86 protein-coding genes, 3 pseudogenes and 1 riboswitch are annotated in these 96,895 nt (G+C 68.5%); of the genes and pseudogenes, 39 read left to right on the forward strand and 50 right to left on the reverse strand.

Annotated features, from left to right (window positions below; all coding sequences use genetic code 11):
- Window positions 1-198: 198 nt before the first annotated feature.
- Entirely contained in the window at window positions 199-1,599 is a 1,401-nt protein-coding gene (locus ABH936_RS12195) for a hypothetical protein (RefSeq protein WP_006947102.1), read from the forward strand.
- A 143-nt stretch (window positions 1,600-1,742) separates the two neighbouring features.
- The gene (locus tag ABH936_RS12200) at window positions 1,743-3,158 is read left to right on the forward strand and encodes a hypothetical protein (RefSeq protein WP_006947029.1); all 1,416 of its coding nucleotides are present in this window, start codon (window positions 1,743-1,745) and stop codon (window positions 3,156-3,158) included.
- 57 nt (window positions 3,159-3,215) lie between these two features.
- On the opposite strand, the gene pheA is transcribed toward ABH936_RS12200, so the two are convergent.
- The 3 genes from pheA to ABH936_RS12215 are packed head-to-tail and all read right to left on the reverse strand — an operon-like array spanning window position 3,216 to window position 5,435.
- Window positions 3,216-4,346, reverse strand: a complete 1,131-nt coding sequence (gene pheA, locus ABH936_RS12205) for a prephenate dehydratase (RefSeq protein WP_404603369.1) — start codon at window positions 4,344-4,346, stop codon at window positions 3,216-3,218.
- Window positions 4,343-4,777 (reverse strand): DUF4446 family protein, encoded by a 435-nt coding sequence (locus ABH936_RS12210; protein ID WP_006947023.1) that lies wholly within the window; start codon window positions 4,775-4,777, stop codon window positions 4,343-4,345. The genes pheA and ABH936_RS12210 overlap by 4 nt, the downstream gene beginning before the upstream one ends.
- Window positions 4,778-4,808: 31 nt before the next feature.
- The gene (locus tag ABH936_RS12215; RefSeq protein ID WP_006946987.1) at window positions 4,809-5,435 is read right to left on the reverse strand and encodes a TMEM165/GDT1 family protein; all 627 of its coding nucleotides are present in this window, start codon (window positions 5,433-5,435) and stop codon (window positions 4,809-4,811) included.
- A gap of 58 nt (window positions 5,436-5,493) precedes the next feature.
- Between ABH936_RS12215 and ABH936_RS12220 the strand changes: the two genes are divergently transcribed.
- Entirely contained in the window at window positions 5,494-7,719 is a 2,226-nt protein-coding gene (locus ABH936_RS12220) for a hypothetical protein (protein ID WP_404603370.1), read from the forward strand.
- Window positions 7,720-8,082: 363 nt separating this feature from the next.
- Here ABH936_RS12220 and ABH936_RS12225 read toward each other — a convergent pair whose 3' ends face one another.
- The 10 genes from ABH936_RS12225 to ABH936_RS12270 form a co-directional block, all read right to left on the reverse strand.
- Complete coding sequence (locus tag ABH936_RS12225) at window positions 8,083-8,976, reverse strand: DUF5926 family protein (protein WP_038566538.1); 894 nt, start codon at window positions 8,974-8,976, stop codon at window positions 8,083-8,085.
- 214 nt (window positions 8,977-9,190) lie between these two features.
- Window positions 9,191-9,607 carry an ATP-binding protein gene (locus ABH936_RS12230; RefSeq protein ID WP_038566536.1) on the reverse strand — a complete coding sequence of 139 codons (417 nt, stop codon included), beginning with the start codon at window positions 9,605-9,607 and terminating at the stop codon, window positions 9,191-9,193.
- Between the two features lie 229 nt (window positions 9,608-9,836).
- The gene (locus tag ABH936_RS12235) at window positions 9,837-10,232 is read right to left on the reverse strand and encodes a hypothetical protein (RefSeq protein ID WP_074039600.1); all 396 of its coding nucleotides are present in this window, start codon (window positions 10,230-10,232) and stop codon (window positions 9,837-9,839) included.
- Window positions 10,233-10,234: 2 nt separating this feature from the next.
- Complete coding sequence (locus ABH936_RS12240) at window positions 10,235-10,612, reverse strand: helix-turn-helix transcriptional regulator (RefSeq protein ID WP_074039599.1); 378 nt, start codon at window positions 10,610-10,612, stop codon at window positions 10,235-10,237.
- A gap of 47 nt (window positions 10,613-10,659) precedes the next feature.
- Window positions 10,660-11,073 (reverse strand): hypothetical protein, encoded by a 414-nt coding sequence (locus tag ABH936_RS12245; protein WP_131940348.1) that lies wholly within the window; start codon window positions 11,071-11,073, stop codon window positions 10,660-10,662.
- A gap of 111 nt (window positions 11,074-11,184) precedes the next feature.
- Entirely contained in the window at window positions 11,185-12,258 is a 1,074-nt protein-coding gene (locus tag ABH936_RS12250) for a Swt1 family HEPN domain-containing protein (RefSeq protein WP_143181183.1), read from the reverse strand.
- Window positions 12,255-15,449 (reverse strand): type I restriction endonuclease subunit R, encoded by a 3,195-nt coding sequence (locus ABH936_RS12255; RefSeq protein ID WP_404603371.1) that lies wholly within the window; start codon window positions 15,447-15,449, stop codon window positions 12,255-12,257. The genes ABH936_RS12250 and ABH936_RS12255 overlap by 4 nt, the downstream gene beginning before the upstream one ends.
- 9 nt (window positions 15,450-15,458) lie before the next feature.
- The gene (locus ABH936_RS12260) at window positions 15,459-16,556 is read right to left on the reverse strand and encodes a restriction endonuclease subunit S (protein ID WP_404603372.1); all 1,098 of its coding nucleotides are present in this window, start codon (window positions 16,554-16,556) and stop codon (window positions 15,459-15,461) included.
- Entirely contained in the window at window positions 16,553-18,133 is a 1,581-nt protein-coding gene (locus ABH936_RS12265) for a type I restriction-modification system subunit M (RefSeq protein WP_404603417.1), read from the reverse strand. The genes ABH936_RS12260 and ABH936_RS12265 overlap by 4 nt, the downstream gene beginning before the upstream one ends.
- 535 nt (window positions 18,134-18,668) lie before the next feature.
- Window positions 18,669-20,771 (reverse strand): hypothetical protein, encoded by a 2,103-nt coding sequence (locus ABH936_RS12270; RefSeq protein WP_404603373.1) that lies wholly within the window; start codon window positions 20,769-20,771, stop codon window positions 18,669-18,671.
- 230 nt (window positions 20,772-21,001) lie between these two features.
- Between ABH936_RS12270 and ABH936_RS12275 the strand changes: the two genes are divergently transcribed.
- Window positions 21,002-21,271 (forward strand): hypothetical protein, encoded by a 270-nt coding sequence (locus tag ABH936_RS12275; RefSeq protein ID WP_404603374.1) that lies wholly within the window; start codon window positions 21,002-21,004, stop codon window positions 21,269-21,271.
- A gap of 177 nt (window positions 21,272-21,448) precedes the next feature.
- Complete coding sequence (locus ABH936_RS12280) at window positions 21,449-21,775, forward strand: hypothetical protein (protein WP_404603375.1); 327 nt, start codon at window positions 21,449-21,451, stop codon at window positions 21,773-21,775.
- A 113-nt stretch (window positions 21,776-21,888) separates the two neighbouring features.
- Here the strand turns inward: ABH936_RS12280 and ABH936_RS12285 are convergent, their stop codons facing one another.
- Window positions 21,889-22,803: a glycerophosphodiester phosphodiesterase gene (locus tag ABH936_RS12285; protein WP_404603376.1), complete on the reverse strand. Its 915-nt coding sequence runs from the start codon at window positions 22,801-22,803 to the stop codon at window positions 21,889-21,891.
- Window positions 22,804-23,149: 346 nt separating this feature from the next.
- On the opposite strand from ABH936_RS12285, the gene ABH936_RS12290 reads away from it, so the two are divergent.
- On the forward strand, window positions 23,150-24,217 hold the full coding sequence (locus tag ABH936_RS12290; RefSeq protein ID WP_404603377.1) for an enoyl-CoA hydratase/isomerase family protein: 1,068 nt from the start codon (window positions 23,150-23,152) through the stop codon (window positions 24,215-24,217).
- Window positions 24,218-24,486: 269 nt separating this feature from the next.
- Here ABH936_RS12290 and ABH936_RS12295 read toward each other — a convergent pair whose 3' ends face one another.
- Entirely contained in the window at window positions 24,487-24,801 is a 315-nt protein-coding gene (locus ABH936_RS12295; protein ID WP_404603418.1) for a DMT family transporter, read from the reverse strand.
- A 14-nt stretch (window positions 24,802-24,815) separates the two neighbouring features.
- Window positions 24,816-24,879, reverse strand: a riboswitch (guanidine-III (ykkC-III) riboswitch).
- A 239-nt stretch (window positions 24,880-25,118) separates the two neighbouring features.
- Here ABH936_RS12295 and rpmG point away from each other — a divergent pair.
- From rpmG to ABH936_RS12310, 3 genes are all read left to right on the forward strand, one after another.
- Window positions 25,119-25,283: a 50S ribosomal protein L33 gene (rpmG, locus tag ABH936_RS12300; protein WP_038566531.1), complete on the forward strand. Its 165-nt coding sequence runs from the start codon at window positions 25,119-25,121 to the stop codon at window positions 25,281-25,283.
- A 220-nt stretch (window positions 25,284-25,503) separates the two neighbouring features.
- Window positions 25,504-26,205 (forward strand): phosphatase PAP2 family protein, encoded by a 702-nt coding sequence (locus tag ABH936_RS12305; protein WP_404603378.1) that lies wholly within the window; start codon window positions 25,504-25,506, stop codon window positions 26,203-26,205.
- Window positions 26,206-26,255: 50 nt separating this feature from the next.
- Window positions 26,256-27,719 carry a sensor histidine kinase gene (locus ABH936_RS12310; protein WP_404603379.1) on the forward strand — a complete coding sequence of 488 codons (1,464 nt, stop codon included), beginning with the start codon at window positions 26,256-26,258 and terminating at the stop codon, window positions 27,717-27,719.
- A gap of 88 nt (window positions 27,720-27,807) precedes the next feature.
- Here the strand turns inward: ABH936_RS12310 and ABH936_RS12315 are convergent, their stop codons facing one another.
- Both ABH936_RS12315 and ABH936_RS12320 read right to left on the reverse strand, forming a co-directional pair.
- A complete protein-coding gene (locus ABH936_RS12315; RefSeq protein ID WP_404603380.1) occupies window positions 27,808-28,485 on the reverse strand; it encodes a response regulator transcription factor in 678 nt (225 codons plus the stop codon).
- Between the two features lie 69 nt (window positions 28,486-28,554).
- Complete coding sequence (locus tag ABH936_RS12320; protein WP_006947131.1) at window positions 28,555-28,857, reverse strand: hypothetical protein; 303 nt, start codon at window positions 28,855-28,857, stop codon at window positions 28,555-28,557.
- A gap of 463 nt (window positions 28,858-29,320) precedes the next feature.
- On the opposite strand from ABH936_RS12320, the gene ABH936_RS12325 reads away from it, so the two are divergent.
- Together ABH936_RS12325 and ABH936_RS12330 are read left to right on the forward strand one after the other, a co-directional pair.
- Complete coding sequence (locus ABH936_RS12325; RefSeq protein WP_404603381.1) at window positions 29,321-30,820, forward strand: UDP-N-acetylmuramoyl-L-alanyl-D-glutamate--2,6-diaminopimelate ligase; 1,500 nt, start codon at window positions 29,321-29,323, stop codon at window positions 30,818-30,820.
- Between the two features lie 241 nt (window positions 30,821-31,061).
- Complete coding sequence (locus ABH936_RS12330) at window positions 31,062-31,241, forward strand: hypothetical protein (protein WP_404603382.1); 180 nt, start codon at window positions 31,062-31,064, stop codon at window positions 31,239-31,241.
- Window positions 31,242-31,653: 412 nt separating this feature from the next.
- Here ABH936_RS12330 and ABH936_RS12335 read toward each other — a convergent pair whose 3' ends face one another.
- Window positions 31,654-32,418, reverse strand: a complete 765-nt coding sequence (locus tag ABH936_RS12335; RefSeq protein WP_404603383.1) for an ABC transporter permease — start codon at window positions 32,416-32,418, stop codon at window positions 31,654-31,656.
- Here ABH936_RS12335 and ABH936_RS12340 point away from each other — a divergent pair.
- Window positions 32,395-33,348 carry a hypothetical protein gene (locus tag ABH936_RS12340; RefSeq protein WP_239304291.1) on the forward strand — a complete coding sequence of 318 codons (954 nt, stop codon included), beginning with the start codon at window positions 32,395-32,397 and terminating at the stop codon, window positions 33,346-33,348. The genes ABH936_RS12335 and ABH936_RS12340 overlap by 24 nt on opposite strands.
- 218 nt (window positions 33,349-33,566) lie before the next feature.
- Here ABH936_RS12340 and ABH936_RS12345 read toward each other — a convergent pair whose 3' ends face one another.
- The 7 genes and pseudogenes from ABH936_RS12345 to ABH936_RS12375 form a co-directional block, all read right to left on the reverse strand.
- Complete coding sequence (locus ABH936_RS12345) at window positions 33,567-35,225, reverse strand: purine-cytosine permease family protein (protein WP_404603384.1); 1,659 nt, start codon at window positions 35,223-35,225, stop codon at window positions 33,567-33,569.
- Between the two features lie 234 nt (window positions 35,226-35,459).
- On the reverse strand, window positions 35,460-36,242 hold the full coding sequence (locus tag ABH936_RS12350) for an urease accessory protein UreD (RefSeq protein WP_338812042.1): 783 nt from the start codon (window positions 36,240-36,242) through the stop codon (window positions 35,460-35,462).
- Between the two features lie 159 nt (window positions 36,243-36,401).
- The gene (gene ureG / locus ABH936_RS12355) at window positions 36,402-37,166 is read right to left on the reverse strand and encodes an urease accessory protein UreG (protein ID WP_404603419.1); all 765 of its coding nucleotides are present in this window, start codon (window positions 37,164-37,166) and stop codon (window positions 36,402-36,404) included.
- Window positions 37,167-37,248: 82 nt separating this feature from the next.
- Window positions 37,249-38,013: an urease accessory protein UreF gene (locus ABH936_RS12360; protein WP_404603385.1), complete on the reverse strand. Its 765-nt coding sequence runs from the start codon at window positions 38,011-38,013 to the stop codon at window positions 37,249-37,251.
- A gap of 95 nt (window positions 38,014-38,108) precedes the next feature.
- Window positions 38,109-39,803, reverse strand: a complete 1,695-nt coding sequence (locus ABH936_RS12365; RefSeq protein ID WP_239304359.1) for an urease subunit alpha — start codon at window positions 39,801-39,803, stop codon at window positions 38,109-38,111.
- Between the two features lie 222 nt (window positions 39,804-40,025).
- A pseudogene (gene ureB / locus ABH936_RS12370) lies at window positions 40,026-40,346 on the reverse strand (urease subunit beta); the annotation flags it as partial.
- A gap of 11 nt (window positions 40,347-40,357) precedes the next feature.
- Window positions 40,358-40,660: an urease subunit gamma gene (locus tag ABH936_RS12375; protein WP_074040951.1), complete on the reverse strand. Its 303-nt coding sequence runs from the start codon at window positions 40,658-40,660 to the stop codon at window positions 40,358-40,360.
- Window positions 40,661-40,876: 216 nt separating this feature from the next.
- Between ABH936_RS12375 and ABH936_RS12380 the strand changes: the two genes are divergently transcribed.
- Together ABH936_RS12380 and ABH936_RS12385 are read left to right on the forward strand one after the other, a co-directional pair.
- Window positions 40,877-41,317, forward strand: a complete 441-nt coding sequence (locus tag ABH936_RS12380; protein ID WP_404603386.1) for a DUF692 family multinuclear iron-containing protein — start codon at window positions 40,877-40,879, stop codon at window positions 41,315-41,317.
- Between the two features lie 173 nt (window positions 41,318-41,490).
- Entirely contained in the window at window positions 41,491-41,922 is a 432-nt protein-coding gene (locus ABH936_RS12385) for a hypothetical protein (protein WP_404603387.1), read from the forward strand.
- Window positions 41,923-41,984: 62 nt separating this feature from the next.
- Here ABH936_RS12385 and ABH936_RS12390 read toward each other — a convergent pair whose 3' ends face one another.
- The gene (locus ABH936_RS12390; protein ID WP_038566515.1) at window positions 41,985-42,437 is read right to left on the reverse strand and encodes a pyridoxamine 5'-phosphate oxidase family protein; all 453 of its coding nucleotides are present in this window, start codon (window positions 42,435-42,437) and stop codon (window positions 41,985-41,987) included.
- A 259-nt stretch (window positions 42,438-42,696) separates the two neighbouring features.
- Between ABH936_RS12390 and ABH936_RS12395 the strand changes: the two genes are divergently transcribed.
- Window positions 42,697-42,900, forward strand: coding sequence for a hypothetical protein (locus ABH936_RS12395; RefSeq protein WP_006947152.1), 204 nt, complete (start codon window positions 42,697-42,699; stop codon window positions 42,898-42,900).
- Window positions 42,901-42,964: 64 nt separating this feature from the next.
- On the opposite strand, the gene ABH936_RS12400 is transcribed toward ABH936_RS12395, so the two are convergent.
- Window positions 42,965-44,005, reverse strand: coding sequence for an FUSC family protein (locus ABH936_RS12400; RefSeq protein WP_404603388.1), 1,041 nt, complete (start codon window positions 44,003-44,005; stop codon window positions 42,965-42,967).
- A gap of 460 nt (window positions 44,006-44,465) precedes the next feature.
- Between ABH936_RS12400 and ABH936_RS12405 the strand changes: the two genes are divergently transcribed.
- Window positions 44,466-45,017, forward strand: a complete 552-nt coding sequence (locus ABH936_RS12405; RefSeq protein ID WP_062256229.1) for a hypothetical protein — start codon at window positions 44,466-44,468, stop codon at window positions 45,015-45,017.
- 310 nt (window positions 45,018-45,327) lie between these two features.
- Here the strand turns inward: ABH936_RS12405 and ABH936_RS12410 are convergent, their stop codons facing one another.
- On the reverse strand, window positions 45,328-46,716 hold the full coding sequence (locus ABH936_RS12410) for an NAD(P)/FAD-dependent oxidoreductase (RefSeq protein ID WP_144707997.1): 1,389 nt from the start codon (window positions 46,714-46,716) through the stop codon (window positions 45,328-45,330).
- A gap of 203 nt (window positions 46,717-46,919) precedes the next feature.
- Window positions 46,920-47,951 carry a PDR/VanB family oxidoreductase gene (locus ABH936_RS12415; protein WP_038566511.1) on the reverse strand — a complete coding sequence of 344 codons (1,032 nt, stop codon included), beginning with the start codon at window positions 47,949-47,951 and terminating at the stop codon, window positions 46,920-46,922.
- A 282-nt stretch (window positions 47,952-48,233) separates the two neighbouring features.
- Between ABH936_RS12415 and ABH936_RS12420 the strand changes: the two genes are divergently transcribed.
- Window positions 48,234-48,944, forward strand: coding sequence for a type 1 glutamine amidotransferase (locus tag ABH936_RS12420; protein WP_404603389.1), 711 nt, complete (start codon window positions 48,234-48,236; stop codon window positions 48,942-48,944).
- A 224-nt stretch (window positions 48,945-49,168) separates the two neighbouring features.
- Here the strand turns inward: ABH936_RS12420 and ABH936_RS12425 are convergent, their stop codons facing one another.
- Window positions 49,169-50,086: a LysR family transcriptional regulator gene (locus ABH936_RS12425; RefSeq protein WP_404603390.1), complete on the reverse strand. Its 918-nt coding sequence runs from the start codon at window positions 50,084-50,086 to the stop codon at window positions 49,169-49,171.
- Window positions 50,087-50,246: 160 nt separating this feature from the next.
- Here ABH936_RS12425 and ABH936_RS12430 point away from each other — a divergent pair, with 160 nt between their 5' ends.
- Entirely contained in the window at window positions 50,247-51,866 is a 1,620-nt protein-coding gene (locus ABH936_RS12430; RefSeq protein WP_404603391.1) for a pyridoxal phosphate-dependent decarboxylase family protein, read from the forward strand.
- Between the two features lie 192 nt (window positions 51,867-52,058).
- Here the strand turns inward: ABH936_RS12430 and ABH936_RS12435 are convergent, their stop codons facing one another.
- Window positions 52,059-53,498 (reverse strand): hypothetical protein, encoded by a 1,440-nt coding sequence (locus ABH936_RS12435; protein ID WP_404603392.1) that lies wholly within the window; start codon window positions 53,496-53,498, stop codon window positions 52,059-52,061.
- Between the two features lie 230 nt (window positions 53,499-53,728).
- Here ABH936_RS12435 and ABH936_RS12440 point away from each other — a divergent pair, with 230 nt between their 5' ends.
- Window positions 53,729-54,220, forward strand: coding sequence for a hypothetical protein (locus ABH936_RS12440; RefSeq protein WP_239304271.1), 492 nt, complete (start codon window positions 53,729-53,731; stop codon window positions 54,218-54,220).
- A 143-nt stretch (window positions 54,221-54,363) separates the two neighbouring features.
- Here the strand turns inward: ABH936_RS12440 and ABH936_RS12445 are convergent, their stop codons facing one another.
- A complete protein-coding gene (locus ABH936_RS12445) occupies window positions 54,364-55,665 on the reverse strand; it encodes a cytochrome P450 (RefSeq protein WP_404603393.1) in 1,302 nt (433 codons plus the stop codon).
- 65 nt (window positions 55,666-55,730) lie between these two features.
- The gene (locus tag ABH936_RS12450) at window positions 55,731-57,098 is read right to left on the reverse strand and encodes a glutamine synthetase family protein (protein ID WP_404603394.1); all 1,368 of its coding nucleotides are present in this window, start codon (window positions 57,096-57,098) and stop codon (window positions 55,731-55,733) included.
- A gap of 219 nt (window positions 57,099-57,317) precedes the next feature.
- Here ABH936_RS12450 and ABH936_RS12455 point away from each other — a divergent pair, with 219 nt between their 5' ends.
- The 7 genes from ABH936_RS12455 (at window position 57,318) to ABH936_RS12485 (ending at window position 63,848) form a co-directional block, all read left to right on the forward strand.
- On the forward strand, window positions 57,318-58,127 hold the full coding sequence (locus ABH936_RS12455) for an acetoacetate decarboxylase family protein (RefSeq protein ID WP_404603395.1): 810 nt from the start codon (window positions 57,318-57,320) through the stop codon (window positions 58,125-58,127).
- A 134-nt stretch (window positions 58,128-58,261) separates the two neighbouring features.
- Window positions 58,262-59,380 (forward strand): GAF domain-containing protein, encoded by a 1,119-nt coding sequence (locus ABH936_RS12460; protein WP_404603396.1) that lies wholly within the window; start codon window positions 58,262-58,264, stop codon window positions 59,378-59,380.
- 118 nt (window positions 59,381-59,498) lie between these two features.
- Window positions 59,499-61,022, forward strand: a complete 1,524-nt coding sequence (gene adh / locus ABH936_RS12465; protein ID WP_038566502.1) for an aldehyde dehydrogenase — start codon at window positions 59,499-59,501, stop codon at window positions 61,020-61,022.
- Between the two features lie 48 nt (window positions 61,023-61,070).
- On the forward strand, window positions 61,071-62,114 hold the full coding sequence (adhP, locus tag ABH936_RS12470) for an alcohol dehydrogenase AdhP (RefSeq protein WP_404603397.1): 1,044 nt from the start codon (window positions 61,071-61,073) through the stop codon (window positions 62,112-62,114).
- The gene (locus ABH936_RS12475; protein WP_404603398.1) at window positions 62,114-62,503 is read left to right on the forward strand and encodes a DUF779 domain-containing protein; all 390 of its coding nucleotides are present in this window, start codon (window positions 62,114-62,116) and stop codon (window positions 62,501-62,503) included. Before adhP ends, ABH936_RS12475 begins: the two co-directional genes overlap by 1 nt.
- Window positions 62,504-62,576: 73 nt before the next feature.
- The gene (locus ABH936_RS12480; protein ID WP_006946992.1) at window positions 62,577-63,092 is read left to right on the forward strand and encodes a MarR family winged helix-turn-helix transcriptional regulator; all 516 of its coding nucleotides are present in this window, start codon (window positions 62,577-62,579) and stop codon (window positions 63,090-63,092) included.
- Window positions 63,093-63,182: 90 nt separating this feature from the next.
- On the forward strand, window positions 63,183-63,848 hold the full coding sequence (locus ABH936_RS12485) for a GNAT family N-acetyltransferase (RefSeq protein WP_144707988.1): 666 nt from the start codon (window positions 63,183-63,185) through the stop codon (window positions 63,846-63,848).
- Window positions 63,849-64,145: 297 nt separating this feature from the next.
- Here the strand turns inward: ABH936_RS12485 and ABH936_RS12490 are convergent, their stop codons facing one another.
- From ABH936_RS12490 to ABH936_RS12505, 4 genes are all read right to left on the reverse strand, one after another.
- A complete protein-coding gene (locus tag ABH936_RS12490) occupies window positions 64,146-65,018 on the reverse strand; it encodes a gamma-glutamyl-gamma-aminobutyrate hydrolase family protein (RefSeq protein ID WP_404603399.1) in 873 nt (290 codons plus the stop codon).
- A gap of 279 nt (window positions 65,019-65,297) precedes the next feature.
- Window positions 65,298-66,158 carry a fumarylacetoacetate hydrolase family protein gene (locus tag ABH936_RS12495; RefSeq protein WP_404603400.1) on the reverse strand — a complete coding sequence of 287 codons (861 nt, stop codon included), beginning with the start codon at window positions 66,156-66,158 and terminating at the stop codon, window positions 65,298-65,300.
- A 220-nt stretch (window positions 66,159-66,378) separates the two neighbouring features.
- Window positions 66,379-67,365, reverse strand: coding sequence for a 3,4-dihydroxyphenylacetate 2,3-dioxygenase (locus ABH936_RS12500; RefSeq protein ID WP_404603401.1), 987 nt, complete (start codon window positions 67,363-67,365; stop codon window positions 66,379-66,381).
- 170 nt (window positions 67,366-67,535) lie between these two features.
- A complete protein-coding gene (locus ABH936_RS12505; protein ID WP_404603420.1) occupies window positions 67,536-69,059 on the reverse strand; it encodes an aldehyde dehydrogenase family protein in 1,524 nt (507 codons plus the stop codon).
- Between the two features lie 658 nt (window positions 69,060-69,717).
- Between ABH936_RS12505 and ABH936_RS12510 the strand changes: the two genes are divergently transcribed.
- Window positions 69,718-70,824, forward strand: coding sequence for an APC family permease (locus ABH936_RS12510; protein WP_404603402.1), 1,107 nt, complete (start codon window positions 69,718-69,720; stop codon window positions 70,822-70,824).
- 87 nt (window positions 70,825-70,911) lie between these two features.
- Here the strand turns inward: ABH936_RS12510 and ABH936_RS12515 are convergent, their stop codons facing one another.
- Window positions 70,912-71,388 carry a DUF1877 family protein gene (locus ABH936_RS12515; protein WP_404603404.1) on the reverse strand — a complete coding sequence of 159 codons (477 nt, stop codon included), beginning with the start codon at window positions 71,386-71,388 and terminating at the stop codon, window positions 70,912-70,914.
- 116 nt (window positions 71,389-71,504) lie between these two features.
- Here ABH936_RS12515 and ABH936_RS12520 point away from each other — a divergent pair, with 116 nt between their 5' ends.
- Window positions 71,505-72,134 carry a maleylpyruvate isomerase family mycothiol-dependent enzyme gene (locus ABH936_RS12520; RefSeq protein WP_404603406.1) on the forward strand — a complete coding sequence of 210 codons (630 nt, stop codon included), beginning with the start codon at window positions 71,505-71,507 and terminating at the stop codon, window positions 72,132-72,134.
- Window positions 72,135-72,277: 143 nt separating this feature from the next.
- Window positions 72,278-72,544 carry a hypothetical protein gene (locus ABH936_RS12525; RefSeq protein ID WP_038566485.1) on the forward strand — a complete coding sequence of 89 codons (267 nt, stop codon included), beginning with the start codon at window positions 72,278-72,280 and terminating at the stop codon, window positions 72,542-72,544.
- Here ABH936_RS12525 and ABH936_RS12530 read toward each other — a convergent pair.
- The 5 genes and pseudogenes from ABH936_RS12530 to ABH936_RS12550 all read right to left on the reverse strand — a co-directional run bounded on the left by ABH936_RS12530 (window position 72,538) and on the right by ABH936_RS12550 (window position 76,842).
- Window positions 72,538-72,963 (reverse strand): YccF domain-containing protein, encoded by a 426-nt coding sequence (locus ABH936_RS12530; protein WP_074040936.1) that lies wholly within the window; start codon window positions 72,961-72,963, stop codon window positions 72,538-72,540. The two genes, ABH936_RS12525 and ABH936_RS12530, sit on opposite strands and share 7 nt — an antisense overlap.
- 97 nt (window positions 72,964-73,060) lie before the next feature.
- A complete protein-coding gene (locus ABH936_RS12535) occupies window positions 73,061-73,888 on the reverse strand; it encodes a GNAT family N-acetyltransferase (protein ID WP_404603407.1) in 828 nt (275 codons plus the stop codon).
- Window positions 73,889-74,244: 356 nt separating this feature from the next.
- Window positions 74,245-74,598: pseudogene (locus ABH936_RS12540) on the reverse strand (RtcB family protein); the annotation flags it as partial.
- A gap of 216 nt (window positions 74,599-74,814) precedes the next feature.
- Window positions 74,815-75,759: pseudogene (locus ABH936_RS12545) on the reverse strand (RtcB family protein); the annotation flags it as partial.
- 51 nt (window positions 75,760-75,810) lie between these two features.
- Window positions 75,811-76,842, reverse strand: a complete 1,032-nt coding sequence (locus ABH936_RS12550) for a class I SAM-dependent methyltransferase (protein ID WP_404603408.1) — start codon at window positions 76,840-76,842, stop codon at window positions 75,811-75,813.
- 228 nt (window positions 76,843-77,070) lie between these two features.
- On the opposite strand from ABH936_RS12550, the gene ABH936_RS12555 reads away from it, so the two are divergent.
- The 3 genes from ABH936_RS12555 (at window position 77,071) to ABH936_RS12565 (ending at window position 79,539) form a co-directional block, all read left to right on the forward strand.
- On the forward strand, window positions 77,071-78,582 hold the full coding sequence (locus ABH936_RS12555) for a hypothetical protein (protein ID WP_404603409.1): 1,512 nt from the start codon (window positions 77,071-77,073) through the stop codon (window positions 78,580-78,582).
- 175 nt (window positions 78,583-78,757) lie between these two features.
- Window positions 78,758-79,147 carry a hypothetical protein gene (locus tag ABH936_RS12560; RefSeq protein ID WP_404603410.1) on the forward strand — a complete coding sequence of 130 codons (390 nt, stop codon included), beginning with the start codon at window positions 78,758-78,760 and terminating at the stop codon, window positions 79,145-79,147.
- A complete protein-coding gene (locus ABH936_RS12565; protein WP_038566480.1) occupies window positions 79,144-79,539 on the forward strand; it encodes a hypothetical protein in 396 nt (131 codons plus the stop codon). Before ABH936_RS12560 ends, ABH936_RS12565 begins: the two co-directional genes overlap by 4 nt.
- Window positions 79,540-79,781: 242 nt before the next feature.
- Here the strand turns inward: ABH936_RS12565 and ABH936_RS12570 are convergent, their stop codons facing one another.
- From ABH936_RS12570 to ABH936_RS12580, 3 genes are all read right to left on the reverse strand, one after another.
- Window positions 79,782-81,893: a M4 family metallopeptidase gene (locus ABH936_RS12570; protein ID WP_404603411.1), complete on the reverse strand. Its 2,112-nt coding sequence runs from the start codon at window positions 81,891-81,893 to the stop codon at window positions 79,782-79,784.
- 339 nt (window positions 81,894-82,232) lie between these two features.
- Window positions 82,233-82,967, reverse strand: coding sequence for a phosphatase PAP2 family protein (locus tag ABH936_RS12575; RefSeq protein WP_404603412.1), 735 nt, complete (start codon window positions 82,965-82,967; stop codon window positions 82,233-82,235).
- Entirely contained in the window at window positions 82,964-83,653 is a 690-nt protein-coding gene (locus ABH936_RS12580; protein ID WP_404603413.1) for a phosphatase PAP2 family protein, read from the reverse strand. Before ABH936_RS12580 ends, ABH936_RS12575 begins: the two co-directional genes overlap by 4 nt.
- Before the next feature lie 283 nt (window positions 83,654-83,936).
- On the opposite strand from ABH936_RS12580, the gene ABH936_RS12585 reads away from it, so the two are divergent.
- Complete coding sequence (locus ABH936_RS12585; RefSeq protein ID WP_404603414.1) at window positions 83,937-86,243, forward strand: ArnT family glycosyltransferase; 2,307 nt, start codon at window positions 83,937-83,939, stop codon at window positions 86,241-86,243.
- Between the two features lie 215 nt (window positions 86,244-86,458).
- The gene (gene brnQ / locus ABH936_RS12590) at window positions 86,459-87,826 is read left to right on the forward strand and encodes a branched-chain amino acid transport system II carrier protein (protein WP_150112699.1); all 1,368 of its coding nucleotides are present in this window, start codon (window positions 86,459-86,461) and stop codon (window positions 87,824-87,826) included.
- Between the two features lie 156 nt (window positions 87,827-87,982).
- Here the strand turns inward: brnQ and ABH936_RS12595 are convergent, their stop codons facing one another.
- Window positions 87,983-88,171 carry a hypothetical protein gene (locus ABH936_RS12595; protein ID WP_131940292.1) on the reverse strand — a complete coding sequence of 63 codons (189 nt, stop codon included), beginning with the start codon at window positions 88,169-88,171 and terminating at the stop codon, window positions 87,983-87,985.
- 51 nt (window positions 88,172-88,222) lie between these two features.
- Here ABH936_RS12595 and ABH936_RS12600 point away from each other — a divergent pair, with 51 nt between their 5' ends.
- Complete coding sequence (locus tag ABH936_RS12600) at window positions 88,223-88,867, forward strand: TIGR03085 family metal-binding protein (RefSeq protein WP_038566472.1); 645 nt, start codon at window positions 88,223-88,225, stop codon at window positions 88,865-88,867.
- A 39-nt stretch (window positions 88,868-88,906) separates the two neighbouring features.
- Here the strand turns inward: ABH936_RS12600 and ABH936_RS12605 are convergent, their stop codons facing one another.
- On the reverse strand, window positions 88,907-90,148 hold the full coding sequence (locus ABH936_RS12605) for an ATP-binding protein (protein ID WP_006943525.1): 1,242 nt from the start codon (window positions 90,146-90,148) through the stop codon (window positions 88,907-88,909).
- A gap of 385 nt (window positions 90,149-90,533) precedes the next feature.
- The gene (pdxY, locus tag ABH936_RS12610; protein WP_006943528.1) at window positions 90,534-91,382 is read right to left on the reverse strand and encodes a pyridoxal kinase PdxY; all 849 of its coding nucleotides are present in this window, start codon (window positions 91,380-91,382) and stop codon (window positions 90,534-90,536) included.
- 348 nt (window positions 91,383-91,730) lie between these two features.
- Between pdxY and ABH936_RS12615 the strand changes: the two genes are divergently transcribed.
- Complete coding sequence (locus ABH936_RS12615) at window positions 91,731-92,366, forward strand: aspartate/glutamate racemase family protein (RefSeq protein ID WP_404603415.1); 636 nt, start codon at window positions 91,731-91,733, stop codon at window positions 92,364-92,366.
- Window positions 92,367-92,553: 187 nt separating this feature from the next.
- Here the strand turns inward: ABH936_RS12615 and ABH936_RS12620 are convergent, their stop codons facing one another.
- A complete protein-coding gene (locus ABH936_RS12620) occupies window positions 92,554-92,817 on the reverse strand; it encodes a metal-sensitive transcriptional regulator (protein WP_006943555.1) in 264 nt (87 codons plus the stop codon).
- 131 nt (window positions 92,818-92,948) lie between these two features.
- Here ABH936_RS12620 and ABH936_RS12625 point away from each other — a divergent pair, with 131 nt between their 5' ends.
- From ABH936_RS12625 to ABH936_RS12635, 3 genes are all read left to right on the forward strand, one after another.
- Entirely contained in the window at window positions 92,949-94,316 is a 1,368-nt protein-coding gene (locus ABH936_RS12625; protein WP_281711363.1) for an MBL fold metallo-hydrolase, read from the forward strand.
- Between the two features lie 5 nt (window positions 94,317-94,321).
- The gene (locus ABH936_RS12630; RefSeq protein ID WP_404603416.1) at window positions 94,322-95,110 is read left to right on the forward strand and encodes a sulfite exporter TauE/SafE family protein; all 789 of its coding nucleotides are present in this window, start codon (window positions 94,322-94,324) and stop codon (window positions 95,108-95,110) included.
- Between the two features lie 74 nt (window positions 95,111-95,184).
- Window positions 95,185-95,748, forward strand: a complete 564-nt coding sequence (locus ABH936_RS12635) for a rhodanese-like domain-containing protein (protein ID WP_115296710.1) — start codon at window positions 95,185-95,187, stop codon at window positions 95,746-95,748.
- Window positions 95,749-96,895: the final 1,147 nt, after the last annotated feature.

The following is a 96,895-nucleotide window of genomic DNA, read 5'->3' on the forward strand; positions in this document are numbered from 1 at the left end:
CGGAGTAGTTCTTCCTGGCCATGGTTCTTCGATCATCTCGCTTCCCCAGCACCAGGTGCTGGATTCAGCGTGTCCAAGAACCGGGGTCAGGCCCCTAGTGGGTCTGACGTCCGACCGGGTGGTGGCGGACGACAGCCCGCGCGAACCGCCACGGCGCCGCGCACGGGGGAAGCGCAACCGAGAACGAGGAGCTGCTGCATGGCCAGCCATGACGCCGGGTGGGAGGCGTTCCGCGAGGAGTTCCGCCACTGGATGGAGCTTCGGGGGATGACGAGCAGGGCCCTCGCCGCTCGCCTCAACGAACTCTCCGTCGACCAGCCGTTCGACGAGCACGTCGTCAAGCGATGGCGCCACTCCACGTCACCGCCCCTCGAAGCCGTGCGTCACATCGCCTCCCTGCTCTCGATGAGCGACGATCCGAGCGGTCAGGCTCCCTACGATCCCGCGTTCATCCTGCGTCGCATGGGCCTGCTCGCGCCCGCCGCGCCGGCCCAGGAACTTCTCGACACGAGCCTGCGCCTGCAGGAGCTTCGCCTGCGCCTCAGTGAGGTGCGCGGCCAGCTGAGCCGCCACGCCGCGCGAACCGGCGCCGGCCAGCTCGTCCAGACGGCGCTTTCGTATGGGTACGCCGCGGCCGTCTTCCCCGTCTGGGAGGGGCCGGTCGGCTATCCGATGCACGTCGCCGACCGCATCGACTTCCGTACCCCGCGCGACGACATCCCTGCCGTCGAGGAGAACGACGAGATGCTCGCCGCGCTCGTCGCCAACGCCGCCGTACCGGGCACCCGCCATCCACGATTCAGCACCCAGCCTGATGATCTGGCTGAACAATCGCACTGGGCGATCCAGCTCATTGGCCGCCCCTCGATGCGCAACGGCAAGGCCATCCACCCCGCCGCGCCGGCGATCGCCGTCACCGCCTCGACGACGAGTGCGTGGGCGGACGACGTGGGCGGCATCATCGCGTGGCTGCTCGGCTACGGCTTCGTCTCCACCCGCGAGATCGCGCGTGAGCTGACGCGCAACCCGATCGCGACGGACGCGCTGCGCAGCGAGGTGCACGATCAGTTCGTCGCGCGCCCGCCGTCGCACCACGTGTGGTCACACCACAGCGTCATGGTGCCCGAGGACAACCCGAACTCGCCGTGGGCCGCAGCCGACGGAACCGGCTCGCCCGGCCTCGTGCACATCCGACTCGTCGAGGATCACCGGCTCATCGAGTGGACGTCCGAATGGCTCGGCGGGCAGCTCGGCATGAGCGCCGAGGAGGCTCTGACGCTGGCGGAGACCACCGCGTCCACCGTCGAGGCCCGCCTGCACAGCGGCGCGCTCGCCCACGTGCGACGACGCACCCTGCTCGTGCCGACACCGTTCGCCGAGACGTCGGCGCAGCGGTGGGAGAACGCCCTCGGCGCGGCGCTGGCCGCGACGCGCTTTCTCGCCGAGCTCGGCGTCGAGCGCACCGACGGCCTCGACGCCGTGCATGATCGGTTGCTGCGAGACGAACCGGACATCGCCCACTCCTTGCTGCGGTGGCTGGCCGACCACGAGTGCCCTCTGGTCAACCCGAAATTCTCGTCCTGGTCGACTAGGGTCTGACGAGGGTCGGCGACAATTTCTGCCCACAGGTCGGACAACCGACTTAGTGGGCGGCGAAGCGAGCCGCGCCTTCCTACACCGGCCGGAAGCCACGGCATGCGCCCGCGTCGGACACGGGCACGCTCACGAGGGGACCACCGACGATGGCAGCGCACGACTCCAGCTGGGAGATCTTCCGCAGCGAACTCAAGCACTGGATGGAACTGCGCCGCTTCACGAACAAGGCGCTCGCCGAGGCGATCAACGCAGACCTGTCCTCCAGCGGTCTGAGCGCACCCGTCGACGAGCAGATCATCAAGCGCTGGCGGCACTCGACGTCACCGCCCCTGATGACGCTCAAGGTCATCGGACGCATCCTCGGCATGAGCAGCGACCCCACCGGCCGCGCGATCTACGACCCGACGCACCTGCCGCGCGTCATGGGCATCCTCGACCCCGCCCCCGAGAACCCCGAGCTCATCGAAGCGGCCTACCGGCTGCAGACGGTGCGCGCCAAGATCGCCGAGGCCCAGAGCACCCTGACGGCGATCACTGCTGACGAGGGCGCCGTCAACGTCGTGCGCACGGCCACCGCGTCGGGGCTCGGCGCCGCCGTCCTGCCCGTCTTCGAGGGCCCGCGCGGCTACCCGATGCACGTCTCCGACCGCATCGACCTACGCGCACAGGGCGCCGAGGCCACCGCGCCGCAACCGAACCAGTACCCCCTCGTCCACGACGCGCTGCACGACGCGTTCGCCGTCCGCAGCCGACGCGCACCGCGCTTCGCCGACACGAGCCTGCAGCCCAACCCCGACGCCTACGCCGCCTGGGCCGTGCAGCACGTCGGCTGCCCGCGCACGAGCGAGGTGCATCGCCCCCACGCCGGCCTGCCCGCCATCGCCATCACGTCCGTCACGACGACGCCGTGGCCCGACGAAGTCGGCGACCTCATCGCGATGGTGCTCGGCTACGGCTTCACGACGACGCGTGAGCTCGCCCGCGAGCTCGTGTGCGACCCCTATGCGGCGGAACCGCTGCGCGCCGACATCCATGACAACTTGCTCTACGCCGCGACCCCGCTGCGTCGCGTGTGGACGCACCACGGCGCCGTCGTTCCGCCGGCGAACGACCATGCGCCGTTCGGCGACGCGCAGGGCCGCGCGACGAGCCAGCTGCTGCACTTCTACGTGCGCGAGGACGATGCGTCCCTGCGTCACGCCGCCGAGCACCCGGCGGGCCGCCTCGACCCCGTCTCTCCGGAGGAGCTCGACGCCGCCGTCGCCCGCACGAGCGCGACGCGCGCCGAACTCGACGCTCGGTTCGAGCGCATGCAGGACAACCCGCGCATCCGACGCATTGACTACGCCTTCACGCCCGAGGCCGAGGACCGCTGGGCGCTGGTGTTCGAGATGACGCTGACGATCCTGCACACGCTCGACGAGCTGGGCGTGCGCCTCAACCTCACCGAACTGCACGAGCGACTCGCGCGCACCGAACCGCAGGTCGCACCGCAGGTGCTGCGCTGGCTCGCCGACCACGACGCGCCGTTCGTCGAGTCGCGTCACCGCACGCGGCACTGACGGGCGACTGACGCGCGGCGCCCTGCGACGAGGAGACCCCGTTCAGGCGGCCGGCCCTCAGCGCAGCGCGTGCAGCCAGGCGCGGGCGCCCGCGAAGGCCTCGTCGCTCGTCTCGGGGGAGACGTCGACGGGACGCTTGTCGGCGCGCGCGTATGAGCCGAGATAACGCACGTCGGCGGCGACGCGCTTGAGCCCCATGAGCGCCTCCCCGACACGTTCGGACGCGATGTGCCCCTCGATGTCGAGCGAGAAGCAGTAGCTGCCCATCGCCTCGCCCGTCGGGCGCGATTCGAGGCGCGACATGCTGATGCCACGCGTCGCGAACTGCTCGAGCAGCTCGAGCAGCCCACCGGCGCGGTCGGCGTGCTGGTAGAGCACGAGCGTCGTCTTGTCGTGGCCCGTCGGCGCGGGGGTGCGGGGGCGGCCCGCGGCGTCGCGGGCCTTCGTCACGAGGACGAATCGGGTGACGGCGCCCGCGTTGTCGCCGATGTGCGTGGCAAGGGTCTCGAGGCCGAAGACGTCGGCGGCCATCGGCGCGCACACGGCCGCCTGGAAGTTCTCGGCGGCGTCATCGGCGAGGCTCTGCGCGGCGGCGGCCGTCGACAGCGTCGGCACGTAGGTCGCCTGTGGCAGGTTCGACGCCATCCAGCCGCGCACCTGCGGCCACGCGTGCGAGTGCGACCCGACGCCCGTGATCTGCTCGGCGCGCGTGCCCGGGCGGGCCGCGAGGACGAACGTGATCGGCACGAGCACCTCACCGACGAGCAGCAACTGCGAGTCCGTGGGGGCGCCGGCTCCCGCGTTGAGGGCGTCCAGCGTGGAGCTCACGCCACCTTCGACGCTGTTCTCGATCGGCACCATGACGCCGTCGACGCCACCCGAACGCACCGCGTCGAGCGCTGCCGGGACGGTCGCGAACGGGACCGAACGTTCCAGGGCAGCCGCGACGAGGCCGTCCGTCGTGGTCGGGGCGCCGGACGAGCTGGGAGTCTGGTGCGGGTGCGAACTCGCCTCACCTGGGGTCGAAGCACCCGCGGCAGGCGCGGTCGCGGCCGCCCCCTCGTCACTGGCGGGACGCACCGCTGCGGCGACGTCACGCGTCTGCTGCTCGAGCCACCCCCGCAGCGCAGCCTGCGTGAACGTGCCGGCGGGGCCGAGGTAGCCGTAGGTCGGTTCGTCGTGCGTCATCGGGCATTCCCCTCACCGGCGCGCGCCGCGGCGACCGCCTGCTTCTCCTCGGGCGTGAGCTCGCTCGAGCTCGCGCCTGCTTCGACACTCTTGGCGTACGTGCGTGACTCGGCGCGCCCGTGGATCGACGAGATGACGAGCCCGTCACCGGCGTCATCGACGAGGGCCGCCGAGAACGACAGCTGACCCGCCATGTCGCCGAACGCGTCGTAGCGGACGACGGCGACGTGCTTGAGCGCGCGTCGCGAATCGGCACGGGCTGCGGCGAGTTCGGTTCGGGCGGAGGCGATCTCGCGCGCCAGCTGCCGCGGGCCGCCGTCGTCGTCACCGATGATGGACGCGAGGCGGGCCTCGCTCGCGCGCGCCTGCACGAGCGCCCACCCGGCGAGCAGGAGAGCACACACTGCGACGGCGAGAGCGACGGCGATCACGACGTCAGCCTATGCAACCGGGCGTGGTCGATCAGACCGGCACCCAGGCCGGGAATTCGACGCCGGCGAGGGCGGCCACCATGAGCGCCGCGAACAGCAGGCACACGACGCCACCGGCGGTGCGGATGGCGGAGAGGCTGAGCCGCTTGAGCAGCGCCTTTCCGGCGACGGCGCCCAGCGCCGAGACCAGGGCGAGCGCGAGGAACGCCGACAGGCCGACGAGCCAGGGGTTGCCGCCACGCGCGACGAAACCGGCGGTCGCGAGCTGGCTCAGGTCGCCCCACTCGGCGAGGAACAGGATGAGGAAGCTCGCCCCGATCGCCTTGAGCCCCTCGGCCGGCTTGGCCTTGGCACCGAACTCCTCCTCGGCCTCCGCCTCACCCTCATCGGCCTCCTTCGCGCCCTTGATCAGCACGAAACCGGCGACGAGGAACAGCAGCGCGACGACGGCGTGCACCGGCTTCTCCGGCAGCAGGGTGAGGGCGCGGCCGAACAATACGGCGACGACCGTCTGCACCGCGAACGCGGACGCGACGCCGATCCACACGTACAGCGGCCGATACTTGGTGGCGAGCACGAGCGTCGCGATGAAGGTCTTGTCAGGGAGTTCGACGAGGAACAGCGTCGCGAAGACGGTCAGGGCGAGAGCGAGATCCACGGGCCACGAGCCTACCGGGTCGCAGCGAGGATCCAGGATCAGCGACTACGCTTGAGCGGTGTTCCGTCGGTGGCTCGTGACTGCTCTCGTCGCCGCCGTGACGTTCGCGGCGCTCGCCGTTGGCATCTCCGTCGCCAAGTCCGACACCTCCCCCACGCATCGCGCGCTGCCGGGCAACCTCGTCGTCGTCGGCATGCCGGGGCTGACATGGAGCGACATCAACCCCGACACGACACCGACGCTGTGGGACATGTCGCAGCACGCCGCCGTCGGCAACCAGCTCGTCCGCGTCATCAGCGACCACTCGTGCAGCGACGCGGCATGGGTGACGCTGGGCTCCGGTACACGCACCCCGCTCGGCTACAGCCCGCCGATGGCGGCAGCGTCCGGCACGAACGACTTCTGCCCGCCCCCGGTGAAAGGCGAGTACGACGCGACGCACCACACCTACCGCTACCCGCAGTGGAGCACGTGGGCCAAGGACGCGCTGAAACGCAACATCCCCTCACGCATGGGGCTCGTCACCTCGACACTGGAGAAGGACGGCCAGTGCGTCAGCGCCGTCGGAGAACGGGCGACGCTCGGTGCGGCGAACCGTCAGGGCGTCGTCTCGCACTACTGGCCGAGAATCTCCGGCGCTGACCTCGCGGCGTGCCCCGTCACGTACGTCTCGCTCGAGGGGCGCAGCGACGCGCAACTGCGTCAGGTGCTCGACGCGGCACCCATCGACACGACCGTCCTCGTCACCGGCCTCACCGATGACGAACGTCCCGAGTCGCCCCGCGCGATCATGCTCGACGGGCCGACGGTCGGCTCGGGCATGCTGCGCTCACGCCAGACGCGTCAGCGCGGGATCGTCACGACGACGGATATCTCCGCGTTCGTCCTCGAACGCACCCCCCGCCCGCCGGTGCTCGGCGAGGGGCGCCCCCTGTCGATCGAACCCGTCTCGACGCCCGCCGCACTGCGCTCGGTGCGCAACACCCAGACCCTGCTGCGCACCGAGCGCAACCTCGTCGGGCCGTTCTTCGTTTGGGTCGCGGCCCTCGGCGCGCTCGCCGTCACCATCGGGGCGTGGCTGTCGGTCCGCGCGCGCTGGTGGCCCTGGAGCGGACGTGCCGTGGCCGACGGCAACGACGCGGGCGTCGGTGCGGGCCCACGTCCTGGTGTGGCGTGGTGGCCATGGCGAGGACGCGACGCGGCTGACGGCGACGCCGCGGCCCGCGCCGTCATGACGCGCCGGCTGCGGGTGGCGCGCGGTTGGTGGGCTACGACGGGTGCGCTGCTCGGTGCGGTGCCGGCGGCAACCTTCCTGGCGAACCTCTACGCCTGGTACCTCCACGACCATGCGTTGGCGTGGCTCGGCGGGTGCGTCGTCGTCATCATCGTCGTCATCGCGACGCTCGCACTGCTCGGGCCGTGGCATCGCTGGACGCCCGGCCCTGCCGTCTTCGTCGCCTCCTGCACCGCGCTGGTGCTCGCGATGGACGCGGTGCAGGGTTCGCCGCTGCAACTCGTCAGCGTGCTCGGGCTGCAGCCGGTGTACGGCGGCCGATTCTTCGGGATGGGCAACGTCGGATACGCGCTGTTCATGACGTCATGCCTGTTCGTCGCGGCGATGCTCGCGGGGCGTTATCGCGCGATGAAACGGCCGCGGCTCGCATTGCTGACGGTGCTCGCGATCGGCGTGCCCGCCATCCTCGTCAACGGGGTGCCGCAGTGGGGCAACGAGGGTGGCGGCTCGGCAGCGTTCGTGCCCGCCATCATCTACCTGGCGATGCGTGCTCGCGGGTGGCGGATCACGCTGACGCGACTGCTGCTCGCCGCGTTGGGCGGTGCTGCGTTCGTCTTCGTCATCGGCTGGCTCGACTACCTGCGCGGCGAGAGTGCGCGCACACACCTGGGCGACATCTTCGCCGGCCTCGTCGGCGACGGGCAGGTCAACCCGATCAGGCGGGTGCTGTACGCAAACTGGCACATGCTCAACACCCATTGGTTCTACTGGTTCGTGCCGATCTGGCTCGTCGCGTGCATCGTCGTGCTCGCGTTTCCCGACGGGCCCGGGCGCTTCCTCAAGCCACTGCTCGTGCGCGTGCCCATGATGCGGCACGGCCTCATCGCCATCACGATCATGCTCGCCGCCGGATTCCTCGCCAACGACTCGGGAACCTCGATCCCGCCCGCCGGGGCGCTCGTCATCATGCCGCTGCTCGTCATCGTCGCGGCGCGCCTCGGATCGCCACGCACGAGCGAAGCCCCTCGCGTGCCTGCCGTGAAGGGTTGACGGCCGTACCCATCTGCGATTTACGTCCACATCCAACGGACGTTGCGGGCAGGCGAAGGTGGACGAAAATCGCAGAAGTGCACAGGCTGCCGCGGGCTTCGAGCCCTTTCCACTGCTCTCTTCACACCGTCGCCGACGTGGAACCGACGTCGGACGCGCGCTGCGCTCGGCCCCTTCCGTCAGACGACGCCCCGGCAGCGACACGCGTGAGGCCCCCGCACCTGACGATGTGGGGGCCTCACGGAGAGTTCCGGCAAGGTGAGCGCCTGGCGACGGAGTCGACGCGGCAGACGCCCTACGCTGAGCCCTGACTCACCAGATCTGACGGTGAGAGCCGAGCTCAGTGCGACCTGACGGCGGGCGTCAGCGCAGCGTGATCTGCCGCGAGACGATGCCGTTGCGGGCGCGACGTTCGTCGGCGGTGAGCGGCTCGGTCTCGAGCGAGGCGAACGCGTCGTCGAAGGCCTTGGCGAGTTCGGCCATCGGTGCGGCCTGCTGCTCGGGCAGGCGGTCGGTCGCGACCTCCCAGACGGGCGTCAGCACGCCGCACGCACGGAACGCGCCGAGGAGGCGGCCTTCGTCGTCGTTCTCCGGCATGCGCGCCTTGCCGGATGCGGACAGGCGGGCGAGCGCGTCGGTGGCCTTGTTCTCGTCGTGCGGCAGCACCCAGCGGATGAAGGCGCGATCGCCGATGAGGCACCAGTAGGCGGAGTCGACGCCGTCGATCGGCGCAGTCGGAGCGATCGACTCGTTGGCGTCCTCCATCGAGACGGAGGCCTCTTCGCCGATCTCGTGCTCTTCGGGGATCCAGAAGTCGAACGTCTCGTGGACGGTCGGTTCGAACGTCGTGCTCGTGATGATGTCTTGCAGGCGCGGCGTCGCAGCGCTGACGCGCGGCGGTGCGGGCAGCGGCTGGCCATTCTCGAGCTGCGTGACGGCGATGAGCTGCGCGGCGAGGTCGCGGCTCGCATCGCCGGATCCACCGCCCGTCTGCAGCGCCACCATCATGTCGCCGTCCTCGCGACGCAGTCCGGGCCACGCCATCGGCAGGATCGTCGCGATGACCGCCTCGTGCTCCTGCCCGTCGACCTCGAAGGTGACCTTCGCCGTCGCCGACGGGACGATCTCGCGCATCGCCACCCAGTCCGTCTCACCTGTGAGGCCCTCGAATGGACGCGCGACGAACGGCGCCGGCATGTGCGACGGATCGAGCGGACGCTTGTTCTCTTTGCCCTTGCGGCGTGAAGCCTTACCCATGGTCGATGAGTCTAGTGATGTCGCGTGCCCACGGCGGCGCGATGCGTCATCTCGCTGCGGTAGTGGAATGTCGTCTGGCGCGCGGCGTCGGCTGGGGCCACACGCGTGTCGCAGCGAGTGCATCTGCCGAGCGTGCGAGGCCGATGCGCCGCAAGACGCGCAGAGGAATGTTTGGGCGGGCCGCCGCGGAGGCGGCCTGCCCGAGCGTGCGAGGTCAGGCGCGCCGACGCGATGGCCCGCCCAAACTGGCCCACACCGTGCGGCCGTTGCGTTCGTCGCTGACGCCCCATTCGTGGGCGAGGGAGCGGACGATGCGCAGGCCGCGGCCAGAGTTGACCCATTCGCTCTTGGGTTTGGGCATGGGGATGTCTTCGCCGCCGCCGTCGGTCACTTCGATCTCGACGCGCGGGGCGCGCACCTTCCAGTGCACGCGGATGCTGCCGTCGGGCAGGGGCTTGGCGTGGCGGATGGCGTTGGTGACGAGTTCGCTGACGACGATCTCGCATTCGCCGATGACTTCGTCGCTGATCTCGCCGTCGGAGAGGTCGTCGACGATGGTGCGGCGGATGCTGGGGACCGATTCGAGCGTCCAGTCCAGGCGGACGGTGCGGACGCGGGCGTCGCTCGACATGTCGTGGCTACCTCGTGCGGTCGGACCTCGCGGGGCGGGGTGGTGTTCAGCGTTCGTTCAACCTTGCCACACATCGCAACGGGCGTGGGGTTGGGTGCGCGGGCCCACAGGTGCGCCGCGACGGATCCGAGCGAAATGGGTGACTTCGAGCGGCAGAGCGCTCGGATTCACCCATTTCGCTCGACGTGACACACCGGCCGGGGATGGAGCTGGCATCCCGGCCTCGGTGTCAGTGGCTGTGCGGTTCGGGAGGCAGTCGCCGAAGAGGCAGGCGCTGGTCGATGCTGAATGCTGCCGCCTGCAGGGCTCCGCGGGCGTGGGGCCACACGGCATCCAGGGCTCCGTGAGCGTCGGATTCGGGCCAATCCCGAGCGAAACTCTCATCATTCGGCACTGCGAACTCACACAGAAGCTCAGCGCGAACGGCGCACATGCCGTCGTCCCCGGTGGCGGTGATGTCGATACGAACCCGGGCCGCCTTCTCGAAGTGGGCCGCGTCGAAACTCGCACTCATCTTGCCCGCGAGAGGAGCCCACTCGGGTAGCTCGTCGTCAGCTTTCACAGCCGCGCTGGTGCTCAACACCGTCACCGCTCGCAGCTCCACGTCGACCCCGGCGATCAGCACGGTCAGCCACCCACGGCGAAGATCATGGTGCGGGCATCGCGTCGCGCGCGAGGCACTCCCACCACCGGAGCGACATCTTCGGGCTCGATGTCGACGGTCAACGTCGGGCGGGCAGGGTTGACGACGTGTCGCACCTCTGCGCCCACGGCGATGGCATAGCGACGCAGCGATGACAGGTGGAGATCGCGGTTTCCTGCTTCGATGCGCGCGACACCGCTCTGCGAGATCCCCATGCGTTCGCCCACGTCACCTTGGGAGAGATTCTTCCCCTTGCGCAGCTCGACGAGGCGGCTCAGCCACTCCTCCTCGTGCACGAGGTTGCGCTCGGCGAGACGATCCTCGTCTGTCTCGGGCCCGAAGATGTCATCGAGAAAATCCATCACACACCCCCACGTATGCACTCAGAGTCATATACCCCCAGTATGACTCATGAACTGAAATGCGCGAGGCGCACCGCCTCAGCCTCGTCCATGTGCCCGTTCTGGGCTGCGCGCCACCCTGCTGTGTCGGGGTACTTGGCCCGGAACGTCAAAAAGGTGAGCTCATCGAGGTGCTCGGGCTCGGTGAAATACAGCCGGGCTGCCAGGTGAGCACCGTCCTCGTCGATGACGTTCTTCCACCGCATCTCGAGCACGAGTGGCCGCCGCACGGATTGTTTGACGTCGTGCGCGCATCCCCTCTGCGACGGGCCGCAGGGACAGAACTGCAATGTGCCTTCCAGCGCCCGGTCGCGCTTGCGCTTGATCTGAGCGCGCAGGTCGGCGCGAACCGCCGGCGGCAGGGACGCCAGCATCTCGCGCAGGCCAGGGTCTGCTCGAGCAACATCCGGCGTCACCCACATCGCGGCGCCGTCACGCGTCGACCGGACTCCGGGCGGCCACGCCAGCCTCATCCGGCACCTTCACTCATCATGATCCCGAGAGTGCCACTCGCCACCGACAACGCTCAACGCTCACTCGAGTAGGGCCTCAGCGCGGTTCAGCACCTCACGAACCGAAGCGGTACGCCGCTGGCGGCCGAACGTGGCGAGCGTGGCGGCCTGGACTTCGGGGGCTGACGCCGGAGCGCCGAGCTGGTCGGTCCAGTAGCGCAATGCGTTCGCTACTTCGCGTGGACACAGATCCTCCGGTTTTGTCCGGGGCCCGGGCCGGAATTGCGTCCACTCCGCGAGCTTGATATCCACCGGCCAGATGAAGCCATCACTGTCGATGTCGCCCGGGAGCTGCTTGATCTGGCGCATCAGGCTCCGCCGCAGGGCAGGTGAGATGCGACGCTCGAAGGCTGCGGCAGTAAGCCGCGCCAGCCGTTCCGTCGACACCGGCCCTTCTGTCTCTACGATGATCTTCAGCGTGCCTTGCACACGTTGACGGCAAGCGTCCCGTTTCAAGTTCTCGATGTCCGAACGCTCCCCGAGGATGACGGGGTGCCACGGTTCGTATGCCAGCCGTTCGTCGCCGAGTGGGGCACCGTCCAGCACTGCGGGGATGGCGGGGATGGGGACCTCCGGCGTGACGGCCCCGTCGATGTCCTCCGCGGGCATAAGCTCGCGCCGCGCTGGCATGGGCTGCCCACCCCCGTACAGTGCGCGTCCAACGTCGTCACGAATCGCAGCGAGACGGCGCGCCCCTTCAACGTCTCCCAGCGCATCGAGGAGTTGCGCAGCATGGTCACCGGCGCGCCATGCGTCGTGGGGTTCGAGAACGTCGTTGTGTCTTTCCGTGTTCCGGAGCTGTCGCAGCTGGGTGCCGAGGGACGAGACGCGTCGGGGATGTCGCGGGTCGTAGTCAAATGGGTAGCCGAGTTCACCCAGTCTCTCGGTGAGCATGCGCAACTGCGCGGCTAGGTCGTTTCGCGAGTACTGGCCGCGTGCACGCCCCCGGGATTCGTCGAGGGCTCGGAGAATCTCCGTCCATTCCAGACCGTGGAGGAACTCACGAAGACGCGCGTCGATCAGCGGCTCGAGTCTTTCTTCGAGAGCGTCGAGAGCCCGGCGGACCTCGTGCCTCGTCTGCACTGGGTCACTCATCGCGTGTCCTCCGCATACTTCGGCGCGAGGGTTTCCATCTGCTGCATGACCCTCACGATCGCTTCGGGCTGCTCGTCCGGCGGGTAGCCGTACTTGCGCAGCAGCCGTCGGATGGTGGTGCGTAGCTTGGCGCGAACGTCTTCGCGCACCGTCCAGTCGATGCGCGTGTCGCGTCGCATGGCAGCCACGAGATCACGCGCGATCTGGGCGAGCACGTCGTCGCCCATGACATTGACGGCAGCTTCGTTCTCGGCCACCACGTCGTAGAACGCCAGTTCGTCGTGCTCGAGCGGCGGGGAGAACCGCTCACCACGACGCCCCTCGGCCGCCGCTTCCTTCGCCAGTTCGACCAACTCGGCGATGACTTCGGCCGACGTCAGCTGCTGGTTCGTGTACTTGAACATCAGCTCGTTGACGCGCTCGGAGAACAGCTTCGAACGCACCTCGTTACCCGACGTCGCCTTGCGCGCGTCCGTCAACAGCTGCGCCTTCAACGCCTCGATCGCCGCCTGCGCCCGGTCGGGCTGGGAGGCCCCCTCGATCCACGTGGGCGACAGGTCCATCAGCGTCGGTAGGTCCAGACCGGCCGCGCGATAGATGTCGACGACGCCCGTCGCCTCCGTCGACTCGACGACGAGCGCCCCGAGCTGGAGGCGGATGTCCTCGGGAATCGGCTCACCCCGCGCCACGCGCTCGGCAGCGTCACGTTTCGCCATCCAGCCGCGCACCTCCTCGAAGAAGCGCACCTGCGGCTGCACCTCCTCCACCCCCGGGTTGCCGGCAGCCAGCGCCCACGCGCGAGCGAGCTTGGCGCTCAGCACGCGGAACTTCTCGCCGATCGGGCGCGCCTCGGGGTCGTCGGGCTCGGTGTTGCCCGGTGTCAGCGGCGAACGCAGCGCGTTCGTGACGGCGAGCGTCGCATCACGCCACGCACCCGGCCCGGGGGCCTTTGTCATCGCCCGCCAGTCGACGCCGGTGGAGGCGATGACCTCCTCGACCGATCCGACGAGGTCGAAGACGATCGTCGCCGCTTCCTCGGCCGTCTGCCCGACGACCTTCTCACCGTTCGCGTTGGCATCCCGCGTGTACTCCCCGAGAGCCTTCGACAGGTTGTCGACGAGCGGCGCGTACGCGACGAGCAGGCCGTCGGTCTTGCCGCGGTACGTCCGGTTGACGCGCGCAAGCGTCTGCATGAGCAGGGCACCCTTGAGCGACCGGTCGATGTAGATCGTGTGCAGCGCGGGCGCGTCGAACCCGGTGAGCATCATGTCCTTGACGATGACGATCTCGAGCGGGTCGTCCGCCTGCTTCATCCGCTTCTTCACGGCGGCCGTCGCACTCGGCCGTCGCAGGTGCGCGGTGACTTCCGCGGCGTCGCTCGGGGCCGCGTTGTAGACGACCTTGATGACGCCCTTGTCGTCGGCGTCGTCGTGCCACTCGGGCCGCAGCTCGATGATCTTCGCGTACAGCCGCGCCGCGGTGCGTCGTGTGGCGCAGACGATCATCGCCTTGCCGTGCCCACCGATGAAGGGCGTCATCAGCTCGCGGCGCGTCTCCCAGTGCGCGACGAAATCCTGCGCCAACGTCGTCAGGCGCTCGTCGGATCCGTAGATCGTGTCGAGCTTCGCGATGCTCTGCTGCAGGCGGGCCTTGTCGGCGTCGTCGAGACCGGCGGACGCCTCCTCGGCGCGCTCGTCGATGTCTTCATCGCCGAAGCCGTCGACGCGTTGCACCTGGATGAGGCGCTGCTCGAACGCGACCGGCACGGTCGCGCCGTCCTTGACGGCTCGCAGCAGGTCGTAGACGTCGATGTCGTCGCCGAACACGCGCCGCGTGTCGCGCTCACCTTCGGCGATGGGGGTACCGGTGAACGCGATGAGCGTCGCGTTCGGCAACGCCATCTTGAGGTGACGTGCGTACCCGTCGAGGGTGTCGTAGTGGCTCCGGTGCGCCTCGTCGGCCATGACGATGATGTTGCGCCGATCCGACAGCAGCGGATGGTCGGCGCCCGCTTCGCGTTCGCTCTGGGTGAGGCCGAACTTCTGCAACGTCGTGAAGTAGATGCCGCCCGTCAGCTGTTCGCTGAGCAGGCGCCGTAGCTCGTCGCGCGAGGCCACCTGCCTCGGTTCCTCCGGCAGCAGGGCGCTCACCCGGAACCCGTCGAAGAGCTGGGTGTCGAGTTCTTGACGGTCGGTGATGACGACGACCGTCGGGTTCGCGAGGCGCTGATGGCGCATCACCTTGGCTGTGTAGAGCTCCATCTCCATCGACTTACCGGAGCCCTGCGTGTGCCAGACGACGCCGGCGCGGCCGTCACTGTCGACGGCGTTGATGGTGGACGCGACGGCTTTCGTCACGGCGAAGTACTGGTGGGGTTTGGCGATGCGCTTTCCGAAGCCCTCTTCGGATTGATCGAACGCGATGAAGTCGCGCATGATCTGCCCGAACCGGTCGATGTTGAACAGGCCCGTCAGTGTGAGGTCGAGTTCGGTCGTCGCCTCCCCGTCGAGGTCGGTCTCGCCGAACTCCATGAGGTGGCCCTCTTCGTCGACGTTCCACGGCGCGAAGTGGTTGTACGGCGTCCACGGCGTGCCGTACTTCGCGCTGATGCCGTCGCTCGCGACGACGAACGCGCAGAACCGGAACGCCATCGGAAACTCGCGCAGGTACGTCTGCAACTGGTTGTAGGCGCCCTCGACCGTCGCGTTCTTCGCGGCGGCCTGCTTGAGTTCGACGATGACGAGCGGCAGGCCGTTGACGTAGAGGACGACGTCGAAGCGACGCTCGCGCTCACGGCTGCGGATCGTGACCTGCTGCACCGCGAAGTAGGCGTTCTTCGCGACGTCGCCGTGCGCCATGAAGTGGATCGTCGGGCTCTGCTCGCGACCCTCGTCGTCGACGTACGTGATGCCCGTGTAGCCGCGGATGAGGATGTCGTGCAGGCGCTTGTTCTCCGCCAGCGCGTCCTGCGACTGCGGCGCGAGCACCTCCGCCTTCGCCTGCTGCAGGTACTCCTCGGGCACCCCGGGGTTGAGGTCGCGCAGCTTCTGGCTCAGTGTGCCGTGCAAGATGACGTCGGCCCACGACTCGCGCTGCTTCGAGCCGGGCGCCAGCTCCTTGCCGTGCTTCGGCTGCCACTCCAGATCGGCCAGCTCGTCGAGCACGAGCTGCTCCCAATCGGCCTCACTCATGACCGGCACTCACACCACCCCTTCCACACGCTTCTCCGCATCCTTCACGGTGATCCTGCCCGACATGAGCAGCGGCAACAGCTCATCGCGAGTTTTCGCGAGGGTCTCGTTTGCGGCAACAGCTGCAAAACAACGCTTCCCCAATGACTCGGCCAGCCCCTCGAACGCCATCGCTTCACGGGATCCAGGATCAGGTACAACCAGATCTGCAATGTCCTCCCACTTTGCCCTCGGCATACGCGTTCCATTGGAGTTCTGCACCGCACGGGCGATTGCCTCGGTGCTGCTCGACGCAGCCGCAACCAGCCACCGATTCATCCTCTCCAGGGCGCGGATGACGAGGACGTCAGTGGAGCACACCCCGTTCGTAGGAGCGACCCCGACCTTGTGAAAGTACGGACGAAGCTTGCCGAAAAGCGCATCTCCGGCCTCGAAGATGTTCTTGGCAGACGTGACATCGCCACCTACACCGAAACGTTGTAGCCACAGCCGCTCCCGGTCGAAGTGCTCAAGGCCCACGTAAACCGCGTTCGCCGCAATATCGGTAACACCTACTTGCTGCCGTACCGAGCGGGCAATGTCGCCAAGAACGACATTTCCACTGGACGACAGTTGCGTGTAGCTGGCGCGGATAAGATCATCAGCGGCGTTCATCATGTGTCCGTTGGCGGCGATCTTGTCGTCCAGCGCCCCCAGCACCTCGGCGATGCGCTGCTGCTCCGGCAGAGTGGGCACCGACACTGGCACTTGGGCAATGTAGTTTCGATTGAGCATCGGCTGGACACTGCCAGAGTCGAACCCGGTGAGGTCGAGAACCTGAAAGAGCCGATAAAGCCACCTAGGGTCATTACCTCTGTGGTCTGCCGCATAAAGCGTTGTGTTCAGTGGCCAAAAGTCGGTATCGCTCCATTGGGGAACACCCAGGTTCGTTGCCCGCCCAACTGCAAACCCCGGTCCACGCACCTTCGCCTCGTGGTGAGTGCCGACCTGGGCGCCAGCAGAAATGATCGGGTAGGGCCCATCCACACGCGAGGAGTTCGGAAGATCGAATCCACGGCGGAGGCCGACCACATCACCAAGCGATTTAGTGGGCCATGCGCTGCTCATGCCAGCCTCCCCAACTGCTCACGCACGACGGCGTCGAGGCGTGCCGATTCGTCGAGCGCCGCCGTCAGCTCCTTCGTCAGACGCGCGATCTTCTCGTCGATGGGTTCGGAATCTTCTTCCGCCGCAGCGGCACCCACGTACCGCCCGGGCGTCAACGCGTAGTCGGCGGCGCGGATCTCGTCGAGTGTCGCGCTCTTGCAGAAACCGGGCACGTCCTCGTACTCGCCGTCTGCCGATGCGCGGCCGCGCCAGGTGCGGAACGTGTTGGCGATGCGCGCGATGTCGTCGTCGGAGAACGTGCGCTCCACCCGGTCGACCATGTGGCCGACTTCGCGGGCATCGATGAACAGCACCTGCTTGCGACGATCGTTCGCGCCGGCAGTACCGGCCTTCTTGTCCTTCGCGAAGAACCACACGCACACCGGAATCGCCGTGCCGCGGAAGAGGTTGCCGGGCATCGCGATCATGCACGAGACGACGTCGTCCTCGAGCATCGCCTTGCGGATGTCGCCCTCGCCGCCGCTGTTCGACGCCATCGTGCCGTTCGCCATGACGACGGCCGCCTCACCGTGCGGCGCGAGCTTGCTCAGGATGTGCTGCATCCATCCGTAGTTCGCGTTCCGCGCGGGCGGCACCCCGTACTTCCAGCGGGCGTCTTCGGTGTTGCGCGCCCATTCCTTCTGGTTGAACGGCGGGTTCGCCATCGCGTAGTCGGCGACGACACCGGGGTGGATGTCGCGCGCGAACGTGTCACCCCAACGCGGGCCGAGGCCCTGGGAGTCGATGCCGTGGATGGCGAGGTTCATCTTCGCCAGGCGCCACGTCTCCTCGATGCTCTCCTGGCCGTAGACGACGATCGCGTCGCGATCCTCCTTGTGCCGCTCGAGGAACTTCTCGGCCTGCACGAACATGCCGCCCGAGCCGCACGCCGGGTCGTACACGCGCCCCGAGTGCGGTTCGAGGATCTCGACGAGCGTGCGCACGAGCACCGGCGGGGTGAAGAACTCGCCGCCGCGCTTGCCCTCCGCCTTCGCGAACTTCTCGAGGAAGTACTCGTACACCTCACCGAGCAGATCGCGCGCCTTCGTTGCGCCCTCGCCGGTGAAGCGCACCGAGTTGAACAGGTCGATCAGTTCACCGAGGCGACGCTGGTCGATGTTGTCGCGCCCGAAGATCGTCGGCAGCGTGCCCTGCAGCGACTCGTTCTGCTTCATCAGCGTCGCCATGGCCTCGTCGATGATCTTGCCGACGCTTTTGCTCTCCTGCCCGCCCGCAGCCTCCATGCCCTTGGCGTGACGTGCGATGAAGCTCCAGCGCGCGTTCGTCGGCACCCAGAACACGCCGTTGCCGACGTATTCGTCGGGGTCTTCGAGCGTGTCGCTGACGAAGTTCTCCGCCTCACCCGCCAGCTCCTCACGGATCTGCTCGCGGCGCTCCTCGAACGCATCCGAGACGTACTTGAGGAAGACGATGCCGAGCACGACATCCTTGTACTGGTTCGCGCTCATCGAGCCGCGCAGCTTGTCCGCGGCCTTCCACAGCGTGTCGTGCAGTTCCTTCTTCGACGACGGCGCCATCGCGGCAGCCTTGGCCTTGGGTGGGGTCACGGGGTCTCTCCTTGCAGGTACGAGCTTCGAGTCTTCGGTGCCGCGTCGAGACGTGTGAGCGTCGTTTCACGGCAGATGGATGTGGCGGGATCGGGGACGCACCGACGAGGTTCGAGTCCTTGTTGCTGATGTGGCCATCCCCTGCGGCGACAGGAGGACACGCGCTGCTCGGCAGAGTGGGGGCATGCCTGGGGCCTACCATCGATGTCAAGGCTTCGAGTCCCTTTACATCGGTGTTGTGGCCTCGCTGGGACGAGCCACTGCAGTGGCGGTCGCGCGGATCGGACGATCAGTCTTCCAAACTGATCACACGACATTGCTCCCGGTTGCAGAAAACGCGCCGCTCGAGTCGCGGGTTCAAGTCCCGTTACTCGCGGCGTTTCTGCCTGCGGCCATCGACGGACTGTTGCTCCGTAGGTCGAAACGCCGACCTCATAGGTGTTCCACAACCACCTGTTTACAAGGCAGGTGGACAGTTGCCCCTGCCACTGCCAATCACGGACGGTCATGCGGCGCCGCCCCTCGATGCCGCTTCTTCGTGCATGTCATGCATAGGACGCGTGGACGAGATCTCGGCGCGCAAGACGCCCTCGGCGATGCCGGTAAGAACCGTCGATTCGTACGCGTCGAGCGCTGTGACCTGGTCGAGCAAGGCCCGCCGACGCGCGGCCACCGTCGTCGCGACACGCTGCGCTGCGTCAGCCTGCTCGGCCGGCGTGAGATGCAGGTGCCAACCGGCGGTGTCGACGCCGCGCTGAGCATTGATGTCGAGCGCAGCCTGCGCCGAGATCAGGCGCAAACCGTCGGGCGCGCCACTTCGAGGTCGCAGGATGCGTGCCGGCGTCTGCACGACACTTCCGCCCCGCTCGTCGACGATCGCGGCCGGCCGCTCGACGGCGACGAATACGACGTCCCCCGGTTCGGTGTAGCGCACCTGCGGCACGACACGCTCGACCTCGAGACGATCCACGCGCCGCGCACCGACCGCGCCCAGGCCCCGCACCTCGTCAGCTCCGATGACGTCGACGAGCGCGCCTCGCGTCGCCGCGGTGATCTCGTCCGGCACGCGGTGGCCGCGACGCACGCTCGCCCACGTGCTGACGATGTCAGCCCAGGCCTTGGGCGCCTGGGCGGCAACCAACCCCGCGGAGACGAGGTCGACGCCCGGCGCCAACGGCGCGCCGGCGCGGCTTTCGTGACCCCATGCCTGGGCGAGCACCTCACCGCCGTCACGCGGCTCGCGCACGCCGGGCGGAATGACGAGCGACGGCTCGTCGAGCAGGTTGTACGTCGCGCGATGACGCGCCCGCAAGAACGCGTGCGTCGCGCGATCACCCGAACAGGCGGCGGCGACATCAGCAGCAAGAGCATCGCACTCACCAGGGCCGAACGCGTGGTTCGCGTGGTCGCCGTACGTCGTGAAAGCCGGGCGCGTGTCGTCGATGTTCGGGGCCAGTGCCCACAGTGCGAGGCGGCGGCGACCCGTCGCGCGCAGCATCCCCTTCGGCAGCGTGGCGACGTAGCGTAGCGGCAGCGTGTAATCCGGCGCGAGGCCGGCTCGTTGCTCCTGACGATGACGTGACACCGCCCTCTGGGCCTGGCTGATGTTGAAGCACCCGCGGCGGGCTTCGTCGAGGTTCGATCCCTCGCCGAGGGTGCCGACGAGAAGCTCGGCGGGGGCGAGGACGAAGGCCACGTCGCGATCTGCAAGGTCATGGGAGACGGCGCGAACCTTCTCGAACAGCGTGATGGCAGCATGCGCGTCGGAGCGGTTCTCGACGATGACGTGGAGGTTGTCGCCTGCGTCGGTGCCCGTCGTCTCGATTCCGCGCGCGGCGAAGGCGCGTAGAGCCAGGCGTGACGCAGCCGAGGCCCGGGCCGGTGGCACCTCGGCGCCTTTCTCGCGCACACTCAGCCCGGCGTTGAGCGGCATGGTGCCCTGGCCGAGGGATGACGTTCCGTCGGCGGGGATGTCCGCCGCGACCTGCGTCAGCAGCGCCAGCGCGCCCTGTCCGTGAAGGACGACGTGATGGTCAGCCGTCGCCACCGCACGCAGCAGCGACGTGAACATCGCGGCGGCGTCGACCGTGAGCGAGTGCTCCGCGAAGGCTCCGCCCCGTGCGTGCTCCGCCGCGACGAGCCGCCACAACACGCGTTCACCGCCGTAGCCGGCTTCGGCGAGCGTGTCGACGTCGGCGACGAGGGCTGCGTCATCGAGAGCCGCGAGCATCTCGCGCGGCGGGAGCAACGCCGGCAGCTGCGCATCCAGAATGGCGTCGAGCGCCGTCTCCGCGTCGAGGTCGGCGAGGAGTTCGCTGGTGAGGGCCTGCAGGAGCAGCAGGCTCGACGCGGCGTCGAGATGCTCACGGATCGTCGCGAAACGGGACGAATGGAGCGCCGCATCGACAGCCGCGTCCGGGTTGTTGCCACGGCCCGTGCGAGTGAGCCATTCTCCGACCGCGTCGGCGCTGAACGTGAGCGACCGTGCGTCGACAGGGGCGGGAAACCCGCCCTCGGTCGTGGGGTAGCGCGATCGCCACATCGACACGACGGCTCGTCGGACGCCCGCGAGGTCGGCCACCTGTTGCATCGTCAGGGTGTCAGGCATCGATGGCTCCTCTCGTGGGTCTCGGGCGGTTCTCCGGGGGGCTGGTGGCGACAGCTGACCGGTGCGGCGGCTGCGGTCGCCCCTCGGCACTGACTCTACGGGGCTGAGCTAGCTTGCATATGAGGTGCGCGATAAGAGGTCTTATCGCGTTGCTGGTTCCACTGTTCCGCGTCGGGGACTGATGGTGGAGACACGACCCACCACCCGCACCGAACGAAGGAGAGCTGACGATGAGCCGCCGCACCCCGTCCCACATCCGCACCACCCGCCGTGCCCCACGGCACTTCGCGAAGAAGCATCCCGACCGCAGCTGCGACAGCGGCAAGATCCGCTACCGCGATCACGCCGCCGCCGTCAGCGCCCTGCACAGCGCCGCGACAGCCCGCCACTTCGCCGAACTGGCCGGTCACGACACCCATCGTCGCGAGAGCCGCATCTACGGCTGCGCGATGTGCCAGGGGTTCCACCTGACATCGATGCGCGAACTCGCCGCTGCCTGACGATGCGCGCGCCATCCGTGCATCACGATTGTCGCCGCGCCCCTCGCAGCCATTTCGAACCACAGATCCCGGGCAACACACAGACCGCTTGCCTCTTACTGCTGCCCACGTTGTCGGTGGCGGCAGACAGACTCACTCACACCCAGCACTCCACCCCTCGAGACAAGGAACAGTGCCGTGAACGGTGCACCCTTCAACCAGCCCGCCACCCTCGCCACTCTGACCAGCCTCCTCGTCACCGCAGCCCGCGATGACAACGACTTGCTGATCGCGAGGGTCAACGAGCAAACCGTCATCCCGCTCTTCATGAGCCATGCCGCACTGTCCGCCAGCCCGCTCGTTGCCGGGTGGACAAAAGTCGAAGGCGACTCCGCCATACGTTTCTTCATTCGAGCGGCACAGCGTGACATGGGTGTGACCATCGACGACGGGTACGTCAGCGTCCCGTTCAGCGTCGAAGAAGTCCGGCTCATCGCGGACGCGTACTTGGCCCTGCGCGATTGACTCCCCCGACGCCCCAGACTCCGAATCTGCGCCGAAGCTGCCGTCTGCGCAAGGAGAGCCCCGGGCGCCGCGGCGATCGTCAGACGGCCGTGGTCGTCGCAGAGGCGTCAGCCTCAGAACGCCTCTCGAGCTTTGAGCACCTTCTTGGGCTTGTTGGTGATGATGGCGTCGACACCGTTGCGCAGGCAGCGTTGGATGTCGTCGGGGTCGTCGACCGTCCACACGTGCACCTCGTGTCCGCGTGCGTGCTGTTCGGCGACGAGGCCGGGGTTGCGGCGCAGCATGCCGACGCTCATCGCCGCGATCGAGATACCGGGCGGCAGCTGCCCACCGCGGATGCGCTGTGGCACGACACCCTCCATGAGCCAGGCGAGCGGCACCGGCGGCGTCAGCGTCGTCATGCGGGAGACGGCCGGCAGCGAGAACGACATGACGCGGACGTTGCAGCGCGACGAGTCCGGCGTGTCGAGGCCGAATTCGGCGAGCACCCGCGCCAGTTCCTTCTCGACGCGCCCCGTGTGCTTCGACGGGTGCTTCGTCTCGACGGCGAGGTCGACGCGGCGCCCGGCGTCGAGCGTCGTGCGCAGCAACTCCTTGAACGTGAGCAGGTGCGAGCCGCTGCGGTCGGCGATCTCCCGGTCGTCGTCGGTGTCGTCAGATTCGAGACGCGCCTTCCACGACCCCCAGTCGAGGCCCTCGAGCTTTGCAAGCTCCAGGTTCGAGATCGCGCCGCGCCCGTTCGACGTCCGCTTCGCCGTGCGATCGTGCACGCAGACGAGATGACCGTCAGCGGTCAGGCGGACGTCACACTCGAGCGCGTCGGCACCGACGCGGATGGCGCGTTCGTACGCCTCGAGTGTGTGCTCAGGTTCTTGGTGCGACGCGCCGCGGTGCGCCACCACCTGCGGGCGCTCGCCGGACAGCGTCGGCAGATCGAGCGGCTCCACCGCCGGGCGCGCGGCGCGGTAGCCAGCAGCGAGCGCCTTGGTCGGGCGCGGGACGGCAAGACGAGACTTCGACGAACTCACCGCCACATCTCTACCCCCCGCTCATGAATAGCGGGTTAATGGCACGGCACGCGTCCACTACGGACGCAACGGCCTCGGCGCGTGGCTCTCATTCGTGAACGCACCTCGCGGGCGGGCCACCGCTCCTCGCGGTTCATCGCAGGCGCCCAGTCCGCGGCGCGCGCCTCTCGCGTCGGCCGGCAACGGTCAGCGATCTGGCGATTCCGACGGGTGGGGGTGCGTCTCGTACGGGCCAACACGCTCGGCGCTCCCTCCCTTTCCGCGAAATGGCGGGGTTGTCGGGCGTGGAGGTTATGGTGACCGGGATCACCAGCCGCACTGGCCGCACCCGCCCGAGGAGGCGCGCATGCCCGACACGACGACCGACGATTTCACCGAGACCGCGACGCCGGACGTCCTCGTCGCCCGTCGCGGTTCACTTGCACGCATCCTGCTCAACAGGCCGAAGGCCATCAACGCGCTCACGACCGACATGGTCAATGCCGTGAGCGCCGCGCTGGAGCAGTGGCGCGACGACGACTCCGTCACCGCCGTCACGATCGAGGGCGCCGGCGAGCGCGGCCTGTGCGCGGGCGGTGACGTGCGCAGCGTCCGTGAAGCGTTCGTCGACGGCGACGGCGAGCGCGCGTTCGAGTTCTTCCGCGACGAGTACCGCATGAACGCGCTCATCGCCGACTACCCGAAGCTCATCGTCAGCCATCAAGACGGCATCGTCATGGGTGGCGGCGTCGGCATCTCGGCGTTCGCCGGGCTGCGCGTCGCGACGGAGCGCACGAAGGTCGCGATGCCCGAGACGATCATCGGATTCTTCCCCGACGTGGGCGCGCTCTACCTTCTCTCGCGCGCGCCGGGCGGCACGGGCGCCTACCTCGCACTGACAGGCACGACGGTTGGTGGCGCCGACGCCTGCTACGTCGGGCTGAGTGACGTCGTCATCGAATCCGACTCGTGGGCAACGGTTATCGAGCGTCTCGCCGAGGGTGCTGACGCTGACGCAGCCGTCGCCCGGCTCGCGTCGTTCGATGCCGCTGGCAATGCACCTCTCGGTGCGCAGCGGGCTTGGATCGACGAGGCCTTCGGCTCCGGCGAGCACCTGCGCGCGCCGTCCGAGGTGCTCGAGACGCTGCGCGCGTCCGACGTCGAGGCCGCACGTGAGGCGGCCGACCTGCTGACTCAGCGTTCACCGTTGTCTGTCGCCGCGACGGCCGAGGCGATGCGGCGCGCAGCGGGCATGGACTCGGTGCACGAGGTGCTCGCCCAGGACATGGTGCTCGCGCGCGGCCTCATCGAACACGGCGACTTCGTCGAAGGTGTGCGCGCGCAACTCGTCGACAAGGATCGCCAGCCGATGTGGTCGCAGGCCTCGTTCGACGCGGTCAGCGACGCCGACGTCGCGCGCCTGTTCGAGGGCTGACCCTTTGGCGGAACGCCGGTGGGGCACTCATCGCGTCGCCGGGGCCTCGCCTGGGGACTGGCGTGTACTCATCTGCGATTCTTGTCCACATTCAACGGCCATTGCGCCGACGCCCCGGGTGAAGACAGTCCTCATGGTCACGAGCGCGTCGCATCCCGGTGCTCGCGCAGGATGGCGGGCAACTCACACGTAGGCGCGCAACTTCCCGCCTACTCGTGAGTTACCCGCCATCTTGACGACGTCCGCCAGCGCTCGGACGCACGCCCGTGTCAGTGGACGAGCTTGAGTCCGATCACGCACCCAATGATGCCGAGCAGGAGGCAGATCTTGACGATCGAGACGGACTCGGCGCCCGTCATCATCGCGTAGGCGACGGTGAGCACGGCTCCGATGCCGACCCACACGGCGTAGGCTGTTCCGACAGGGAGGGTCTTCATCGCGTAGCCCAGACCACCCATGCTCAGGGCGCACCCGAGGGCGAAGACAACACTCGGGCCGAGGCGACTCAACCCGTCCGACTTGTCGAGCGCCGTCGCCCAGACGGCCTCCATCGCACCGGACACCACGAGCACGAACCACGCCATCACTGACCACTCCTGATGGCCGTCTTGTAGCACTGCCGGGTACGGCTCCCTCGTCCGGGCCCGCATCGACGGGCTCGTGCAAGCTTGTCACACGAGCGGTGCTCCGTCGCTTCGCTCTGTCCAGGGGGTCCCGGCAACCCGCAGCGAACTTCCACAGGATGGCGGGTAACTCACACGTAGGAACGTAGTTGCCCGCCTACTCATGAGTTACCCGCCATCTCGTGCGATTGCCACGTACCCCAACGCCACGCCCGCCTATATGGGAATGATTCTCACTAGAGGGATGTTGAACCCACCGTCGAACGAAGGAGAAGATCATGACCCGCACGACGAACCGCCCGAAGATCACCCTGCGCTCCACCGCGGGCACGGGCTACAGCTACACGACGCGCAAGAACCGCCGCACGACGTCCGACCGTCTCGTGCTGCGCAAGTACGACCCGATCGCGCGCCGCATCGTCGAGTTCGCCGAAGCCCGCTGACCTCGCAGGAGCACGCGTCAGGCAGCCGAGGAGCGAAACCTCGCTCCTCGGCTGATGCGTGCGCCCCCGCTCCTCGAACGGCGGACCCGGTCCTGCACATGGCCGAGGCCCGCCCTAACACCCTCTCTTAGGTCTTTCTCAGCCACCCGGTGATGAGGTCTAACCATTCACCACCCAGGCGAGCACCCGGTGGATGCTCGCTCGCCGAGAGAGGCCATCCATGTCGTCCGTCGTCGCCACCCGCCCCCGTCGCTCGTCGACCACCGACGCCCGCCGCGCCCCCGCTGCACACCACCTCACCGCCAAGGCCGGCGCAGCCGGCGCGACGCTCGTCGCCGGCGGGCTCGGCCTCGGCGCCGTCGTCACCCGCGAAGGTGCTGCCGCGACGGGCGAGCTCGGCCTCGACACGGCTCTCTCGCACGACCGCCTCAGCCCGCTCGTCAGCCTCGCGCACGACATCGACGTCGTCATCGGCCCCATCGTCGGCCCGCTGCTCGTCGCCGCCGTCGCGGCGCTGCTCTTCGTGCGCCACCGTCGAGCAGCCGTCATCTTCGCGCTGAGCACGGCCGGCCTGTGGCTCGCGACGTCGTCGCTCAAGCTCGTCTTCACCCGCGCGCGCCCGCCGGCCGATCAGGTGCACGCCCTCGTGCACGAGACGGCGCGCGACAGCTTCCCGTCCGGCCACACCGCGCTCGCCGCAGCCATCATCGCTGGGGCGTTCTTCGCGGCTCGCTCGCTCGGTCGACCCACGCGCCTCGTCCTCGCCATCGGCATCCCGTTCGCGCTCGTCGTCGCGGCGTCGCGTCTCTACCTCGGCGCTCACTTCCTCGGCGACGTCGCCGCCTCCCTCGTCTTCGTCACCGGATTCGCGTTCGTCGGCGCAGCACTCGCGCCGCTCGTTGCGCGCCGGTTCGGCCACTGACGAACTCGCCCACGATCCGGCCGAGCCCGCCGCACGTCGAGGACGAATCGATGACCACCCCACCCACAGGCCCCGCATACGGTGAGGGGGTGCATTATCACCTCCCTCGCCGCGCGCGGGGCTTGCGCGTGCGGGTCGTCGCGACGTTCGTCGTCGCGGCCCTCGTCGCACTCGCCATCGCGCTCGCGGCGTTCACGTTCGGGCTGAGGCAGATCCTCACCTCGAGCGCCGGCGACAGCGCGACGACGGAGGCGCAGCAGGTCGCGAAAGAACTCAGCACGACGGATGACGCCTCTGCAGCGTTGCGTGCCGCGGGCGTCCACACCCAGGTCGTGCAGGTGCTCGACGCTTCGGGCGCGCTGCTCGCGACCAATGATTCCCACGCCTCGACGCCCCTCGCCCGCCCCGACGAGAGCACGCGTCGCACGGAGATCACCCTCGATGGCGACCGCGACCACTACGTCGTCGCGACGCTCGGCGCGCACACGCGATCCGGCGCCGAGCGCTGGGTCGTGGCGGCCGCGCCGATCGACCACGAGGACACGATCGTCGACACGACGATCGTCCTGCTCGCCCTGACGGCGGGATGCCTGCTCGTCGTCACCGGCTGGGGCATCCACCGTGTCGTCGGGCGCGCGCTCGCCCCCGTCGAACGCATCCGTCTCGGCGTCGAACGCATCCGCTCCTCCCACCGTCCCGAACGCGTGACGGTGCCCGCGACGGGCGACGAGATCGAGCGGCTCGCCATCACGATGAACGCGATGCTCGACCGTCTTGACGCCGCCGACGCGAGCCAGCGCGCGTTCATCTCCGACGCCTCTCACGAACTGCGCAGCCCCCTCGCGACGATCCGCACGCTCACCGAGACCGACCCCGAACCGTCCGAATCGACGCGCGTCATCCACTCCGAGACGCTGCGGCTGCAAGGCATCGTCGAATCGCTGCTCGCCCTCGCGCGCGCCGACGATGACGCCCTCGCGCTCACCCTTCGAGACGTCGATCTCGACGACGTCGCCCACACCGAGGTGCTGCGCGCCCGCAGCGCTTCCCCGACCCGTGACGGCGAGCCGGTCGTAGTAAGCGCGGACCTCGCGCCCGTGCGCGTCGTCGCTGACGGCGAGCGTCTCGCGCAGGTCGTGCGCAACCTCGTCGACAACGCACTGCGTCACGCGACGAGTGCCGTGCGCGTCACGACGCGGGTGGAGGATGCGGGAAGCCGCGAGCCGGCCACGGACAGGGACGCGGCGGGCCGAGTGAACGAGCGCCCTGACGACGCACGCGGAACGGCCGTTCTCACCGTCGACAATGACGGGAGCGTCCTCGACGCCGGCGATCGTGAGGCGATCTTCGGCCGCTTCGTCCGCCTCGACGACGCCCGCAGCCGCGACGCCGGCGGCAGCGGCCTCGGGCTCGCCATCGCGCGGGCCATCGCTCAGGCCCACGGCGGGACGCTCGTCGCCGAAGAATCACCCGACGGATGGTGCCGCTTCACACTCCGGTTGCCGCTGGGCTGAGCCTCATGCGCCCTCCGACCTGACGCGGCCCGCCGCGTCCACCCCTGGCCCCAGCGTCACCCCTGCGGCGCCCACCGCTCGGCGAGCGTCACTCCGCCGCCTCAACCAACCTGTAGCCGTGACCCCGCACCGTCTCGAGGCTGGCGGTGCCGAACGGCGCGTCGATCTTGCGACGCAGATACCCGACGTACACCTCGACGACGTTGTCGTTGCCCTCGAAGTCGGCGCCCCACACGTTGTCGAGGACCTCAGGTTTCGACGCGGGTTCTCCGCCACGTCGCGCGAGGTAGAGCAGCAGCGCGAATTCCTTTGCCGTCAAGGAGATCTCGACATCACCACGCATGACGACATGGCGCGCCGGGTCGATCGTCAGCCCGCCGACGTCGAGCACCGTCGGCCGCTCCGGCGCCCCGCGTCGCGCGAGCGCCCGAAGCCGCGCCACGAGCACGGGAAAGCTGAACGGCTTCGTCAGGTAATCGTCGGCGCCGAGGTCGAACGCGTCGACCTGATCGAGGTCGCCGTCCTTCGCCGTCAGCATGAGCACGGGCGCCCACACCCCGTCGCGGCGCAGCCCGGCGAGCACGTCGTAACCGTTGCGGCCGGGCAGCATGATGTCGAGGACGATGACGTCGTACGGGTTCTGCGTGCCGAGCCACTGGCCGGTGATGCCGTCACCGGCGACGTCGACGACGAATCCCTCATGCCCCAGACCGCTCGCGACAGCGTCGGCGAGGTGCTTCTCGTCCTCGACCAGCAGAACCCTCATGCCGCCTCCTCACGCGCGTCGATCGTCATGCCCCAGGTCTACACGACACCGGTGAGCCGACGCGATGCGTCAGGACGTGACGATGCAGCACCCGGCGAGCATGAGGGGCAGCGCGACGAGCCCGATGCCGAGCACCTCGAGCGGTTCGACGGCTGCGCGACGGCGCGTCAGCCACCAGCATCCGGCGAGGCCGATGGCGAGTGCGACGGGCGCGAGGAGCAGCGTCGACGAGGCGAGCGACCCCCAGGCCGACGCGGGCCATACGTCGCCGATCAGCTGCCCGACGACGGTGCCCAGCGCCAGCATCGCGGCGACGGCGGCGACCCAGGCGACAGCGAGGTCGGTGAAGCGTGAGCGCGGGGCGAGGTTCATGCCTCGACGATGCGCGTCACACCCAGGCGACACCTCGTGCGCGCCTGTGGCGCGGCTGTGGGGCGAACGGTGCGTCCTCATCCCCCTTGCGTGCAAATGCACTCGGGTGCATTTGCACGCAAAGGGGTACGGGCGTCGAACGCACGCACCGTCGGGTTCGGCGCAGGTCAGCACGGCACTCGTCGTCATGACCGGGCTGCGAGCATCAAGAAGGGGCCGACGATCGCCGCGGCGGCGCTGACGACGCCGATTCCGGCCCGAAGCGCCCTTCTCGGCCGTGGGTTGCCGCGCCCTCCTGAGGCCTTGTGCCAGTCATCTCGCCCATTGCACTCTGCCTCTCCTCGCGTCGCCGCTCGAGCCACCGCTCGAGCATGTCCACACTGCGACGCACCAGACGGCATCACCGTTCCCCGCGCGGCGCCACGGGCGTTCGGCCACGCGTTGTTAGGCTCGCGGGGTGTATGTGAGCCGCGCAGAACTCGAGAAGATGCTGGGCGCGAGCGTGCCCGAGAGCGTCGACGGCATCGACGCCGTCACCCATGATTCTCGGGCCGCGAAGCCGGGTGGCGCGTTCGTCGCGATCCCCGGATTCACCGTCGACGGTGTGACGTTCGTGCCGCAGGCTCTCGCGAACGGGGCGAGTCTCGTCGTCGCCGAACGTGACGTCGAGGGCGCGCCGACCGTCGTCGTGCCAGACGCGCGCGTCGCGCTCGCCGCCCTCGCCACCGCGACGGCCGGGCATCCGAGCCACGACGTCACCGTCTACGGCATCACCGGCACGAACGGCAAGACGACGAGCAGCTACGTCCTGCACGGCATCCTCAGCGCCGCGTACGGCGATGAGAAGACGGGCCTGCTGACGACCGCCGAGATCGTCGTCGGGCGTGAACGTGAGCCGGCCGTCCGCACGACGGGTGAGGCTCCGCAGGTGCAGGGCAACCTCGCGCGGATGCGTGACGCGGGCGTCGAGCACGTCGTCCTCGAGACGAGCTCGCACGGCATCCATCTCCATCGCGTCGCCGGAACCCGTTACGCCGCAGCGTTGTTCACGAACCTCACCCGCGACCACCTCGACCTGCACGGCACGATGGAGGACTACTTCCTGACGAAGCGGCGCCTCTTCGAGTGGACCGACGGGCCGAAGCTGACGAACGTCGATGACGCCTACGGAGCGCGCATCGTCGTTGAGGTGCCCGGCACGCTCGGGTTTGGCGTGAGCGAGAACGCCGACTACCGCATCACGAATGTTCACCCCAGCGCTGGCGGCACGGCGTTCACGCTGACGACGCCCGATCGCTTCCTCGACGGACGCGACGCCCCCGGTGTCATCGACCTGCAGATGCCGCTGCTCGGTGACTACAACGTGCACAACGTCGCGGGCGCGTCCGCGATCGCGCTCGAGATGGGCATGCCGCTCGACACCCTCGTCGACGCCGTCGCCCACATGGCACAGGTGCCGGGCCGCTTCGAGCGCGTGCCAGCGGCCACCGCGAAGGGCTTCGAGGTCGTCGTCGACTACGCCCACACCGAGGTCGGCCTCGAACTCGTCCTCGACGTCGCGCGCGCCGTCGTGGGGCGCGACCACGCCGACGGCGGCCTCCGCAGCGAAGGCAGGCGCGTCATCTGCGTCTACGGCGCAGCGGGGCGGCGCGACCCGGCGAAACGCCCGAAGATGGGAGAGGTGGCGAGTCGTCTCGCGGACGTCAACATCATCACGAACGACGACACGTACGACGAGGATCCGCAGGCCATCGCCGACGAGGTGATGGCGGGCGCCGATCCGTCGAACACGACGATCGTCCTCGACCGCCGCGACGCCATCCGTCAGGCGCTGACGCAGGCGCGCCCGGGCGACATCGTCGTCGTCGCGGGCAAGGGCCACGAGCGCGTGCAGCACCTGCCCGGAGGCGACGTCGACTTCCACGACACCACCGTCGTCACCGAGCTGCTCGCCGAGCTCTGAGGCCCCCCGTCCTCATCTGCGGTTCCTGTCCACCTCTGCGAACGGCGTGCACGGGTGACCGAAAAGCGCAGAAGGGGACGCAGGTCGCCTATGTGGACGCGAATCGCAGAAGGGGACGGCGGGCGCGGGCGCGGGCACCCATTGTGTCGGAGGTGACACCACCCCCGCTTGCCACACTCTTACTACAGGCGTAGTGTTCACATCAGACACCAGCACTACAGATGTAGAAGGAGCGTTTCCCATGGACAACCTCAACACCGTCTTCTGGATCCTCATGACGATCAGCACCGTCGGCGTCGTCGCCTTCTTCGGCTTCCTCGCCACGTGGGGCGCCCAGATCGTCAAGGCCAACCGTCCCGTGCGCCTCGAACGCCACGAGAGCATCCCCAGCTACTACGGCCGCATGGTCGCCGCGCACTGACGCAGACCGCTCGTCGCCAGGTACGTCGCTCCGCGCCTCCCGTCACCAGCCCGTCGCACACGGCTCGTCGTCACGCAGTGACGCAGCCGCCGCGGATGCACCGGCCACCCGCGCAGCCTCAGTCAGACGAGCGAGTCGACTTACCCCGACTCAGGACGGCGTCGATCGACTTGCTATAAAAGATCTTGGCCTACCTGGCCGTCAGCTTCGAAGGCCAAAGCCTTCGAGCGCCACTGTTCGCAGTGGTCGACGACGAAGCCCGCATCACCTCACCACAGGTGACGCGGGCTTCGTCACGTCCGGGGCGGCACCGACGGCAGGTGCGAGGCCGACGAACGTCAGACGTCAGACGTCACGCGTCACCTACCAGCCGTCGAGGCGGAAGCCGCCAGCCGGACGATGGGGCATCCCGTCAGTCGATGAGCGTCTCGCGCAGCTCGGACGTCAGCAACCGCCGGGCGCAGATCATGCGCTGTTCGACGGCCGACGTGACGGCCTGCGCAGCCAGGATCGACGTCGAGACGACGACCTGCGCCGTCGCCGCCTGCACGGCCGATCCGCCGCCGAGCATGACGCCGATGAACGCGCCGGGCAGCGTCACCATGCCGGCTGTGCGTGTCTGGTCGAGCACGGGGATGAGCGACTCGGGGAGGCGTCGCGCAATGACTTCGCTGATCGCGTCGCGGGGCAGCATGCCGATCGACAGCCCCGCTTCATACATGTTCTTCTCCTCGCGCAGCCCGTCGAACGCGCGCCGCGAGACGAGGGTGTGCACGCTCATGACGTTGCCGATGACGATGCCCGCCGTCGGGATGATCGACACACCCTTCATCGGCACGACACCGCTGACGGTGAGGATGACGAGGACAGGCACGAGCCCTGCCGCCATCGCGAGCGTCGCAGCGAGCCGAGCCCGCACGTCTGTCGCGCCCGACCGCTTCGTCGTCGTCAGCACAGCCACGATGAACATGACGGCAACCGCGAGCACCGACGCCCACAGGTAGCGCACGACGCTCGTGATGAGCAGGGCGGCGAGCGTCAGCTGCACACAGGCACGGGCAACGGCGACGAGCGACGCCCGCGTCAGCTTGACGCCGGAAGCCCGGTAGCCGACCTGGATCATGACCAGCAGACATGCAATGGCGACGACGACGTGCCAGCCGAACCCTGTTGTCATACGGCCATTCTCACCGACGCCGGCGCCGCTGCGCACACCGCACGACGCCAGGGGCCTCGCCCGTCGCGCACCGCCCGGCTGCAGGCGGCGACGGCGGATCTGCTCGAACGGGGATATCTGCGTCAGACGGCGTACGGGCGCCTCGAGGCGTGGACGATCCCACCCGCCGACGTCACGCCCCTGCAGCGCGCGGTCGTCGACGCCGTCCGTTGCCGCGCGCCACGCCTCGAGAACGTCCCCGCCGTGCGTGCGGCACTCGACGAACTGCAGCGTGACGCCGTGCGCCGCGGCCTGCTCAATCCGCCGCGCAGAGGCGGCAAGGGCGAGGCCCTGAAGATGACGTTCATGACCCTGTTCGGGGTCGCCATGGCGATCATCGCCGCCACCGGAAAGTCTGTGGGTGGCGTGCTGGTCGGCTTGGGCTTCACGTGTTTTCGGGGCGTACAACCTCGTGCGTGCTATGCGCACCACACGGCAGGGGCGCCGCACGCAGGCCGGGCTGCGGCCCTGGAGCAGATACGGTTGCGCGTGCCGAGCCCTGCGGCGGGGCTCACGCAGCCACCGATGCGCGGCGGGCTCGGCTACTCCGTCGGCCTGTACGGGACGCGGCCGCTGCTCATCGCGTTCCCGGCCACCGCGGCCCTGGGATGGGGGCTGAGCGACCACGTCGTCGACGAGGAGATGCAGCGTCACGCGAGGGCGAGTTCGGGCGCAGAGCCGTCGAGTACGAACGGGTATACGTGCTCGCCGGGTACGTCGAGCTCCGACTGGTCGTACGACACCCACTCCGGCCATTCCGGCGGTTCCGGTGACGCCTGGTGCAGCGGCGGAAACTGCTGCGGCAGTGCAGGATCGTGCAATTCGGGTTCGTGCGGCGGCGGCTCGTCGTGCGGTTCGAGTTGCGGTGGCGGCAGCAGCTGCTCGAGCTGACACGACGCCCGGCCACCGCGTCGTCAAGGCCCGCACCATCGGCTGCCGCGTCAGCTGCATGAGAAATGCGCACCTGCCCGAGGAATATGCTGCGTATTCCTCGGGCAGATGCGCATTTCTCATGCAACGGCAGCGGGTGCGCGACAGCCTTCGCAGCTCCTCACGTCGACGCTGACTCACGCAGGGAGCTTCCCGTCAGCCATCCGACGGAAGTCACGTCACCGTGCCGGCAGTACGTGCTTACCGTCGCGGTCGGTCGCGACGCACAGCGAGCAGACAGCACCGTCACCCGTCGCGGAAGCCAGCATGTCGGGGCGTTCGAACACGTCGCCGCAGGCCTCGCAGTCGATCTCGGCCGCCGACGGGTTGCCGTGCTCGTCGAACATCTCGTGCGCCAGCCCGTCGGTGTTGCGGCGCAGGTAGTAGCGACCCTTCGTCGCGACGGCGATGACGGGCGGCAGAACGACGGAGAGCACGACGGCGATGATCGGCGAGTACGGCTGCAACCCACTGCCGAGGCCGCCGAAGAAGGCCACGATCGACAGGCCCCCCGCGACGATGACGGAGACGAACCCGACCGGGTTGATCGCGTACAGCATGCCCCGGCGGAATTCGGGTGTCTTCGGCGAGAGCTTCAACAGATAGGTGTTGACGATGATGTCGCTCGCGACGGTCACGATCCACGCGATGGCAAGGTTTGCGTAGAAGCCCAGGATGTCGTTGAGGAAGTCGAACATGTTCGCCTCCATCATGACGAGGGCGATCGTCACGTTGAACAACACGAACACCATGCGGCCGGGGTAGTGCTTCGTCACGCGGGTGAACGAGTTCGTCCACGCGAGCGAGCCGGAGTACGCGTTCGTCACGTTGATCTTGATCTGGCTGATGACGACGAGCACGACGGCGAGCGTCATCGCGAGCCAGTGGGGCATCATCTGCTCGTACGCCGAAAGGAACTGGTGCACGGGCTCGTTGGCGATCGACGCACCGCCCGCGACGTTGGCGATGAGGTAGACGGCGAGGAACAGCCCGATCATCTGCTTGAGTGCACCGAAGAAGACCCAGCCGGGGCCGGCGACGATGACGGCCGTCCACCAGCGTCGCGAGTTCTCCGGGGTCTTCGCGGGCATGAAGCGCAGGTAGTCGATCTGCTCGGCTATCTGCGCGATGAGCGAGAGGCAGACACCTGCGGCGAGCATGACGGCGCTGAAGCTGACGCCACCACCATGGGCGCCCTTGTAGTCGAGGAAGGTGCCGACCGAGCCGGGGTGCGCCTGAACGAGATAGACGAGCGGAACACCCATGAGCAGCAACCACAGCGGCGTCGTCCACACCTGCAACTTGCTCAGCGCCTTCATTCCATACACGACGAGCGGTATGACCATGAGACTGCTGACGAGGTAACCCGCCCACAGCGGCACCCCGAGCCCCAGCTTGAGCCCCTGCGCCATGATCGAGCCCTCGAGCGCGAAGAAGATGAAGGTGAAGCTCGCGAAGATGACGTTCGTCAGCACCGAGCCGTAGTAGCCGAAGCCCTTGCCGCGCGTGATGAGGTCGAGATCGAGGTTGTAGCGCGCCGCGTAGTAGGCGAGGGGCACACCCGTCACGAAGATGATGGCGGCCGCGACGAGGATGCCGAGAATCGCGTTCGTCGTGCCGTGCTGGATGCCGATGTTGGCGCCGATCGAGAAGTCGGCGAGGTAGGCGATCCCACCGAGCGCCGACGTCGCGACGATGCCCGGGGCCCAGCGCCGATAACTGCGCGGCGCGAACCGCAGCGTGTAGTCCTCCAGCGTCTCGCTCTTCGCCTTCGCGGTCCCGACGGCGGACGCGGTGGCCCGCTCGTCGACCTGTGGTTCCAGTTGCGACGTCGCCATGCTGTGCGCCCCTCTGCCCTCGTCCTGCGCTTCGACAACCGAGGTGGCGGTATCACCATTCGGTACGCAGGAATCTAGGCAGCCGATGTTTCGACGGATGCGTGACGATGTTTCACGAGAGTTAAGCCCCCTACCCCGATGTTGCCCGCGTTTTCGGTCACCCGCGCCGCGAAAAGCGGGCAACATCGCGACTGGACGAGGCGTCGGCGGGCCGGACGCGTCGGCGACCCGCCGTCAGCTCCGTAAGGGGCTGAGGTGGACGTCGTCACCCAGCCAGCGTTCGATGCGTCCAGGCGCGAAGAGGTCGAGGCGTGTGACGCCTACCGGGAGGTCATGACCCACCGGCGCCGAGCCCAGCATCGTCGCGCCCGGGCGCGTTGACTCCGGCGCGGCGGCTGCCGGCTTCGCGGAGTCTGCCAGCGTCACCGCCCCCGGCGCCCGCTGCAGGATGGCGGCCGCGCCGAGCGTCGTCACCTGATCGACGACGCGGCGCCCGCCGCGGATGCCGGGCGCGTCGTCGTCGGCTGCGAGACGAAGCTCCTCGACGAGCGCCGGGCGCCCCGCATGAGAGATGTCCGTGCGAGCGACGAGTTCGCCGCCCGCCTCGCCGTGGCGGCCGAGGACGAGGGTGTCGCGCAGCATGAGCGACCCACCGTCGGCGATGTCCGCACGAGTCGTCCGGGCGGCGCGGGCGTCGGTGGCGACGACGAACGGCTCCCCGGGCCAGCGAAGCGACGCCCCCTCCGCCACGCTCAGATTCGCCGACCAGGAACACGCTCCCCCACGCCCGGCGTAGGCGACCGTCGCCGCGACCTCGACGATCTCGAGTGCGACACCGTCACCGACGACGATGTCGAGTTCGGCCTCGTCACCCGCGAGCAGCAGAGCCGTCGTCGCGACGAGGGCGACGCGCGCGGACGTCGGCGTCACCCGCAGGATGCGCGGCGCAAGCAGGCTCGAGCGGGTACGGACCCGAACGGCTGAACCCGCGGCGCCTCGTTCGACGTGGAGCTTCATCGCTCACCACCGGCCGGCCGGGGAGCCCACGCCCGCGCCTCCTGCTCCGCGAGGACTGAAACCCGGCCAGGCGGGGTTTCAGTCCTCACCATCTGACGTGAGGCCGGAAACTCCGCCATGTGGTGTTTCGGCCCCCAGGCCGCACACGGCTCGCGTCGCTCAGTGCGTGTGCGTGACGCCGTCATGCGTGTGCTCACCCTCGCTGTCGGCGTGGAAGTGCGGCGCCATCGGACCCGGATCCTGCGCGACGTGCCCGCCGCCTTGGTAGGCCGCGAGTACCTCGCGCACCCAGGCCGTCAATCGCTCGACGGAGGCCGCATCGGTGCGCGACAGCGCGATGACGGGGCGTCCGTCACGAGCCTCACGGCCCTGCTGCTCCATGAGCGCGGCGTCGACCCCGACATGCGGCGCAAGGTCTGTCTTGTTGACGACGAGCAGGTCGGCGCGTGCGATGCCCGGCCCGCCCTTGCGGACGACGTCACCGCCGCCGGCGACGTCGAGGACGAAGATCTGCGCGTCGGCGAGGGCCGGCGAGAACGTCGCCGTCAGGTTGTCGCCGCCCGATTCGACGAGGACGAGCTCGACGTCAGGATGGTCGGCTGCGAGATCCTCGACGGCGACGAGGTTGGCGCTGACGTCATCACGGATCGCGGTGTGCGGGCATGCCCCGGTCTCGACGGCGCGAATGCGATCGACGTCGAGAACGCCTGCGGCCCTGAGCATCTGGGCGTCTTCGTCGGTGTAGATGTCGTTCGTGATGACACCGAGCGAGATCTCCTCGCCGAGTTCGCGGCACAGCATGCCGATGAGCGAACTCTTGCCCGTACCGACCGGACCGGCCACCCCGAGCCGCATGGGGCGCGATGGATTCGATGCCGCGTCACGGCGCGAATCGACGCCGACCGTGATCTTCTGGGACGTCATCGCGCCCTGTCCGGCGGCGGCGGGCGTATCGATGCCGGACGTGGCGGTGGCTTCACTGCCGGGGCGCGAGGTCATGGCGATCTCAGACACGGAACAACTTCCTCTCGGTGGCGGCGTGAGCGGCATGCCACGCCTCGAGCTGGGGTGCGGAATGGGCTGGGATGTCGTACGGCGCGACCAGGTCGGCGCAGGCCGCGACGAGGTCGTCGAGATGGGACGCCGAATCGAGCGTCCAGGCCACGGCATCCACAGGGTCGAGCGGTTCGAGCTTCAACGCGGCGGCGGTGACACTCTGGACGTCGTCATATCCGACGACGCGGGCGACGGACGCACCGTCGAGGCCCAGCTCGCCGGCGAAAGCGCCGAGGACGACGGCGCGGACGGTGAGCGGGCGGGGCAACCCCTCGAGCCACTGTGCTGCGGGGCCGTCAGGACGCAGCCGGTGCACGAGGCGCAACATCGCCCGCCCCTGGGCGATCGATGAATCGCGCACCGCCGCGACGGGGTTGCGGGCTGCCCAGGCCCACGCGACGTCCTCGGACGCGGGCTCGGACATGGACACGGGCTCGGGCGTGGTGGCATCCCCGCCTTGCGTGCAAGTGCACCCGGGTGCACTTGCACGCAGATGACGGACGGCGGCGGACGCGACGACGGCCGTTCCCGCCTCGACGCGTGCCACCGTCGCGAGGCGCATCGCGATGAAGGCGGGTACCTCTTGCACCGGCAATCCCCCGAGCAACGCCGGTTCGAGACCACCTGAGGCGGTGTAGCCGCCAACAGGCAGCCTCGAATCAGCGAGCAGCAGGCTCGCCATCCCCGCACCGTCCGTCGTCGTGCTGTGCCTCATGACGCCACCGCCCCGCCCCTGCGTGCAGCTGCACCCGGGTGCACTTGCACGCAGAAAGTCGGACGTGGGAGCTGAGCCGCAGCAGGACATGGCGATCAGAAGAGCGAATACCGCTGCGCGAGCGGCAGTTCTGTCGCCGGCTGCGGGGTGACGAGCTCACCGTCGACGGCGATGGCGAACGTCTCGGGGTCGATGTCGATGCGCGGTGTCGCGGAGTTGTTGATCATGTCGGCCTTCGTCACCTCGCGTGTCGGCCGCACGGCTTCCACCTTCCGCCGCAACCCGAGCGACTCCCGCAGACCATTCTCTGCAGCCGCCGGCGACACGAATGACACCGCGAGCGACGCAGCGTCGTCCGCCACGAGCGCCGGGCGCATCAGCACGGGCTGTGGCGTCGGGATCGACGCGTTCGGGTCACCGAGGGCAGCCCACACGATGGCGCCCGACTTGAGGACGACGGACGGCCGCACGCCGAAGAACTTGGGCTCCCACAGCACGAGGTCGGCCAGCTTGCCGGGCTCGATCGACCCGACGAGATGGTCGATGCCGTGCGCGACCGCCGGGTTGATCGTGTACTTCGCGACGTACCGACGGGCACGTTCGTTGTCGGCCGGCAGCGTCTCGCCGAGCGAGCCATAGCGTGACTTCATGACGTGCGCGACCTGCCAGGTGCGCGTGATGACCTCACCGATGCGACCCATCGCCTGAGCATCGGAGCTCGTCATCGACAACGCGCCGATGTCGTGGAGCAGATCCTCGGCGGCGATCGTCGTCGCCCGGATGCGCGATTCGGCGAACGCGAGATCTTCCGCCACCGCCGGGTTGAGGTGATGACACACGATGAGCATGTCGAGGTGCTCGGCGACCGTGTTGACGGTGTGCGGCAGCGTCGGGTTCGTCGAACCGGGCAGGACATTGGGGTGCGATGCGATCGACATGATGTCGGGCGCGTGCCCGCCCCCAGCGCCCTCGGTGTGGAAGGCGTGGATGCTGCGCCCGCCGATGGCGCGCAGCGTCGAGTCGACGTAACCGGCTTCGTTGAGCGAGTCACTGTGCAGCGCCACCTGCAGCCCGTGCTCGTCGGCCGCGCGCAGGGCAGCGTCGATGGCGGCGGGCGTCGCGCCCCAGTCCTCGTGCACCTTGTACGCTGCCGCGCCCGCGAGCGCCTGCTCGGCGAGGCCCCCGGCGCTCACGGTGTTGCCCTTGCCCATGAGCAGCAGGTTGACGGGCAGGTAATCCAAGCCGCGCAGGACGCGCCCGAGGTGCCAGGAACCGGGTGTTACCGTCGTCGCCTTCGACCCCTCGGACGGGCCGGTACCACCGCCACCGAGCGTCGTCAGACCGGTCGCGAGCGCTTCGTGCACCTGCGACGTCGACAGGAAGTGCACATGCATGTCGATGCCACCGGCGGTGAGGATCTTGCCCTCCCCTGCGATGACGTCGGTGCCCGGGCCGATGTGGAGATCCGGGTGCACGCCGTCCGCGACATCGGGGTTGCCGGAGCGGCCCAGCGCGACGATGCGCCCGTCACGGATGCCGACGTCGGCGCGCACCACACCCCAGTGGTCGAGGACGACGACGTTCGTGATGACGGTGTCGAGCGCCCCGCCCGCTCGGGTCGTGAGGCCCTGCGCCATCGACTCGCGGATCGACTTGCCCCCACCGAAGACGGCTTCCTCGCCGCCGACGGTGTGGTCGTGCTCGACCTCGATCCACAGGTCGGTGTCACCGAGACGAATCTGGTCACCCGTCGTCGGACCGTAGAGCGCGACGTACGCGTCACGTGTGATGGTCGTCGGTTCGGACGGCCGTGGGCGGACGGCCGGCACCTCGGGGTGGGACGTCGTTCCGTGCGGGGCCGTAACACCGGGCCCGATGTCGTCGTGTGACTCGCCGGCCCCACCTGCGTCAGCCTGCGAAGTGTCTCCGAAAGACGCGGCCGTGTCGCGGATCTGCAGCCCCGGCACACGCCGCTCGCCCCGCAACGCGACGAGCGTCACCTCGCGGCTGACGCCCGGTTCGAAGCGCACCGACGTGCCGCTCGGGATGTCGAGGCGGTAGCCCTGCGTCAGCTCGCGGTCGAACGCGAGCGCCGCGTTGGCGTCGGGCAGGTGCAGGTGCGAGCCGATCTGGATCGGCCGGTCGCCCGTGTTCTCGACGACGATGCGTAGTCGTTCGTTCACTGAACGATCGGCATTGAGCGAGATGTGCCCCGGGACGACGCGAATAGCACCCGGAGCGCTCGGAGCCTCGGGGGCTGCGTCGTGCTCGATACCGTCGGCTGCGCCATCGGTTGCGTCGTCGTGAGCGTGACGGCCTGAGTTCGCTGACATGGCTCGTTCCTTCAGGCGATCGGGTGATGGAGGGTGACGAGCTTGCGACCATCGGGAAAGGTGGCCTCGACCTGGATGTCGGGGATCATCTCGGCGACGCCCGGCATCACCTGCTCACGCGTCAACACCTCACGCCCGGCGCTCATCAACTCTTCGACACTGCGACCCTCGCGGGCACGTTCGATGACCCACGTCGACAGCAGCGCGACGGACTCGGGGTGATTGAGCAGCACGCCGCGCTCGAGTCGATCACGCGCCACCATTCCCGCGACGGACAAGAGCAGCTTCTCGGTGTCGGCGGGCGTCAGATGCATGGCAGGAGGTTAGCGAGGCGATGTTTCGCGGGTGTTTCGCCGGTCCTGGCGGAGGAGAGGTGACCACGAATCGTCGCGAGTACGGCGGGCCGGAGCCGCAGCTGCGCGAGAAATACTCATCTGCCCGAGGAATGTGCGTCATATACCTCGAGCAGATGCACAAGAGTCGAGCAGATGACGTCACGCCACACCTGTCGGTGCGGCATCATGCGAGACATGAGCATCACGATGTCGGCCGCAGCACAGCCCGCACCGGCCACGTCGATGCCTGCGGGCGTCGGCATCGGATGGCGCCCCGAGATCGCGGACGTCCTCGCCGCCCACGCGCTGCTGCTGCTCGACATCGCGAACGTCTACGCCAACGCCCGCAATCACGGGGGCAATCCGCTCGAGACGCCCCTCGCGATGCCCCTCGAACGGCTCGCGTACATGCACGTCGCGGGTGGGGTCGAGAACGACGGGATCTACCACGACACGCATGCGGCCGCGGTGAACCCCGAAGTGCTGCACCTCATCTCGGAGCTCTCGAGACGCACGACATTCCCGGCCGCGATGCTCGAACGCGACGGCGACTACCCGCCTGCCGAGGAGTTGCTCACGGAGCTCGACGCCATCGCCGACGCCGCCGGCATGCCGCGCGTCACGGCCCCGCAATGACGATCCGCCGCGCATCGTCGAGGGGCGGGCACAGCGACAGTTCGACGTCCGCGCCCGTATCCGCCGACGAGGGGGGCCGCCCCCACGAGTTCGACGGCGGGACGGAGGCCGCGTCCCCCATGGATTCTGCGTCGGATGAACACGCTGATCTCGCCGCACGCCAGGCGCAGATCGTGGCAGCGTTGACGGGGTTGGCGTCCGTCCCGGCCGGCTTCGACGCTCGTCATCTCGACGTCGCGCGGCGAGCGCTCCTGCGCAAGCGAGCGGACGAGCTGCAGTTCGTGTGGCCGATCCTCATCGCGTCACTCGGCCCGCGATTGCACCCGTTGTTCGCCGAGTTCGCTCGCGAGCGTCCGACGCGTGGCTCGCGCGCTGACGGTCACGCGTTCGCGCAATGGTTGCGCCGACGCGGCGACCTCCCCCTCGCCGCCAACCTCGAACTCGCCGAGGCACGCCTGTTCTGGACGTTTCCGACCGACACGTCCGGCATGCCGACAGCGCCGGTGCGGCGCACGTCCCGCGTCGCCGTCGAACGGTTTCCCGGCGGCATGCTCGTGCGCCGCGGCCGTCGCGTGACGACGCTCGGACGCCCGTCTGAACGGTAGACACCGACACAGAACCGTTCGCGGTCGGCGCCCGCTGGACGTGGACGGAAATCGCAGTGGGGTCAGGGTTGCATGTGGCGCCAGGGCTTGGAGAGCTGGAAACGTCGGCCGGTGATCTCGGTCATGGTGATGCGGACGATCGTGTGTTTTTCCGTCGGCACCCAGGGGCGCAGCGGCAACTGTTCCGCACGAGCCTTTTCGGCGCCCTCGAGCACCTCAGCGTGTCCTCGGACGATGACGCTCGACGCCTCGCCGTCGCCGAACCGTCCACTGCCGTTGAGGTCGTCGACCTCGAACGCGACGTCGGAGTTCATCGTCACCCCGAGCAGTTTGCTGCCCTCGGCCGTGCGGAAGAAGATCGCTCCCGCGTCGCTGACGTAGTTGATCGGGACGATCTGCGCCTCACCGACGAGCGTGTATGCCAGTCGCCCGAACGCGTGCTGCGCCAGGAACGCCCAGCACTCGTCCTCGGCGAGGGCGTTGATGACGTCGTGGTCGGCCTGGAAGTCGGGCATGGTGGTCTCCTTCGGGCGGGCGTGTCCTCGTGCCGTTCTCGACATCACCAGCTTGCCGTGTCGAAGCCGCCGATGGGGCAAGACGCGTCCGGGCCCTTCGTCCCTGCCCGCTCGCCCCGTTCCCGCACTTCGACGAGCCACGTCCGCTCCTCACTGTCTTCAGCAACGACCGCTTCTCGACGGGAGGGGCGCATGCCTCGCCGCGTCAGGGCCGGCGCGACTACCCTGTGAGGAGCGACGGGACGAGGGAGGAAAGCACATGCTGGCCGCAGTGTTGCTCATGATCGTCTCGGGTGTGCTCATGGTCGCGATCGTCGCGTTCCTGCTCATCATCAACACCCGCATCGAACGGCAGCAGCGCGAACGCTACTTCGGCGACATCAGCCACGTCCGCATCCCCGACAACGCCCGAGAACTGTCGAAGCCGGCGAAACGCCCCAAACCGCCCTATCGCCCCTTCTGACGGCGATGCACCTCACCCATCTGCGATCTTCGTCCACATTCGGCTCCGCCCGCCCCAGGCACCGTCAGTGCGCGGGGTCGCGCACGACCAGCAGGACGACGAGGGCGACGCCGCAGCCGATGAGCGTCTCGACCGCGCGGTCGACGAGTAGCGGCCCGACGGGCACCTCGTGCACGATCTGCCCCATCATCAGCGCGAGCGGCGTGATGCACAGCAGCGCGAGCGCGTAGTTGCGGCCCACGAGCAGTTCGGCGCCCACCTGCAGCGCCGCGATGACGAGCACCGCCGCGAAACCCTGGGGGTGCCACGGCAGGATGGCGGCCGCCGCGAGCACGCCGAACAGCGTGCCGACGAACCGTTGACCACCGCGGATCATGCGCGCCCGGTGCGTCGCGCCGGACAATCCCGCGACGGCGGCAACCATCGCCCAATAGGGATGCGAGCCGCCGTACTGCGTCCCGATCAGCTTGCCGACGACGCCCGCCGCGCCCACCGCGATGACGAACCGGGCGAGGTGCACGCGCGTCCCCTCAGCCTGCCACGCCTCACGGATCCTGGCCCGCGGCAACGGAATCCAACGACGTTCCCCCGTCTCGCGCAACAGGCCGACACGTCCGATGAGCACCGAGAACGCAGCCGACGCCGCGGAGACGAAAAAGCCGACGGCGACGTTCGACGCCGCCGCGGGCAGCGTCGCGCAGACGGTGAACGCGAACACGACGAACAACGGCCCCGGCGGGTGCCAGCGGAAGGCGTCCGACAACAACGACGCCGCCGCGGCGACGAGCGCACCGGCGGCGATGAGCCACCACTGGTGATGCGGCAGTAGCCCGACGGCGCATCCGAGCGTCACCGCCATGACGAGGACGCCGGCGATCGTCATCTGCAACGCCGTGCGTTCCGCATGCGGCGCGGCGCGTCCGTAGAGGGACGTGAATGCCCCGAAGGCCGCGAACGCCGACCAGTCGAGGTGCCCGGTCACCGTCAGCAGAGTGAGCGGGACGAAGACCGAAACGCCGGCCCGCGCCGCCACCCGGTGAGCACCCGCGTGCGGGCCGAAGCGGAAGAACTCCTGGAGAAAACTGGGATGGGCAGGCGTCGTCACCACGCCATCCTAGAAGCCGTGCCCGCAGCAGCCGGATGCGCCGCGTTTGGACGCCACAGCCACAACTCGTCACCACCCAGGCAGAGCTCCTGCCACCCCATCACTCCTCATGACGACGACACGGCTCGTCGGGGCGACGAGCGACCGCCTCCAGCCCCCTTCCACCGCGCGACGCTGGGGTCACGACCCCGACACCGCGGTTGGTCATCACCCCTCGAGCCCACGCCGCTCTCAGACTCGACCATCGTGTGAGATGGTTCACGCAGCGCCCGAGCAACCTCATGACACTCTCCAGCCATGACGGGGCGTTCGAGGTCTATTCTTACGCCCCCTCACCCCGCGGGGGCTGTACCCGTCTGCGTCAACCGCCTACTGTGAGCAGCAAGCTGGGCGGCGCCGTCGCCCCCACCATCCGGAGCGACGCTCGCCCGGATCGGCCAGATCTGCACAAGGAGTTGCCATGTTCGCTCTCGCCGTCCTGCTGCTCATCGCCGCAGCAGCCCTCGTCCTGTGGGTCCTCTTCGGGCTCAACGGAGAGAACAACAACGACGTCCACTTCCACGGTTTCGGCATCGACGCCAACCTCACGCCGCTCACCGTGTTCCTCCTCGGCGCCCTGACGCTACTGCTCGTGTGGGCCGCGACGCGCCTGATCGCCGCCGGCACGAAGCGCAAGTACCGCCAGCACAAGGAGACGAAGGAGCTCAAGAAGGAGCACCAGCTCAGCGAGAAGCAGCGCCTCGAGGCCGAGCGCGAGCGTGAGCGCCTCGCCGCCGAGCGCGACAAGGAGCACGATCTGCGCGAGACCGCCGAGGCCCGCCAGCGCGTCGCGCAGCGCGACGTCGAGCGCTACCCCGAGGACCACCGCACCACCGAGCACATCAGCACGGAGCGTGTCGGCACCGACCGCGCAGCCGAGGGTCGTCGCGCGGGCGAGGGCGACGTCATCGGCAACCGTGTCGACGGTGTCGTCGACGAGCGCGCCACCGACGGGCGCCACTACCGCAACTGATCTCACCGCGACGACGGTCTGCGTCACCGACCGGATCGCGCCGCCCATGACGAAGGCGCCGCACCCCAGCGAGGGTGCGGCGCCTTCGTCGTTCTCGACGCCCGTGACGCCGGAACCCATCGCCCCGGCGCCCTGCACGTCAGGCCACTCAGACCGCCACGTCAGGCCACTCAGACACGGCCGTCGCGGCCGGGCCCGCCCGTCAGCCTCACCCAGCTGGCGGGGCGCCACCCATCACACACGACAGCGCGCGTGCTCCGCGGGCAGAACCGCAGAACCACGCGCGCTGACGGCGACGTCGGGCGTCAGCTCACTTGGCGGCCTCGACGTGCTTCGGCTCCTTCTTCGGCGCCGGCTTCGAGTTGGCGGCGTCGACGAACGCGTGGCGCGGCGTCTCGAGGTCCATGAGGGCGCTGGCGTCGCGGCCGAACATCATGCCGACGGCCCAGTTGCCGAGGATGCGTGCCTTGCGCTCGAGTGTCGGCATCGCGTACGCGTGGTAGCCGCGGTGCATCATCCACGCCGGCAGGCCGCGCAGGCCGTACTTGCCGACCTGGGCGACGCCCTTGCCGACGCCGAGCCCGGCGACGGAGCCGATCGTCTTGTGCTTGTACTGCTTCATCTCGCCGCCGCCGCGAATCGTCGTCAGGATGTTCGCGGCGAGGACGGGCGCGTGACGCAGCGCGTGCTGGGCGTTCGGCACGCAGAACCCGCCGGGGCCCATGCCCGTGACGTCGGGGACGGCGGCGTTGTCGCCGGCACCCCAGGCGCCCTCGACGACGTTGCCCTCGTCATCACGCACACGCAGGTCGGTGCCGACCATGAGACGGCCGCGGTCATCGATCGGCAGGTCGGAGTCGACGAGGACGGGATTGGCCTTGACGCCCGCGTTCCACACGATCGTATCGGCGTCGAACTCCTCGCCAGTCGACAACACGATGTGCTTGTTCTCGCAGCTCTTGAGCTGCGTGTCGAGGTAGACGTCGACGCCGCGCTCGCGCAGGGAGGCGACGACCCACTTCGCCTGCTCCTCGCTGACCTCCGGCATGACGCGGCTCATGGCCTCGACGAGCACGAAGCGCGGGTCTTCGGGCGACAGGCGCGTGTAGTGCTTGATGGCGTCCTTCACCATGTCCTGGATCTCGGCGATCGCCTCGATGCCGGCGAACCCGCCGCCGACGAAGACGAACGTCAGCGCACGCTTGCGCTCCTCGGGATCGGTGAGGACGGCAGCCTCGTCGAGGCGCGCGAGGACGTGGTCACGCAGCGTGACGGCTTCCTCGATCGTCTTGAAACCGATGCCCTCCTCGGCGAGGCCGGGGATCGGCAGCGCGCGCGGCACGGAGCCGGCGGCCATGACGATGTGGTCGTACTCGAGCGTGAAGTCGTCACCGAGCTCGGGGTCGACGTTGACCGTGCGGTTCGCGTGGTCGATCGACGTCACCTTGCCGGTGATGATCTCCGCACCCTTGAGGTGACGGCGCAGCGGCACGAGCGCGTGACGCGCCTCGATCGAACCGGCGGCGACCTCCGGCAGGAAGGGCTGGTACGTCATGTAGGGGTTCGGGTCGACGACCGTCACCGAACCTTCGCCGTCCTTGAGGGAGGCGAGCAGCTTCTTGGTGGTGATGAAACCCAGGTACCCGCCGCCTACGACGAGGATGCGCGGACGCACGTTGGTGTTCTGCGTGAAAGCCATGCAACAACTCTAGAACCGCCGAGTACGTTCGGCGAAACGCTGACCAAACGACTGATGTTACCGGACAGTAAGGCGCAGCGGGGGTCTGTGAGCCGCGCGACTTTCCAGAGCCCCTCCTCCTTCTGCGTACAAGTGCACCCAGGTGCACTTGTACGCAGAAAGAGGGGCCCGCGCGTCAGGTCCTGAGCATCGACAATCGAGCGTCAGAGCTCGAGCGTCAGTTCCTTGCCCTTGCAGCGGCTCACGCAGATCATCATGATGTCGCCCTCCTCACGCTCGTCGTCCTCGAGCACGGAGTCGCGGTGGTCGATCTCGCCGGCGATGACGCCCGTCTCGCACGTGCCGCAGATGCCTTCGAGGCAGGAGCCGAGGACGCTGACACCGGCCTCGCGCACGACCTCGAAGATCGACCTGTCGGCGGGCACGGTGAGGCGCATGTCGGATTCTTCGAGGATGACGTCGAACTCGGTGTTGCCCGAGTCGTCGATCTCCTTGGGGCTGAAGCGTTCGACGTGCGCGACGAGGTTGGCGCGGCTCTTGCACCCGTCCTCGATCGCCGCGAGCAGACGCTCCGGCCCGCACGAGTAGACGAGCGCGGGGCCCGCGGCGTCGGCGTCGTCGAGGGTGGCGGCGAGGTCGAAGGCACCCTTGTCGGCCTTGGGCCAAAACGTCACCCTGTCGCCGAAGGAGGCGAGTTCGTCGCGGAAGGCCATCGTCGCCCCGCTGCGCCCGAGGTAGTACAGGTGCCAGTTCTTGCCCTGCGCCTGCGCGGCGCGCACCATCGTCAGGATCGGGGTGATGCCGATGCCGCCCGCGACGAAGACGTACGTCGGCGCCTTGCGCAGTTCGAAGTGGTTGCGTGGGCCGTAGCTGACGAGTTCGTCGCCGACCTTCAGCGTTTCGTGGATGTAGGAGGAACCGCCTCGCGATTCGCTCTCGCGCAGGACGGCGACCTGGAAGCGGCTGCGGTCGGCCGGGTCGCCGCACAGCGAGTACTGACGGATGAGTTCGTCGAACGGGTCGTGCTCGGGCAGGTCACCCTGCTCGGCGTCCTTCAACTCGGCGTCGCTCACGCCGCCGAGGACGAGGTCGAGGTGCGCTCCGGGGGCCCACTCGGGCAGGTCTGCGCCGTCGGCGGCGCGCAGCGTCAGGAGGCGGACGCCGTCGGCGGCGTCGTCGATCCCGTCGACGACGAGAAGCGTCTTCGCCTCGGGCTGAGTCGATTCCGAAACCATGCCTGTCTCCTTCACTGGGCACAGCGCGCCGTCTCGCCCCCCTTGCGTGCACGTGCACCCGGGTGCATCTGCACGCAGGGGAGCGAGGCAGGACGCGATGTTGTTCGGGTGCGAACGAGTTGTCAGTCTACGCATGTTCGTGACGGGTGCGTGACCCAGGCAACATTCCATCGCCGCAAAGTCTTTCGGGAGCGAACGATCTGGCCTAGCGTGGGAGTACGCCGCCCCATCGCCCCCGCCTGACGCCTCGATCGTCGCGCGGGCCGTCGCCAGGAGTTCATCATGACCAAGCGTGTCCTCATCGTCCAGCACGACCACTGTTCGCCCCCCGGCGCCGTCGCGGATCGCTTTCGCGAGTGCGGTTACGAGGAGACGCTCTTCCAGGTCGTGCCGGAGAAGGATTTCGAGAACCCGGGCGTCGACGTCGAGTTTCCCGACGTGCGCGAGTTCGACGCGCTCGTCGTCATGGGCTCGTACTGGTCGGCGTGGGACGACGAGATGATCGGCTCATGGTTGGCGCCCGAGATGCAGCTGCTGCGCGACGCGGACACCGCGGGCGTCCCCGTCCTCGGCATCTGCTTCGGCGGGCAGCTTCTGGCGCGCACGCACGGCGGCTCGGTCGGGCGCGCGCCCGAACCGGAGATCGGGTTCGTCGAGGTGAGCAGCGAACGCGAGGACATGGTGCCCGGTGGCAAGTGGTTCGCCTGGCACTACGACCGCTGGCAGGTGCCGCCGGACGCCGTCGAGTTCGCGCGCAACGACATGGCGTCGCAGGGTTTCGTGCTGCGCAAGAACCTCGCCGTACAGTTCCACCCCGAGCTCTCAAGCCAGATGCTGACGGGGTGGTGCGACAACGGCGGGCGCGAGATGCTCGCCTCCCTCGGGCGCGACGCCGACGCCGAGATCGCTGCCGCGAAGGAATGGGATGACGAAGGCCGCCGCCGCGCCGGCGTCCTCGTCGACGGGTTCCTGGAGCAGGTCGCCGCGAGCTGATGAGCGCTGACCTATTCGAACGCGAGGTTCGGCGCCACATGGCGCCGGCTGACGCCCGAGTTCTCGAAGAGACCGACGTAAGAGACGACCTCGACCCCCTTGTCGGCTGGAGCGCGGAGCATTTCGACAGCCTCGACTGACGCGGGCGTCAACGTTGCCCGGATCCGCATCACGGTCGACGCGTTCTCGGGCGATGTTCACGCCCGATCAGGCGGACGCGCCTTTCAGGACGTGAGGTCGTCGCGGTAGAGCCGCGCACAGAAGTCACGCAGCTCGGCGGCGAGGGCGGCGATCTCGTCGACGGCGTGATGCGTCGGCGTCCACGCGGCGTGCAGCGGCATCGTCAGCACCGAGCCGTCGGCGTCACGCACGCGGCGCGGGATGAGCCCGAACCGGGTGTCGTTCGTCAGCACTGCGACGCCCCGCCCCGAGGCCGCGAGCGCCTGGGCGGCTTCCGGCGAGTCGACCTCCTGCACGTGCTGTGGCGCGAGGCCCGCCTCGGCGAACGCGCGCGTCAACACCTGGCTGACGGGGTGTCGGCCCGGCAGCATGACGAGCGGGTCGACGCGTGCGAGCGCCTCGAGATTCACCGAGCGGTCACGCTCGGCGCCCTCACCATCGAGCACGCCCCGGGCGCCGACGTACGCGCGCACCGGCAACTCGGCGATCAGCATCGACGCCACCTCCGGCGGCGGAACGGCTGGTGCGACGACGATGTCCGCGCCCTCCCCGAGCGCCGCGAAGACCTCACTCGTCGAACGGCTGACGACGTTGACCTCCGGCGCCAACGCACCCCGCGCCGGGCCCGCCGCGAGGAACGGTGCGATGACGTCGCTGAGCGTCGTGCTCGGCGCGGCGATCGTCAACGACGTGAGCCTCCCGGACGCGAGAAACGCCGCGGTGCGCTTGAGCGTCGCCTCCCGTTCGAGCAGGCCGCGGGCCAGCACGAGCAGTTCGGCCCCGGCCGCTGTCAGCCGCACCCCACCCTCGGTACGGACGAGCAACTCGACCCCCAGCTCGCGCTCGAGCGCCCGCAACTGCCGCGAAACCGCAGGCTGGCTGACGTGCGACGCCGCCGACCCCGCCGTCACCGATCCGGCGTCGGCGACCGCGACGAAGTAGCGCAGGACTCGCAGCTCCACAACGGGCGACCTTCCGATGAGGCCATGCCCAGAAGGCATGGCAGAGAGTGATAACAGGTATCGAGGAGCCTAGCCCCATCTCGTCTATTTCACGTGGCCCACGTCACAGAATGTGCAGGGCACCACTGCCTGACATCACGCGCGAGCATCGGAGACGACCATGACGATCACCCCGCCTGACGGCGCCACAGCTGCTGCGGGCGTGCCCGGGCTGTCGGCCGACGCGATGCCGCAGCTGACCGAATACCTCGGCGAGGCAACGCGATTCATCACGGAGTGGATGAACGAGTACGGCCCTTCCACCCCGCATCCGGCGCAGAGCGTCGAGCACGCGCAGTTCAAGGCGGCATTCGACGAACTGACGTCGCGTCTGAGCGTCAACTACCCGTTCTTCCACCCTCGCTACGTCGGCCAGATGTTGAAGCCGCCGCACCCGGCGGCCGTCGTCGGGTATCTCACGACGATGCTCATCAACCCCAACAACCACGACCTCGACGCCGGCGCCGCGACGACGCGCATGGAGGTCGAGGCGGTCGATGAGATTGCGCGCATGTTCGGGTGCACCGCTCGTCGAACTGCGAGTGAGGACACGAGCGACGCGAGGCCCGGAGCGAGCAGCCGAGACGAGCCAGAGGAATGTGGTGACGGGAACCGACTCTGCCACCTCGGCCACCTGACGACCTCGGGCACCGTCGCGAACCTGGAGGCGCTGTTCGTGGCGCGGGAGACGCATCCGCGCAAGGCGATCGCGCACAGCGCTGACGCGCACTACACGCATGGGCGCATGAGCCACCTGCTCAACGTGCCGTCGGTGTCGATCCCGACCGACAGCCGCGGACGCATGGATCTTGACGCGCTCGAGTGGTTCCTCAAGGGCGGCGGCATCGGCACCGTCGTCATGACGGCCGGGACGACGGGCTTGGGGGCCGTCGATCCGATCGACAAGGCGATTCCGCTGTGCCGCAAGTATGGCGTCCGCGTCCACGTCGACGCCGCGTACGGCGGGTTCTTCCGCCTCCTCGCCGACGACGACTCGCTGCTCGCGCCCGAGGTGGCGGCGGCGTTCCGCGCGATCGACGAGGCCGACTCCGTCGTCATCGACCCGCACAAGCACGGCCTTCAGCCGTACGGCTGCGGCGCGGTGATCTTCAGGGATCCGAACGTCGCGAACTTCTACGACCACACCTCGCCGTACACGTACTTCACGACGGGCGAGGACATCCACATGGGCGAGATCTCGCTCGAGTGCTCGCGCTCCGGTACGTCGGCGGCCGCGTTGTGGATGACGCTGCAGCTGCTGCCGTTGACGCGTGAGCGCATGGGTGAGGTCGTCGCGCCGGGGCGTCGCGCTGCGCTTGCGTGGGCCGAGAAGTTGCGCGCGTCCGACGTGTTCGAGCTGTACCAGGAGCCGGACCTCGACATCGTCAGCTACTTCCCGATCGGCGACTCGCTCACCGACATCGACCGTCGCTCCGGCGCGATCCTCACCGCCGGCATGAATGCCCCGCGCGACGAGTCGCTGTTCGTCGCGACGTATCAGGTGGACGCCGACGACATGGCCGCGCGCGGGCACGTCATCGATGAGCGAAGCGCCGGGTCGGCGCAGGAGGGCGAACCCCTCGTCGGCGCGCGCATTCTGCGCAGCGTGACGATGAAGCCCGAGACCGAACCCGTAATCGACCAGATCCACGCCGCTGCCGAGGCCCTCGCCCGACAGGCCGCCACGGCCGAACGCGACGCTCCCCTGCCCGACGAAGAGGTCGCCGAGCCGGGCATCTGACGCATCGCCGGGCCCGTCACACGCGCGTACGGCCAGGTGAGTCACGAAGTGCACGGTGAGTCATGTGGAAGCGACTCACCCTGCACTTCGTGACTCACCTGCGTCCTGGATAGCCGCCGCGAACACCCGGGCCGACGCCTCGAGACCGTGCGCTCCGAGGTACGCGCCGCCGGGACGAACAGTGCCTTTCTGTCAGCGCACCTGCGGTTGAGCGACGAGGTCGCCATATCCGGTGCCCCACAGGCGGTCAGCCAGTTCATAGGCCGCGAGCGCCCAGGGTGCCAGTCGTTCACCCGGCTCGATGGCGAGGGGAGTGAAACGCACGAGCGCACCCATCGACGCCGGCCCGATCTCGAGCTGCCCCGTCGCCCCGGCCTCGTCGTCGACGACCTGGAGCGCGCCACGCACGTCATCGGTGACGAGCGCGTCGGGCCCCGGGTGACCGCAGACATGAACGGTGGTCGTCTTTGCGGCCTGCACGGCCTCCGTCGCCAGGTAGGCAGAGCCGATTCGCGCCGCGTCGCACGCCTCGACAACGAGGTCTTCGAACTGCGTCATCGCCAGAGGCAGCGTGCCGTGGATGAGCAAGTGCTGGTGCGTGTCGAGCAACGAGAACCGCTCGAGGCCCTTGCCGAGCGTTGAGATGCCGCCGCTGTGACGCGGATTGAGCTCATGGGGGATGAAACCCTCAGCGGTGAGGATGCCGTCGATGCCGAAGGAGCCGCGGTAGTGATGGCGCCGCGCGAGCACTTCGCCGACAGCGCGGGCGGTGGCGCGCATCTGATCGCGATCAGCCGGCGCCGGATCCCACCACGAAGAGATGCCCGCCTGACGAAAGCGATCGCTGCCGTGGGGCTGCAGCATCACGAGTTCCACCGGCCGGAGGACGGCGACGCCGTCGTCAGCGACCTGACCGTGGATGGAGCAGGGCACACCTTCGAGGTAGGGCATGAGACGCAGCCGCTCGGCATGGGGCGCGAGCGCTTCGTATGCGGCCGCGCCGTCGTCCGTGACGTGCCGCACCAGCACCGCGCCACCGTTGAGACCCTCGCTCGCGTCAGCCGACCAGACCGTTCCGACACCGCGATCGAGACGCGCGGCGGCCCCTCGCACCTCGTCGAGGCGTGCTGGGACGACCTCTTCGGGCGCATGCGGGACGCCTGCCGCCTCCCACAGCTCGCGGCTGAGCGTCTTGTCTTCCAACCGCTCCTGCGTCTCGCTGCGCGCGCCGTAGGTGCGTCGCTCGTAGAACGAATCAGCGCCGAGAGCGAGCGCGACGATGACGACAGCCCTCGCCTCGGGGTCGAACGCGTCGAGCACCGCGCCCACCCCGTCGTCCGACTCCCGCAGAAGGTGCTGCCAGGCGCGTACCTCATCGACCACGTCATGCACCGGGCTCATCGCCGAGCGGTGAACCGTGATCGAATCTGGCTCGGGCAGCGGGCCGGTGCCGTCGCCCCACGTGATCACGAGGATGCGCGCGGCACCGTTCTCGCGGGCCTGCTCGACGTGACGGGTCGCGCTTGCCAGGACGGGGGCGAGGATGATGGCCGGGCGCCCCTCGATGTCGTCACGCCGGCGCGCTGCGAGGTGCTTGCTCAGGCGCTGCAGAGGGTCCGGGCTGGCGTCCATACCCGATCGTAGGGCGGTTCGTGGCCACCGTTCGACCGATTTCCTCACGCGGCGCCATGGCCTGAGGCCGCGCAGCGCACCCCGCGATGGCACCCCGGCGCAGGACACCCGCGCTGCGTGCCGGCACCACGGCAAGACGCCGTATGCGAGCGGGTCGAAGATTCGGGCGGAGGGTGAATCACCCCGCGCCGGGTCATGTCGTTCTATCGCACGCCCCGTAGGCTGGGGGCATGGCTATGAACACGGCGTTCGCCGTCCTTCCCGGCATGACGATCGACGAGCTTCCCAGCGGCATCCTCGACGCGACGACCGACTACGTCACGGGTGAGGAAGCCATCTCGAACGCCCTGCCGGCCGGTTACGTCGGCGCCTTCACGGCGCGTACGAACGACGAGCGTGACGCCGTCGTCCTCGTCGGCTACGAGCTGATGCTGCAGCCCGACCTCATCCCGGACATCGCCGACGAAGCCGTCACCGCCGTCTTCGCAGGCGGGTCGAAGACGTGGCTGCTCATCATCGACGCCGGCGAGTCGAGCCGCATGCTGTCGCTCGACGACACGCAGATCACCGCTGAGGACGGCGAGCCCGTCGAGGGAGAGCCGACGTCCGTCATTGACGGTGACCCCGAGAAGACGCTCAAGAAGGCGGTCGGCGACCTCACAGGCGTCAGCCTCGACGCCGTCATCGCCGACAAGGGCCTGCTCGTCATCGTCGAGGACTGACGCTTCGGGTGGCCGCGCGAACCGACCGACCACGTCGACATCGCGTTCGCCGCTGCCCACGCAGCAAGGCGGGTAACTCACGGGTAGGCGCGAAGTTCCGCGCCAACCCGTGAGTTACCCGCCACCGTGCGTCATTCGCCGCGTCAGTTGGCCCACTGAACACGAACCGGGAGCTTCTTCACCCCGTTGACGAAGTTCGAGCGCACGCGCTTGACGTCACCGGCGAGCTCGATCGAGTCGATGCGCGGCAGCAGCTCCTCGAGCAGCAGACGAATCTCGAGGCGCGCGAGGTTGTTGCCGAGGCACAGGTGCGGTGAGCCCTTGCCGAACGTCATGTGATCGACGTTCTTGCGCGTCACGTCGATCTTGTACGGCTCGGGGAAGACGTCCTCGTCGCGGTTGCCGGAAGCGAACCACATGACGACCTTGTCGCCGGCCTTGATCTGCTTGCCTCCGAGCTCGACGTCCTTCGTCGCCGTCCGACGGAAGTGGTAGACGGGCGACGCCCAGCGCAGCAGCTCCTCGAGGCCCGACTCGATGAGCGACGGGTCGTCCTTCATCGCCTCGAACTGATCGGGCTGCGCGATGAGGCCGAGCATGATCTGGCTGATCGCGTGACGCGTCGTCTCGTTGCCGGCGATGACGAGCAGTGAGAAGTAGTTGTTGAAGTCCTGGTCGGTGAGCGGAACCCCGTCCTCGGGCATCTTGTTCGCGAGGATCGAGACGAGGTCCTTGCCGTCGCCACCGACGCGCTTGTCGCGCAGGTCGCGGCCGTAGTCCCACACGTCCTGAACCGTCGGCGAACGGAACGGCAGGTGACGGTACTTCTCCGACTCGGGCGAGTCGAGCAGGTGCTCGGTGTAGTCGGGGTCGGTGTTCGCGACCATCTCGTTGCCCCACTGGATGAGCTGGCCCGTGTGCTCGCGCGGCACGTCGAGCAGACGCGCGAGCACCTGGATCGGGAAGTCCGCGGAGATCTTCTCGACGAAGTCGAACTCACCGTTCGGCGACGCCTTCTTCGTCTCGTCGACGGTGTTCTTCGTCAGCTCGCGCAGGAACGCCTCGTAGTTCTTCAGCAGGTTGCGCGGCGAGAACTCGCGCTGGATGAGCTTGCGCAACGCGGCGTGACGGGCGCCGTCCGTCTCGAGGATGGAGCGGCGAAAATCCATGAGGTCGTCGTCGACGTCCTCGAGGTTGACGAACTGCTCCGACGTGAACGTCTCGGAATCCTTGTCGACGGCCCAGATGTCGTCGTACTTCGTGACGGCCCAGAAGCCCTTGCCGTCGCTCTCCTGGGTCCAGTGCACCGGGTCGGCGTGACGCAGCGCGTCGAACTGCGCCCATCCCTCGTTGTCGCGGAAGCGGTCGATGTTGGACAAGTCGACGTCGGCGACGTCGAACGCGGCGTCGGCCTCGGGAGCTGCGCCCTGGTCGATGATGGTCATGTCGTCTCTCCTCGTTCAGCAGGAAAATCGGGAAGGGTGCGCGAAGCGCCTGGTCGCGGGCGCGATCACAGGTGGTAGGTGTACTCGCGGAACTCCCAGTCGGTGATGAAGCTGTTGAAGCGCTCGATCTCGTTGCGCTTGTAGGCGAGGAACGTCGCGACGAACTGCTCGCCGAGCACCTCACGCATCTCGGTGTCCGCCTCGAGCGCGTCGAGTGCGGCGCACAGCGACGACGGCAGCATCGGCGAACGTTCCGGGTCGTAGCCGTAGCCGACGAGCGGCTCGCCGGGGTCGACCTCGTCACGGATGCCGAGGTAGGCAGCGGCCAGCGTCGCCGCCGTCAGCAGGTACGGGTTGGCCGACGCGTCGCCGAGGCGCAGCTCGAGACGCGACGCGGAGCCGCGCTCAGGCGGGATGCGCACCATCGCGCTGCGGTTGTCGAGACCCCAGTCGATGAGCCACGGCGCGAGCGTGTCGGGCCCGAACCGCTTGTACGAGTTGATCGTCGGGTTCGCGAGCGCCGTCAGCGCCGGTGCATGCTTGAGGATGCCGCCGATCGCGTGATGCGCGACCTTCGACAGGCCGTGCTCGCCGTTCGGGTCGTCGAACAGGTGGTTGCCGTCGGCGTCCTGCGTCGAGAAGTGCAGGTGGAAACCGGAACCACCCTCGTCGTTGAACGGCTTCGCCATGAACGTCGCGAGCTTGCCGCGCGCCCGCGCCATCTCCTTGACGGCGGCCTTGAAGCGGAACGCGCGGTCGGAGGCGTCCATCGCGTCCGAGTGCCACAGGTTGATCTCGAACTGGCCGCTCGAGAACTCGTGGTTCGCGGCGACGACCTCGATGTCGTACTCGCCGAGCTGACGCAGCGTCTGCAGCAACACGTTCTCCGGGTCACCACGCAGGCCGCTGACGTAGACGTTGCCGCTCATCTCGCCGTAGCGCGACCAGCCGGAATCGGAGTTCTCGTCCTCCTGCAGCACGTAGAACTCGAGCTCGGGCCCGCAGATCGGCGTCCCGGCGATCGAGGAGAACTTCTCGATGACGTTCTTGAGCACGTAGCGCGGGCTCTCGGCTGACGGCGAGCCGTCCGGGTTGAACACGTCGGCGATGACGTGCGCGACGCCCGGCTCCCACGGCACGCGCGTCAGCGTCTCGATGTCGGGGCGCGCGACGATGTCCGGCAGGCCGGCGGCGAGCCCACCCTCGATGTCGACGACGTCGCCCATCGGCGTCGTGCCGTAGACGCTGCGGCAGAACGCGACCCCGTGACCCGTCGTCCGCTCGAAGCGGTTGACGAGCAGGTCCTTGCTGCGGTCGGTGCCGATGATGTCGGAGTAGCCGAGGCGGATGACGTCGATGCCCTCCGCCCGACACTTCGCCATGGCCTCGGCCACGGCCCCCGGCTCGCTCGACTTGCTCCCTGAGTTCGTCATGCCTCGTCGCCTCTCCCGCAGTTGTGAGCGAACCTCGACGGTTGCCGGGTCGGGGTGCGCACGTTTCGTTCGGGTCCGAACATACCGTGTGACTCACGCCACACAAACCCTAATGATCGGGTAGCCTAGCGCGTGTCGTACGGATACGAACGATTTACGGCGAAGGAACTTCGACGCCCTCGCCGTGCGCACACGCGCCGACACCGAAAGGGCTCTGCCATGAGCGAATCCCCCGAACTCAAGGGTTTTTTCTACCCGCGCACCGTCGGCGGCACGTCGGGCATCATCCCGTCACCGCCGTGGTACTACTCGGGCGACCTGCTCACCGTCGAGTACCGCACGAACCCCGAGCGCGTGCGCGAACTGCTGCCCGAACCGCTGGAGCTCGCGGATGAGGACCCGGGCGCCGTCGCGCTCATCTGGGCCGACTGGCAGTCGTGCAGCTCGTCGCGCGAGGAGCTGCTCGACCCGGTGCGCGCGCAGTACAAGGAGGCGTTCGTCGTCGTGCGCTGCTCCTACGAGGGCCGCACGTTCAGCCGCTGCGTCTACATCTGGGTCGACAAGGACTTCGCCATCGGCCGCGGCCTGCACCAGGGCTACCCGAAGAAGCTCGGCTCGATGTGGCAGACGCGTCCGCACCCCTTCAGCCAGGGCGCGCCGCAGATCGCGGAGGGCGGAATGTTCGGCGCGACGCTCGCGGCGGGCGACCGCCGTCTTGCTGAGGCCGTGCTGACGCTGCGTGAGCCGAGCGAGACGAACGGCTTCGTCAACGGCCACCCGATGGCCCACCACCGCATCTACCCCGACATCGCGCGCGGCGCTACGGGTGACGCCTACAGCGAGCTGATCTCCTCTGACGCGTCGGAGTTCGAGGGTGGCCAGGCGTGGAAGGGTGACGTCGACCTGCGCCTGTTCGAGTCGCCGACGGAGGAACTCGCGAAGCTCGAGGTCGACGAGATCATCGGCGGCTACTACCGCCAGATCGGGGTTGTGTGGAACGGCGGAGAGACGCTCGAACGTCTCGTGTGAGCCAGGCGGCCGCGAAGGGCGGCAGCCTGCGTCGCAGATGAGTTCGTGGACACACGGCACGCAGCGTCACGCCGCCGACCCACCCCACCCCGGACGGGTGTAGTGTGATTTGGATCACGACGAGAGGGGCAGGGATGCGGCATGAGTCCCGATCGCAGGGTTGCGCCTGCGGGTGCGGCCCCGGCTGCGTCCACGCTCGGCTCGCCGACGCGATCCCCGTCGTCAGTTCGCTGTTGAGCTCGACGGCACGCGACGAGGGTCTCGTCATAGCCATCGCGGACCGCGAGGCACGCCTGCACTACGTCGACGGAGACTCCCGCGCCCGCAGCCGCGCCGAGAGCATCGGCTTCACCGCGGGGGCGAACTGGTCGGAGGCGCAGGTCGGCACGAACGCGCCGGGCCGAGCTGTGGCCCGCGGCGAGGCGGTCTCGATCCATCGCGAGGAGCACACGCGCCCGGACGTCCACCCGTTCAGCTGCTCCGCGGCGCCGCTCGTCGACCCCGTCACCGGCGAGGTGCTCGGCGCTCTCGACGTGACGGGAGGTGACGCTGCGGCGGACCGGCGCACCCTCGCACTCGTGCAGGCCACCGCGGCCGCGGCCGCTCGTGAACTTCGCCTCGCCGGGGTGCCGGTCGGCCCTCCACCGCACACGAGCGCGCGGCTGCGTCTCGTCCACCACGGCCGCCCCTGCATCGAAACGGGTACGGCCACCCACGCACTCACCGACCGCCACGCCGAACTCCTCGCGACACTCGCGCTCGAACCCCAAGGCCTCAGCGCCGACGAGATCGGGGCCCTCGTCTACCCGGACGGCACGCCGCCCGCCACCATCCGCGGCGAGTTGCTGCGGCTTCGTCGACGGCTCGACACGATTCCCGGCGCGCCGAACCTCGAGAACCGCCCCTACCGCCTCACGGGGCCACTGCTCATCGATGCCGTCCAGGTCACGGAGCATCTGCGTCGCGGCGAGCACGACGAAGCCCTCGAGCTGTATCGCGGAGCCTCGCTGACGCGCAGCGAGGCGGAGCCCGTAGTCGACCTGCTGCGTTCGACGTCCGGGTCGCTGCGCGAAGCGATGCTCAGTGACGCCACTCCCGAGACCCTTCTGCGCTACCTCGACCTGCCCGAGGCCGCCGATGACGTCGAGTCGTGGCACATGGCACTCACCGTCCTGCCACCGCGCGCGCCACAGCGGGCCATCGTTCTCACGCATCTCGAACAGCTCGACACTCGTCTGCGCCAGGCGAACTGACGCCCGCACAGCGCGTTGCACGGGCAGTGCAACGTTGATGCAACGCAGCCCCTCGTAACGTGACGCACATCACGCAACCCCGCGTCACATCCCGCGGGCTCAGGGAAAGGAAGCTGCGATGACGGTCTACGCTAACCCGGGAACCGAGGGCTCCAAGGTCGAGTTCAAGAAGCGCTACGAGCACTTCATCGGCGGCGAATGGGTCGCGCCGAAGAAGGGGCAGTACTTCGAGAACCCCACCCCGGTCACCGGCAAGACGTTCTGCGAGGTGGGCCGCGGCACCGCCGAGGACATCGAGGCCGCACTCGACGCGGCCTGGGCTGCGGCACCGACATGGAACAAGACCTCGCCCGCGGAGCGGGCACTCATCCTCAACCGGATCGCCGACCGGATGGAGGAGAACCTCGAGAAGATCGCCGTCGCGGAGACGTGGGACAACGGCAAGCCGGTGCGCGAGACGCTCAACGCCGACATCCCCCTCGCGATCGACCACTTCCGCTACTTCGCCGGCGCCATCCGCGCGCAGGAAGGCAGCCTCTCGCAGATCGACGAGGACACCGTCGCTTACCACTTCCACGAGCCGCTCGGCGTCGTCGGGCAGATCATCCCGTGGAACTTCCCCATCCTCATGGCCGTGTGGAAGCTCGCGCCGGCGCTGGCGGCCGGCAACTGCGTCGTCCTCAAGCCCGCCGAGCAGACGCCCGCGTCGATCATGGTGCTCATCGAACTGATCGAGGACCTCCTACCCGCAGGAGTCGTCAACGTCGTCAACGGGTTCGGCGTCGAGGCCGGAGCGCCGCTCGCGTCGAACAAGCGCATCCGCAAGATCGCGTTCACGGGTGAGACGACGACCGGCCGCCTCATCATGCAGTACGCCTCGGAGAACCTCATCCCGGTGACTCTCGAACTCGGCGGCAAGAGCCCCAACATCTTCTTCGAGGACATCGCGCAGGCGGACGACGCGTTCTACGACAAGGCGCAGGAGGGCTTCACCCTCTTCGCTCTCAACCAGGGCGAGGTGTGCACCTGCCCGTCGCGCGCGCTCGTCCAGGAGTCGATCTACGAGCAGTTCATGGCCGACGTCGTCGAACGCACGAAGAAGATCAAGGCCGGCAACCCGCTCGACGACTCGACGATGATCGGCGCGCAGGCCTCGAACGACCAGTTGCAGAAGATCCTTTCCTACCTCGACATCGGCCAGAAGGAGGGCGCGAAGGTGCTCACCGGTGGTCGGCAGGCCGAGTTGGACGGCGATCTGGGTGGCGGTTTCTACGTCGAGCCGACCATCTTCGAGGGCACGAACAACATGCGGATCTTCCAGGAGGAGATCTTCGGGCCGGTCGTGTCCGTGGCGAAGTTCGGTACGTACGACGAGGCGCTGAAGATCGCGAACGACACCCTCTACGGCCTCGGCGCCGGTGTGTGGTCCCGCAACGGCAACACCGCCTACCGCGCGGGCCGCGACATCCAGGCGGGCCGCGTGTGGGTGAACAACTACCACAACTACCCGGCACACGCCGCGTTCGGCGGCTACAAGAGCTCCGGCATCGGGCGGGAGAACCACCTCATGATGCTCGACCACTACCAGCAGACGAAGAACCTCCTCGTCTCCTACTCGGAGAACAAGCTCGGCTTCTTCTGAGCCGACCCGCATCACGGATCAGATCGCAACCACACGAAGGGAAGAGTCATGAGCACCATGCAAGCTGCAGTCGTGGACGTCTTCGGCGAAGACCTGAACGTCAAGGACGTGGAACTGCCGGAACCCGGGCCGGGTCAAGCGCTCGTCAAGCTGATCGCATCGGGTGTGTGCCACACCGACCTGCACGCCAAGGACGGTGACTGGCCGGTCAAGCCCGAACCGCCGTTCATCCCCGGCCACGAGGGAGTCGGCGTCGTCGAGAAACTCGGCGAGGGCGTCACCGAACTCGCCGTCGGCGACATGGTGGGCAACGCCTGGCTCGCCTCCGCGTGCGGCACGTGTGAACACTGCCGCACCGGCTGGGAGACGCTGTGCGAGGAGCAGACCAACGGCGGGTACAGCGTCGACGGCTCGTTCGGGCAGTACATGCTCGTCGACGCCACGTTCGCCGCTCGCATCCCCGAGGGCGCGGACCCCCACGAGATCGCTCCCGTGCTGTGCGCCGGCGTCACCGTGTACAAGGGTCTGAAGGTGACGGAGGTGCGCCCCGGGCAGTGGGTCGTCATCTCCGGCATCGGCGGGCTGGGGCACATCGCCGTCCAGTACGCCAAGGCCATGGGCATGCGGATCGTCGCCGTGGACGTCGCCGACGACAAGCTGGAGCTCGCGAAGAAGCACGGCGCGGAGGTCACGGTGAACGCCGCGGTCGAGGACCCGACGCAGGCCGTCCTCGACGCCACAGGCGGTGGCGCCCACGGCGTCCTCGTCACGGCGGTGCACCCCAAGGCGTTCGGCCAGGCCATCGGCATGGCGCGTCGCGGGGGAACCATCGTGTTCAACGGTCTTCCTCCGGGTGATTTCCCGGCGCCGATCTTCGACGTCGTCCTCAAGGGCCTGACGATCCGCGGATCGATCGTCGGCACCCGGCAGGACATGGTCGAGGCTCTCGACTTCTACGCCCGAGGCCTCATCCACCCGACGTTCAGCAAGCGGAACCTCGACGACATCAACGCGGTGTTCGACGAGATGCACCACGGCAAGATCGACGGGCGCGTCGTCATCGACTACACGACGGAGCGTGAGGACAAGTGATGAACCTCGAGTCACGAGCCGGTGTGGCCGGAGAGACCGTCAGCCGGGTCGCCCTGACGTCGGACGCCGTCGCTCTGCTGCACCAGCTCGTGGCCGAGCACGGTCGTCTCATGTTCCACCAGTCCGGCGGGTGCTGTGACGGGTCGACCCCGATGTGTTACCCGGCAGGACAGTTCCGCACGGGTCAGGCCGACGTCCTGCTCGGCACGTTCACGCTCCCGGACGTGGCAGGCGACGATGCCGAGTTGGAGTTCTGGATGAGCCGGGAACAGTTCGAGACGTGGAAGCACACTCACCTCACCGTCGACGCCATCGACGGACGGGGCGGCGGCTTCTCCCTCGAGGCGCCCGAGGGCAAACGCTTCCTCATTCGCTCCGATCTGATGTGAGAGAACCTCGCGCGGCCGGGGGCACGGTGGACGTCATCCACGTCTGTTCGGATCCGAAAGATAATGTGGGCTGATGCCGAGTCATCACACGCTGCTCGAGACCGAGACCCTGGCCTCGAGCAAGCTGGCCGACGCGAAGATCGATGTCGCCGCCATGCACGCCGTCAGCAGCATCCACCGCGCGGCGAACGCATCGCGCAACCACATGACGAACACCGTCCTGCGTCCGCACGAGCTGTCGTGGACGGGTTTCGTCGTGCTGTGGAGCGTGTGGATCTACGGCGAACCCGAGACGCGCGAGGTCGCCGAGAGCGCCGGCATCAGCAAGGCGACGCTGTCGGGCGTCGTCAAGACCCTCTCAGCCCGGGGATGGCTCAAGCGCACCCAGTCGTCGAGTGACAAGCGGTTCGCGCACCTGTCACTGACGCCCGCCGGGATGACGCTCATGGAGGAGCTGTTTCCCCAGTTCAACTCCGGCGAACAGCAACTCGTCGCCGACCTGACGCCCGACGAACTCACCGTCCTGACGAAGGCACTCCGCAAGGTCGTGACGACGGCCGAAGGCCTCGGCGCCCACACGTCCGTCTGACGTCCACCCGAGGCCCGCCCGGCGCCCGCCCGGCGCAGCGTGGCCGATGATGTGACGCCTACCAGTCAACCCGCCCGATCGAGGAGAACCATGCCGTTGCGCCCCGTCACCACGTGGACGCTCGAGATGCCCGAGCGCCCGCACACCACGCCGCGTGGCCACTGCGTCAGCACCCCGACGGCCGACGCCCCCGACGTCGCACCCGGCCCGCATGACGACATGGCGAGCCGTCCTGAGGACGTTCGGATCGACCTGGTGCCGAACCCGAGCCCCGAGTTCGCCCGCTACCTCTACGCCGTCGTCGGCGGGCCGTGGACGTGGACCGACCGCCTCGGATGGACGCGCGAGCAGTGGCTCGCCGACCTCGGCGTCACCGGCACCGAGACCTACGTCGCGTACGTCGGCGGCGAACCGGCGGGCTACGTGCAGATCCAGCCGACACCGGTCGGCGCGGCGGAGGCGCGTGGTCGAGCGAGCGTCGAGATCCGCTACTTCGGACTCGTCGAGACCGCCATCGGACGGGGCCTCGGCCGCACGCTGCTGGCCCATGGCATCGACGCAGCCTGGACGCTCGCCGAACGTCATGAGGTGCCGGCGACGCAACGCGTCTGGGTTCACACGTGCAGCCTCGACGGCCCGGCGGCGCTGCGAAACTACGAGCGACGCGGCTTCGTCGTCATCGACGAGACGACGGAACTCATGGACTACCCCGCACAGCCCCTCGGCGCCTGGCGTTCCGCCGGCGGGCCCGCGTGAGCAGGGCCCGGCCGGCACGCCGCCTCTGAGGTACGCCCGGGGCGAGTGAGTGGCTCCGCACTCAGACGCTGCGCAAATGCACCCGGGTGCACTTGTGCCGAGGTGAACTGCCCCCCGGGCCGAGGTGAACGCGAGACGACGACGGCCCCGTCGGCGCCTGGCTCTTGGCTCGCGTCCTCGGAAACACAGCGTGAAGAACCGGGGTCAGTGTGCGTGGGCTCAGGCGTGACGAGCGCCCTCGACGACATCGCTGAGCAGCCGCAGTTGTTGCACGTAGGCGTCGAAGGTGCGTCGCGCTCAGGCGGGACGGGCGCGTTCGACGAGGTCGCTGAACAATCGCAGCTGCTGTCCGTCGGTGTCGAAGGTGTCCTCCGGGTGCCATTGCACCGCGACGATGCCGGCCCCCGCGCCCACAAGGCCTGACTCGCGCTCGCTCGCCGAGGTGCCTGCCGCCACAGCGTCGGTCGTCGGGTCGAGTTCGACGGCTTCCGTCGTCCCGTCATCGGCACGCGCGACGACCCGCCAGCCGGGCGCGACGTCCCGTAGGCACTGGTGGTGGTAGCAACTGGCCTTGACGCTCGACCCGCCGAGCACCTGCGCGAGGCGAGACGACGGGTCCAGCTCGACGTCCTCGACGCGATGACGGTGCGCCGACACGCCGAGCTCGTCGTCCATGTCGAAGTGCAACGTGCCCCCCAAGGCCACGTTGAGCAACTGCATGCCACGACAGATCGCGAGCGCCGGCACGGCCCGTCCGACGATGACGCGGGCGAGTGCGAAGTCGAACGCGTCCTGTTCGACGTCGACGTCGTAATGGGTGTCGTGCATCGCTTCGCCTGTCCAGACGGGCGAGATGTCGCCACCACCGGGCAGGAGGATGCCATCGGCGAAGGCCACGCGTTCGGCGACCCGGTCGACGAACGCGTCTGGAATACCGGCGAACCCACGCGTTGGGTCGACGAGTGCGTCGGGAGCCCCGCGCTCGGTGCCGTCATCACCCCCAGCGGTCATCGGCTCGGCGATCGGGGCAATGGGGTGGATGACGACCGGCTCGCCCCCCGCCGCCCAGACGGCGTCCATGAGCGCGCGCGCCATGACATCTGCGCCGTAGCGCAGAGCTGACGCGGACGCGGAGAACCGCGCCGGCATCGCGATGATGGGTCGACTCACGCCGTCACCCGCCTTGTCTTCGTCGTCATCGTCATCACCTCACAGTTCTCCCACGTGGTGCGTTTCGACACCACGTGGGGAGATTTCGCCACGAACAACTCCCACATCGTGCGTATCAACACCGAGTGGGGAGAACTCGCCACGAACAGCTCCTACTCGGGGCGTGATTGCACCGAGTGGGACATCATTCCGCGCCGCCCCGCCGGTCGTGTCGCACCGAGCGGTGCGGCTGAGCCTGCGAAGCCACACCGCCGGAAGACGCGCCAGAAGGTGCGGGCATCACGGCTGCGGAGGCATCGGCTTTCGGATACCGCGGAACTCCCAGTCGCCACCTTGGGCGGTGGAGAGGACTTCCTCCGACTCGGTCACCTGCGCGCCGACGTCGGTGCGGATGGGCGTCGGGCCCGTCACGATGTGGTTGCGCAGCGTGCCGAGGCCTTCGACCTCGACCTCGACGACGTCGCCGGGGTACACCGTCCGCGAGATGGCGGGCGTGCCGGACAGCAGCAGGTCGCCGGGCTGCAGCGTGATGGTGCGGGCGATGTCGGCGACGAGGTAGTGCATGTTCCACTCCATCTCGTCGGTCGTGCCGTCCTGCTTCACCTCACCGTTGACGAGGGTGCGGATGCGCTTGCCGCGAAAATCCCAGCCCTCGACGACGCCGGGGCCGACGGGGCAGAGCGTGTCGGCACCCTTGACGCGCAGCATCGAACCGGAGTCGGTGTCGCGGAAATCGTGCAGGCCGTAGTCGTTGGCGACGGTGTAGCCGCGGATGTGGTCGCCGGCCTCCTCGGGCGAGATGTTGCGGCACGTCTTGCCGATGACGATGGCGATCTCGCCCTCGTAGTTGAGCCACTTGCAACCCTCGGGGCGCACGACGGCACCCTCGTGCGTGTTGAGCGCGGAGACGGGCTTGTGGAAGTACGTCGGCGCCTTCGGCAGCGTCGTCATCATCTCGTCGACGCGGCTGCGGTAGTTGAGGTGCACGCAGACAATCTTGCTCGGCGCCACGGGCGGCAGGTGCGTCGCGTCGGCGATGGCGACGCGACGACCGTCGCCGGCGACGAGGTCGTCACCGTCGACGACGACGTCGACGGGGTTGCCGTCCAGCAGGATGCGGCGGGTTTCGCGCAGGGTCATCGGGTTCTCCTCGTGGGGTGGATCAGGATCAAGGTCAAGGTCGGCGGGGCGTCCCGGGCGCCCCTTCCCCTCTGCGTGCACGTGCACCCCGGTGCATCTGCACGCAGAGGGGAAGGTGTCGGGGGCTACTCACGGTGAGCGGAGGACGTCGGGCGAAAGAGGTCGCAGGAAGGGTGGCGCAGGAAAAAAGCGAGCGACGGACGTCGGACAGCCAACGCCCTCAGTCGGCGGCCGGGACGTCGGGGATGTGTTGCGGGCCCGCCTCAGCAGCCGCCGAGGCAGCCTTCTGACGCAAGACGTCGTCGTCGATGACGGTACGGTGCGGCGCGGGGAAGCCACCGTCGGGCTGGTCGAACCACAGGTGAACCTGGCCAGTACCGACGGAGTTCTCGTACTCGCCGTACTGACGCGACGGGGCGGTGCAGTCGCCTTCGCCGAGGGCACCGATCATCATGAGGTAGTGCCCGAATCGTGCTTCGGGCTTGTACCGGTAGAACTCGTCCATCGTGTCGAGGACGCGCGCGTGATCGCCGTTCGCGAACCATTCCATGCGCTGCAGGTCGGCCTGGCACGCCTCCTGCGAGAAGATGTGCTCGCTGCCGGCGGCCTCGTGGTCGCGCAGCTTGCGCAGCGGCCAGAACGTGTGGCTGAGCGCGCCGGAGGCGATGAGCAGCACCTTGCGGTCGCTCTCGCGGATGGCGTCACCGAGCGCGCGGCCGAGGCGCAGGTTGTCCTCCGTGTCGGCTGTTTGGCACACGCCGATGGAGATCCACTTCTTGTCGTCGAGGCCCTTGCCGAGGTACTCCCACATGTTCGTCGTCGCGTAGAAGATCGGCAGCGAGTGGTCGTCGATCGCGGTGATCCACGTGCCGTGCTCGTCGGCCTTGCTCGCGATGAGGTGCGCGAGCTCCGGGTCGCCGGGGAAGTCGTAGTGACGGCGCGTCATGCCGCGCGGCAACTCCTCCGACGTGAACAGCCCCGAGCGGCGATCCTGCGCCGTGACGACGAACTCGACGGTCGTCGCCCAGTGGCTGTCGAGTACGACGACGGTGTCGTAGTCGAGCACGTCGAACACCTCGCGCCGCAACTGCTGGAGCCCGGCGACGAGCGTCGTGTCCTCGCCGTTGTTGAGGCTGCGCCGCACGTCCTCGGGCAGCATGATCGTCGGCACGTGCGCCAGCAGACCGGCGCCTACCACTTCACCCATGTCCGTCTCCTTCGTTCATCGTCGTTTCTCGTCACTGACCTGCCCCAAGGCCCGCCATCCTCTGCGTGCACGTGCACCCAGGTGCACCGCACGCAAAAGATGTGCGGCGGGCACCTGCGAGCAGTGCCGCACAATTTCTCGGCCATTCAGTTGTTCAGCGACTCGATCGTTCAGTTGCTCGGCGCGAAGACGGAGTTCTTCACGTCGCAGTAGAAGTCGAAGCTCCAGATGCCGCCCTCGCGGCCGATACCGGACCGGCCGCTGCCACCGAACGGCGCGCCGAGGTCGCGGACGAAGAAGCAGTTGACCCAGACGGTGCCCGCGCGCAGTTGCGCCGAAACGCGTTCTGCCCGCTCGGGGTCCGACGTCACGAGCGTCGCGGCGAGGCCGAAGCGCGTGTCGTTCGCCATCGCGACGCCGGCCTCGTCACCGTCGAACGTCTCGATCGTGAGGACGGGGCCGAAGACCTCCTCGGTGAGGATCTCCGAGCCCTCGGGGCAGTCGGCGAGGATCGTCGGCGAGTAGAACAGGCCGCCCAGCTCGTCGTTCGGCCCCCCACCCATGAGGACGCGCGCGCCGTCGGCCTTGGCGCGCTGCACGAAACCGTCGACGGTGTCGAAGTGCTTGCGCGTGATGAGTGCGGAGACGTCGCTCGTCAGGTCGCGCGGGTCGCCCTGCTTGAGCGTGCGAGCCTTGTCGAGCACACGCTGCGTGAACTCCTCGGCGATCTTGGCGTCGACGAGCAGACGCGCGCCCTTGAGACAGACCTGCCCGGCGTTGTCGAACTGCTCGACGGCGATGTCGACGGCCAGATCCATGTCGGCGTCGTCGAGCACGAGCAGCGGCGACTTGCCGCCCAGCTCGAACGACAACGGGACGATGTTCGGCGCGGCCGCAGCAGCGATGACGCCGGCCGTCGGGACGGAGCCGGTGAAGCACAGCCGGTTGATGCCGGGGTGACGCGTCAGTGGGGCGCCCGCGTCGACGCCCGTGCCCTGTACGACGTTGAACACACCGTCGGGCAGGCCCGCGTCACGCATGATGTCGGCGAGCAGCGACGCCGTCAGCGGCGCCCACTCCGGCGGCTTGACGACGACGGTGTTGCCCGCCGCGAGCGCCGGGCCGATGCGCCAGGTCGCGAGCATGAGCGGCGCGTTCCACGGCGTGATGATGGCGACGACGCCGGCCGGGTCGTACGTGATGCGTTCGCGATGGCCGCGCCCGGGCACCGTCATGTCCGGGTGGGCGAGGTCGTTCTCGAGGTAATCGGCGAAGAAGCGGAAGTTCATCGCGACGCGCGGCATGACGCCGCGCAGGTGGCTACGCAGCAGCGCGCCGTTGTCGCGCGTCTCGACGTGCGCGAGCTCCTCGACACGCGCCTCGACGCCGTCGGCGACGTTGCGCAGCAGCGCCGCGCGCTCCGCGACCGGCATGCCGGCCCATGCCGGAAAGGCCTTGCGCGCAGCAGCGACGGCAGCGTCGACCTCGGCCTCGGCGCCTGCGCTGATCTCGCCGATGACGCTCTCGTCGATCGGGGAGACGTCGGTGAACGTCGCACCGTCAGCGCTGGTGACGCGCTCGCCACCGATCCAGTGACGCGTATCGACCTCGACCCCCTCGACGGTGATCTTCTCGGGCTGCGGCGCGGTGACCATGACGCTCCTCGCAAGGTTGGCTGGTGCGGTGATGCGCATCACACTACCAATCGTTCGGGCCCAAACGGACATCGTGCCGCGAGATCAAATCGTCATCTGATCCTCATGTGTCTCAGATCACATCATGGGTTACCGTGACCCTCGAGGCGAGATCGTTCGCCCCCGAACGAAAGGCCCGGCATGGCAACTCCCACGTCGTCTCCCGACATGAGTCCGCGCGCAGATTCCGACATCCCACACACCGAGCACCGCCTGCGTTCCGGGCGCCTCGGGGTCATCGCGATCGCGTTCATCGTCGTCTCCGCCGCCGCGCCCCTGACGGCGATGGCCGGCGGCGCGCCCGTCGCGATGCTCGTCGGCAACGGGCGAGGCATTCCGTTCGCGTACCTCATCGTCAGCGCCATGCTGCTGCTGTTCGCCGTCGGCTACACCGCGATGGCACGTCACCACACGAGCACGGGCGCGTTCTACGCGTACGTCGCGCGCGGCCTCGGCCAGCATGCCGGCGGCGCTGCGGCGTGGATCGCGCTGCTCGGTTACAACGCCATGCAGATCGGCCTCTACGGCCTCTTCGGCTCGGCCACCGCCAGCTTCTGCGCGGACAACCTCGGCTTCGACCCGCCGTGGTGGGCGTGCGCGTTCGTCGCGTGGGCCGTCATCGCGCTGCTCGGCTACCGCCAGGGATCTGTCCGTCAAGGTGCTCGGCGTCCTCGTCGCCGCGGAATTCCTCATCGTCCTCCTGCTCGACGGCGCCATCATCGGCAAGGGTGGGGAGGGCGGCCACGGCGGTGTCGCATCGCACCTGGCCTGGGATTCGTTCAGCTTCGACGCCCTGACGAGCGGTTCGCTCGCCATCGCACTGCTGTTCAACTCGGCGAGCTACATCGGGTTCGAGTCGACGACGATCTACTCGGAGGAGGCGAAGGATCCGCGTCGCACCGTGCCGCGCGCGACGTACCTCGCCGTCGCCGTCATCGGTGTCTTCTACTCGATCACGACGTTCCTCATGGTGAGCGCGCAGGGCGGTTCGACGCTCGTCGAGCACCTCGGCGGCCTCAAGCCGGACCCGACGGTCTTCCTCTTCGAGCTGGGCGACACCTACCTCGGTTCGAGCGCGACGAAGGCGATGTCGCTGCTGTTCGCGACATCCGTCTTCGCGGCGCTGCTCGCGTTCCACAACGCCGTCGCGCGCTACCTGTTCGCCCTCGGACGCGAGGGGCTCGTGCCCGCCCGCCTCGGCCACACGCACACGGTGCACCTGTCGCCGCACATGGGCTCGATCAGCCAGACGGTGCTCGCCGCCGTCGTCCTGACGATCTTCGTCGTCACCGACAAGGATCCCGTGCTCGCCCTGTTCACCTGGCTGACGCAGCTCGGCACGCTCGCCATCCTGTTCCTCATGGCGTTCGCGTCGCTCGCCGTGGTCGTGTTCTTCGCGAAGTACCGGGGCGCACGAGGCAAGGCCGCAGCCGACGACGCGGTGACGGGTGACGTCGCCACCGCCGGCACCGGCCTCGGCGGGCTCTGGCGCACCCTCGTCGCGCCCGCGCTCTCGGCCGTGTTCATGGGCGGCGTCGCTGCGTATGCCGCATCGCAGTTCGGCAACCTCATCGGAGACCCGAACAGCGCCCTCGCGTGGCAGCTGCCCGCGCTCATCGGCGTCGCCGTCGTCATCGGTGTCATCTCGTCGTTCGTCCTCAAGGCCCGCGCGCCGCAGCAGTGGGCGCTCATGGGCATGGACCGCGTCAAGACGACCGACGGCGCAACAGAGATCGACGGGACGTCGGCGGCACCGACGCCCTGAACGACCCGCGACGCAGCGCGCCCACCTCGTCACTCGACGGGGTGGGCGCGCTGCGTTCTGAGGCGCCCGGTTCGAGCGCGACAGACGTCAGTTCAGCTGCCAGATGACGGCTTCGTCCGCCTCGGCTGCCTCGGCGTAGAACTCGCGCAGCTCGGCGTCGTAGGGCATGACGTACACGTCGAGCACGTCGTCCTCGTCCCAGATATCCGGGTAGATCTCGTCGCGCGTGAACTTCTTCGCGTCGTAGCCCTTGCGCAGGATGCTCGGCGTGATGCGGCCCATCGCGGCGGCGATCGCCGTCACCCGCGCGGGCGTCACGTGGCCGACGACGACATCCTCGGAGTCAGGCACCCGCCCCTCCGAGATCGGGCTCGGAGCGTGCGCCTGCTTGTAGAGGCGCTCGAGCGCATGCCAGGCCTTGTCGACATCGAGCATGCGCTCGTCGTCGAACTTCTCGAGCGTCTCGAGCGCCTGCAGGGGCGCGTCACCCGTCGACGTGAGGTCGGTGACGAGTCGCTGCGCCTCGGTATCGTCCATGCGGTAGGCCGTCCAGATCATTCCCATGGGCCCGACGGTACTGCCCACGCCCCCCGCGTGTCAGCGCCGCCGTCAGCCGCGGCTGGCAGACTGGGAGCGAACACGGCACGCCCGGGCGCCCCGGGCCCTTCGAAAGGCTGACGATGTCGCACGAGATCACCTGGAAGTCCGTCCACGACGAGCGCGAGTCGCTGCTCGAGGATCTCGCAGGGCTGAGTGACGCGCAGTGGCGCGCCCCGTCGCTGTGCGAGGACTGGAGCGTGCAGCAGGTCGTCGCGCACCTCGCGTCGTCGGCGCGCACGTCGAAGGCGAGCGCCGCCAAGCAGATGCTGACGCACAAGGGCAACGTCCAGGCCGTCAGCGACGCCGGCGTTGCGCGTCTCTCTGGTGGCACACCCGCCGAGACGCTCGAAGCCTTCCGCGAGTCGATGCACGAGCGCGTGTCGCCGTTCTCCGCGGAGGCCGCGCTCGGCGAGGTCGTCGTGCATGCAGAGGACATCCGCCGCGCGCTCGACATCGAACACACCTACCCCGCCGAGACGCTGCGTCAGCTCGCCGACCACTACAAGGACGCGGGCCTCGGCATGGGTGCGGGCGACCGCATCAAGGGCCTGCACCTCATGGCTACCGATCAGAAGTGGGAGACGGGCAAGGGCGACGTCGTCTCCGGGCCGATCATCGCGCTCATCATGACGATGCTCGGACGCACCGCCTACCTCGACGACCTGTCCGGTGACGGCGTCGAGACGTACCGCGCGCGCCTGACGCGCTGACGCTCGTCGATGTTGCCCGGGATTCGCGGCGCGGGTGCCTGGGTTCCCGGGCAACATCGGGCGGTGGAGCCATGACACATGCCATGGGGGATCCGTGAGCGTCGGCCGCGTGAGGCGACGAACGGCGCGCCTAGACTCGAGTCATGAAGGCCTCATCGAACTCCACGGCTCAGAAGTTGCTCGCGATCTCCGGCTCGTTGGCGCTCATCGTGTTTCTCGTGCTCGGCTTCGCCTTCCACGCGTGGCCGATCGCGTGGGTGGCCTTCCTCGTACCGGGGATGATCCGGACGTGGATGGCAGTCGAGGCCCCGGAGAAACAGCACGGTTACGGCATCGGCGCGGACGATGAATCCAAGCCGTACCCCTACTCCGACGACCCTGGGGCTGCGCCGCCGGCGCCGCGTCAGTAGCGCGACGTCGTCGGCGTGCCGGCCTGCGGCATGAGCGGGCGCGCCGCGCTCTCGGGGACGATCTGCTTGCCCAGCGGGAACAGTGCGAGCGGGATCATCTTGAGGTTCGCCCAGGCGAGGGGCAGACCGATGATCGTGACGGCGAGGGCGATGGCCGTGCCGATGTGCGCGATGGCGATCCAGATGCCCGCGAGCACGAACCAGATGATGTTGCCGATCATCGACCCGACGCCCGCTGTCGGCTTGTCGACGTACGTGCGCCCGAACGGCCACACGGCGAAGTTGGCGATGCGGAACGACGCGACGCCGAACGGGAACGTCACGATGAGAATGCACATGATGAGCCCGGCGAGCATGTAGCTCAACCACAACCACACCCCGGCGAACACGAACCAGATGATGTTGAGCAACGTCTTCATTGTTCTCCCCGTGTCGTCGAACCCGGGTGGTGTCGATACGACCTCCACAGCCTATCCAGATGACCTGAATCGCTCCTGGGTCGCCTCACATGCCACCTCAGCAGGGTGCGCCAGACGTGTTCGAGGCAGGCCGTCGCCAGGCGGCGGGTGTCGACGTCGTCACCGCGACGAGGCCCGCACGCTGCAGGATGGGGCGCGAATACTCGGTGCAGTCGACCTGCAGCAGCGCCTTTCCGCGCGTCATGGCTGCCCGGGCGCGCTGCGCTGCGAGCGCGCGATAGAGGCCTCGCCCGCGATGACGTTCGTCGCACGCGCCACCCCACAGGCCCGCGAAGTCGGTATCGTCCACGAAATCGACCCGCCCCGAGCACACGATGTCGCCTGCCGAGTCGCGCACGAACCACATCTCGAAGCTTTCCGGATCGCGCCTCATGCGCTCGACGAGTTCGTCGCCCTGACGTCGGCTGCGCTCGGGGGAATCGCCGAAGACGCGCCCGGCGAGGCCTTCGGCGTCACGCATCGCCTGCTGGGTGGCGGCGCGTTCGAGCGTGTATCCGGCGGGCAGGCCCTCGTCGGCGGCGATGACGTCGTCGACCGACCCGACCATGACCGTCTCGGGCTCTTCCAGTTCGAATCCGCGCGCCTCGAGCCGCTGGAGCAGCCGCGGCAGGACGTCGTGGCCGCGCGTCTTCCATTCGAAGTGGTCGACGCGCTCGTCGGCCTCGAAATGGCTGACGACGGCGTCGATGAGTTCGTCGAGCCCGTCGTCCATGACGAACGGGTCGTAGGTGACGAATCCGCGCCGCCGGCCCGGGAACGTCGCAGCGAACACCGGGCCGATCGGCGTCACCTCGTCGGCGTCGGCCACCTCCGCCCGACCGCGCAGCTGAGAGTCGTACAGGTCGCGAAACGCCTCAGGGTTCATGGGGTGAATCTCGCAGCCCGGCGCCCCACGCCACAACTGAATTTCTCGACCGACGCGTCGTGTAGATCGCTTTGAGCTGCTCGCGCCCCACCCGGTATCCGCCAGGTGGGGCGTGAGAAGCGTGACCAGCTCGTGTCGCGCCGAGCGGATGGGGTGAGCTTGTGAACCCCTTCCGCCGGAAGACGCGCGATCGATACCTAGTCGCCCTGTCTTCTGGGCGACTTCCTCAGCGCTCACTGCGGCAGAATCCTCACTTCGTTCCGGTCCTACCTCCGCTCGCTTGATCGGGTCGTGTCGCACCGAGCGGATGGGGTGAGCTTGTGAACCCCATCCGCCGGAAGACGCGCGATCGATACCTAGTCGCCCTTCACATTCACGATCTGTCGCAACACATGCCGCACCTCGACGAGGTCGGCAGCGTCTGCCATGACCTGGTCGATGTCCTTGTACGCCTGCGGGATCTCGTCGACGAACGCATCCGTGTCGCGGTACTCGATGCCGGCCATCGCCTCGCGCAACTGATCGCCGGTGAAGCGCTTGCGCGCGGCCGAGCGAGGGAACTGACGCCCGGCGCCGTGGGGCGAGGAGTGGAGCGACAACGCGTTCCCCTTGCCGACGACGACGTAGGACGCCGTCCCCATCGACCCAGGGATGAGCCCCGGACGCCCGGCTTCGGCGTTGATCGCGCCCTTGCGCGACAGCCACACGTCAGCATCGCGCCCCTTCGCCAGCTCCGAGTACCGGCGGCCGGCACCGATGTCGTTGCACAGCGCTCGCGCGCTGGGAGCCGGAAGACGCTCTGTGTTCCCGGGTGTCGCACCGAGCTCACTGCCGAGCTTGCGAGGCAGGGAAACCGGAAGACGCTCTCTGTTCCCGGGTGTCGCACCGAGCTCACTGCCGAGCTTGCGAGGCAGGGAAACCGGAAGACGCTCTGTGTAATTGTGGTGGCAGTTGATGCGTTCCTGTTCGATGACGGGTTCGCCAGCCCATTCGCTGTACTGGCGGACGACGCGGTCCATCATTTCTTCGCGGTTGAGCAGGGCGAAGTGCTGTGCCCACTCGAGTTCGCGGATGCCGGAATGCCGCAGCATCCCGAGGACACGAGCGCAGCGAGGCCCGCAGGGCTGCGTCGCGGCGCGACCGGGAGTAGGCGTCGAACTGGGGTGTGCCCTGGACGAGGTATGCGAGGTCGCGGTCGGACAGGTCGATCCAGTTCGTCGCGCAGTAGTCGGTCGCCGTCTTGATGTGGTGCTGGGCGATCTTGTTGCCGACGCCGCGCGAACCGGAGTGCAGGAACAGCCAGACGCGGTCGTCCTCGTCGAGGGAGATCTCGATGAAGTGGTTGCCCGAGCCCAGCGAGCCGAGCTGTAGCGTCCAGTTCTTCGCGTACGTCGCGGGGTCGAACCTGGCGTCGGCGGCCATGGCGCTGAGTTCGTCGAGGCGCGTGCGCGTGTGGTCGCGGCTGATCGTGCGGTTCACTCCCCCGGCCGACAGCGGGATGGCGCGCTCGATCGCCTGACGTACGGGCGCACGGTCGACGGGCAGGTCGGTGGCGGTGTGCTGCGTGCGCACCGCGATCATGCCGCAGCCGATGTCGACGCCGACGGCGGCGGGGATGACGGAGTGCCGCAGCAACCCGAGGACATGAGCGCAGCGAGGCCCGCAGGGCTGCGTCGCGGCGCGACCTAAGACATCGCGCCGAGCGTCGGGATGACGGAGCCGACGGTGGCGCCGCGACCGAGGTGAGCGTCGGGCATGAGCGCGAGGTGCGGGAAGATGAATGGCATCGACGCCGTCGTCAGGGCCTGTTCGCGGGTCGATTCCTCGAGGATCGAGGCCCAGTTGTACAGCTTCGCGTTGATTCGCTCCATGGTGTTCTCCTTGCGTGTTCGCCTGCGCCGCATGGGGATACGGAGCAGACGTCAGGTCGTTCGGGCCGAGGGTTCGTCCGATGCCGGCGGCGTCGGGGTGTCCTGCGACGCAGATGCTTCGGGTGCGGTGAGGCGCGCGCTGCCTGCGTCGTCGACGTCCGCAGGCAGCGTTGCCGTCAAGGTGTAGGTCGCGGCGAGCCGCGCGGGATTCTCGGCGAGTTGCCACTCGTTCGGTTCGATCTCGACCATCTGGCCGGGCAGCGCGTTCCACGGGACGCTCTGGTGCTCGACGAGTGCGTCGAGTCGGAGCCCGGCGTTCAGCAGCGCCGTGACGACCTCGCCGAGCCCGTGATTCCATTCGTGCGTGACGTTCGCGGTGAACTCGTGGCCGGTCTCGACGTAGGTGCCCCCGTCGTCGAACACGAGTGGTTGCTCCTGCTCGAAGTAGGGGAACTCCACGGCAGGGGTGGTGAATTCGTCATCGCGCAGGGTGCGTTTCCCGGTGGCTGGGTGGTCGCCCATCGCCCAAAGCATCGGGTGGCCTTCGCGGATGAACAGTCGCCCGCCGGGCTTGAGCAGCGCCGCGACGACCTGGGCCCAGCGTTCGATGCTGGGCAGCCAACACAGCGCGCCGATGCCGGTGTAGACGAGGTCGAACTGCCTGCCGCCCAGGGCTTGCGGCGCCGAGTAGACGTCGGATTCGACGTACTCGATGTCGCCGTGTCCGGCTGCAGCGGCGATGCGCTGGGCCTCTTCCAGCGACTTCGGCGACAGGTCGACACCCGTGACGCGCTGCGCGCCAAGCCGTTTCAGCGACAACGTGTCGGTGCCGATGTGGCACTGGAGGTGGACGACGTCGAGCCCGTCGAGCGATCCGAGCCCCGGCGCACGCTCCACGTCGAACCGGACGACACGGCTGATGGCGTCGGGGTGGTCGATGAAGTGCTGCACCGAATAGTCGGGGCTTGCGGCATGGGCGACGGCACGGTCATCCCAGTTGGCCTTGTTGACGCGCAGGTACTCCTCACTACCAGCCGTCGCCGTCGGCGACGTGGATGCGGTCGAGAGCTGCGTGTCGTTCATGACGTCGAGTCTGCCGTGACCTGACGAACCACGCCACCGATTTTTTCGTCATGGTCAACCGCAGCGGGCCCACCTATGCAACGTCGCACCGTGATGAGTCGGCGCGGTCGCCGAATTGGAGGAAACCTCCAAACGAGACCGTCCAGAGTTGGTGCGTCTCTTGACGAAGTCGCACCAAGCAGTGCGCTTCGATGGTGAGGTACCCACCACCTGCGCGAAAGGCTCATGATGCCGAGGACCGCCACACCGACGTCGGCCGACACCACCGTCCGCGAGGAGGTCGGCATCCAGTTCCCGGCCGGATCCGACGGCACGCGCCCGACGACGCCGACCGTCAAGGCCATCGTCGCGGAAGCGGTTCGCAACAGTGACCCCGCACTGGCGGGCCGAGTCGAGGCCGACACGTCGTGGCGTCAGGGCTACGTCGGCGCGATGCGCGAACTCACCGTCCGCACCGCTGCCGATGACGATGCAGCGACGACGATCGCCCGCGACGGCCTCGCCGCGGCGCGCGCCCATCTCGTCCACGTTGCCAACGGCGGCACGCAGACACCGCTCGCCGACCTCGACGTCGACGCCGCCGTCGATGCCGCCCGCGGCACGTTCGGCACCCACACCGTGGACGGCACCGCCGAGCCTCGTCAGGAACTCGCCATCCCCTGCCAGGGGCGCATGCTGAGCGGCCACGATCTCGAACGCCAACTCGCGGCGTGGGTGCACAAGGGCATCGTGGAGCAGTCGTGCGCGGACGCCGTCATGCGTGTCGTCGCGCACCCGGAGTGGCTGAGCCTGCCTGGCCACGTCGTCGCCGACATCGGCGCCGGCGCCGAGATGGGGCCGCTCGAGATGCTGTCGAGCTGGGGCGCACGCATCCTCGCGATCGACATCCACCGCGTCAGCGAGCGCCTCGAGAAGATGGCGCGCGACGGTGCGGGCCTCGTCAGCCTGCCGACGAAGGACGGCGAGACAGGCGCCGACATCACGCGCGACACCGCGGCCGTCGCTGCGTGGATCGACGAGCAGGCGGGTGACGACACCGTCGTCCTCGGCATGCACGCCTATGCCGATTCGGGCATGCACATCCGCCTGACGCTCGCCGCCGACCTCATCGCCACCTGGCTGCAGGAGCGCCGCCCGACGACGGTGCTCGCCTATCTCGCGACGCCGACCGACGCGTTCGTCGTGCCCCAGGAGATCATCGACAGCGCCCGCTCGAGGTGGTCACGCCGCGGCAGCAAGGGTTTCGCGAAGCGCGCGCTGCGCACCGCGTCACGCGGCCAACTGTTCACCGAGCCCTACCCGAAAGGCTCGCGCGTCACCGACTGCATCATCGCCCAGCAGGGGCCCAACTACGCCGTCGCGAAGCGCCTGCAGCGCTGGCGCGCCGTCGCCTCGGAGGCTGACGGGCGCCGCGTCTCGTTCAACGTCGCACCCGCGACGTTCACCCGGTCGGTGACGAAGAACACCGCCCTCAAGGCCGCCTACGCCGGCGCGCACCACTTCGGCGTCGAGGTCTTCGCCGCCGAGACGAGCCGCGCGCTCATGGCGGCGCTGCTCATCCACGACGTCATGCGTGACGACCTCGCCCCCGGCGCCGCGCCTCAGCGCGCCCACGCCGAAGAACTCTTCAGCGACGGCGCCGCACACGGTGGCTTGTGGCGCACGGCCTGGGCACCCCGCTCGGCCCTCGGCGTCGCGGCTGCTCTCGGCGCCCCCAAGGCGCTGCGCCGCAAGGCATAGCGACACACGTCTCGCCCGCCCGTCATATCGCCTCCTCGCGACCGCCGTCCGAGGGGGCGATGCGCGTTACGCTCAAAAGAGCGGGAACACACGATTGCTCGAGCGAGACACGCAACCTGCGTGGGGGTTCATGCGTCCTCATACCGAGACCATCGTTCACGGAGAGGGGAAGTCGATGTTTGCGCCAGCCTTCATGTGCCCACACGCGCACCGCGTCACGACCTCCGCAACCGACGCCATGCCCACCCGCGGCCATGCCGAGAAGCCCAGCACAGCTGCCGGCATCCTCGCGCGCCACACCGCGAGCGAATGGATCGGCACGCAGGGCGAACAGCTGCGCCTGCGCGTCGTCGTCGAACATGTCACCGCCGCGCGACGCACGTTCACCTACGTGCTGCGCGTCGAGGGCACGAACGATCTCCTCGAGTGGTCGACTCAGCGCCGTTACGGCATCACCGAGGGTGAACGACTCGCCCTGTCCGGCCTCGTCAAGGCCCGCACCACCCCCGACGCCACGCGCGTCACGGTGCTCCGCGACTGCTTCAACCCCTTGAGGATGACGTGATCTCCCTCCCCGTGACCATTCCGCGCATCGTGCGCGGCCAAGACCGCAAAGACGCCGACCAGCGCTACTCCGGCGTCGCCGCCGGCCCCGCCGAACGAGGCTCCGGCACGACGACGTCCGTCGCGTTCCTCGCCGACGTGGGCACCACCGTCGACGTCATCGCCCGCGTCGCCGGCACCACCCCGCCACGTGACGGCGACACCGCCGACGTCGTGCGCCACTGCTTCCGAACCGTCGACGACGGCCTCGCCCTGTGCTGCCCGCTGCCCGCCACCGAACACCTGCGCCTCGGCTCCGTCATCCGCGTGCGCGGCGACGTCACCGAGCAGCGCACCCAGGGCAGCAACCACGTCACCGAGATCCGAGCCGATGAGCTCGACCTGCTCGGGTGACGCCGCCCTTCCACTGACGGGCCACGCGCGAACCTGACGGCCCGCCTCATCCGCGCGGCTCGACCACGCTCGCCGGTGGGGCCACGCGCGAGAAATCTCGCACCCCCACCCGACCGTCACGACACAGCACACACCACGACGCCGGTGGGTGCCACCCGAGATTCGGGTGGCACCCACCGGCGTCGTCGTCAGTGCCCGGTCAACGGCCCCTGACGTGAGGTCGAGGTGACGTCAGTGCGCCGTCACTTCACGACCACGTCGTCGAAGACGAACGACGTCTGCGAGACCGAGTCCTCCGACGCGGTGAACTTGAGCGTCACCGTCTTGCCGGCGAAGGCCGACAGGTCGACCGTCTTCGCTACATAACCGCTCGCCGCGTCGAGGTTCGAGAAGGTCGACACCGTGCTCGTCGTCGTGCCGTTGATGACCTGGACCTTCGCGGTGTCGTACTTCGTGGAACGCGTCGTCTCGGCCGTGTCGACGTGCACGTAGTACGTCAGCTTGCCGCTCGCCGGCACCTTCACCGACTGCTGTTCGTACTCGGTGCTCGTCGAGCCGTTGCCGCCGAGCCACATCTTCCACGAACCGCCGTGTGCGGCCTCGCCAGCGTTGTTCGTGATGGGGCCGTCCGTGCCCGTCCAGCCCGTCTGACCCGCTTCGAAGTCACCGTTCGTCACCGCGTTGGTGCCGGGCGTCGGGGTGGGGGTGGGCGTCGGGGTCGGGGTCGTCGACGTCGAGCACGCAGCGGTGCCCTTGGGGACGTTGATGGCGTTGAACGCGCTCTCGACCGACTTGCAGACCTGGCTGGAGCCGCCGTACATCTCGACGGCCGACTTGATGGCGCCCTCACGAGCAGCCTTGTAGTTCGACGTCGACGTCAGCTTCGTCGACAGCGTGCGGTACCAGACCTTCTCGATGTCGGCGCGGCCGGCGCCCGTCACCGATGAGCTGTCGCAGGTGGAGCTGTTGTAGGAGACACCGTTGATCGTCTTCGCGCCCGAACCGTTCGAGGCGAGGAAGTACCAGTGGTTGAGCGGGCCCGACGAGTAGTGCGGGTCGGCGCTGCCGACTGACGAGGAGTAGCAGTCGTAGCTCGCACCGTCCTTGCTCGGCTTGTCCATGTAGCGCAGCGGCGTGCCGTCACCGTTGATGTCGATCTCCTCGCCGAGCAGGAAGTCCGGCTTGTCGGAGGCCAGGTTCGCGTACCACTCGACGCCCGTGCCGAAGATGTCGGATGTCGCCTCGTTGAGGCCACCGGCGTCGCCCGAGTAGTCGAGACCGGCCGTGTTCTCCGTGACGCCGTGGCTCATCTCGTGGCCGGCGACGTCGAGCTCCGTCAGCGGGTTCGCATTACGGTCACCGTCGCCGTACGTCATCTGAGTGCCGTCCCAGAACGCGTTGACGTAGTTGTTGTCGTAGTGGACGCGGCTGCGCGCACCGTTGCCGTTGTTCCAGATGCCGTTGCGGCCCATGACGCTCTTGTAGTAGTCGAACGTCGTGTCCGCACCGTACTGCGCGTCGACGCCGGCGCTCTGACGGTTCGAGTTCGACCCGTCGCCCCAGACGTTGTCGGCGTCCGTCATCGTCGTGCCGTTGATCTTCTGGTTGTTCGAGTCGGTCGTGTAGTTGCCCGTGTTCGGGTTGCTCAGCTTGTACGAACCGCTCGAGCCGGAGGTGGTGAGCGTGACGTTCTTGTCGTAGATGCCGTTGCCCGTGGCGTGGGCGATCTCGTCGAACGAGGAGATGACGGCGCCGGTGTCGGCGTTGATGAACGAGCGGACGCGCGACGGCGTGCGGTCCTTCTGCATGCCGGTCGTCTTCACCATGTAGGCGAGCTGCTGCTTGCCGGCCTCGTCGACACGAATGACGAGGGTGCTGCCCGCGCCCTTGGCCGCATCGAGCCCCTCGCTCTTCTTGTGGGCCTTGGCGGCCGCAAGGCCCTTGGCCTCACCGGTGGCCTTGGGGATGGCGGGTGCGGTGTCGACGGTGATGGCGCCGTCGAACATGCCGTCGTGGCCGGTGACCTTGCCGGAGGCGTCACGGTGGATGACGAGGTCGCCACCGACGACGGGGATGCCCTTGAAGGTGCGGTCGACGCGCACGTGCGTCGAGCCGTCGGTGTCCTTGAGCACGTCCTTGATCTTGAAGGCGTTGTCGGCGCTGAGACCGACGGCCTTGACGAGCGCCGCCGACTGCGACTGGGCGGAGCCGACGAGGCTCGAATGCGCCGATGCCGACTGGAACGACGCCTGCCGCGTCGCCGGGGAGTCGGCGGAGGCGCTCTGAGCGACGGCGGGGACGAGCGAGAAGGAGCAGGCCGCAGCGAAGGCGACGGTGAGGGTGGTGCGCTTCATGAGAATCGGTGTCTCCTCTGAGCGACCGGGGCGTGGGGCTCCGGCGGTGGGGGGGTGGGGTGACTCGTCAGCCCAAGGACTGTGAGTCAAGTCATGTATAGCCCACGCGAGGGGTCGAATGGAGAGTTGACGCACAATTTTTTCTCAGTTCACCGACAGGGAGAGGCAGCGATATGCGAGAAAACCGGGGTTTGCTTGTGCACCTCCGCCACACCTGGGCATTCGCAACCTGGATGTGACATTTGTTGACAAGCTCTGGACATGACAAGAACGCAGGCTTTCTGCCTGCGTTCTTGACCTGAGGAGGGCTTTCCCGGCTCGAACCCGCCGGGCGGTGGCTCAGCCGCGAACCCCGTCCGCTCGCTCGGTGGCTTGACGTTCCGCCGCGCGGATCGCCGCGTAGGAGATACCGGCGCACAGCATGCCGAGCAGCGCGCCGATGATGACATCGCTGAGGTGGTGCATGCCGCGGTACAGGCGCGCGAAGCCGACGCAGAACGGGAAGACGAAGCAGACGACCTGGACGATGCGGCGCGCGAGCACGTTCGGGATGCGCTGTGCGAGCAGCATGATGCTCCAGAACAACGCGAACGACGCCGCGGTGTGCCCGCTCGGAAAGCTGGACGTCGGCGGCGCGTGCGGGTCGAGGCGCTCGGCCTCGGGGCGCGGACGGTTGACGATCTTCGTCACCGGCACGAAGACACTCGCCTCGAGGCTGATCGCGAGGACCGGCAGGATGGCGAGCCACCACTTGCGCGTCAGCACGAGGATGACGAGCGCGACGACGACCGACCCGCCGATCGTGAACCACGTGTCGTTGATCGTCGAGACGGTCTTGGAGATCGGGTTGAGCGAGGCGGTGCGCCACCCGGCGACATCCCGCGAGAGCGTGTCCTCGGCCGGGATCTCGTCGAACACGTTCATGATGATCTTGCCGATGGCGACGAGCACCCCGAACGCCACGAGAGCCGGCAGGACAGCGCGCTTCAGGATGGAGACGAGCACCTCCTTGGGCGTCGGGCGGGCTGACGCCTCGCGCCCACCGTCGTGATGGCCGGGGTGAGCGGTGGTCACGAATCCTCCTCGAGGTGGCCCTTCGGCCGATGGCTGAAACCGAGATACGACGCGGACGACAGGCCCAGCGCGAGCAGGACGCCCGCCGTCACGTCGCTCGGGAAGTGGACGCCGAGGAAGATGCGATCGAGCATCGTCAGGACGACGACGAGCACCCCCACCGCCACCGCTGCGGCGCGGGTGAGCGGGGGCCAGCGCCGCACGAGCGGCCACGCCATGATGAGGCACGTCGTCACCATCATCGCGACGTTGAACGCGTGGCCGCTGGGAAAGCTGTAGCCCGGCGCATGGCTGACGGGGTCGGCGATGACGGGGCGCGCCCGCTCGACGACGAGCTTGACCTGCAGGCCGAGGTTCCAGCCGACGAGCATCGTCACGACGCCCCAGATCGTGCGGGCCCGGAAGCCGCGCAGCCACGTCCAGACGGCGACGGGAATCGCGTAGAGGTAGACCATCGTCGGGTGGAACGCGGACTGCCACCCGATCAATGCGTCCTCGAACCCGGGGTGTGCGCGCGTGACGTCGGTGGCCGCGACGACGACTCGCTCGTCGAGGTCGACGATCGGAGCGAAGTGGCGCGTGACGAGCAGCGCGAGCACCGCGACGGGCAAGCACAGGACGGCCGCTACGACGACACCGCGCAGCAGCCGCGGCCCCACCGCCCGCGCGAGGCTTCTGAACCTCACCGAACCCCGCGATCTCGGCCCTCTCGGCGCTGCGGCAGACATGCCTCATACCGTACTTCGTTCGGTCGCAACACGATCAGCGCTCTTGGGCCGATCTCAGGGGTGGCGGGGTGGGACGTCGCCCGATGGATCAAGCGGGGCCGCGCAGGTCGAGCGGGGGCGTGATGGCGAACCGCTCACAGACGGCGCACAGGGGCGCCACGCGGGCAGCAAAGCGCCGGCCGCGAGAGTCGTCGTCATCACCGGGCGCATCGGCGCCGAGACTGCGACGGAGGGATCCGCGATGACCACCACCACACCGACGCGCCTGCTGCGATCGCGCCGCGACGGCCGTCGGGCCCGCGAGCTGCCGGGGGGTGCCACCCCGCACTCCGCGGCGGCACCCCCACGGCGTCAGGACCGGCTGCGGCGCCTCGTGCGCGGCGCCGATGACGACCCGAACTGGGCGCGACCGGCGCTGTTCGCGCTGCTGACGCTGGCCGTCGTCGTGTACGGCTGGAACCTGACGAACTCCGGCTACGCGAACGAGTTCTACGCTGCCGCAGCGAAATCGGCGTCGAAGGACTGGAAGGCGTGGCTGTTCGGTTCGCTCGACTCGAGCAACGCGATCACCGTCGACAAGCCCCCGGCCTCCTTGTGGGTCATGGGGCTGTCCGCGCGGATCTTCGGCTTCTCGTCGTTCTCGCTGCTGCTGCCGCAGGCGCTCATGGGCGTCGGCACCGTCGGCCTGACGTACGGCGCGGTGCGCCGCTGGTCGGGGCACGCGGCGGGCCTGCTCGCCGGGTTGATCGTGACGATGACGCCCGTCGCGGCGCTCATGTTCCGCTTCGACAACCCCGACGCGATGCTCGTCCTGCTCATGACGGCCGCCGCGTACTGCGTCGTGCGCGCCATCGAGGTGAGCGGACGTGACGAGCCGACGACGACGCGGCGCGGGCGGGTTCGCTCCGCCTCGGCTACCGCACTGCGGTGGATGGTCGGCGCGGGACTGCTCATCGGCTTCGCGTTCCTGACGAAGATGCTGCAGGGCCTGCTCGTCCTGCCCGGCCTCGGTCTCGCCTACCTCGTGGCGGCACGCTTCTCGCTGGGCACGCGCATCAAGCACCTCGCGGCGGCGCTCGTCAGCGTCATCGTCGGCGCCGGATGGTTCGTGGCGCTCGTCGCGGCCTGGCCGGCCGGCGCCCGCCCCTACATCGGCGGCTCGACGAACAACTCCGAATGGGAACTCGCGCTCGGCTACAACGGCCTCGGCCGCATCCTCGGCGGCGACGGCAACGCCGGGGGCGGTGGCGGCGCCGGCGCCGGCGGTGGTGGATTCGGTGGCACCGCAGGGCTGTTCCGCATGTTCAACAGCCAGTTCGCCGGCGAGATCTCGTGGTTGCTGCCCGCGTCCCTCGTGCTGCTCGTGGCAGGCCTCATCGCTCGTCGTCGTGCACCGCGCACCGATCTCGTGCGCGCGTCACTCGTGTTGTGGGGCGGCTGGCTCGTCGTGACGATGCTGTGCCTGTCGTTCATGAAGGGCACCGTGCACTCCTATTACGCCGTGGCGCTCGCGCCGGCCGTCGCCGCGTGCATCGCCGTCGGTGGTCGTGAGGTCTTCGCGCGACGCTCGTCGCTGCTGTGGCGCGTCGTGCTCGGCGCGGCGATCTGCGTCAGCGGTGTCTGGAGCTTCCGGGTGCTGACGACGCCCGCGTCCGGCTGGATGCCGTGGCTCAAGTGGGTCTGCGCGATCGCTGCGGTGCTCGGGGCGATGACGTTCGTCGCCGCGCCGGCATGGGGTGCGCGTGCGCGCCGCGTCGCCGTCACCGGCCTCGTCGTCGGGGTGCTCGGCGGCCTCGGTGGGACGTCGGCGTACACGTTCGCGACGATGGCGAGCGGCCACAACGGCTCGATGCCGACTGCTGGCCCTGCCCTTGCCGGAGCACGCGGCGGCATGGGGTCGATGGGCTCGGCTCCCGGCGGCGCCCAGGGTGCGCCTGGTGGTTCGACGGGTTCTGCTGGCCCGGCTGGTTCTGGGACGACCGGCTCGTCGGGTGCGGCGGGTCAGGCTCCGTCGGGCACCAAGCCGTCGGGTACGGCTCCTTCGGGTGCAGCTCCGTCGAGTGGCAGCTCGGGCTCAGCTTCCGGCGCGGCGTCGAGTGGCGGTTCGGCGGCCTCGTCCGGCTCGTCGAGCGAGGCCGGGGCATCGGGTTCGACGACGGGTACGCAGCGTTCCGTGGGTTCCGCCGGCGCGCAGGGCGGTTCGACGTCCAACGCGGCGTTGGTGAAGTTGCTCGACGCGACGAACTCGAAGTGGTCCGCGGCCGTCATCGGCGATCAGAGTGCAGCCGGGTACATCCTGAGCAGCGACACGGCCGTCATGTCGATCGGCGGCTGGAGCGGCAGTGACGACAACGTCACGCTCGCGCAGTTCCAGCAGTACGTGAAGAACGGCGACATCACGTACTTCATCGCCGGCGGTGGCATGGGCGGCGGCCCGGGTGGCAACTCCGGCTCGGGCGCGCAGATCACCGCCTGGGTCAAGGCGCACTACAAGGCCACGACGGTCGGTGGCGTCACCGTCTACGACCTGACGAAGGCGACGAGCTGACGCCGGCCCGGCGGCTGCGCGATCCCGAAGCCGCCGGGTGACCGTCTCTCGAATGTGAGCGTCGTCCTGGTCGAACATGAGCGACATGAAGCTCGTTTTCGGCCAGGGCGCTCACATTCGTGGTGCCGAGCTGGGCAAGGCCAGCTCCTGGCCTTGGCCCGGGACGCGGTGGCGCCCTGCCCGCTCGGCCCGCCGTCCTTGTCATACTGACCGGCGTGAGTTCTGCTGCCGCACCGACCGCTTCCTCGTCCACGCCGTCGCGGTTGCGTCCGGCACAGACACTGCTCGTCGGGACGATGCTGTTCGGGTTGTTCTTCGGCGCCGGCAACCTCATCTTCCCCGTGCAGATGGGTCGCGAAGCCGGCTCGCACACCACGCTCGCGACGATCGGGTTCCTCATCACCGCGACGGGCCTGCCCGTCCTCGGCGTCACCGCCTCCGCCCTGTCGGGCACGCGCAACGTCCGCGAACTCGCGGCGCGCGTCGACCCACGCTTCGCCGTCGTCTTCACGTGCCTGCTGTACCTGACGATCGGGCCGGCATTCGCGATCCCGCGCACCGCGTCCGTCTCGTACGAGATCGGCCTCGCCGAATCGGTGCCCGCCGGCGCACAGACATGGGCGCTGCTCGCATTCACCGCGATCTTCTTCGCCCTCACCGCGGCCGCGGCGCTGCGTCCCGGCAAGCTGATCGACTGGGTCGGGCGTTACCTCACCCCCGGATTCCTCGTGCTGCTCGGCGCGCTCATCGTCGCCGCCTTCGTGAAACCGATGACGCACGACGTCACCGCCGCCCCCAAGGGCCCGTACGCGGACGGCCCCGTCACCCGCGGCTTCCTCGACGGCTACAACACGATGGACGCCCTCGCCTCCCTCGCGTTCAGCATCGTCATCATCGACGCGGTACGCCGCCTCGGCATCACGAGCCCGCGACGCATCGCCGTCGAGACCGCGAAGAGCGGCATCGTCAGCGTCCTCGGAATGGCGGCCATCTACGCCTCGCTCGCATGGATGGGTGCGACGTCGATCGGCGTCATCACCGCCGACAACGGCGGCACCGCGCTGGCCGGCATCTCCCGACACTTCTTCGGCTCGTTCGGGCAGGTGCTCATCGCCGCGATCGTGCTCGTCGCGTGCCTCAAGACCTCGATCGGCCTCGTCACGGCCTGCGCGGAGATGTTTGCCGAGATGTTCCCCCGCCTCGGGTACCGCGCGTGGGCACTGACGTTCACGGGCGCCTCGTTCGCAGTGTCGAACATCGGCCTCAGCGCAATCATCTCCTGGTCGACGCCGCTGCTCATGTTCCTCTACCCGCTCGCGATCGCGCTCATCCTGCTCGGCCTCGCGTCGCCGTGGCTGAAGGGCCGACGCAGCATCCTCGTCGGTGTCGTCGCGTGCGTCGGCGTCGCGGCGCTCTTCGACCTGCTCGCCGCGCTGCCGTCAGCACCGGCGGGCCGCGACGCTCTCGTCGACGGCGCGCGCACCGTCCTGCCATGGTTCGAGAACGGCTTCGGCTGGGTCGTCCCCGGCCTGCTCGGACTCGTCGGTGGCGCGATCGTCAGCCGGGTGCGGCACGAGGGCTGACGCTGACGCCATACGACGCATGACATGCGACGTCAACCGCCGCGCCGCCGGCTCGGGGCGCACCGCCGTCAGCGTCGATGTTTCACGTGAAACGCCGTCAGCCGACCGTGATGATCCGAAGGCCGACCGCCAGCACGATCGCGTTGTAGAAGAAGCTCAGCGCCGAGTGCACGAGGACGTGCGCGTCGAAGTGACGTTGACGGCCGACGTCGCGAAGACGTACAGCAGGATCAGCTCGCCGAGCAGCATGGTGGCGTGGATGGCTATTCCCGCCCAGATCTTCGCCGTCGTCACCCGCCCAGAGTGGGTGGCGCGCGCCACCGCGCGTACACGAACGTCACTCACCCCTTCCGATGGGTGCTGCCGGGGGATGCTCATCCGTGGAAGGGTGGACGCATGACTCTTGCTCCCGCCCTGCGCCACCACGTCGCCGACCTGCTCGCCGCCGTCAGCCCCGACGCGCCGACCCTGTGCGAGGGATGGACCGCGCGCGACCTCGCCGCCCACCTCGTCATCCGTGATCGCCGCCCGGACGCGATGCCCGGTATCTTCATCCCCGCCTTCGCCGGTCACACCGAGAAGGTGCAGGACGCGCGCTCGAAGAAGCCCTACGCAACCCTCGTCGACGAGGTGCGCAGCGGGCCGGGCAAATTGAGTCCGATGCAGGTGCCGGCCATCAATGAGCGCGTCAACCTCGTCGAGTACGCGACGCACGCCGAAGATGTCCGGCGCGCACAGCCCACCGACGTGCAGGCGACGATGCCGCCGCTGCCCGAGGGCACCGAGGACGCCGTGTGGTCATCGCTGACCACGATGGGCAAGCTGCTCGTGCGCTCCTCGCCCGTCGGCGTGACGCTGCGCGCCCCGCAGCGCGGCGACGTCGAACTGAAGAAACCGACCGACGCGGGCGCCGTGGTGCTCGCCGGCTCGCCCGTCGACCTCATGATGCACCTCAGCGGTCGCTGCGAGCGCTCGGGCGTCAGCGTCGAAGGCCCTGATGCGGCCGTCGCGGCGTTCTCGAAGACCAAGCTCGGGATGTGACGTGCGGCGCGGGCGACGTCGCAGCCGCCCGCGCGCCGCTCAGTCCGCCGTCACGGTACGCAGGTAGCGGCCGAAGTGCGGCACGGTGAAGGCGATCCGTCCGCGTTCGCCGGAGTACACGAGCCCCTTCTTCATGAGTGAATCCCTCGCGGGAGAAAGTGATTGGGGCTTACGTCCGAGCACCTCGGCGACGAGAGACGTCGGCACCGATTCGATGTCGTCGAGCCCCGGCGTCTCCCCCGACTCGTCGGCGGCTGCGGCGTCGGCGACACGCTGCGCGGCGTCCGCCATCGCTCGCAGGTACTCGCGCTCACCGGGCGTCGCGCGCTCGTAGCGTGAGCCGAAGAACCCGACACCGAGCTCGGCCTCGGCCTCGGGGACGGCAACCGCCACGTCCTCCGCGGTGATCGGCGAGCCGGGCGCGAGATCCCACACCGTCGCGCCGTACGCCTGGATGAAGTAGGGGTAACCGCCCGTCGCGGCGTACATCGCCTCGAGGGCGTCGTCGGTGAACTCGGCGTCCTCGTCCTGCGCGGGGCCTTGCAGCGCCTTGAACGCGGCATCCCTAGGCAGACGATCGATGCGCGCGTATCGGAACAGCCGCTCCGAATACGACTTCTGCGCCGACAGCACCGCCGGAAGATGCGGCAGGCCGGCACCGACGACGATGACGGGCAGCGAACTCTGCGACATCTCGTGGCACGCCGCGCACAGCGCCGACACGTCCTCGGGGTCGAGATCCTGCATCTCGTCGATGAAGATGGCGACGCCCTTGCCGACGTCCGCCGCGAGGCCGCCGACGTCCGTCAGCAACTCGACGAGGTCGATCTCGATGTCACCCGAATCCGCACGGCCTGGAACGGCGGGGGCGTCGATGCCCGGGTTCCAGCGATCACGCAGCTTGGCCTTGGGGTCGACGTCGCGCTGCGCGAAGCTCTTGATGACGCCGAGGACGTGGTCGACGTCGTCGTCCTGCGGGTGGCCAAGTTCGCGCACGGCCGTGTGCAGCGCTGACGCCAGAGGTCGGCGCAGGCGCTGATCGGGGCGTGCTTCGAACTTGCCGGTGCCCCAGTGCGCGCGCACTGCGCCCGACCGGAGGGTGTTGAGCAGCACCGTCTTGCCGACGCCGCGCAGGCCGATGAGGACGATCGAACGTTCGGGTCGGCCCTTCGCGATGCGGGCGACGACGACGTCGAACGTGCTGATCTGTTCGTCGCGCCCGGCGAGCTCGGGCGGACGCTGGCCGGCACCGGGCGCGTACGGATTGCGGATCGGATCCATGCGCCCACGGTATTGGGCTTTCTACCGTTCACGGCAGATGGACACGCCGCGGCACAGTCCCCCAACGTTTCACCAGGTTCTGCCGAGCGACATGCGATTCATGTCACAAGGTTGAGACCGCAGAGGCGCACCATCGTCCGGCAGTGTCGAAGTCATCCGGGACACAGAGGTCCGGCGCCCCACCCCTTGACGAACCTGGGGGAGAATCATGCAAGACATAGGCGGGACCAGCAACGAAAAAAACTCATCAAGTCCGGCCTGAGCCTGGCCGAGGAGATCATCAAGCTCATTGCCTTCCTCGGCGGCTGAGCGTCCACCTCACGCACGAGTGCCCGCCTCCTTCGTGAAGACGGGCACTCCGTGTCGTTCGGGCGGCCAGGGGGCCTCAGCGCAGCTGCGTCACCGCGAACTGCATCGGCGGCGAGGCGATGGCCTCCTGGGCGTCGACGAGCAGGATCTCGCGCGAACCGGCGTCGTGAGTGCGCTCCATCACCGCGAAGATCGACGACGCCGTCGCGGCGAGCGCCTCGGCGGGGCTCGACGTCATGAGGCGCGCCACGAAGATCGCGGCTGTCGCGTCACCCGAACCGGCGACGTACATGGGTAGCAGCGGGGTCGTGACGATCCACGCCCCCTCGTCACTGACGACGGCCATCTGCACCGAGTCGGCGGGCGTCTCGTCCGTCTGCACCGAGGTGACGAGCACGACCTTCGGGCCGCGAGCGCGCAGGGCGTCGGCGGCGTCGAGCAGGTCGGTCACCGTCGAGACGGTGCGCCCGACGAGGAACTCCAACTCGAACTGGTTGGGCGTCAGCACGTCCGCGGCGGGCACGACGACGTCCCGCATGAATTCCGGAATGCCCTCGCGCACGTAAAAACCGCGGCCGACGTCGCCCATGACGGGGTCGGCGCAGTACAGCGCGTCGGGGTTGGCGGCCTTGACGCGCGCGACGGCGTCGACGATGACCTCCCCCATCGTCGGGGCGCCCTGGTAGCCGGACAGGACGGCGTCACAGCGCGGCAGCACGCCGCGCTCCTCGATGCCGGTGATGACGTCGCGCACCGTCTCCGGATCGAAGACCGGCCCGCGCCACTCGCCGTAGCCCGTGTGGTTGGAGAAGTGCACGGTGAACACGGGCCACACCTCGTGCCCGAGGCGCTGCAGCGGAAACACGGCCGACGAGTTACCGGCGTGGCCATAGGCCACCGACGACTGGATGGAGAGGATGTTCACCCCGACAGAGTAGCGACGCCGCCGTCAGCACCGAGTCGCCGCACCGTGCTTGCCGCGGGACGAATGCGGACGAAAATCGCAGATGTGGGACTCCTTCTCACCTCATCGTGACGCAGGGAGGTGCACCGCGAAGCTGGGTGCGCTTGGACGACCTGCAGAGCATGCACATTGTGACCATCCGCCCTGGTGTCTGAGCTTTCAAGGACGATGAGATGGTTCACGATTACCATGCAGCCGCAGGACGTCTGCTCGCCTCGGTGGTGCAGAATCCTTCGTTTCAGCCACCGCCCCTCCGTGGGTGCTGAGATCGCCAAGTCCGATGTGCGCCACGCGATGAAGAATGCACACATGTCGCGCATCGGCTTCTTGCACACGTCGCCAGTCCACGTTCTGACTTTCGACAACCTTCTGAGCGAGGTCGCCCCCGAAGCGCACCCCGTGCACGTGGTCGACGAGTCCCTTCTCACTGATGCCCGCGCGAATGGTCCACAGTCGGTCGCTGACCGCGTCGAGGCTCAGCTGCGCAGCCTGAAAGATCGGGGCGTAGAGCTGATCTGTTGCACGTGCTCAACCCTTGGGAGCGTTGCTGAGCAGAGCGAACCTGGAGTGCCGGTCTTCAGAGTGGACCGGCCCATGGCTGCCCGCGCCTTACAGGCCGGGCGCAGAATCGCCGTCATCGCAGCCCTTGACTCCACTCTCGCGCCCACGCTGGCGCTGCTTGAAGAAGAAGCCAGCGCGGCAGATCACGAAGTTGAGACCACGCCGATCGTGGCGAAGGGCGCCTGGGACATGTTCGAAGCCGGGGACCAGGCGGGATACGTCGAATGCGTCGCACGAACCGCCCGGGCCGCGGCGCCGACCGCAGATGTCGTCATCTTGGCTCAAGCCAGCATGGCCCCGGCGGAAGCGTTGCTCACCGACCTGCCCACCCCTGTCTTCAGCTCACCACGTCCCGCAGTGGAGTACCTCGCTGCCCGGCAGTAGCTCGTAGCGGGGACCGCCAGCGTCGGATTTGTGAGCCGGATGGTCGTGCTCACAGATTCGTTGAGCTACACCTCAACATCTCGGGCTGGCACCTGACCGCTGCTGTAGCAGAAACGGTGGGTTGAGCTACCGAGCTGCCTCGGTGGTGCAGAACCCTTCGTTTGAGCTACGCCTAGCGGTAGGCGCTTCAGGACAGTGTCAGGAACAGCTTCTCCAACGTCTTCGCGTCCTCGCCCTCGACGCTGCCCTTCGTCGCCAGGCATTGCTGCAGGCCCGAGGAGAGGATCGCGAAACCGGCGCGATCGAGAGCGCGACTCGTCGCCGCGAGCTGGGTGACGACGCTCTGGCAATCGCCGCCCTCTTCGATGAGGCGGATGACACCCCCCAGCTGACCCTGGGCGCGCTTGAGCCGGTTGACCACCGGAGCCATGTCGTCGGCAGAGAGTTCCACACCGATGCCTTTCCACTCGATTTGCGATGAAGCCCCCACCCTACTTGATACCCCCGGGGGTATGCGAGTATGGTGGCGAACAGATACCCCCGGGGGTATGTTTTCAGCCCAGTACGCACGAGGAGAACGCCATGGCCACGATCATCCCCATCGACACGAAGACACTCGGCGATCGTTCCTACCTGGCCCACGACGGTGAGGTCGCTCTCGTCGTCGACCCGCAGCGTGACATCGACCGCGTCATCGATCTCGCCGAGCGTGAAGGGGTGCGGATCACTCATGTGTTCGAGACGCACATTCACAACGACTACGTCACCGGCGGCCGCGCGCTGGCCGACGCGACGGGCGCCGCGTACCACGTCAACGTGGCCGACCCGGTGCGTTTCGAACGCGTCGGAGTGGACGACGGTGACGTCATCACGGTCTCGCCCGCGCTGGCGGTCACCGTCATGGCGACCCCCGGACACACGTTCACGCACCTGTCGTACGCGCTCGATTCGCACGACGAGCGGGTGGGCATCTTCTCCGGCGGCTCCCTGCTGTTCGGCTCGACGGGCCGCCCCGACCTGCTCGGCCCCGAGCACACCGACGCTCTGGTGCACCACCAGTACGCCTCGGCGCACCGCATCGCCGATGAGGTGCCCGACGACGCCGCCGTTCTGCCCACCCACGGATTCGGCAGCTTCTGCTCGGCGACCCAGTCGGACGCCGACTCCTCGACCATCGGGGCGGAGAAGCGCACCAACCCCGCTTTGATGGAGGACGAGCAGACCTGGGTCGAGCAGATTCTCGCCGGGCTCGAGGCATGGCCCGCCTACTACGCCCACATGGGCCCGGCCAACCTCGACGCGCCCGCCACGGCCCCCGACCTCAGCGAGCCCGCCACGGCTGACGCCGATGCCATCCGCGCCGCACTCGAGGCCGGCGAATGGGTCGTCGACCTGCGCAACCGGCAGGCGTACGCGAAGGGCCACGTCAAGCAGGCCCTCAACTTCGGCATCGACGGCCAGTTCGCCACCTACCTCGGGTGGCTCATCCCGTGGGGCACGCCACTGACCCTCCTGGGCGACAGCCGCGAGCAGGTCGCTGAGGCGCAGCGTGAGCTCGTGCGCATCGGCATCGAACGCCCCCAGGCCGCCGCCACCGGCACACCGCAGGACTGGACGAGTGGTGAACTCGGTTCGTTCGAGCGCGCCACGTTCGCCGACCTCGCGCAGGTGCGTCACCACCGTGACGTCGTCGTCCTCGACGTGCGACGCGACAGCGAGTACGCGAGCGGCCACATCGACGGTGCGATCAACGTGCCGCTGCACGAGATCATCACCCGCGTCGGCGAGGTGCCCGCCGGCGAGGTGTGGGTGCACTGCGCTGGTGGGTACCGCGCCTCGATCGCGGCGTCCGTGCTCGACGCCGCCGGGCGTCACGTCGTCGCCGTCGACGACGCGTTCGACAACGCCCGCGAGACGTCGCTGGCCATCGTCGACGGCAGCGAGGCCTGAGCGTCATGCTCATCGCCGTCGTCGCCGGAATCGTCGTCGGCCTGCTCGTCGGCGGGCTCGGCGGCGGGGGCGCCATCCTCACGGTGCCCGTCCTCGTCTACGCGCTCGACAAGAGCCCGCACGAGGCGACGACGAGTTCGCTCGTCATCGTCGGCATCAGCTCCCTCGTCGGCCTGTGGAGCCACCACCGCGCAGGCACTGTGCAGTGGGGCCAGGGCGCGCTCTTCGGACTCGTCGGCATCGGCGGCGCCTACCTCGGCACCCGGGCCTCGCGCGGCGTCGACGGCAATCTACTGCTCACTCTGTTCGCGGCGCTGCTCGTCGTCGTCGCCACGGTGATGATCATGCGGGCACGACGCGAACGCGACAACACCGCCTGCGTGTCGAGACCGTTGCGCGACGAGAACGGGGGGCACACCTTCGCCCTGGTCAAGGTGGCCCTGGCTGGTACCGGCGTCGGCCTGCTCACCGGCTTCTTCGGCGTCGGCGGCGGGTTCGCCATCGTTCCCGCCCTCACCTTGGCCCTCGGGTACTGCATGCCGTATGCGGTGGGCACGTCCCTGCTCGTCGTCGTCATCAACAGCGCCACCTCGTTGCTGTTCCACTCTGCTGACGGCGCGGATCTAGAATGGGATGTCGTGGTGCCGTTCGCCGCCACCGCCGTCATCGGAGCCGCGCTCGGCGGCCGGCTCGCACAGCGCATCCCGAAGAGGATGCTGCAGCTCGGGTTTGCCGTCTTCTTGATGTGCGTCGCCGCGTACACCGCGTGGCGCGCCCTGCCCCAACTCCTGTGACCCTCGCGTCCGATCCCCGATCCCCCGGCGACCGCTGGTCGCAGCCGCCGATCCACCACTCAAGGAGATTTCTCATGGCCCTGGCAAACCGCCTCACCCCCGCCGAGCTCGCTGACGCCGTCACGGCCGGCGATACACTGCTGCTCGACGTGCGCACCCCCGCCGAGTACGGCACGGCGCGCATCCCCGGTTCGATCAACGTGCCGGTCGATCTGATCGAGAAGAACGCCACCGCGATCGGCGCCGGCATCAACCGCGACGCCGTTCTCATCTGTCGCATGGGCCCACGCGCCGAACGCGCCGAACAGGCCCTGGCCAAGGTCGGGGTGCCGCACACGAGCGTCCTCGTCGGCGGTTTCGAGGCCTGGCGCGACGCCGGTCATGACGTCGAGTTCGGCCAGGCCCGCTGGGATCTGGAGCGTCAGGTGCGCCTCGTCGCCGGTTCGCTCGTGGCCACGGGCGTACTCGCCAGCACCGTCGTACCGAAGGCGAAGTGGCTGTCCGGTGCTGTGGGCGGCGGCCTGATGTTCGCCGCGCTGTCGAACACCTGCGCCATGGGCACCATGCTCTCGAAACTGCCTTACAACCGCAGCACGGGCACTCCGAGCGTCTCCGGTGTTCGCAAACAACTCTCATGAGACGCGCCACGCACCGCGTCGCACCTACCCCGAAGGGGCATCCATGAAGGAAACCCTGTTCCACTCCATCGTCACCATCACCGAGCCGAGTGGCACTCACGCCCATCAACTGCTGTGGCCCCCGTCGGGGGCGGCGCGGCACCGTTGATGGAAGCACACCGCCCTGAAGCTGATGTGATGCCCCGAGGCGTGGCCTGGATCAAGTCGCCCGCGGCCGACGTCGACCCCCAGAAGCGAGCAGTGATCCTGGAAAGCGGCGCTCAGGTGGGGTAGGACACCCAAGCCGTCGTCCCCGGCCTACAACTCCACCTGGACAGCGTCGAGGTGATGATCAGCGCCCTCGAGTAGGTAGCAGCCGTCCTCGAGATCCCCGCCGAAATGGGCGGGGCGTCATGAAACGACGTGAGGGTCTGTCGCATTGAAGAAGAAATTCCAAAGGAGGAATGGGTGCGACGTGAACTTCGAGCAACCATCGCAGTGTGCGGAAAGCACCGATCTGCACGATATCCTGGCCGTTGATGGTGACTGTGCCACGGCCATTCACGCTCACTGGGTGGGAGAGGGATGTGGTGCAGCCACTGACCCAGCTCAGCGGGGGCACGGTGATGGTTCCATTCACCGGTGCGGGAATCGCGACCTGAAGCTTGGCGAAGTAGCGATAGTACGTGGCGCCGTTGTAGGAGTAGGTTTTCGAGTCTTGCTGCACCGCGGACCCGTTTCCTGTTGTTGTGCGCGACGGATGTTCCTGGCGCAGCTCAAACGACGGACTCTGCTCGACGCTCCGCACTGGGCAATCAGCCATGGCGAACGGCTAGATGTGGCGGCCAGGCAGCGAATCATGTGGCTCAAACGAAGGTTTTGTGCACGATCAACTCCGTGCCGTGGCGTGCATCTGGGGTGGGTGGTGTGCATGCACACTCGCCGCGAGTGGGGGTGTTCTCCAAACCCCAGTGTCGGCCGGTGGTAGCCGACACGTGTTGGTAGCGTCACAGCCATCCACGTGGCACGTTCTAACCGTCGCGCTTGGAACCAACATCCTCACGCTGCGCCAACTAGATGTGATGACCAGCCAGGTTGTCCAACCGGGTGATGGGCGCGACTCTGCCGATGGCTGAGTGGGGCCGGTGGTGGTTGTACTGGTGGATCC

Source organism: Dermacoccus sp. GAS27A (assembly GCF_044909235.1).
Classification (GTDB): domain Bacteria; phylum Actinomycetota; class Actinomycetes; order Actinomycetales; family Dermatophilaceae; genus Dermacoccus; species Dermacoccus nishinomiyaensis.

Bases quoted from the DNA above. Each gene is read 5' to 3' on its own strand.
- ABH936_RS12225 (WP_038566538.1), bottom strand. From the start codon at position 8,976: ATGGGTAAGGCTTCACGCCGCAAGGGCAAAGAGAACAAGCGTCCGCTC.
- ABH936_RS12390 (WP_038566515.1), bottom strand. From the start codon at position 42,437: ATGCCCGACTTCCAGGCCGACCACGACGTCATCAACGCCCTCGCCGAG.
- ABH936_RS12560 (WP_404603410.1), top strand. From the start codon at position 78,758: ATGTTTGCGCCAGCCTTCATGTGCCCACACGCGCACCGCGTCACGACC.
- ABH936_RS12255 (WP_404603371.1), bottom strand. From the start codon at position 15,449: ATGAGTGAGGCCGATTGGGAGCAGCTCGTGCTCGACGAGCTGGCCGAT.
- ABH936_RS12230 (WP_038566536.1), bottom strand. From the start codon at position 9,607: ATGTCGAGCGACGCCCGCGTCCGCACCGTCCGCCTGGACTGGACGCTC.
- ABH936_RS12475 (WP_404603398.1), top strand. From the start codon at position 62,114: ATGAACCTCGAGTCACGAGCCGGTGTGGCCGGAGAGACCGTCAGCCGG.
- ABH936_RS12430 (WP_404603391.1), top strand. From the start codon at position 50,247: ATGACGATCACCCCGCCTGACGGCGCCACAGCTGCTGCGGGCGTGCCC.
- ABH936_RS12525 (WP_038566485.1), top strand. From the start codon at position 72,278: ATGAAGGCCTCATCGAACTCCACGGCTCAGAAGTTGCTCGCGATCTCC.
- ABH936_RS12625 (WP_281711363.1), top strand. From the start codon at position 92,949: ATGGCCACGATCATCCCCATCGACACGAAGACACTCGGCGATCGTTCC.
- ABH936_RS12245 (WP_131940348.1), bottom strand. From the start codon at position 11,073: ATGTGGGTGACGCCGGATGTTGCTCGAGCAGACCCTGGCCTGCGCGAG.
- ABH936_RS12250 (WP_143181183.1), bottom strand. From the start codon at position 12,258: ATGAGTGACCCAGTGCAGACGAGGCACGAGGTCCGCCGGGCTCTCGAC.
- ABH936_RS12350 (WP_338812042.1), bottom strand. From the start codon at position 36,242: ATGAAGCTCCACGTCGAACGAGGCGCCGCGGGTTCAGCCGTTCGGGTC.
- ABH936_RS12480 (WP_006946992.1), top strand. From the start codon at position 62,577: ATGCCGAGTCATCACACGCTGCTCGAGACCGAGACCCTGGCCTCGAGC.
- ureG (WP_404603419.1), bottom strand. From the start codon at position 37,166: ATGACGTCCCAGAAGATCACGGTCGGCGTCGATTCGCGCCGTGACGCG.
- ABH936_RS12195 (WP_006947102.1), top strand. From the start codon at position 199: ATGGCCAGCCATGACGCCGGGTGGGAGGCGTTCCGCGAGGAGTTCCGC.
- ABH936_RS12530 (WP_074040936.1), bottom strand. From the start codon at position 72,963: ATGAAGACGTTGCTCAACATCATCTGGTTCGTGTTCGCCGGGGTGTGG.
- ABH936_RS12505 (WP_404603420.1), bottom strand. From the start codon at position 69,059: ATGCGCATCACCGCACCAGCCAACCTTGCGAGGAGCGTCATGGTCACC.
- ABH936_RS12450 (WP_404603394.1), bottom strand. From the start codon at position 57,098: ATGACGAACTCAGGGAGCAAGTCGAGCGAGCCGGGGGCCGTGGCCGAG.
- ABH936_RS12415 (WP_038566511.1), bottom strand. From the start codon at position 47,951: ATGGTTTCGGAATCGACTCAGCCCGAGGCGAAGACGCTTCTCGTCGTC.
- ABH936_RS12485 (WP_144707988.1), top strand. From the start codon at position 63,183: ATGCCGTTGCGCCCCGTCACCACGTGGACGCTCGAGATGCCCGAGCGC.
- ABH936_RS12270 (WP_404603373.1), bottom strand. From the start codon at position 20,771: ATGCCTGACACCCTGACGATGCAACAGGTGGCCGACCTCGCGGGCGTC.
- ABH936_RS12410 (WP_144707997.1), bottom strand. From the start codon at position 46,716: ATGGCTTTCACGCAGAACACCAACGTGCGTCCGCGCATCCTCGTCGTA.
- ABH936_RS12260 (WP_404603372.1), bottom strand. From the start codon at position 16,556: ATGAGCAGCGCATGGCCCACTAAATCGCTTGGTGATGTGGTCGGCCTC.
- ABH936_RS12435 (WP_404603392.1), bottom strand. From the start codon at position 53,498: ATGGACGCCAGCCCGGACCCTCTGCAGCGCCTGAGCAAGCACCTCGCA.
- ABH936_RS12320 (WP_006947131.1), bottom strand. From the start codon at position 28,857: ATGAACCTCGCCCCGCGCTCACGCTTCACCGACCTCGCTGTCGCCTGG.
- ABH936_RS12380 (WP_404603386.1), top strand. From the start codon at position 40,877: ATGAGCATCACGATGTCGGCCGCAGCACAGCCCGCACCGGCCACGTCG.
- ABH936_RS12520 (WP_404603406.1), top strand. From the start codon at position 71,505: ATGTCGCACGAGATCACCTGGAAGTCCGTCCACGACGAGCGCGAGTCG.
- pheA (WP_404603369.1), bottom strand. From the start codon at position 4,346: ATGACGCACGACGAACCGACCTACGGCTACCTCGGCCCCGCCGGCACG.
- ABH936_RS12630 (WP_404603416.1), top strand. From the start codon at position 94,322: ATGCTCATCGCCGTCGTCGCCGGAATCGTCGTCGGCCTGCTCGTCGGC.
- rpmG (WP_038566531.1), top strand. From the start codon at position 25,119: ATGACCCGCACGACGAACCGCCCGAAGATCACCCTGCGCTCCACCGCG.
- ABH936_RS12515 (WP_404603404.1), bottom strand. From the start codon at position 71,388: ATGGGAATGATCTGGACGGCCTACCGCATGGACGATACCGAGGCGCAG.
- ABH936_RS12555 (WP_404603409.1), top strand. From the start codon at position 77,071: ATGCCGAGGACCGCCACACCGACGTCGGCCGACACCACCGTCCGCGAG.
- ABH936_RS12600 (WP_038566472.1), top strand. From the start codon at position 88,223: ATGACTCTTGCTCCCGCCCTGCGCCACCACGTCGCCGACCTGCTCGCC.
- ABH936_RS12305 (WP_404603378.1), top strand. From the start codon at position 25,504: ATGTCGTCCGTCGTCGCCACCCGCCCCCGTCGCTCGTCGACCACCGAC.
- ABH936_RS12330 (WP_404603382.1), top strand. From the start codon at position 31,062: ATGGACAACCTCAACACCGTCTTCTGGATCCTCATGACGATCAGCACC.
- ABH936_RS12535 (WP_404603407.1), bottom strand. From the start codon at position 73,888: ATGAACCCTGAGGCGTTTCGCGACCTGTACGACTCTCAGCTGCGCGGT.
- ABH936_RS12405 (WP_062256229.1), top strand. From the start codon at position 44,466: ATGTTCGCTCTCGCCGTCCTGCTGCTCATCGCCGCAGCAGCCCTCGTC.
- ABH936_RS12570 (WP_404603411.1), bottom strand. From the start codon at position 81,893: ATGAAGCGCACCACCCTCACCGTCGCCTTCGCTGCGGCCTGCTCCTTC.
- ABH936_RS12275 (WP_404603374.1), top strand. From the start codon at position 21,002: ATGAGCCGCCGCACCCCGTCCCACATCCGCACCACCCGCCGTGCCCCA.
- adhP (WP_404603397.1), top strand. From the start codon at position 61,071: ATGAGCACCATGCAAGCTGCAGTCGTGGACGTCTTCGGCGAAGACCTG.
- ABH936_RS12315 (WP_404603380.1), bottom strand. From the start codon at position 28,485: ATGAGGGTTCTGCTGGTCGAGGACGAGAAGCACCTCGCCGACGCTGTC.
- ABH936_RS12550 (WP_404603408.1), bottom strand. From the start codon at position 76,842: ATGAACGACACGCAGCTCTCGACCGCATCCACGTCGCCGACGGCGACG.
- ABH936_RS12445 (WP_404603393.1), bottom strand. From the start codon at position 55,665: ATGACCATCATCGACCAGGGCGCAGCTCCCGAGGCCGACGCCGCGTTC.
- ABH936_RS12605 (WP_006943525.1), bottom strand. From the start codon at position 90,148: ATGGATCCGATCCGCAATCCGTACGCGCCCGGTGCCGGCCAGCGTCCG.
- ABH936_RS12240 (WP_074039599.1), bottom strand. From the start codon at position 10,612: ATGGATTTTCTCGATGACATCTTCGGGCCCGAGACAGACGAGGATCGT.
- ABH936_RS12500 (WP_404603401.1), bottom strand. From the start codon at position 67,365: ATGGGTGAAGTGGTAGGCGCCGGTCTGCTGGCGCACGTGCCGACGATC.
- ABH936_RS12290 (WP_404603377.1), top strand. From the start codon at position 23,150: ATGCCCGACACGACGACCGACGATTTCACCGAGACCGCGACGCCGGAC.
- adh (WP_038566502.1), top strand. From the start codon at position 59,499: ATGACGGTCTACGCTAACCCGGGAACCGAGGGCTCCAAGGTCGAGTTC.
- ABH936_RS12335 (WP_404603383.1), bottom strand. From the start codon at position 32,418: ATGACAACAGGGTTCGGCTGGCACGTCGTCGTCGCCATTGCATGTCTG.
- ABH936_RS12585 (WP_404603414.1), top strand. From the start codon at position 83,937: ATGACCACCACCACACCGACGCGCCTGCTGCGATCGCGCCGCGACGGC.
- ABH936_RS12455 (WP_404603395.1), top strand. From the start codon at position 57,318: ATGAGCGAATCCCCCGAACTCAAGGGTTTTTTCTACCCGCGCACCGTC.
- ABH936_RS12345 (WP_404603384.1), bottom strand. From the start codon at position 35,225: ATGGCGACGTCGCAACTGGAACCACAGGTCGACGAGCGGGCCACCGCG.
- ABH936_RS12265 (WP_404603417.1), bottom strand. From the start codon at position 18,133: ATGGCGCCGTCGTCGAAGAAGGAACTGCACGACACGCTGTGGAAGGCC.
- ABH936_RS12460 (WP_404603396.1), top strand. From the start codon at position 58,262: ATGCGGCATGAGTCCCGATCGCAGGGTTGCGCCTGCGGGTGCGGCCCC.
- ABH936_RS12440 (WP_239304271.1), top strand. From the start codon at position 53,729: ATGGCTATGAACACGGCGTTCGCCGTCCTTCCCGGCATGACGATCGAC.
- ABH936_RS12200 (WP_006947029.1), top strand. From the start codon at position 1,743: ATGGCAGCGCACGACTCCAGCTGGGAGATCTTCCGCAGCGAACTCAAG.
- ABH936_RS12635 (WP_115296710.1), top strand. From the start codon at position 95,185: ATGGCCCTGGCAAACCGCCTCACCCCCGCCGAGCTCGCTGACGCCGTC.
- ABH936_RS12360 (WP_404603385.1), bottom strand. From the start codon at position 38,013: ATGAGGCACAGCACGACGACGGACGGTGCGGGGATGGCGAGCCTGCTG.
- ABH936_RS12495 (WP_404603400.1), bottom strand. From the start codon at position 66,158: ATGACCCTGCGCGAAACCCGCCGCATCCTGCTGGACGGCAACCCCGTC.
- ABH936_RS12310 (WP_404603379.1), top strand. From the start codon at position 26,256: ATGACCACCCCACCCACAGGCCCCGCATACGGTGAGGGGGTGCATTAT.
- ABH936_RS12420 (WP_404603389.1), top strand. From the start codon at position 48,234: ATGACCAAGCGTGTCCTCATCGTCCAGCACGACCACTGTTCGCCCCCC.
- ABH936_RS12395 (WP_006947152.1), top strand. From the start codon at position 42,697: ATGCTGGCCGCAGTGTTGCTCATGATCGTCTCGGGTGTGCTCATGGTC.
- ABH936_RS12295 (WP_404603418.1), bottom strand. From the start codon at position 24,801: ATGGCGTGGTTCGTGCTCGTGGTGTCCGGTGCGATGGAGGCCGTCTGG.
- ABH936_RS12615 (WP_404603415.1), top strand. From the start codon at position 91,731: ATGTCGCGCATCGGCTTCTTGCACACGTCGCCAGTCCACGTTCTGACT.
- ABH936_RS12375 (WP_074040951.1), bottom strand. From the start codon at position 40,660: ATGCATCTGACGCCCGCCGACACCGAGAAGCTGCTCTTGTCCGTCGCG.